Origin of the sequence: Dictyobacter vulcani (assembly GCF_008974265.1) — a bacterium.
Lineage (GTDB): Bacteria > Chloroflexota > Ktedonobacteria > Ktedonobacterales > Ktedonobacteraceae > Dictyobacter > Dictyobacter vulcani.
Map to the genome: position 1 here is coordinate 575,005 of NZ_BKZW01000003.1, position 115,343 is coordinate 690,347.

Annotated in this window: 102 protein-coding genes and 6 pseudogenes (2 of these 108 only partly in view); 57 read left to right on the forward strand and 51 right to left on the reverse strand. The window is 49.0% G+C overall.

From position 1 onward, the window contains the following. The 4 genes and pseudogenes from KDW_RS26615 to KDW_RS26630 all read left to right on the forward strand — a co-directional run. On the forward strand, positions 1-276 hold the 3' end of the coding sequence (locus KDW_RS26615) for a branched-chain amino acid ABC transporter permease (RefSeq protein ID WP_151758944.1). 822 nt of this gene lie to the left of the window's left edge; the window shows 276 of its 1,098 coding nt (coding positions 823-1,098); the start codon falls outside the window, past its left edge; it ends in the stop codon at positions 274-276. Continuing rightward, on the forward strand, positions 273-1,100 hold the full coding sequence (locus tag KDW_RS26620) for an ABC transporter ATP-binding protein (protein WP_151758945.1): 828 nt from the start codon (positions 273-275) through the stop codon (positions 1,098-1,100). The genes KDW_RS26615 and KDW_RS26620 overlap by 4 nt, the downstream gene beginning before the upstream one ends. Then, a complete protein-coding gene (locus KDW_RS26625; protein WP_151758946.1) occupies positions 1,087-1,794 on the forward strand; it encodes an ABC transporter ATP-binding protein in 708 nt (235 codons plus the stop codon). Before KDW_RS26620 ends, KDW_RS26625 begins: the two co-directional genes overlap by 14 nt. Positions 1,795-1,841: 47 nt before the next feature. Beyond that, positions 1,842-2,611: pseudogene (locus KDW_RS26630) on the forward strand (3-hydroxybutyrate dehydrogenase). Between the two features lie 26 nt (positions 2,612-2,637). On the opposite strand, the gene KDW_RS26635 reads toward KDW_RS26630, so the two are convergent. Beyond that, the gene (locus tag KDW_RS26635; RefSeq protein ID WP_151758947.1) at positions 2,638-4,152 is read right to left on the reverse strand and encodes an acyl-CoA synthetase; all 1,515 of its coding nucleotides are present in this window, start codon (positions 4,150-4,152) and stop codon (positions 2,638-2,640) included. 228 nt (positions 4,153-4,380) lie between these two features. On the opposite strand from KDW_RS26635, the gene KDW_RS26640 reads away from it, so the two are divergent. Next, on the forward strand, positions 4,381-5,034 hold the full coding sequence (locus tag KDW_RS26640; protein WP_151758948.1) for a TetR/AcrR family transcriptional regulator: 654 nt from the start codon (positions 4,381-4,383) through the stop codon (positions 5,032-5,034). A 269-nt stretch (positions 5,035-5,303) separates the two neighbouring features. Further along, positions 5,304-6,509, forward strand: coding sequence for a cytochrome P450 (locus tag KDW_RS26645; protein WP_151758949.1), 1,206 nt, complete (start codon positions 5,304-5,306; stop codon positions 6,507-6,509). A gap of 173 nt (positions 6,510-6,682) precedes the next feature. On the opposite strand, the gene KDW_RS26650 is transcribed toward KDW_RS26645, so the two are convergent. Then, entirely contained in the window at positions 6,683-8,206 is a 1,524-nt protein-coding gene (locus tag KDW_RS26650; RefSeq protein ID WP_162005639.1) for a hybrid sensor histidine kinase/response regulator, read from the reverse strand. Between the two features lie 363 nt (positions 8,207-8,569). Between KDW_RS26650 and KDW_RS26655 the strand changes: the two genes are divergently transcribed. Beyond that, positions 8,570-9,553, forward strand: coding sequence for a homoserine kinase (locus tag KDW_RS26655; RefSeq protein ID WP_151758951.1), 984 nt, complete (start codon positions 8,570-8,572; stop codon positions 9,551-9,553). A 44-nt stretch (positions 9,554-9,597) separates the two neighbouring features. Here KDW_RS26655 and KDW_RS26660 read toward each other — a convergent pair whose 3' ends face one another. Together KDW_RS26660 and KDW_RS26665 are read right to left on the reverse strand one after the other, a co-directional pair. Beyond that, a complete protein-coding gene (locus KDW_RS26660) occupies positions 9,598-11,505 on the reverse strand; it encodes a chloride channel protein (RefSeq protein ID WP_151759090.1) in 1,908 nt (635 codons plus the stop codon). Positions 11,506-11,599: 94 nt separating this feature from the next. Next, entirely contained in the window at positions 11,600-12,067 is a 468-nt protein-coding gene (locus KDW_RS26665) for a MarR family winged helix-turn-helix transcriptional regulator (protein ID WP_151758952.1), read from the reverse strand. A 469-nt stretch (positions 12,068-12,536) separates the two neighbouring features. Here KDW_RS26665 and KDW_RS26670 point away from each other — a divergent pair, with 469 nt between their 5' ends. Then, positions 12,537-12,860 (forward strand): hypothetical protein, encoded by a 324-nt coding sequence (locus KDW_RS26670; protein ID WP_151758953.1) that lies wholly within the window; start codon positions 12,537-12,539, stop codon positions 12,858-12,860. Between the two features lie 94 nt (positions 12,861-12,954). Here KDW_RS26670 and KDW_RS26675 read toward each other — a convergent pair whose 3' ends face one another. After that, the gene (locus KDW_RS26675; RefSeq protein WP_151758954.1) at positions 12,955-13,437 is read right to left on the reverse strand and encodes a heme-degrading domain-containing protein; all 483 of its coding nucleotides are present in this window, start codon (positions 13,435-13,437) and stop codon (positions 12,955-12,957) included. 593 nt (positions 13,438-14,030) lie between these two features. Here KDW_RS26675 and KDW_RS26680 point away from each other — a divergent pair. Next, positions 14,031-14,921, forward strand: coding sequence for an LOG family protein (locus KDW_RS26680; RefSeq protein ID WP_151758955.1), 891 nt, complete (start codon positions 14,031-14,033; stop codon positions 14,919-14,921). A gap of 196 nt (positions 14,922-15,117) precedes the next feature. Beyond that, entirely contained in the window at positions 15,118-16,047 is a 930-nt protein-coding gene (locus tag KDW_RS26685; protein WP_151758956.1) for a GNAT family N-acetyltransferase, read from the forward strand. A gap of 832 nt (positions 16,048-16,879) precedes the next feature. Here KDW_RS26685 and glgB read toward each other — a convergent pair. Then, the gene (gene glgB, locus KDW_RS26690) at positions 16,880-18,931 is read right to left on the reverse strand and encodes a 1,4-alpha-glucan branching protein GlgB (RefSeq protein WP_151758957.1); all 2,052 of its coding nucleotides are present in this window, start codon (positions 18,929-18,931) and stop codon (positions 16,880-16,882) included. A gap of 406 nt (positions 18,932-19,337) precedes the next feature. On the opposite strand from glgB, the gene KDW_RS26695 reads away from it, so the two are divergent. Both KDW_RS26695 and KDW_RS26700 read left to right on the forward strand, forming a co-directional pair. Continuing rightward, entirely contained in the window at positions 19,338-19,748 is a 411-nt protein-coding gene (locus KDW_RS26695) for a TraR/DksA family transcriptional regulator (protein ID WP_151758958.1), read from the forward strand. A gap of 249 nt (positions 19,749-19,997) precedes the next feature. Continuing rightward, complete coding sequence (locus tag KDW_RS26700; RefSeq protein ID WP_233097923.1) at positions 19,998-21,623, forward strand: hypothetical protein; 1,626 nt, start codon at positions 19,998-20,000, stop codon at positions 21,621-21,623. A gap of 361 nt (positions 21,624-21,984) precedes the next feature. Here KDW_RS26700 and lipP1 read toward each other — a convergent pair whose 3' ends face one another. Beyond that, positions 21,985-22,935 (reverse strand): LipP1 family hormone-sensitive lipase, encoded by a 951-nt coding sequence (gene lipP1 / locus KDW_RS26705; RefSeq protein ID WP_151758960.1) that lies wholly within the window; start codon positions 22,933-22,935, stop codon positions 21,985-21,987. Positions 22,936-23,032: 97 nt separating this feature from the next. Next, a complete protein-coding gene (locus tag KDW_RS26710; RefSeq protein WP_151758961.1) occupies positions 23,033-24,010 on the reverse strand; it encodes a LacI family DNA-binding transcriptional regulator in 978 nt (325 codons plus the stop codon). A gap of 174 nt (positions 24,011-24,184) precedes the next feature. Between KDW_RS26710 and KDW_RS26715 the strand changes: the two genes are divergently transcribed. The 3 genes from KDW_RS26715 (at position 24,185) to KDW_RS26725 (ending at position 29,150) form a co-directional block, all read left to right on the forward strand. Further along, positions 24,185-25,204 (forward strand): MFS transporter, encoded by a 1,020-nt coding sequence (locus KDW_RS26715; RefSeq protein ID WP_151758962.1) that lies wholly within the window; start codon positions 24,185-24,187, stop codon positions 25,202-25,204. Positions 25,205-25,255: 51 nt separating this feature from the next. Further along, a complete protein-coding gene (locus KDW_RS26720; protein WP_162005640.1) occupies positions 25,256-26,473 on the forward strand; it encodes a leucine-rich repeat domain-containing protein in 1,218 nt (405 codons plus the stop codon). Between the two features lie 244 nt (positions 26,474-26,717). Continuing rightward, positions 26,718-29,150, forward strand: a complete 2,433-nt coding sequence (locus KDW_RS26725; protein ID WP_151758964.1) for a reverse transcriptase domain-containing protein — start codon at positions 26,718-26,720, stop codon at positions 29,148-29,150. 215 nt (positions 29,151-29,365) lie between these two features. Here KDW_RS26725 and KDW_RS26730 read toward each other — a convergent pair whose 3' ends face one another. Further along, positions 29,366-29,806 (reverse strand): VOC family protein, encoded by a 441-nt coding sequence (locus KDW_RS26730; protein ID WP_151758965.1) that lies wholly within the window; start codon positions 29,804-29,806, stop codon positions 29,366-29,368. A gap of 452 nt (positions 29,807-30,258) precedes the next feature. On the opposite strand from KDW_RS26730, the gene KDW_RS26735 reads away from it, so the two are divergent. From KDW_RS26735 to KDW_RS26765, 7 genes and pseudogenes are all read left to right on the forward strand, one after another. Next, entirely contained in the window at positions 30,259-30,768 is a 510-nt protein-coding gene (locus KDW_RS26735) for a hypothetical protein (protein ID WP_151758966.1), read from the forward strand. 218 nt (positions 30,769-30,986) lie between these two features. Continuing rightward, positions 30,987-32,047, forward strand: a pseudogene (locus KDW_RS26740) (alpha/beta hydrolase). Between the two features lie 174 nt (positions 32,048-32,221). Next, positions 32,222-32,830: a signal peptidase II gene (gene lspA, locus KDW_RS26745; RefSeq protein WP_162005641.1), complete on the forward strand. Its 609-nt coding sequence runs from the start codon at positions 32,222-32,224 to the stop codon at positions 32,828-32,830. Further along, complete coding sequence (locus tag KDW_RS26750; protein ID WP_151758968.1) at positions 32,823-33,776, forward strand: RluA family pseudouridine synthase; 954 nt, start codon at positions 32,823-32,825, stop codon at positions 33,774-33,776. Before lspA ends, KDW_RS26750 begins: the two co-directional genes overlap by 8 nt. 179 nt (positions 33,777-33,955) lie before the next feature. Beyond that, positions 33,956-34,456 carry a GtrA family protein gene (locus tag KDW_RS26755; protein ID WP_162005642.1) on the forward strand — a complete coding sequence of 167 codons (501 nt, stop codon included), beginning with the start codon at positions 33,956-33,958 and terminating at the stop codon, positions 34,454-34,456. 72 nt (positions 34,457-34,528) lie between these two features. Continuing rightward, on the forward strand, positions 34,529-35,092 hold the full coding sequence (locus KDW_RS26760) for an MOSC domain-containing protein (RefSeq protein ID WP_151758970.1): 564 nt from the start codon (positions 34,529-34,531) through the stop codon (positions 35,090-35,092). Positions 35,093-35,212: 120 nt separating this feature from the next. Continuing rightward, positions 35,213-36,169: a phosphotransferase family protein gene (locus tag KDW_RS26765; protein ID WP_162005643.1), complete on the forward strand. Its 957-nt coding sequence runs from the start codon at positions 35,213-35,215 to the stop codon at positions 36,167-36,169. Between the two features lie 64 nt (positions 36,170-36,233). On the opposite strand, the gene KDW_RS26770 is transcribed toward KDW_RS26765, so the two are convergent. Beyond that, entirely contained in the window at positions 36,234-36,983 is a 750-nt protein-coding gene (locus KDW_RS26770; RefSeq protein WP_151758972.1) for a COG4705 family protein, read from the reverse strand. A gap of 603 nt (positions 36,984-37,586) precedes the next feature. Between KDW_RS26770 and KDW_RS26775 the strand changes: the two genes are divergently transcribed. Next, the gene (locus KDW_RS26775) at positions 37,587-37,829 is read left to right on the forward strand and encodes a hypothetical protein (protein ID WP_151758973.1); all 243 of its coding nucleotides are present in this window, start codon (positions 37,587-37,589) and stop codon (positions 37,827-37,829) included. Between the two features lie 97 nt (positions 37,830-37,926). Here KDW_RS26775 and KDW_RS26780 read toward each other — a convergent pair whose 3' ends face one another. Beyond that, positions 37,927-38,718: a hypothetical protein gene (locus KDW_RS26780; RefSeq protein WP_151758974.1), complete on the reverse strand. Its 792-nt coding sequence runs from the start codon at positions 38,716-38,718 to the stop codon at positions 37,927-37,929. A gap of 345 nt (positions 38,719-39,063) precedes the next feature. Here KDW_RS26780 and KDW_RS26785 point away from each other — a divergent pair, with 345 nt between their 5' ends. Continuing rightward, positions 39,064-39,963 (forward strand): RDD family protein, encoded by a 900-nt coding sequence (locus KDW_RS26785; RefSeq protein WP_162005644.1) that lies wholly within the window; start codon positions 39,064-39,066, stop codon positions 39,961-39,963. A gap of 52 nt (positions 39,964-40,015) precedes the next feature. Here the strand turns inward: KDW_RS26785 and KDW_RS26790 are convergent, their stop codons facing one another. The 3 genes from KDW_RS26790 to KDW_RS26800 all read right to left on the reverse strand — a co-directional run bounded on the left by KDW_RS26790 (position 40,016) and on the right by KDW_RS26800 (position 43,306). Continuing rightward, complete coding sequence (locus KDW_RS26790) at positions 40,016-41,299, reverse strand: GNAT family N-acetyltransferase (RefSeq protein WP_162005645.1); 1,284 nt, start codon at positions 41,297-41,299, stop codon at positions 40,016-40,018. A 114-nt stretch (positions 41,300-41,413) separates the two neighbouring features. Beyond that, positions 41,414-42,274, reverse strand: a complete 861-nt coding sequence (locus KDW_RS26795) for a S1C family serine protease (RefSeq protein ID WP_151758977.1) — start codon at positions 42,272-42,274, stop codon at positions 41,414-41,416. A gap of 63 nt (positions 42,275-42,337) precedes the next feature. Beyond that, complete coding sequence (locus tag KDW_RS26800) at positions 42,338-43,306, reverse strand: TerC family protein (RefSeq protein ID WP_151758978.1); 969 nt, start codon at positions 43,304-43,306, stop codon at positions 42,338-42,340. A gap of 252 nt (positions 43,307-43,558) precedes the next feature. On the opposite strand from KDW_RS26800, the gene KDW_RS26805 reads away from it, so the two are divergent. The 5 genes from KDW_RS26805 (at position 43,559) to KDW_RS26825 (ending at position 49,242) form a co-directional block, all read left to right on the forward strand. Further along, positions 43,559-44,470: a S1C family serine protease gene (locus KDW_RS26805; RefSeq protein ID WP_151758979.1), complete on the forward strand. Its 912-nt coding sequence runs from the start codon at positions 43,559-43,561 to the stop codon at positions 44,468-44,470. A 128-nt stretch (positions 44,471-44,598) separates the two neighbouring features. Further along, positions 44,599-45,528 carry a S1C family serine protease gene (locus KDW_RS26810; RefSeq protein WP_162005646.1) on the forward strand — a complete coding sequence of 310 codons (930 nt, stop codon included), beginning with the start codon at positions 44,599-44,601 and terminating at the stop codon, positions 45,526-45,528. Between the two features lie 150 nt (positions 45,529-45,678). After that, positions 45,679-46,542 carry an alpha/beta fold hydrolase gene (locus KDW_RS26815; RefSeq protein WP_151758981.1) on the forward strand — a complete coding sequence of 288 codons (864 nt, stop codon included), beginning with the start codon at positions 45,679-45,681 and terminating at the stop codon, positions 46,540-46,542. 315 nt (positions 46,543-46,857) lie between these two features. Next, positions 46,858-47,964: a Gfo/Idh/MocA family protein gene (locus KDW_RS26820; protein WP_151758982.1), complete on the forward strand. Its 1,107-nt coding sequence runs from the start codon at positions 46,858-46,860 to the stop codon at positions 47,962-47,964. A gap of 126 nt (positions 47,965-48,090) precedes the next feature. Further along, positions 48,091-49,242: a Gfo/Idh/MocA family protein gene (locus KDW_RS26825; RefSeq protein WP_151758983.1), complete on the forward strand. Its 1,152-nt coding sequence runs from the start codon at positions 48,091-48,093 to the stop codon at positions 49,240-49,242. Positions 49,243-49,307: 65 nt separating this feature from the next. Here the strand turns inward: KDW_RS26825 and KDW_RS26830 are convergent, their stop codons facing one another. From KDW_RS26830 to KDW_RS26835, 3 genes are all read right to left on the reverse strand, one after another. Beyond that, on the reverse strand, positions 49,308-49,634 hold the full coding sequence (locus KDW_RS26830) for a hypothetical protein (protein ID WP_151758984.1): 327 nt from the start codon (positions 49,632-49,634) through the stop codon (positions 49,308-49,310). A 456-nt stretch (positions 49,635-50,090) separates the two neighbouring features. Next, a complete protein-coding gene (locus KDW_RS32020; protein WP_162005647.1) occupies positions 50,091-50,243 on the reverse strand; it encodes a hypothetical protein in 153 nt (50 codons plus the stop codon). Positions 50,244-50,421: 178 nt separating this feature from the next. After that, positions 50,422-51,144, reverse strand: a complete 723-nt coding sequence (locus KDW_RS26835; protein ID WP_151758985.1) for a carbohydrate-binding protein — start codon at positions 51,142-51,144, stop codon at positions 50,422-50,424. A 236-nt stretch (positions 51,145-51,380) separates the two neighbouring features. On the opposite strand from KDW_RS26835, the gene KDW_RS26840 reads away from it, so the two are divergent. From KDW_RS26840 to KDW_RS26855, 5 genes and pseudogenes are all read left to right on the forward strand, one after another. Then, complete coding sequence (locus KDW_RS26840) at positions 51,381-52,328, forward strand: NADP-dependent oxidoreductase (protein WP_151758986.1); 948 nt, start codon at positions 51,381-51,383, stop codon at positions 52,326-52,328. Positions 52,329-52,583: 255 nt separating this feature from the next. Next, positions 52,584-53,474 (forward strand): annotated as a pseudogene (locus KDW_RS26845) (cyclase family protein). A 65-nt stretch (positions 53,475-53,539) separates the two neighbouring features. Next, positions 53,540-53,668: a cupin domain-containing protein gene (locus KDW_RS35360; RefSeq protein WP_269822532.1), complete on the forward strand. Its 129-nt coding sequence runs from the start codon at positions 53,540-53,542 to the stop codon at positions 53,666-53,668. Positions 53,669-53,931: 263 nt separating this feature from the next. Then, on the forward strand, positions 53,932-54,822 hold the full coding sequence (locus KDW_RS26850) for a PrsW family intramembrane metalloprotease (RefSeq protein WP_151758987.1): 891 nt from the start codon (positions 53,932-53,934) through the stop codon (positions 54,820-54,822). Positions 54,823-54,923: 101 nt separating this feature from the next. After that, positions 54,924-55,772 (forward strand): GNAT family N-acetyltransferase, encoded by an 849-nt coding sequence (locus KDW_RS26855; protein WP_151758988.1) that lies wholly within the window; start codon positions 54,924-54,926, stop codon positions 55,770-55,772. Between the two features lie 24 nt (positions 55,773-55,796). Here KDW_RS26855 and KDW_RS35365 read toward each other — a convergent pair whose 3' ends face one another. The 3 genes from KDW_RS35365 to KDW_RS26870 form a co-directional block, all read right to left on the reverse strand. Continuing rightward, entirely contained in the window at positions 55,797-56,204 is a 408-nt protein-coding gene (locus KDW_RS35365; RefSeq protein WP_151758989.1) for an NUDIX hydrolase, read from the reverse strand. A 38-nt stretch (positions 56,205-56,242) separates the two neighbouring features. After that, a complete protein-coding gene (locus tag KDW_RS26865; RefSeq protein ID WP_151758990.1) occupies positions 56,243-56,689 on the reverse strand; it encodes a GNAT family N-acetyltransferase in 447 nt (148 codons plus the stop codon). Between the two features lie 187 nt (positions 56,690-56,876). Next, a complete protein-coding gene (locus KDW_RS26870) occupies positions 56,877-58,208 on the reverse strand; it encodes an MFS transporter (protein WP_151758991.1) in 1,332 nt (443 codons plus the stop codon). 420 nt (positions 58,209-58,628) lie between these two features. Here KDW_RS26870 and KDW_RS26875 point away from each other — a divergent pair, with 420 nt between their 5' ends. The 3 genes from KDW_RS26875 (at position 58,629) to KDW_RS26885 (ending at position 61,043) form a co-directional block, all read left to right on the forward strand. Next, complete coding sequence (locus KDW_RS26875; RefSeq protein WP_151758992.1) at positions 58,629-59,564, forward strand: AraC family transcriptional regulator; 936 nt, start codon at positions 58,629-58,631, stop codon at positions 59,562-59,564. A 90-nt stretch (positions 59,565-59,654) separates the two neighbouring features. Next, on the forward strand, positions 59,655-60,026 hold the full coding sequence (locus KDW_RS26880) for a VOC family protein (protein WP_151758993.1): 372 nt from the start codon (positions 59,655-59,657) through the stop codon (positions 60,024-60,026). Positions 60,027-60,221: 195 nt separating this feature from the next. Continuing rightward, positions 60,222-61,043, forward strand: coding sequence for an alpha/beta hydrolase (locus KDW_RS26885; RefSeq protein WP_151758994.1), 822 nt, complete (start codon positions 60,222-60,224; stop codon positions 61,041-61,043). A gap of 360 nt (positions 61,044-61,403) precedes the next feature. Here KDW_RS26885 and KDW_RS26890 read toward each other — a convergent pair whose 3' ends face one another. After that, positions 61,404-61,745, reverse strand: a complete 342-nt coding sequence (locus KDW_RS26890) for a hypothetical protein (RefSeq protein ID WP_151758995.1) — start codon at positions 61,743-61,745, stop codon at positions 61,404-61,406. 108 nt (positions 61,746-61,853) lie between these two features. Next, positions 61,854-62,759 (reverse strand): pentapeptide repeat-containing protein, encoded by a 906-nt coding sequence (locus KDW_RS26895; protein WP_151758996.1) that lies wholly within the window; start codon positions 62,757-62,759, stop codon positions 61,854-61,856. A 177-nt stretch (positions 62,760-62,936) separates the two neighbouring features. On the opposite strand from KDW_RS26895, the gene KDW_RS26900 reads away from it, so the two are divergent. After that, complete coding sequence (locus KDW_RS26900) at positions 62,937-63,770, forward strand: LLM class flavin-dependent oxidoreductase (protein WP_151758997.1); 834 nt, start codon at positions 62,937-62,939, stop codon at positions 63,768-63,770. Between the two features lie 17 nt (positions 63,771-63,787). On the opposite strand, the gene KDW_RS26905 is transcribed toward KDW_RS26900, so the two are convergent. Together KDW_RS26905 and KDW_RS26910 are read right to left on the reverse strand one after the other, a co-directional pair. Continuing rightward, the gene (locus KDW_RS26905; protein ID WP_151758998.1) at positions 63,788-64,321 is read right to left on the reverse strand and encodes a GNAT family N-acetyltransferase; all 534 of its coding nucleotides are present in this window, start codon (positions 64,319-64,321) and stop codon (positions 63,788-63,790) included. A 150-nt stretch (positions 64,322-64,471) separates the two neighbouring features. Further along, positions 64,472-64,840 (reverse strand): SaoD/DsrE family protein, encoded by a 369-nt coding sequence (locus KDW_RS26910; RefSeq protein ID WP_151758999.1) that lies wholly within the window; start codon positions 64,838-64,840, stop codon positions 64,472-64,474. A gap of 636 nt (positions 64,841-65,476) precedes the next feature. On the opposite strand from KDW_RS26910, the gene KDW_RS26915 reads away from it, so the two are divergent. Together KDW_RS26915 and KDW_RS26920 are read left to right on the forward strand one after the other, a co-directional pair. After that, complete coding sequence (locus tag KDW_RS26915) at positions 65,477-65,845, forward strand: HU family DNA-binding protein (RefSeq protein ID WP_151759000.1); 369 nt, start codon at positions 65,477-65,479, stop codon at positions 65,843-65,845. 84 nt (positions 65,846-65,929) lie between these two features. Continuing rightward, positions 65,930-66,829 carry an alpha/beta hydrolase gene (locus tag KDW_RS26920; protein WP_151759001.1) on the forward strand — a complete coding sequence of 300 codons (900 nt, stop codon included), beginning with the start codon at positions 65,930-65,932 and terminating at the stop codon, positions 66,827-66,829. Here the strand turns inward: KDW_RS26920 and KDW_RS26925 are convergent. Both KDW_RS26925 and KDW_RS26930 read right to left on the reverse strand, forming a co-directional pair. Then, on the reverse strand, positions 66,747-67,556 hold the full coding sequence (locus KDW_RS26925) for a hypothetical protein (RefSeq protein ID WP_151759002.1): 810 nt from the start codon (positions 67,554-67,556) through the stop codon (positions 66,747-66,749). The two genes, KDW_RS26920 and KDW_RS26925, sit on opposite strands and share 83 nt — an antisense overlap. Positions 67,557-67,941: 385 nt before the next feature. Then, complete coding sequence (locus KDW_RS26930; RefSeq protein WP_162005648.1) at positions 67,942-68,640, reverse strand: tetratricopeptide repeat protein; 699 nt, start codon at positions 68,638-68,640, stop codon at positions 67,942-67,944. A gap of 947 nt (positions 68,641-69,587) precedes the next feature. On the opposite strand from KDW_RS26930, the gene KDW_RS26935 reads away from it, so the two are divergent. From KDW_RS26935 to KDW_RS26945, 3 genes are all read left to right on the forward strand, one after another. Then, positions 69,588-69,980 (forward strand): DUF485 domain-containing protein, encoded by a 393-nt coding sequence (locus KDW_RS26935; protein ID WP_151759004.1) that lies wholly within the window; start codon positions 69,588-69,590, stop codon positions 69,978-69,980. Further along, positions 69,977-71,599: a solute symporter family protein gene (locus KDW_RS26940; RefSeq protein WP_151759005.1), complete on the forward strand. Its 1,623-nt coding sequence runs from the start codon at positions 69,977-69,979 to the stop codon at positions 71,597-71,599. Before KDW_RS26935 ends, KDW_RS26940 begins: the two co-directional genes overlap by 4 nt. 351 nt (positions 71,600-71,950) lie before the next feature. Beyond that, the gene (locus KDW_RS26945; RefSeq protein ID WP_151759006.1) at positions 71,951-72,688 is read left to right on the forward strand and encodes a class I SAM-dependent methyltransferase; all 738 of its coding nucleotides are present in this window, start codon (positions 71,951-71,953) and stop codon (positions 72,686-72,688) included. A 77-nt stretch (positions 72,689-72,765) separates the two neighbouring features. Here KDW_RS26945 and KDW_RS26950 read toward each other — a convergent pair whose 3' ends face one another. Both KDW_RS26950 and KDW_RS26955 read right to left on the reverse strand, forming a co-directional pair. Continuing rightward, the gene (locus tag KDW_RS26950) at positions 72,766-75,501 is read right to left on the reverse strand and encodes a PEP/pyruvate-binding domain-containing protein (RefSeq protein WP_151759007.1); all 2,736 of its coding nucleotides are present in this window, start codon (positions 75,499-75,501) and stop codon (positions 72,766-72,768) included. A gap of 18 nt (positions 75,502-75,519) precedes the next feature. Continuing rightward, a complete protein-coding gene (locus KDW_RS26955; RefSeq protein WP_151759008.1) occupies positions 75,520-75,948 on the reverse strand; it encodes a MarR family winged helix-turn-helix transcriptional regulator in 429 nt (142 codons plus the stop codon). A gap of 232 nt (positions 75,949-76,180) precedes the next feature. Between KDW_RS26955 and KDW_RS26960 the strand changes: the two genes are divergently transcribed. Then, positions 76,181-76,696 carry a GNAT family N-acetyltransferase gene (locus tag KDW_RS26960; protein WP_151759009.1) on the forward strand — a complete coding sequence of 172 codons (516 nt, stop codon included), beginning with the start codon at positions 76,181-76,183 and terminating at the stop codon, positions 76,694-76,696. 51 nt (positions 76,697-76,747) lie between these two features. Here the strand turns inward: KDW_RS26960 and KDW_RS26965 are convergent, their stop codons facing one another. From KDW_RS26965 to KDW_RS26980, 4 genes are read right to left on the reverse strand one after another with little or no spacing between them, the layout of a single operon-like run. Beyond that, positions 76,748-77,587 (reverse strand): sugar phosphate isomerase/epimerase family protein, encoded by an 840-nt coding sequence (locus KDW_RS26965; RefSeq protein ID WP_151759010.1) that lies wholly within the window; start codon positions 77,585-77,587, stop codon positions 76,748-76,750. Then, entirely contained in the window at positions 77,584-78,642 is a 1,059-nt protein-coding gene (locus KDW_RS26970; protein ID WP_151759011.1) for a Gfo/Idh/MocA family protein, read from the reverse strand. The genes KDW_RS26965 and KDW_RS26970 overlap by 4 nt, the downstream gene beginning before the upstream one ends. Before the next feature lie 46 nt (positions 78,643-78,688). After that, positions 78,689-80,470 carry a hypothetical protein gene (locus KDW_RS26975; RefSeq protein ID WP_151759012.1) on the reverse strand — a complete coding sequence of 594 codons (1,782 nt, stop codon included), beginning with the start codon at positions 80,468-80,470 and terminating at the stop codon, positions 78,689-78,691. Between the two features lie 21 nt (positions 80,471-80,491). Next, on the reverse strand, positions 80,492-81,292 hold the full coding sequence (locus KDW_RS26980) for a sugar phosphate isomerase/epimerase family protein (RefSeq protein ID WP_151759013.1): 801 nt from the start codon (positions 81,290-81,292) through the stop codon (positions 80,492-80,494). 409 nt (positions 81,293-81,701) lie between these two features. On the opposite strand from KDW_RS26980, the gene KDW_RS26985 reads away from it, so the two are divergent. The 7 genes from KDW_RS26985 (at position 81,702) to KDW_RS27015 (ending at position 88,803) form a co-directional block, all read left to right on the forward strand. Further along, the gene (locus tag KDW_RS26985) at positions 81,702-82,520 is read left to right on the forward strand and encodes a helix-turn-helix domain-containing protein (protein WP_151759014.1); all 819 of its coding nucleotides are present in this window, start codon (positions 81,702-81,704) and stop codon (positions 82,518-82,520) included. A gap of 140 nt (positions 82,521-82,660) precedes the next feature. Continuing rightward, on the forward strand, positions 82,661-83,890 hold the full coding sequence (locus tag KDW_RS26990) for an ISAs1 family transposase (protein WP_162005649.1): 1,230 nt from the start codon (positions 82,661-82,663) through the stop codon (positions 83,888-83,890). 539 nt (positions 83,891-84,429) lie between these two features. Further along, complete coding sequence (locus KDW_RS26995; protein WP_162005650.1) at positions 84,430-85,389, forward strand: carbohydrate ABC transporter permease; 960 nt, start codon at positions 84,430-84,432, stop codon at positions 85,387-85,389. Beyond that, positions 85,386-86,021, forward strand: coding sequence for a carbohydrate ABC transporter permease (locus KDW_RS27000; RefSeq protein WP_151759017.1), 636 nt, complete (start codon positions 85,386-85,388; stop codon positions 86,019-86,021). Before KDW_RS26995 ends, KDW_RS27000 begins: the two co-directional genes overlap by 4 nt. After that, on the forward strand, positions 86,000-86,284 hold the full coding sequence (locus tag KDW_RS27005; protein WP_151759018.1) for an ABC transporter permease family protein: 285 nt from the start codon (positions 86,000-86,002) through the stop codon (positions 86,282-86,284). Before KDW_RS27000 ends, KDW_RS27005 begins: the two co-directional genes overlap by 22 nt. Before the next feature lie 87 nt (positions 86,285-86,371). Beyond that, on the forward strand, positions 86,372-87,718 hold the full coding sequence (locus tag KDW_RS27010) for an ABC transporter substrate-binding protein (RefSeq protein WP_151759019.1): 1,347 nt from the start codon (positions 86,372-86,374) through the stop codon (positions 87,716-87,718). 173 nt (positions 87,719-87,891) lie between these two features. Continuing rightward, positions 87,892-88,803, forward strand: a complete 912-nt coding sequence (locus KDW_RS27015) for an LLM class flavin-dependent oxidoreductase (RefSeq protein WP_151759020.1) — start codon at positions 87,892-87,894, stop codon at positions 88,801-88,803. 297 nt (positions 88,804-89,100) lie between these two features. Here the strand turns inward: KDW_RS27015 and KDW_RS27020 are convergent, their stop codons facing one another. Beyond that, on the reverse strand, positions 89,101-89,514 hold the full coding sequence (locus tag KDW_RS27020; protein ID WP_151759021.1) for an aldo/keto reductase: 414 nt from the start codon (positions 89,512-89,514) through the stop codon (positions 89,101-89,103). A gap of 530 nt (positions 89,515-90,044) precedes the next feature. Here KDW_RS27020 and KDW_RS27030 point away from each other — a divergent pair. Continuing rightward, positions 90,045-90,763, forward strand: a pseudogene (locus tag KDW_RS27030) (MgtC/SapB family protein). Between the two features lie 81 nt (positions 90,764-90,844). Here the strand turns inward: KDW_RS27030 and pgi are convergent. The 3 genes and pseudogenes from pgi to KDW_RS27045 all read right to left on the reverse strand — a co-directional run bounded on the left by pgi (position 90,845) and on the right by KDW_RS27045 (position 95,992). Beyond that, a pseudogene (gene pgi, locus KDW_RS36190) lies at positions 90,845-92,475 on the reverse strand (glucose-6-phosphate isomerase). 168 nt (positions 92,476-92,643) lie between these two features. After that, complete coding sequence (locus KDW_RS27040; RefSeq protein WP_151758644.1) at positions 92,644-94,044, reverse strand: transposase; 1,401 nt, start codon at positions 94,042-94,044, stop codon at positions 92,644-92,646. A gap of 142 nt (positions 94,045-94,186) precedes the next feature. Next, entirely contained in the window at positions 94,187-95,992 is a 1,806-nt protein-coding gene (locus KDW_RS27045) for a helix-turn-helix domain-containing protein (RefSeq protein ID WP_151759024.1), read from the reverse strand. Positions 95,993-96,400: 408 nt separating this feature from the next. Here KDW_RS27045 and KDW_RS35380 point away from each other — a divergent pair, with 408 nt between their 5' ends. Next, positions 96,401-96,523, forward strand: a complete 123-nt coding sequence (locus KDW_RS35380; protein ID WP_269822534.1) for a hypothetical protein — start codon at positions 96,401-96,403, stop codon at positions 96,521-96,523. Between the two features lie 29 nt (positions 96,524-96,552). Here KDW_RS35380 and KDW_RS27050 read toward each other — a convergent pair whose 3' ends face one another. The 3 genes from KDW_RS27050 to KDW_RS27060 form a co-directional block, all read right to left on the reverse strand. Continuing rightward, a complete protein-coding gene (locus tag KDW_RS27050) occupies positions 96,553-97,176 on the reverse strand; it encodes an RNA polymerase sigma factor (protein ID WP_151759025.1) in 624 nt (207 codons plus the stop codon). 235 nt (positions 97,177-97,411) lie between these two features. Next, positions 97,412-98,170 carry an alpha/beta fold hydrolase gene (locus KDW_RS27055; RefSeq protein ID WP_151759026.1) on the reverse strand — a complete coding sequence of 253 codons (759 nt, stop codon included), beginning with the start codon at positions 98,168-98,170 and terminating at the stop codon, positions 97,412-97,414. Between the two features lie 95 nt (positions 98,171-98,265). Next, the gene (locus tag KDW_RS27060; RefSeq protein ID WP_151759027.1) at positions 98,266-99,024 is read right to left on the reverse strand and encodes a hypothetical protein; all 759 of its coding nucleotides are present in this window, start codon (positions 99,022-99,024) and stop codon (positions 98,266-98,268) included. A 616-nt stretch (positions 99,025-99,640) separates the two neighbouring features. On the opposite strand from KDW_RS27060, the gene KDW_RS27065 reads away from it, so the two are divergent. Further along, positions 99,641-100,759 (forward strand): ChaN family lipoprotein, encoded by a 1,119-nt coding sequence (locus KDW_RS27065; RefSeq protein WP_162005651.1) that lies wholly within the window; start codon positions 99,641-99,643, stop codon positions 100,757-100,759. A gap of 100 nt (positions 100,760-100,859) precedes the next feature. Here KDW_RS27065 and KDW_RS27070 read toward each other — a convergent pair whose 3' ends face one another. The 5 genes from KDW_RS27070 to KDW_RS27090 all read right to left on the reverse strand — a co-directional run bounded on the left by KDW_RS27070 (position 100,860) and on the right by KDW_RS27090 (position 105,700). After that, a complete protein-coding gene (locus KDW_RS27070) occupies positions 100,860-101,081 on the reverse strand; it encodes a helix-hairpin-helix domain-containing protein (protein WP_151759028.1) in 222 nt (73 codons plus the stop codon). A gap of 200 nt (positions 101,082-101,281) precedes the next feature. Beyond that, positions 101,282-102,847: a carboxypeptidase M32 gene (locus KDW_RS27075; RefSeq protein ID WP_151759029.1), complete on the reverse strand. Its 1,566-nt coding sequence runs from the start codon at positions 102,845-102,847 to the stop codon at positions 101,282-101,284. Positions 102,848-103,105: 258 nt separating this feature from the next. Next, the gene (locus KDW_RS27080) at positions 103,106-104,011 is read right to left on the reverse strand and encodes a GNAT family N-acetyltransferase (protein WP_233097924.1); all 906 of its coding nucleotides are present in this window, start codon (positions 104,009-104,011) and stop codon (positions 103,106-103,108) included. Between the two features lie 193 nt (positions 104,012-104,204). Next, positions 104,205-104,810, reverse strand: a complete 606-nt coding sequence (locus KDW_RS27085; protein ID WP_151759030.1) for an HNH endonuclease signature motif containing protein — start codon at positions 104,808-104,810, stop codon at positions 104,205-104,207. Between the two features lie 41 nt (positions 104,811-104,851). Next, positions 104,852-105,700 carry a YwqG family protein gene (locus tag KDW_RS27090; RefSeq protein ID WP_151759031.1) on the reverse strand — a complete coding sequence of 283 codons (849 nt, stop codon included), beginning with the start codon at positions 105,698-105,700 and terminating at the stop codon, positions 104,852-104,854. Positions 105,701-105,829: 129 nt separating this feature from the next. On the opposite strand from KDW_RS27090, the gene KDW_RS27095 reads away from it, so the two are divergent. Next, complete coding sequence (locus KDW_RS27095; protein WP_151759032.1) at positions 105,830-106,768, forward strand: LLM class F420-dependent oxidoreductase; 939 nt, start codon at positions 105,830-105,832, stop codon at positions 106,766-106,768. A gap of 160 nt (positions 106,769-106,928) precedes the next feature. On the opposite strand, the gene KDW_RS27100 is transcribed toward KDW_RS27095, so the two are convergent. After that, positions 106,929-108,191, reverse strand: coding sequence for a hypothetical protein (locus KDW_RS27100; RefSeq protein ID WP_151759033.1), 1,263 nt, complete (start codon positions 108,189-108,191; stop codon positions 106,929-106,931). A gap of 88 nt (positions 108,192-108,279) precedes the next feature. Next, positions 108,280-108,549, reverse strand: a complete 270-nt coding sequence (locus KDW_RS27105) for a hypothetical protein (protein ID WP_151759034.1) — start codon at positions 108,547-108,549, stop codon at positions 108,280-108,282. Between the two features lie 808 nt (positions 108,550-109,357). On the opposite strand from KDW_RS27105, the gene KDW_RS27110 reads away from it, so the two are divergent. After that, positions 109,358-110,665: an MFS transporter gene (locus KDW_RS27110; protein WP_151759035.1), complete on the forward strand. Its 1,308-nt coding sequence runs from the start codon at positions 109,358-109,360 to the stop codon at positions 110,663-110,665. Positions 110,666-111,548: 883 nt separating this feature from the next. Here KDW_RS27110 and KDW_RS27120 read toward each other — a convergent pair. The 5 genes from KDW_RS27120 to KDW_RS27140 form a co-directional block, all read right to left on the reverse strand. Next, positions 111,549-111,758: a hypothetical protein gene (locus KDW_RS27120; RefSeq protein ID WP_151759037.1), complete on the reverse strand. Its 210-nt coding sequence runs from the start codon at positions 111,756-111,758 to the stop codon at positions 111,549-111,551. A 119-nt stretch (positions 111,759-111,877) separates the two neighbouring features. Then, positions 111,878-112,294 (reverse strand): PPOX class F420-dependent oxidoreductase, encoded by a 417-nt coding sequence (locus KDW_RS27125; RefSeq protein ID WP_151759038.1) that lies wholly within the window; start codon positions 112,292-112,294, stop codon positions 111,878-111,880. A gap of 167 nt (positions 112,295-112,461) precedes the next feature. Then, the gene (locus KDW_RS27130; RefSeq protein ID WP_151759039.1) at positions 112,462-113,301 is read right to left on the reverse strand and encodes a phytanoyl-CoA dioxygenase family protein; all 840 of its coding nucleotides are present in this window, start codon (positions 113,299-113,301) and stop codon (positions 112,462-112,464) included. 248 nt (positions 113,302-113,549) lie between these two features. Continuing rightward, entirely contained in the window at positions 113,550-114,422 is an 873-nt protein-coding gene (trhO, locus tag KDW_RS27135) for an oxygen-dependent tRNA uridine(34) hydroxylase TrhO (RefSeq protein WP_151759040.1), read from the reverse strand. 135 nt (positions 114,423-114,557) lie between these two features. Then, positions 114,558-114,980 (reverse strand): VOC family protein, encoded by a 423-nt coding sequence (locus KDW_RS27140; protein WP_151759041.1) that lies wholly within the window; start codon positions 114,978-114,980, stop codon positions 114,558-114,560. Positions 114,981-115,204: 224 nt separating this feature from the next. Here KDW_RS27140 and KDW_RS36195 point away from each other — a divergent pair. Beyond that, positions 115,205-115,343 (forward strand): annotated as a pseudogene (locus tag KDW_RS36195) (winged helix-turn-helix domain-containing protein); its annotated part runs 2,546 nt beyond the window's last position; the annotation flags it as partial.

Here is a 115,343-nt window from a genome sequence, read left to right on the forward strand (position 1 = left end):
GCTTTTCTGGCTATGATCGTTGTGGGTGGTCTGGGTTCACTGACCGGTTCGATACTGGGAGCCATCTTTGTTGGCTTTCTCCCCTTGCTCCTGGGTCAATTGCCCAGTCCAATGGTGATTGGTTCGTTCCAATTGCAGATCTCAACCTTGATTACAGGTATCTATGGACTATTGTTATTGCTGGTCCTGATCTTCTTTCCCAGTGGTTTGAGTAGTCTGGGAACACAGGCAGGCAACTGGCTGCAGCGCAAACCATCCAAGGGAGGGACAGAATGACTGAGGTGGTGCCAGCACGTTCATTACTGGAAATTCACAAGCTGACGGTGCGCTTTGGTGGCCTGGTCGCGATCAATGAACTGGATTTGCAGATCGCGGAAGGTGAGATCTTTGCCCTCGTCGGCCCTAATGGAGCTGGTAAAACGACCGTGCTCAACTGTATTAGTGGATTGATCAAGCCAGCGGCTGGCAATATTCAATTTGAGGGACGGGAGCTCCTGTCTTTGCCAGCACACAAACGGGCCTCACTCGGCATCGGGCGCACGTTTCAACAATTGCAGCTTTTTAGCAGTATGACTGTGCTTGATAATTTGTTGACCGCACGCCATACACAGTTGCAGGCAGGCATCCTCTCAGGCATGCTGCCTTTTGGACGCAGTAAGCGTGAAGATGCCCACGCGCGTCAGCAGGCCATGGAGACCCTGACCCTGCTCGGCTTAGAGAGCTACGCTCAGCGTCGTGCCGGTTCCCTACCATTTGGTGCCCAAAAATTGATCGGTGTAGCCCGTGCCCTGGTTCTGCATCCACGCCTGGTGTTGCTCGATGAACCAGCCGCAGGTGTACCACCCCAGGAAGTACAGGAACTGGCCACGCGCCTGCGTTTCTGGCAAAAAGAACTGGGCACGACCCTGCTCTTGATCGAGCACAACATGCGCCTGGTTCAGGCCGTGGCAGATCGTGTGTGTGTACTGGATTATGGTAGTAAGCTGGCCGAGGGTGATCCCAAAACTGTCTTGAGTGATCCGGCAGTCCTGGAAGCGTATCTGGGACGTGGAGCCAGTAAAGCAGTACAGCAGGAGGGGGTATCGCATGTTGAAGGTTGAGCAACTGCACGTTGGCTATGGCTCGCTTGAAGTGCTGCATGGCATATCATTTGACGTGCCCGAGGGCGCTATTGTGGCTATTTTAGGCTCCAATGGGGCCGGTAAGACCACCCTGATGCGTGCGCTGAGCGGACTTATCCCGATTAAATCCGGGAAGATAGATTTTGCTGGCAAAGCCGTGGGACGGCTGGTGGCGGAAAAGCGCCTGCGGGAAGGTCTGGCTCTGGTACCAGAAGGACGTGACCTGTTTGGCTCGCTCACGGTCCGTGAAAACCTGTTGATGGGAGCCTACACGCGCCGTTCACGGACAGAGATCGAGCAGGATATTGAACGTATCCTGGAACGCTTTCCGCGTTTGAAGACGCGTCTCCAGGCTCATGCAGCCAGCCTGAGTGGAGGAGAAGGCCAGATGCTGGCGATCGGGCGCGCCTTAATGTCACATCCACGCCTGCTCTTGCTGGATGAACCGTCACATGGTCTGGCCCCGATCATCGTCGAGACTGTCTTTGAAGTCATCGAGCAATTGAACCGCGAAGAAGGCCTGACAATTGTACTGGTTGAGCAGAACGCCCATCAGGCCCTGGAAGTAGCGCATACAGCTTATATCTTACAGAGTGGCAGCATTGTCCTCAATGGTGAGGCAACCACCTTAACTGCCAACTCAGCAGTGCAAGAACTATACATGGGTGGCTAACGTTGCCCGCATCGATATGTACCTGTGGAGAAGAAGGAGTTTTGTTTATGAGTAACTTAAACGGAAAAGTCGCCATTGTCACCGGAGCTGCATCAGGTATCGGCCTGGCGGTCGCCCAGGATCTGGCGGGGCAGGGTGTACGTGTGATTATCTCAGATGTAGATGTTGAACGCGGACGAGCGGCTGCAGCCGAGTTGGAAGGGGCTCGTTTCCAGGCCGCCGACATGACCCGACCAGAAGATGTACACAACCTGGCCACCAGCACCATTCAGTCCGAGGGGAGAGTAGATATCCTGGTCAACAATGCAGGCATCCAGCACGTAGCCCCGATCATAGAATTCCCTGAAGAGAAGTGGCGGCAGATTATCGAGATTATGCTGACCGCGCCCTTCCTGTTGACACAGGCTGTGTTACCCGATATGTACAAACGTAACTGGGGACGCATCATCAACATCGCCTCGGTTCATGCTTTGCGTGCCTCACCATTTAAATCAGCTTATGTGACAGCCAAGCATGGCATTCTTGGACTGACCCGCGTCACTGCCCTGGAGGCGGCGGAACACGGCGTCACCTGCAATGCTATTTGCCCATCCTATGTACGAACCCCTTAGTCGAAAAGCAGATCACCGACCAGGCTAGAATCCATAACATCCCTGAGAACGAAGTGGTCGAGAAGATTATGGTAGCCGAAGGTGCTATCAAGCGCCTGATAGAGCCTGCCGAGGTCGCGCAGCTGGCCACCTATCTGTGCAGTGATGCTGCCAGTGGTATTACCGGAAGCGCTCAGACCATCGACTGTGGTTGGACCGCGCACTAAGTGTTATGACAGATCATGGTTGGAGGTCAGATGGTATGTTGAAATTCTTTGACCAGTTCAGCTTTCATGATCTTACCCATGACATTGCGTGGCAGTACCTCCACGAAACGGACAGTACGGGGAAGTTTGTAGCGTGCAAGCTTTCCCGCGCAAAAATCCAGGATCTCTTGTGCGCTCAGACTGTCGGCGATCCGTGGTACAACTACCGCCAGGCCTACCTCGCCCCAGCGAGCATCGGGCTGCGGAATGACGGCCACCTCAAGTACCTTGGGATGCGTTATAATCACACTTTCGACTTCAGCTGGATAGATATTCTCACCACCCGAGATAAACATATCTTTCTTGCGGCCAACAATATAATAAAAACCCTCAGCATCGCAGCGTGCCTGATCGCCAGTATGCCACCAGCCACCGTGATTGGCTTCAGCTGTGGCCTCTGGCTGTTGCCAGTAGCCAGAGCAGACATGTGGACCGGACAGTACCAGTTCGCCTACTTCACCTGGCGGTACATCCTGGTCATGCTCATCGACGATGCGAGCGCGCGAATGAAAGATAGGTTGTCCAACCGAGCCAGCTTTACTGAGTGCATATTCTGGTGCCAGGCTAAAGCAGTTTACGCCGACCTCTGTCAGGCCATAGCCCTGTCGAAATCCCAGTCCACGCTTGGCATAGCCAGCAATGATACCGGGTGGACAGGGAGAGCCTCCAGCAATAAAGAAGCGCACCGACGAAAAATCAGTACTGCTAAAATGAGTATGTTCCAACATCTGCTGAAAAACTGTCGGGACTGCGAATACCACCGTACAGCGCAGCCGTTCAATAGCTGAAAAGATCGTCTGTGGTGCCGAATGACGCAGCAGCACGACCGTTCCTCCCAGATGATAGAGAGGAGTTGTCAGCACATTGAGTCCACCGGCATGAAAGAAAGGAGCAAATGCCGGCGCAATATCCTCTTCACGTAGTCTCCAGCTAACCTGCGTATTGATCGCATTCCAGGTAATCATACGCTGCGAGAGCATCACGCCTTTAGGTCTACCAGTTGTCCCGGATGTATAAAGAATCAGCGCTGGCTCCTCACCATCGTTAGTGATAAAGGAGCGTACCTGAGCCGCCAGCGCCTTCTCTGCACCAGGAAATTGCTGGAATGCAAATGCTGGTAATGCTTGCCAGCTATGTTGCAGGACACTGATCAGGTCTGCGTGGTCCGAGTCATAGAGCAATAATCGCGGTTGACAATCGTCGAGAATCAGACTGAGCTCGCGCACAGTCAGGCGCCAGTTGAGTGGTACCAGTATTGCTCCCAGCAAGGTACAGGCGAAAAATGCATCCAGATATTCAGGCGCGTTGAAGGCCAGGATCGCTACTCGTTCACCCTGCTGCAGGTGGTAACTTTGCTGTAGATAGGCCGCCAGGGCACGGGCACGCAGATTGAGCGTGTGATAGGTAAAGTGTGTGCCAGTCTCATCATCGATTAAACCCACTTTAGCCGGACTAAGAAGTTCACGTCGGGCCAACCACTCGCCAGGAGTAATGAACGTCATGGACCACCTCCGTGTGGAACTACATTGTTCTGTGTTGAATCCCCTCGTTCATATTGTATAAGAAATCAACCAAATCTTCTACTACTTCCGAAATTTTCGTATTACTTATAGTCAATGAAGGATAATTGTTAAGGACGAATATGGGAGATTTTCGTAAGAGCTATTGTATAATCTGATAAATGGGTCAGGTATCATGTTGTTTAAGATAGTAGAGGTAGAGGACTAATAATGAGTAAAGGCAATGAAACTGAGAATCCTCTGATGCCGGTCACGGCGCGGGGAGAGGCTACCCGGCGTAAGATTCTCGATGCCGCCGAAGAAGTCTTTGGCGAACTGGGATATTACGAGGCCAGCATCTCAGAAATTACCAGACGGGCCGGCGTTGCGCAGGGGACGTATTATATCTATTTTCATAGCAAACGCACGATCTTTGAAGAGCTTGTCCGCGATATTGGTGAACGTTTGCGAGCCGATATGCGCACAGCCATTGCGGGCGCCTCCAATCGTATCGAGATTGAGCGCCGGGGTTTCCAGGCCTTTTTTCAGTTTGTTGCCAGCCATCGACGCATTTATAGTATCGTTCAGGAAGCGGAACGTGTAGCTCCCGAAGCTTTTTATGCCTACTACCATAAGATCAGCCAGGGCTATATCCGTGGATTGCAAGAAGCCATGGATGAGGGCAGTATTCGCAACCTGGATCCAGAAGCCATTGCCTATACGTTGATGGGGATCGGACATTTTATTGCCTTACGCTGGCTAATCTGGCCACCAGAAGGCGGACAGGTAGAGTACAGAAGTGAACTGCCAGAAAGTGTCTTTGATTCGATCATGGAATTTATCACTAATGGTCTGGCGGTAAACCTGCATGAGCATAATAGATAAACATTCCATGCTTGAGGGTAACTATTGCTTTTCAGTCGATGTCCATTTATATATCTATTTTTATGCAAGCTATACCTGAGGTACAGCAGCATATTTAATGCTATTAAAATTTGGAAAAAAACTTCTAATCAGTATAATGTCATGTAGAAGCGTTACACATACATATTAAATGCTTCAAAAACATTTTATATCTTTTTCTCCTGACTTTAATTAGTCTGTATATGACTCCCAAAAAATGTGTACGAGAAAAAGATGATTAGAAGGATTATATGATGCAAAATAAAACAGAGCAACATTCAGGTACTATTGATCCTGTGGCGACGCAGCCTGCTGAAGAGATACTAAAGGGTTTTTCCTGGTTTGCACATATGAGAGCCAATGCTCCTGTGATCTATGATTGGCAGGTGAATATCTGGCATGTGTTTCGCTATGATGACGTCTATCAAGTAATTACTGATCATGATACCTTCTCTTCAGAAAATGTACCTAATTTCTCAGAAAATCTCTTTCTGCGAGATACTATTGTGGCTCGTAACCCACCGGATCATCGCCGCTTGCGCCATCTCATCAATCAGGCCTTTACTAAACGTGCTATTACTCACATGGAAGACAGTATTCGTCAACTCACACAAGAAATGCTGACAAAACTCCTATCTCAAGGAAAAATGGACGTCGTGTCTGATCTGGCGATGCCTTTAACCACCAATATGATTGCGGCTATGCTTGAAATACCATTTGAGGATTGGCATCTTGTGGCTCGTTGGGTAAAAGGTACAGACGGCGACACTCCTCCTCAAAATCCTAAAGAGATAGCCAGCGTCCACAATCGCCTGGGTCAGGAGATGTATGATTACATCGCTGATCTTTTGCGTGAGCGCCGGCGCAATCCACGTGAAGGCCTGATCACTGCCTTGAGTACGGCAAGCAATGAAGATGGAGTATTGAGCGATGATGAACTGCTAAAATTTTGCGTCCTCCTGCTGGTTGCCGGACAGGAAACGATGCAAAACCTGATCGTTAATACGCTCTACTGCTTAATGAAATTTCCCGAGTCATATGCCCAACTGCGCCAGCAACCAGCATTGATGCCTGGAGCGATTGAAGAAGTACTCCGCTACCTGCCGCCGTTCTGGGTTTCTGTGCGTCGTACGCTTGTGGATACCATAGTGGGCCAGCAGGCTATTCCAGCCAACGCAATTATTAACGCCTGGAATGCCTCAGCCAATCACGATAGTCAGTACTTTTCCGAGCCCGAACGTTTCGATATTCAACGCCGCCCCAACCGCCATCTGAGCTTTGGTCATGGCGTGCACTTCTGCCTGGGAGCGCCCCTGGCGCGCCTGGAAGCCAGTATCATCCTACCAATGTTGCTTAATCAACTCAAAAATGTGCAGCCTGACCCGGCTATCCCCACCCAGATCACAGATGGTCCCTTGCATCACATTCGCTCATTACCGATTATGTTTGAAGTATAAATACAGTTACTCAAGCAATCCAGAAATGTAATATTCTTTGTATCAGAGACGAGCCATTCATTTCTTCCTTTTTCGAGTGGTGACTGAATGGCTCTGTCTTTATTGAGGAAACTGATAATTGTGGATAGATGAAAAATCCTGGTAGCTGTTGAAAGAGATTATGGGCCCAGATTTTAAGCAGGCATAGCAGCAAGGGGCAAGGTGAACCAGAAGGTTGATCCAGTGCCAGGATGGCTGGTCACGCCTACGGTACCATTATGCAGATGAATCAAGGTTTGGCAAATATAGAGCCCTAATCCCAGACCAGCGTTGAAGTTGGGTTGCGTGACCTGAAAAAAGCGCTCCCAGATATGTTCAAGATCATCCTGTTGGAGTCCCTGACCATGATCCTGTACCCAGATGCGCACGTGATCCTCTTCCAGATCGATGCCAACCGTAACCGTCTTGGACGTATCCGAGTATTTCAAAGCATTGGTCAGATAATTTTGCAATACCTGTCCAATCCGCACATGATCGATCATCACCATAATGGGAGCATCTGTAGGTATGTGGAGATTAATGGTGCGTTGTGAGGCAAGCGCACGTTGATCCTCGACCGTTTCACGCACCAGCTTGACCAAATCCAATAGCTGGCAATCGAGTTCAAGCTTCTGGTTCTGAATCCGCGACACATCCAGAAGATCCTGTACCAGACGATTCTGAATATCGAGCTGGCGCGTGGCGCGCTGAATGAGCGAAGCCGTCTCCGTGAGTGATTGTGCCGTATTTGTGGAGAGCGTCATTTCATTATGCTGGAGTTTGTGCAGTCGGCGTTGCACCAGTTGCAGATTCGCTTTAGCTGCGGTCAACGGCGTACGCAACTCATGACTGATCATACTGATAAAGGTATCTTTGCGTTGGTCCAGCTCTTTCTTTTCCGTGATATCGCGGGTCACACCAAGCACAGAGATAATATCGCCATGGGTATTCAGTTCGGGGACCAGATGAGACTCATAATAGCGCATGCCAGCCGGTGATGGAAACGTATATTCGATAATCTTCTCTTTTTTCGAGGCGAACGTTTCGCCCAGGGCACGCTCCCAGAGCACCGTATTCTCTTCTGGCATCTGCAGTTCGCGATTACTCTTGCCAATCACTTCTTTAAACGCCAGGCCAGTGGCTCGCAGCATGGCTGGATTGACATAGATATGATGAAAAGCAGGATCAAAGCGGGCGATAATATCGGGGGCGTTTTCCGCCACCATGCGAAACGCTTGATGTTGTTGCGCAACTTCAAACTCTTGTTCTTCCACATGTTGCTGCAATCCAACCGTGCGAATCGCATTTATCACGCTTGAACGCAGATGCTCAGGTGTCGTTTTCCCTTTGATGAGATAATCCAGGGCCCCTACCTTCATCGCCTTCACTGCAATTTCTTCATTGCCACTGCCAGTCAGGAAAATGACGGCTGGTAAGTGATGTACCATCTGGGATTGCAAGGCTTGCATAAACATCACCCCATCCATATCGGGAAGATGATGATCGAGCAAGATGCAATCAAGTTGTTGTTCCGCACATAGCGCTAAACCTTGTGCACCATTTACCGCGTCATAGATCTGATAGTGCGTTTCAGGATCGCGTTTAAGATAGTGGCGAAAAAGCTGGCGATCTGATGACGTATCATCAACAATCAGGATACGCCACGCTTGCTCAGACATAGAACTCCTCCAGAGTGAATATACAGGTGCGACAGATGGTAAACAAAATGTGTCATTCTTCCTATTCTTTTGTAGTATAGTCATATCCGGGAATGGATTAGCTAATGAATAGAACTATTGTTTTTCTTGACTCAAAATGGCCTGTTCCTATGGATCTATCGCATAATTAATCTTCTTTTATTGACGCTTGACTCTCCTCCTACCGGATAGCGTATCTTACTCTTAAGCCACGATTTAGCGAAATAAAATGTATACACATAGTCAGCGACAGATGATCATATCTATCGCAGGATGTTTTATGCTAGCCTATATGGAAAGCGGCGCTTCTTTCACGGCTGGTTTCTATCTGATAGAATGGTTTCTATGGCAGTAAAAACAGCATTCTCACGGCATGAGTTTAGCGACATACTTTCTCACTATAATCTGGGAGCGTATCTAGACTTCGCCCCTATTGCGCATGGAAGTGTACAAACGAATTTCTTTCTGTGGACAACACAGGGGCGATTCGTGTTCAGGTATTATGAAAATCGTTCTATTGGTTCTGTATTATTTGAGAGTCAAGTCATTCAGTATTTGAAGGATCATCAGTATCCATGTCCCGCTGCGTTGAAGAACAGGCAAGGAGAGGCAGTCGGCCTCTATCATGAAAAACCATATATCATCTTTGAATTTGTTGAAGGGCAGCATCTCGAGTATCCGGATAATCTCCAGAAAAAGCAGCTTATCCAAAAGGTGGCCCAACTCCAGAATATTACTAGAGGTTATAAGCCAGAGAACACAGGTGATAGATGGAACTACGATACTGAACAATGTTGTGAACTGGCACACGCTGCCGCAAAAAGGATAGGTACACCAAACGCACAGGCAAAGCTAGCATGGCTTGAACATGAACTGGCACAACTTCAACTTCCAGCCTCCTTGCCAAAAGGGATCTGTCATTGTGATTTTCATTTCTCAAATATCCTCTTCAAAGATGGCGAATTTAACGCGTTGCTTGATTTCGATGACGCCAATTATACCTTTCTCACTTACGATCTTGTTTCGTTAATCAATCTATTCATGGCCACATTTGATTGGAACACCTGGCCTGACTTTAAGCAAGATGAGCATGTCTTTGATTTCAGGCAGGCCAGGGCCACAGTGTTGGAATATAACCGGCATCGACCGTTAGATACTAATGAAAAAAAGTATCTATTTGATGTCTATAAACTAAGTATTCTGTTTGATTGTATCTGGTACTTTGAGCGGGGATCTGTCAGTGATTTTTACGAGCGAAGAAAAATCACCTACCTGGATAGTTTAAGTAGGGATACGTTTACGGCTGAACTTTTTGCTGCCCCTGGCTAGTCCAGCTTTCAGGTATCCCACTAAAATCTCCCTGACTGATTTGCTTACCTTGACCTATCTCTGGTTTTCTCCTGTACCTCCTCGGGATCACCCTGATCGAGGGCGGGTGCCACTACTTCATCGACTGTTAGTGAATTTCGTCCGGGAGAAAAGAGTGTACGCAGGTGTAGCACACGTTGACGGCTGCGTTCTTCATGTAGATTACGTACTCTGGCTTTGAGTAGATCAGTAAGCGAGACCAGCCCGACCAGTTTATGGGGCTGATTACGCTCGACGACCGGCAGAACTGTCAGGTCTGTCTCGGCCATGCGGTAAACGACAATACGCAGTGGCTCATCCTGATAGCAAACGACTGGATCTGGTGTCACGGCCTGGGCCAGACTATGCCCATCCAACGCATGATCCTCACTTTGTTGACGCATGCTAGCCAGCGCGCTATTGGTGAGAACGCCAATAAGGTGCTGCTCACCATCGAGTACCGGATAGAGGCGTTGACCGCGTTGTGCGTGGTCCTTTGCAAGCAGGTGAGCGAGTTCCTGTTGCGGCATATCCGCTGAGAGCGCAACGACTGCTGTACGCATGACATCGCGCACAAAGAGAATCTCTAATGGATCGGTGGCATATTCCCTGGTCAGATGATACCCGCGCCGACTGAGTTTTTCGGTCAGAATAGAGCGGCGCATAAACAGTACTGTGAAGCCATGAGCGATTGTACAGGCAATCATCAATGGTAAGAGTGCATTGATATCATGGGTAAGTTCCAGGGCAAAGATCATGCCAGTGAAAGGGGAGCGCATGGTGCCACCGAGTATTGCTGCCATACTGATCAACGGCCAGAATCCCAGGCCCTCGTGGGGCAGGAAGAGCGTTTCTAGCGCACCCAGCGCACCCCCCATCATTAAGAGTGGAGCCAGTACACCGCCCGAGGTGCCTGAACCGAGCGAAAAGGCCCAGATAATGGATTTTACGAGCAGAATACCCACGATGAGTTTAACTGAAATATCGCCTTGTAGCAACAAATGGATCGTATCATAGCCCACTCCCAGGGCTGGAGGGAAGATGAAGCCGCCGATACCAATCACCAGACCACCAATAGCTGGCCACCACATCCAGTGGATTGGCAGGCGTTGAAATGCATCTTCAGCCGCATAGACGGCTGAGGTCAGCAGCATCGCCATCCCGCCCGCGAGTATGCCAGCCACGACGCAGCCCAGCATACCTTGAGGACCAATGAAGAGCGGATGTGGTGGGACAGGAAAAAGTGGTCCTTCTCCCATAATATAACGGCGCATCACGGCAGCGGCGGCACTGGCAATGGCCACTGGCACCATGCTACGTGGTTTCCATTCAAAGAGGAGCAACTCGACCGCCAGCAGAACCGCAGCGACTGGCGATGCGAAGGTGGCAGACATACCAGCGGCTGCACCCGCCACCAGCAACGTTTTGCGCTCAGCACTGGTAAGATGGAAGACTTGTGCGATCATCGAGCCAACCGCACCACCGGTCATGATAATGGGACCTTCGGCACCGAAGGGACCACCAGAGCCAATCGAGATCGCCGATGAGATCGGTTTTAAAAGAGCGACCCGTGGTTGGATGCGGCTGCCATTAATGAGGATAGCTTCAATTGCCTCAGGAATGCCATGTCCGCGAATGCGTTCCGAGCCATAGCGGGCCATAAAGCCGATGATCAACGCACCGATGACAGGCACAATAATCACGAACGGTCCCAGGTGATTGCTTGCGGGCGAGACCAGATCTGTTCCCCAGCGTTGGAAAAAGAAGAGATTGGTAAATATACCAATCAGCTTGAGCAGGGCCAGCGCTACAAAAGCGCCAATAATACCAATGATCAGGGCTAGCAGAGAAATGACCACGACGCGAGACGAAGTCGTAAAATCGCCTAACTTTCCTAACGCTTCGGCATTCCCCAGCCTCTCCAACTTCTGCATGATAGTTTGCTGGCCTCGCGCATATGGAGGAGAGACCGGTGATGTGTGTTGCGTATGTGCAAAGGATGATGACGTGTCTTTTGGATCCATAAATTCAACCTTTATCTTCTTGTGAACGGCTATCTCTATTCAGTGCATCCTGATTATGGGCAAGGATCGTTTCAAGCGCTTGCAGAAGCATAGGACCAATTGTGGCGAGCTCTGCCTGATGATAGCGTGCCTGTCGCTGGAGTATCTCCTCGCCATGGGTGGTAAGCGTAACAATGACCTGCCGTTGATCGCTATCATCACGATGACGTTCTACCAACTTATGTTCGGCCAGGCGATTGATCAGCTCAACAGTACTGTTATGTTGAAGTTGCAGCCGCTCGGCGAGTTCGCGCACAGTTGGCTTGCGGTCAGTGGGCAGGCCTTTGAGCGCGAGCAGCAACTGATATTGCTGCGGCTCAATACCCTCTGCTCTGGCGACCTGTTCGCTAAAGCGCAGGAAGCGTCGTATCTGATAGCGCAGTTCAGCGAGTGCCTGATAATCAATGGTTGGTTGCTCATTGTTAGAATTCATTATCCACCTCTATAAATATCGGATTACGATATAATTATAGCGACTGTCAAAGAAATCTGTCAATGTCTTCGCGACTTATTTAAGATACGAGATGGGGAACCAGGAAATATGTTGGTGACAAGAAAATAATTTTTTGCTCTGAAATGGAGACCCTGGCGACGGACACGAGTATTTAAGGGTGGGCCTGGATTATGCGTGAAGCGCATATGCATCTATGGTTTCGCACCGGAGCATATAGATCCGCCTGATTGCTTATGGGAAGAGCAGTAGAGATAGAATTTGTTCTGCGAGTTGAGGATAAGTTGATGACCGATGTTCAATAGTGAATAGAAAAAAAATTCCTTGAGAGGACTCTATCCTGGCGAATCCAGTATTGAAAAAGGTGCGCATATAAGTGTATTCATTTCTATTTTTTGATGTGTTATACTGTGTGCACGTCAGGATTTTTACAAGAAACGAGGAGGCTTCTGTGGAACAAAAACAAGAACGCGTACATTATGATGAATTCGCTGAGCAATTCGTTTCCATTGTAACTGAACATTGGTCAGACATTTTGTTGATTATTAATCGTCAATCACCTCGCCTGTCGTCCTTGTTGCGGATTGCTGTTCCCACTACCCTTAAGCGCATGAACGGAAGCTGGCGTATTCAGATTATTACCCGGTGTATCTCGCAACGTGATGGTTTACAGTCTACTAGAGACAATGAGATTGTGGCGCAAGCCATTCGGCTGTGGGCACATACAGCCGCGCAGCTGCGTTTACCACGTATTACCGTCGAATTCATGTTATAGCTGTCCTGTCAAAAAACAGGCACCAGAATGAGCGCCTCTCGTTTTATCGTTTCGCCTTCACATGACCTGGTGCCAATAGATGTTTCCGCGCGTGCTACTTTTGTTCCTGACGTGCTACAAACTGGCGCAAGACCCCGACCACCAACTCATGATCTTCCTGCTGCGGTAGCCCTGAAACTGTCACAGTTCCCACAATGCCCACGCCGCGAATGATCAAGGGAAACGCTCCGCCGTGTGCCGCGTATTCCTGTGAAGAGATTAAATACTTCTCTTCTATAGTTTTATCAGCGTTCTTAAGTGATCTGCCGACGAAAAAAGAGCTATGGCCAAAGCGATTAACGACATTGTTCTTGCGCCGAATCCACTCGCCATTATCAATTGCCGTACCCTCCATCGCAAAATGGAAGAGTTGTAGACCATTGCGTGTAATGTCGATCGCTACCGGTTTACTATGTGTTCTAGCCTCCTGTAACAGGGCAAGGCCTATCTCCAGGGCCAGTTCATTAGGAAAACGAGAAAACTGAATCTCCTCTTCCTGCTGTAACAGATCTTGTAATACATTTTCTGCTGAACTCATATATATTTTTACCTTTCCAGGAAATAGCAGCGTATTGTAGTACTCTGTCAGGCTTCATGAGAAAGATGAGCCCGCTACGCGGGCGGGAGAGGAGGAGGCCAGGGCACAGCCCTGGAACCCAGTCAGGGAATTGCATCCCCTGCACCCCTGCCTTTCGCATCACCTTTGACAGAGCCGTAGTTGCTTTCGTGCCTGAGTATAGCACACTTTATAGAAGGACCGTGTCAGTGAGTGAATATTCATACTAACACTGATCGAGTGGAAATAAGTGAGAACCGCAGGTTGTTTTCGATATATATAGAATGAATTTGCAACACGAGTCAGGAGTGACTCGTAGTATAAAGGCAGTTTATAAAAGCTGTTTTGTAGCTGGAATATCTGGAGTGGATAAGAAGAGAAACCCCCATGTCTATAGACAGGTGGATTTTTCTCCTTTCACTGCGTCCCGCGCTAATTCAATCAAACAGTATTATTTACAAAAGATTTACCATTTTTTAACAAAGAGGATAGTTATAGGTATTATTACGTGCTATACTGGATTTGTTATAGTGAGGAATACTCACTTTCTATTAGTAGATAAGAAAGTGCATGCTATGAGACGTAGGAACACTAATAATTTAAATGGATCTGGTAATCATCGTGATAAAACAGCGACCGAGCGTTATAATTCCCTACGCAACAAAGGAGCGGTAACGGATGATGAGCGGCTCTTAAGCCGTCCCACACAGCCGCTGGTCAGTCCCAATGAGCCTGTTCCGGATGAGCTCATCCAGGAAGAAGATCATGCCTTTGAACGTGCGCTGAACTTTGATTACACCATGACTGATCCCTGGCGCGTGTTCCGTATTATGAGTGAGTTTGTCAATGGATTTGATGTACTGGCACATATTCCTCCATCGATCGCCATTTTTGGCTCGGCCCGCACAAAGCTGGATGATCCGAGCTATGCCGCAGCTACTGAGACCGCACGCTTATTAGCGCAAGCTGGCTTTGGCGTAATTACTGGTGGTGGACCAGGAATTATGGAAGCCGCGAACAAAGGCGCGCAAGAGGGTGGTAACCTCTCCATTGGTTGTAATATTGAGCTCCCCTTTGAGCAAGAATCCAATCCCTATCTGGACATCTCCCTGGATTTTCGCTATTTCTTTGTGCGTAAAACCCTCTTTGTGAAATACTCAAGCGGCTTCGTCATTTTTCCAGGTGGTTTTGGCACCATGGATGAACTGTTTGAGGCCCTCACGCTCATCCAGACCCAAAAGGTCAGTAACTTCCCCATCATCCTCTATGGATCCGAATATTGGGGTGGCCTGATGGATTGGCTGCGCAAGACCATGTTGAGCGAAGGAAACATTTCTGCCAAAGACCTGGATCTGTTACGCGTCTCCGACGATCCCCAGGAGATCTGTGAGTGGGTTGCTGAGGCTTATCAGAATAATGTCCAGTTCGAAAGAATCAACAGCCACCGCGAGACCTCGATCCGCTAAATAATCGCCTGCAGCCAGTCATTAAACATACCAACACTAAAACGGGTAATTTGCTCGATAGGGCAAGTCGCCCGTTTTTTTTGATCTCCAAGAAGCTTTTCTTGACAGGATCGCAGCTTACGCCTTATTATATCGAATATGGATATATCTATAACGGATATAAAATTGGTGCGCTGATTTAAGAAAGGCCTCAAAAATGAATTCCTCATCCTCTTTTGCGGCAGATGTGCAGGTACGTCCAGCACAACTTTCGGATCTTCCCATGGTGCATGCATTGCAGAGCAGTCTGGCTGAGACAACTGTTCCTGCAAAAGCTGGACAGGCTAACTGGCAGGGATGGAAGCTGGATCGGCAGACGCGCGTGGCTATTGATAGTTGTGGACAACTTATTGGATATGCTGACCTGGTAGAACAGCAGCCAGGCTGGTTTGTAGCAGGCGTCTGGGTGGATCGTGAGTGTCAAAGGCAAGGGCTGGGCACTTTTTTGCTACAAACTATGGAAGCACAGGCAGCTTTGCTGGCCCGGGAAGATGGATATCATTTGTTTGCCCAGGCTTGGCGAAACCAGACCGCCGCCAGGCGACTCCTGGAAAAAGCCGGTTATGATTGTGGCTCGACCTTTCAACGCATGCAATTACAACTGAGCGCGCCTCTACCCGCACCATCACTGCCCACAGGCATCGTCATACGTCCATTTGATCCTACCAAAGATGAGTGGGCTGCCTATCAAGCTGATGAAGAGGCGTTTCTGGACGAACGGGGGAAACAACCCAGAACGCTGGAAAAGTGGCGTGCCCGTTTCCAGATGAACACTCCGGAGTTTGATCCAACTCTCTGGTTTATTGCCTGGGATCAAGCACAGATCGCTGGTATTATCTTTAATCACAGCCAGAATAATATTGGCGAACTTATGCATCTCGGTGTACGCCGTCCCTGGCGCCGACAAGGACTGGGTATGGCACTATTATTACATGCGCTCAACACATTTCATACTCGTAACATTGATACTATTCAACTTAATGTAGATGCTCAAAGTTGGACTAACGCCCAGCTACTCTATGAACGCATTGGTTTCCAGACTATTGATTCCTATAGCAACTACATTCGCAATGTGAACAAATCTTAAGGCATGGTTCAAAGAAAGCTCAAAAGGATGTGACAGATGGCACGGAAAAAGAGCGGGCAAGGTAAAAGCAACGGAGCGGGCCAGAGGTGTAACGGCGGCCTTCATGGCTAATACATTTCACTTAGCGATACGTTGAGAGATGGTTCGACGTGACCAGCAAGCCATGTGTACGTGGCGCCCTCTCCACGTACGATCCGCTGCTTTTCTGCACCATATTTTTATGGTCCCAAAAGCGCTTAAGGACTCTGTTGGCCAATGGCAAAACGGGCACCAAAAAGCCACTTTTCGGTGCTCCACAAACAGGCAAAAGACCCACATGACACAGAATCGAAAATGGCAGGCTGAATTTCTACCCGTAATACCATTGGCCAACAGAGTCCTTAAGTGAACTGTATTAGCCTTCATGGCTGCGAACGTCGCCTCACGAGCGAAGCCAGCCAGCTAGCGGAGTTTATGTGCCTGCTCGCCTCCCCTCCCGTAAACTTTCCTGCACCATCCTCCGCGAGCATGACTGGCTTCATTGGTCACTGGAGATGGTGGACGGAGGTTGTCGTGGGGCGAGGCACTGAGGCAGGTGCTGGTGAAGTGCCAACTGGCTTCGCTCGTAGAGGAAGATTTCGCAGCCATAAAAGCTGCCGTTACGAATGACTGCGCATTTTTCTCTCTGCGAGGATGGGGAGGCCCGGTTCTTCTCAGCTGTCACATGGATGTGAAGCACACCTAACATAAAAATATCGTATTCGCTAAGTGGTTATGAGTCTGCCTGGATCTGCTCTGGTATCTCATACGCATCACGCGATCTGACCGCGTGATGCGTATGAGATACCAGAGGTTATGCTTCCGGTTCTTCTACAGTTGTGCTCTCTGTGGCTTGCTTGCCAGTGCTGCCGGGACGGCGTTTGAGGATTGTGGTGCTGAGCGGTGCCAGGGTGAGCACGATTGAATGTTTGCAGGATTGCCAGGGAATAGGATCGCTGGTCATATCTTCAGGATTGATCACGCCACTGCCACCGTAACGTTCGTGATCGCTGTTGAGTATCTCATGGTAAACGCCACTTTCAGGAACACCAAGGCGGTAGCCGTGGCGCGGCACAGGGGTAAAGTTAGTGATAAAGACCAGCGTATCATCGGAATTCTGGCTAAGGCGCTGGAATGAGATCACGCTATTATCGCTATCGTGCGGATCAATCCAGGAGAAGCCAGCCGGATCACAGTCCAGGGCACTGAGCGCGGGCTCAGCCTGATAGATCTGGTTAAGGTCGCGAATAAAGCCGAGCAACTGACTATGGTGTGGATCACTGGGAGGTGTCAGCAGATGCCAGTCCAGGCTTTCCGCGAAGTTCCATTCGCTCCATTGTGCGAACTCACCGCCCATAAACAACAGTTTCTTGCCAGGATGGCCCCACATATAGCCATAGAAAGCGCGCAGATTGGCAAATTTCTGCCAGAGATCCCCTGGCATCTTGCGGATCATCGAGCCTTTGATGTGGACTACTTCGTCGTGTGAAAGTGGTAGCACATAGTTTTCGGAATACGCATACATCATCGAGAAAGTGATGTTGTTATGGTGGTAGCGACGATGGATAGCATCGAGTTTCATATATTCGAGCATATCGTGCATCCAACCCATATTCCATTTGTGGGTAAAGCCGAGTCCACCGACATACGTGGGACGCGTCACCAGTGGCCAGGCGCTGGATTCCTCGGCGATGGTGACAGTACCCGGAACCTCAGCATAGACCGCTTCATTGAGTTGCTGTAAGAAAGTCACAGCCTCCAGATGTTCCCGTCCGCCATGCTGATTGGGGATCCACTGTCCTGATTCGCGGAGATAGTCAAGATAGAGCATTGAGGCCACGGCATCTACCCGTAGAGCATCGATATGGTACTCGCGTAGCCAGAAGAGCGCGCTGGCAATCAAGAAGTTGCGTACCTCGCTACGTCCATAATCAAAGACATAACTTCCCCACTCCTTATGTTCGCCCTTGCGAGGATCTGGATGTTCATAGAGATGGGTGCCATCGAAATAGCTCAGGGCATGTCCATCCTTGGGGAAGTGTGAGGGGACCCAATCCAGAATAACACCGATGCCGGCCTGATGCAGATAATCTACAAAATACTGGAAATCTTCAGGCGTGCCAAAGCGGGATGTTGGCGCATAAAAGCCTGTGACCTGGTAGCCCCAGGAGCCATCGAAGGGATATTCGGTGATGGGGAGCAATTCAACATGGGTAAAGCCCAGGTCCTTCACATAGTCAGTCAACGCCGGAGCCAGTTCGCGATAGGTCATAAAGCGATCTTCCTCTACTGCCCCTGGTTGATGACGCTCGGGTATATGTCGCCATGAGCCAAGATGGACCTCATAGACCGACATGGGAGCATTCAATTCCTGGCGTTTTGGTCGTTGTTCCAGCCAGGCTGCATCCTGCCATTCATGCTGATGGATATCTGTCACAATACTGGCCGTATTTGGGCGCACCTCACAAGAAAAAGCGAATGGATCAATTTTATCGGCAGCGTAATTATCGATACGCGAATAGATGGCAAATTTATACAGTAAACCAGCCTTGAGTCCTGGAATAAAGCATTCCCAGACTCCCAGATCATTATGGCGCAACTGCATCAGGTTGGTGCTGCGGTTCCAGTCATTAAAATCACCAATGACTGAAATCGTGCGCGCATTGGGTGCCCAGACCGCAAAATTCACGCCCTCAACGCCATTAACCACACGTAGATGGGCTCCCATCTTCTCATAAAGGTGAAAGTGCTTGCCCTGACCAAACAGGTAGAGATCAAAATCGCTAAAGATGGAAGGAATTTCCTGTTTAAGTGATATCTGATTGGTATCACTTCCGGGTTGTTGTGGATGAAGTGGTGCTGACATAAAAGATATCCTTTTTATCCGATGTATTTCCAATATATTGCGTATACATCTTTAGCATAGCACATTTCGCCAACAATGTGCCTTTTGCTTATGCTATTGCCGCTATTATAATCCTAAGCTCATCAACTATGAGTAGAATTTATGGTTTTTACCTGGTATGAATGGTTTTGATGAACCCTTCGCCAATCATAGTGACTTCCATTTGAGATAACATGAACATGTGTTAAAGGCCGCGCTTATGGATCAGGGTGATGTAAACTAGATATGAGGCAGAAGCTCGGTGCTCTACGTATATAGTGTAAAGAGCATAAACGCGTACCTGCGCTGTCTGGCAAGTTGGGAGGCCTGTGTGTGACATGGGGCGGGTGCGTGGGATGATAGATGAAGAAAGGATACAGAAAAAGTCATGGCTATAGATACAAAACAGATCAAAAAGCGTCTGGAAGAGACCCGTCAGGAACTGGAGGGCCATCTGAAAAGCCTGACACGGCCAAGTGCCGCTGACTACCTGACTGATCCGGCTAATGATGATTATCAGGACATTGAAGATGAGGCCGTAGATGAGCAGCAGGAGCAGCAGGATCGAGCCGTCAAATTCAATGAGCAGACGCAGCTGGATGATGTTAATGCAGCCCTGAAGCGTATTGAGAATGGCACCTATGGGCGTTGTGTGGTTTGCGGTCAGCCGATTCCTGAGAAGCGACTGGAGGCTATTCCCTGGGCAGCGCGTTGTGTCAAGGACGAAGAAGCTGCCGAGCAAGGTATGATCAGCAGAGATGAATTAAGTCAGGATACTGACGACACACGTTTCTCCTAGTTGTTGCTATCTCAGTACAGATCGAAAAGAAGAGTTTATTGCAGCCCCTATTGATGTGATCCCAATTACCTCTACGCATTAATAGGGGCATGGTCTTTGTACATACATTAATTCTAAGCGTAATGATAACAAAGATCGACATACCCCAAAATCATCTTGACGCGCTCTGATCTGTCCTCTACAATGAATACTTATCAATCTTCAAATATTTAGTGTACAGGGGAGAACTGAGCGGGTATGGGGTATGAAATGCAGCCCTCATTTTTGAGGCGCAGAGTGTTGGTGGCGGCGGCTCCGGATGATCGAAAGGCGATAGAACTGGTTAAAGTGATGCGCAGCCTTGGGTTAACGGTGATCATGGCCACAACGATTGGCCTGGCAGCGCAGGCGGACGAAGTAGCGGTTTGTGTGATCATTCTGCATCCAGATACGTGGCGTGGTACTCCCTCAATTATTACCGCCATGCGTCAGCATCCACGTCATATGATTCCGGTCCTGGAAGCGCCGATGAATCTGCCCCGGGGATCATGGGCCATCGAGCCATTCTACCTGATGGATGCCCCTCTGGAAACCGCCAGAGCCCTGGTTGGGCTGATTCGCCAGCATCTTCAGACCATGCTCGAACATGAGCAAGCTATGAGTCTCCAGCAGACGCAGTTACATCCCTGGTTGCGCTCTCCCGATGCCTGTGCCCCCACCTTCCCACCCCCAAAAAAGCCTGTTTCCAACCTGCTCCACTATTTGTTGCTCAGCTGGCCACTGGCCTTTGTGCTCTGCGTCAGTTTTCTGGCCTATTATTTTTTTCAGCTCAATGCAACTATTAATACCCAGGCCAACACGACCCCGACCGTTGTCAGTACCTGGCGCGATCACCCTTATAGCGTTGCTGTGCCTGGTGTCGGGTGTGATCCAGGTAGCGCTGATTGGATTCTTTCAGGTGCCTATAAAGAGCAGCCCATCGAGCCCGCTGAATCTAAAGCAGGCAGAGCCACTCCTCCTGCTCAATTGATCCAGGATAAGTCTATCATCTCAACCTGTCAGCAAGACGGAGCGCTACTGACCCACATCAGTCATTATGACACTTTTGCCAGTATGATCTTTGCCAGTAAAGGGCTACCCTTGCCGCAGCATTACGCTACTCAGATTACAGCTACATCCGTGAACACCAGTCCAGCCGCCGTTTTCAAGTTTGGGGTACGTGATCAGAGTGGGTCTGACATGAGTGGAACTGAGAGTGGCTATGGCAATGATGTGTTGCAGCTCGGGGTAAATGGTGCCTGGGAGCTTGTACGTTATGGCAATAGTAGCAACGCCGTCGAGAAGCGCTATGCTCGTGGTTTTGTCACGCCCGCCCAGAGCTATAAGCTCAGTGCTGACAGTAACGGACCCGTGATGTCCTTCTCCATTAATGATCAGCACATTGCCACTATTATTGATGCGGCCTATGCCGATAGCTATGGTATCTCCTTTGGTTTGCGCGATCCAGGAATCCACACACCTCCCAGCGTCCTCTTCTCCCATTTCTCTTATATGCCATTAGCCGCTACCTATGCAGGTACCCCGGAGGCCAGTGCGAGTGCTACCGCGCAGGCAATCAAGACAGGTATGCTTGCCACACCCTATATTGCCAGCGTACCCGGTTTTGGCTGTGATCCCGGGACCGGACAATGGCAACCGATCACTGAAGCCGACCAGCATATCAGTACACGTTGTACCGCCCATGGACTCAGTGTCGCCCAGAAACAAGGCATCAGGTCAGTAAGTCGGATCCCCTTCTACTGGCAGGACGGTAATTTTCCTACCAACTATCGGTTGAAAGTCACGGTTGATCTTAAGCGTTCCAACAATGCTGGGCTGGTCTGGCAACACGCATGAGTGGTGAGGGACTGGTTGGCTATACTGGCTTTGTCCGTAGCGATGGTAGCTGGAGCATGGTGCGCTATGATAGCGATGGAAGCCAGCATCAAATGGCCAGTGGGCGTGTGTCTCGCCAGACAAGCTATACTCTGGAAGCTGCCGTAGATGGTGAGATTCAAATTCTAAGTATCAATGGTGTCCGGGTAGCCTCCGTACCTGACACCGTCTTTAGTAGTACCGACCATGTTGAACTCCTACTTCTCTCCAATAGCCAGCACTCAGCAAGCACTATTATCTTCTCGAACTTCGTTTTTACGCGCAGCCAGTTATATAGTTATTATTGGTGGCCAGGATACTTGCGAATGGTTATATGCTTTAGTTATATATTATTATGCGCAAATGCAATTGCAAGGGCGGCTGTCACCTCTCTAAGAGCAACTTTACTCTGGTCAAAGACGGTAAACATACGAAAGAAGCTGTGAATCATACCGGGGTAGCGCGAGAGTTGCACCGGGACTCCGGATGCTTGCAGGCGTTGTGCGTAGTGTTCGGCCTCGTCGCGCACGGGGTCGTACTCGGCGGTAATAATCAGTGCGGGCGGTAGCTTACTTAAGTCTGTCGCTCGCAATGGAGAGGCATAGGGATGGTGGCTATTCTCTTTGTGAACAAGATACTGATCCCAGAACCAGATCATCTCATCTCTTGCCAGTCCATACCCATCCGCATAGGTCGTGTAGGAAGTTGTACCTGGTTCGTAGTAGTCGGTTTCGCCATAGATGATAACCTGAAAGCAGAGCTCTGGCCCGCCGTGGTCACGGGCCATTAAGGTTACTGCCGCGGTTAAATTTCCGCCCGCACTATCGCCTCCGACTGCTATATGTTGTGGATCGCCATTAAACTCATGGGCATGCTCGGCTACCCATTTTGTTGCTGCGTAGCAATCTTCCGGAGCGGCTGGAAACTTGTGTTCTGGCGCTAAACGATAGTCGACAGAGACGACAATACAGGGTGTCTGGCGGGCAAGCGCACGACACACAGGATCGCTGCCTTTGATGCTGCCAAAGACCCAGCCACCTGGATGAAAATAGAGTAAGACAGGAAATGGGCCTATGCCCTCTGGTGTATAGATACGGAGAGAGATATCTCCGCCAGGACCAGTGATGACGCGATCAGTGATGAGCGCGACTGTTTCGGGTTCTCCTGCCTGCTCGATAGCATTCTGCTCGGACAGAAGGCGTTGTTGCGCGAGCGAAAGTTCCGGTACTGGCTCTGCAGCGTTTATAGCTGCTATTTCGCGTAGATAAACGGTGACCTGTGGATCAAGTGGCATGGACCTGGCTCCTCTAACGATAAAATAGATTGGGCGTGTCGAAATCTAGCATCACACGTGTTTACAAGTTATCATTGGCAGATGCTGAGTGGTGATTTTACGCTGAGTCACGGACAATCAGTTTCAGCGATGCTGGCGGAACCTGCCTGGTTGGCTCGCCGCGACTGGCGGCCATGATGTTTTCGACCAGGGGATCCAGGGATTGCTGACGATCAAAATACATGGTGGTGAGTGCTGGAATGCTGAATTGGGCCAGCGGGATGTCGTCACAGCCAATAACCGCTGCTGTAGCTGGAATACTGATGCCTTCATCGATAAGTGCCGCCAGGACCGCAAAGGCGACCTCATCGTTATAGCAGCAGATCCCATAAGGGGATGGCTGGTGAGTCAGGAATTCTCTGATAGCTGTGCGGGCGGCTGGACGGGATGCAGGTACCACAAAAACCGGTGCCGGCTCAAGTCCATGTTCGCTACATCCCTGGAGGACACCCTTCAGGCGGGCCTGCACCAGGAATTGCACATCCTGGCGCTCGGGCGCGGCAAACACAATCTGCCGTTGACTGTGTCTGAGCAGATAATCAACCTGTGTTTTTCCCACCAGTTGTTGCATACCCTGATTATTCATCCCGGGCAGGATAGGTACCTGAAATTGTTGTAAGAAACTGGCAATTGCTGGATCCGTCTCGTCTCCATAGGATACAATCACGCCTGGGGTCACATTGGCGGAAGGATGGATTTTTGTGGCCAGTTGCTGGACCCCCACATAACTGATGAGCGTAAAGCCATGTTCGACCAGGCGGGCTTCCAGTTCTTTGAGTCCAAGCGCCAGACCTGGATCAACCTGCTCAAATGGTAAGACTGCCAGCACGATCTGGCTATGGCCTGCTCGCAGGATACGCGCGGGTGTAAACGGACGATAGCCAAGTTTTTCGGCCTCTCTAATGACGCGTTTACGTGTTTCTTCTGGAATACTCTGGCGTGGATCGTTGTTCAGGACATAGCTTACTGTGGCTCGCGAAACGCCGCTGGCTTGTGCTACATCGCTGCTGGTGATTCGTTGCTGTCCTTTTTCCATCGCAAATCCATTCCTCGCTGCCCTTTTTCCATTGCAAATTTCCTTGACATCCGCTCGTGCCTCAAGTATACTGTTACTTACACGTGTAAGTCAAATCTTTTTTAGCAGCGGGCTTACTTACACGTGTAAGTAAGCCCGCTGCTATTTGTATAGAAAGGAGCTGCGAATGAATATCTGGTCAGTTCATTCGGCTGGCAATGGGCCTTCTTTATCAATGTACCTCTGGGGATTATTGCTGTGGTTATGGCTCAGAAGCTCCTGCGTGAAACACCTGCGCAACCAGGAACGCGCTTTGATGTTCTCGGTTTCCTCACTGCTGCCAGTGGTAGTGCCATCCTGCTCTATTCGATCTCAGCGGTTAGCAGTGGTAGCGACATGCTCTGGAATAGCATATGTTTCATGCTTGGAATCATCCTGTTAAGCACATTTGCACTGATTGAACTCTCCAAAGCCCGGCGTGGGCAGCAACCGCTACTAGATCTGCGACGTTTTCGCGATCGCGCCTTTGGCTTTAGCGTACTTGCCCTGGTCTTTGTTGCCTTCATTCGCTTTGGTATTCTTTTCCTCATTCCTATCTATCTGCAAAATCTCCACCAGCAAAGTGCATTCCAGGCTGGACTCATCCAGGCGGCTCAGGCATTGAGTACACTGGCGATTCTGCCAATTGGAGGTCGACTGACTGATAAGCTTGGTCCGCGTCCAGTCGTGCTAGCTGGTTTGATCCTGATGACTGTGAGTGCTTTACTGATGGTGACTCTGGCTTTAGATACAGCCATCTGGCTGATCATGGGCATCTTGCTGTTGCTGGGGGCTGCCAACGCACTGGTCCAGCAGATTCCTGTAGCTGCCATGTCCAGGATTAAGAATGAGGAGCACAAAGAAATTGCCAACGGCTCAACGCTGGTAACAGTTCTGCATGCCACAGCAGCCCCGATGGGTGTAGCTATCCTTGCCAGCGTTGTGCAGGTGCGCAGTCAGCACTACCTGACCAGCCTGGGACTTCAGGGTCTGACAGGCAAGCTACTCCAGCATCAAAGCACCCTGCTGGGTATGCATGAAAGTTTTCTGATTGCTGCCAGTCTGGCAGTTGTTGCCTTCATCGTCATGTGTTTTGTACCAGGTAACAAAAAAAGAATCCGGCAGCAGTCCGAGCAACCAGAGCAAGCTGTAGTAGCAGAAGAACTGGCCATTTAGTGTCTGTGCCCTTTCTGTTATAATGGCGTAAAATGACAAAGGATGTTGAATATGTCTTTAAGCGAGAGGGCAGCTATCGTAGACCTGGAGCATACACTGCATGCAGGTGGTATGCTCCAGGCGGATCAGGAGTTACCAGTCTGGTCGTCTGACAGCTTGAATGGAGCAGGTCAGACGTGTGGGGTTTTCATAGAGGCTGGTGCCATTAGCGGACTCTGGCTACGCTATTGCGGCCTGACCGACCTGCCTGCATCGCCAGGCAATTTGCGGCAATTGAAGAAGCTCTATGTGGATGCCAATCAACTGACTGCCCTGCCGGACTGGCTGGGAAACATGCCAGAGCTAGAAGAGCTGCATGTTGATAGCAACCAGCTTACCAGCTTGCCAACAACGCTCTGGCAACTGCCGAAACTCAAAGTCTTATCACTTTATGGCAATCAACTGACTACATTACCTGCAGAAATAGGTCAGCTGACCCAACTTGAGTATCTTAGTGTTGGCAAGAACCAGTTGAAAGAGCTACCAGAAGAACTCTGGAAATTGAGGCGGCTACAATCCTTAAATGTCGCGGAAAACCAGCTAACTGTGATCTCTGAACACATCGGAGATCTACAACAGCTACGCACACTGGATCTAGCCCATAATCGTCTGACCTCGCTACCTGCGCGGTTAGGTGAATTAACGCAGCTCAAACACTATCTTTATCTTAGCAATAATCAGCTTACCACGCTTCAGGCTGATCTTTTTGAACGGCTCAATCGACTTCGTTACCTCAATATTACCGATAATCAGCTCACTGAACTACCAGCCAGTATCGGTCGACTCAGTAGCCTGCAAGAGCTCCGACTCTACAACAACCAGCTCGAAGTCCTGCCCGAATCCCTGGGAGAACTGACACTACTCCAGGAGATTCATCTCATGAATAACTGTCTGACCAGTCTGCCGGAAACTCTAGGGAAGCTAACAAATCTACATGAAATTCATATAGCCAGTAATCGTCTGGCGACATTACCCACATCGATTGGGAAACTGACACAATTAAGGACATTGGATTTAAGAAATAACCGTGTTGAAGTTCTGCCCGAAGATATTGGGAGCCTGGAACAACTTCGATGGTTGGATTTGCGAGCTAACCGATTAACCGTCCTGCCAGCGAGTCCTGGTCAATTAACGCAGCTAGAAAAACTAGACCTGCGCTGGCTCAAACTGACCGTGTATCCAGACTGGTTAGAACAACTCTCCCGACACGGCTGCCGTGTACTTCGTTAGTTAAGGAAACCATAACATATGTGCCTGATGTATATATGGTGCAACTATCATTAGATTCCACTATCTCTATTGCATGGTTGGTGAAAAATATGAAGACATAGTGAGATAAAGCAGGCAAAAGGCCTGAAATTATAGAAAATGTGAATATAAGTTGTTTTTCTACCGTTTTGTAGCTCTTGAAAAAGAAGAGTTAATGAGTACAGATGTTCTTGTAAACTTCTCGTAGAAAGATGAAAAATAGCTTATGATCACAAAAAACGAATATTTGATTGCACAAACGAAACTGCAAGAGCTACGTAGACAGCGGCCTCGGCTTGCCAGGGCTTATCGCGAACTTGAACAACAATTAGAACAAACTCCAACGACACTCCAACAACTGCGCTTGCTTTTTACAGGGCTGCGAAAAATTACCATGGCTGGTATTGCGCTTCATCCAGATGTCGCAAACCTGGAACCAATGCTTAACGGACTCCAACTCTCGGAGGAAACTATTGCATTCTGGCGTTCTCGTCTGACAAAAGAGCTACCGCAGGGTCGCTTACGTTCAGACTTGATCTATATTTTTGGTGCCTTACTCGAAGAATGGGTCCATGAAAAGAGCGAAGGTACAAATTCTCATCCTGTTGAAACCGAAATAAGTGCTCAACTCCTGGAAGCAGCCTGTCAGCCTACTGAAACTTTATCTGATTTCTCGTTGCTAGACGATCTTTTTGCTGAGCGCACATTAAAAGGAAAAAATATTGCCACACGCTTTCAGGCGTTAGCAAAAAACGTTTTGCGAGAACGTATTACCACCTCAGAACTAAAGGAGGTGCTTGAACATTTAAGTGTCAGCCCATTTTGCTCTGCTACTATCCACAGGCAAGCGAAGCACTTCTTGCAAGATAGCATTATGTGTAAAGAGATGGCTGATGCGTTATCGATTCAGTTAACCCATCTCAATGAATGGAACTGGCCTGAAGATGGTGTGAATTACTTTCCGTTCTGGACAATGAGTAAGTGGCGCCTATTTATCTCTTATGAACTCTTCACGATGTGCTTCCTGGAAGCTCTGGGAACACGTTTGCAAAATGTCTTTCAGGAATTTCTGTTAGTGGAATGTGCGGAACGCGATGAACAACTGCTGGCTATGTTAAAAGAACCTTCCCAGGATGACAATGAAGTCCTGTTCCAACAGACTCTCCAGCAATACAGGCTCGCTGATAGTGATATCTGGATAAATCTACTTTCACATCCCGATAGGGAGTTGACCTTCAAAGACTTTAAAGCATTTTTTAAACAACCCCCTTTTCATAGCTCGATTGTGGCTGTGCGACAACGCCTGCGCGAAAGGCTGCAGGGTGCCAGCACCACGCTTGATGGCTATGAATCTCGGCGTAAGGTTGATGGGATGAGGAGCACCCTGCAATTTATTAATACGGAGATTCAACTCGCGCGTGCAGCCTTTCCTGACACTCCTCTTTATGTGCTTAAACTTGATGTGAAAGATTTCTATCCTTCTCTTCCGCATGATCTCCTGATCGCTGTACTTGAGCGTTATGGTTTTTCGCCAGCAGATCTGGCTTTTTTTCGTACATTTTTAGAAGTGCAGGTACAGCGAGGAGACGAGAAGGCTTACATCTGGCGCGGTGTGCCGCTCCATCACCGTTTTTCGAATGTGTTGGGTGAAATGGTGTTAAAGCTTCTGGATCAGCATATCTTGCGCAATGCACGTGTACAGGTTATTCGTCTGGTTGATGATATTTGTATTCTGACACCGTATGCGGATGAAGCAGTCAAAGCCTGGCAAGCAGCACAGGAATTCTGCCAGCAGACTGGACTGACCCTTAACCAGGAAAAATGTGGTGCTGTCTGTATTGGTGGTAGCCTGCCTGAGCAGTTACCGCGCTCGCTTCCTTCCTGGCTGCTGTTAAAGCTCAATGAGCAAGGTGTATGGCAAGTTGATTTGGAGGGATTTGATACTTACCGCGAACAGGCGCGGCAACGAGTACTGCATTATCCATCGCTATTAACGCAGATCGAGGTCTATAATCTGCATGCCAAACATTTAATTCGCGCTACGGCCATGGATTCTGATTTAGGTGAAACTCATCGAAAAAGCATCGATGTGGTTGCAAGGAGGTTCCATCAAGCCTTCTTTGGCCAGGGACATGGTATTGTCGATGCACTGCACCAGGCAATCCGTGAGCGTTTCCTTGATAATGATATGAATATTACGCTGCCAGAAGCCTGGTTTTACTGGCCTATTACCGCAGGTGGTTGTGGTTTGACTCTAAGTATGATCACGGCTTCCGGATATGCAGAGCAGTGGGTTAGCGAGGATAAAAAGACGATACCAGCGAAACTTACTGCTACCTGGCAAAGAGCAGGAAATGATTGGGCATATTTTTATTCCTCTCATATCAATCATGTACCTATGAAGGCTCCAACTACTACTCCGGGTATGGAGGTGCTGGTAAACGATTTCATCCATCGGAGCAACGAACTGGGGTATCGCAGTCAACATACCCTGGGACCCTACTGGCGCTGGATAGTCTACATCTATGGTCCACAAATTATTGATCATCTGGGCACATTTCGTTTCTTGAATACAGAATTAGTGCCACTGCACATTATCTTGCAACAAGATCAATATGCAGCGGGAACTGGAGGTAATGATGGCGATGATCTCTTCTAAATAGCACAAACTCCAGCCCCACAGTCAGCCGAAGTTGTAGCTCTTCCAGTGTATGAAGCAAACGAGAGCTGTTCAGGTGATTAAATGACGGAAATTGTCGAAATGCTTTCTCATCCAATTGATTGCATTATTGAATGGAACATCTAGTTTTTGACAGATTTTTGTGCAGGGAGGATACCGATGTATTTTACGCTTTCTCGGTGTCCTCTCTGGGGTTACTGGATGCAGAATTCGTTGTTTTCGGGATCGGCCATGGTGATCCCGAAATCGCCGAATTCTTCGCAGCGGTAGAGTTCGCGGGCTCCGAGTTTGGTGAGGTGCTCGACTTCAGCAATGGTGCGTTGTTTACGCTCTTCAGGGGAAGCCGTCTCTTGTCCATGCAGGCCAACGTTAATATCCAGGTGAACACGGTTTTTGACGGTTTTGGCTTCGGGAACATGCTGGAAGAAAATGCGTGGTCCCTTTCCCTCTGGATCCACGATGGCGGATGCTTTATTCCACTGATCTTCGGGAATGTGTTGCGCCTGTAAAAAAGCTGGCCATGAGTCGTATCCCTTAGGAGGATCCTGGATCTTGTAATGTAGGACCTCAGCCCAGAATGCCGCTAGCTTTGTTGGATCAGTACAATCGATGGCCACCTGTACAGATAATCCCATGCTTGTTTGCTCCTTATGATACTATTTTGCTTTCATGTTCTCTATATGAGCCAGTATAATGCTGAAACTGGACATATTCGTTCCTCTTTAAGGATCATTTATTAACCTATTCAGAAATATGTTGTCAGCAGAGTGGAGTTAGGCTTGCCAATGCAGGCATTGAAGTGCTTCACAATGAAACACTTACTGTATTTTTGTCGTTTCTCTCTTTAGATGCTGTGTATTGCGTTGATAGTTGTGAGACCTTTTTGGCCGCTCATGAGTATTAATGTAGGAAGAGTTTTTTATTCCTGTAGCTATGAAGACAGCAGCATCTGTTATCACGCCAGGATGTGTGGGTGGGCTTTTGACATGTATCTTCTTCCATTCGTCATACTACAGAGATAGTGTATTATGGAATATATTTCTTTGTCGTATCCCGTATATACAGTAAAAAAAGCAGGGGGAGCTTGATGGATAGACACCTGGGCGCCAGAATGGTTTTTCGGGTCGAGATTGCGCCAGAGGATGAACTTAATACCGATGTGTCGGTTATTTATGCCTTTGGTGACGAATTCAGGCATTTGCTACAGCATCATGGTTATGCGTTTGTCTCTGTCTATACTGGTAAGTTGGGAGGGAACAATCGTCGCTATCAGGTAGCGGCGGATAGCGAGCAATGTGATCTGCAACAGAAAATGCAGCCTGATCTCTTCCAGCAATTGAACTTTCTGCTCTGCGCCGCCGGTTCGATTGTGCATATCCTCTTTCAGGCTGGCAAGCGCACGGTTCAACCTCCAGGATTCCTCAGAGTAGCTTTGACGCTAGGTGATATTGAAGTGCCAGTGGTCCCTCTTGATGTTGAAGACGATGAACGCATTGCCACGCTGGTTACTTATATCCTGGCCAAACATCAGTTGCAATACCTCCCCGAGCCTCAGCAGATTCGCATCCTTGGTAAAGTTATCTCATCCCGGAGCTAGCCGGACCTGTACTTTTCCGACCAAGAAAAGCAGTCACCCGGCTCCTGAAATGCTGCTGGTATTGATTGATCAATACAACAGGCGCTAAAAATGATACAATTGAGCGTATCAATCCCTCATTGCTCATCTTTCCTGAAATGGTTTTCATGGACATGCCAGGGCTGGCATATATACACCGCTTGTATTATCAATGCGAGTATTCCAAGGAGAGTACACCTATGAGTGCAGCACTATTTCTTCCAGGTATAGTTCAGAGTACTGTGCAGACGGATCGCCTGACTGTCGCTTATTTGCAGGCAGGAGCAGGAGAAGTGCCCATTGTACTTGTGCATGGCAATTGTTCTTCTTCGCTCTTTTTTCAGGATTTCATGTTGCAGTTGGCGGCTGCCGGTCGCTACACTATTTATGCTCCAGATATGCGCGGCTACGGAGATAGTGAAACATTGCCAGTAGATGCCACGCGTGGCGTACGCGATTATGCTGATGACCTGGCCGCGTTTGTCAACGCGCTACATCTTCCCAGTTACCATCTGTTTGGCTGGTCCCTGGGGGGAATGTCGTGATGCAATATGTCATTGATCATCCTGGTAATGTGCGTTCATTGACCTTGCAGGCGCCCGGGTCGCCATTTGGATTTGGTGGTACCAGAGATGCACAGGGGACACCCACCTGGCCGGACTTTGCCGGTAGCGGAGGCGGCACCGCTAATCCTGATTTTGCGCAGCGCCTGGCCAATCAAGACCGCACCAGTGATCAGAGTTCGCCACGTACCGTCATGAATACCTTCTACTTTAAGCCACCATTTCGGGTCGCGCCCGACCGTGAAGAAATCTATCTGACCAGTATGCTCTCCACAAAGATTCATCCAGGCAATTATCCAGGAGACATGGTGAGTTCGCCAAACTGGCCGCTGGTCGCTCCGGGAACGCAGGGAGTGAATAATGCTCTGGCGCCAAAGTATTTACATCAGGCTGACTTCGCGGACATGAGTACACAGATACCTGTGCTCTGGCTCCATGGAGCAGACGACCAGATTGTGTCCGACACCTCAGTCTTTGATTTAGGTTTTCTTGGGCAAATAGGAGCTATTCCTGGCTGGCCCGGGGCGGATATCTATCCGGCGCAACCCATGAAAACCCAGGTACGTACCGTGCTTGAGCAGTACAGAGCCAACGGCGGAAGCTATCAAGAAGTTGTCTTGTCCGATTGTGGACATTCGCCACATATCGAAAAGCAAGACGAGGTTCTCACATTGTTTACAAACTTTATTGATAGGTAACCAATCTGAAGAAATTTCTAGCGATTGACAGCAGTCTGGCTGCGACCAGGCGTTAGAAAAGCCAGACTGCCGATATCATACAGATAGAGAGCACGTTTTTCTTGATAGCGTGTGGTACAATAGGCATGCCCAACTGGCGAATCAACTTGTCAAGGAAAGAAGGAAAAGGGAATCGTGCCTCTTAAACGCGCGCGTCTGTATGATGTCCTGGCATTGTGTACGGCGATCATTGCCATTGTTCTGGACCAATGGACCAAGTCTCTGGTTGTCCGCAATATGGCTGTTGGTAGTCAGATGCCGTTTCCTGTCCTTGGACACTACCTGGTACTCGACTATATTCATAATTCAGGAGCTGCCTTTGGTATGTTGTCCGGTGGAAATGGCTCAATCGTGCTCGCTGTCTTGATTGCCGCTGCCATTCTGGTTGTCTGCACCCTCTACGCGAGAATGATCAATACCGGCCCTCTGGCATATAAAATCGTCTTTGGCTTGATCCTGGGGGGCGCTACTGGCAACTTGCTTGATCGCATCATCCACAGTGGTTATGTGGTCGATTTTGTCTCCTTCCGTATTCCTGAGATCAATTATTACTTTGCTATTTTTAACGTCGCCGATGCCTGTATCTCGGTCGGTGTCATCTTGCTGTTCATCATGGTCCTCTTCGGAGGTGTGAAGCGTGATCATAAAGAGCCACATCATGCGGCCAGTGAGCCGGATGTAGAAGGTGAAGCGTTAAAAGAAACTTCTGCGGTAAAAAAACCTAAATCGGAGCACAATGAATAACGACACATCATCCTCAACAGTACAAACACAGTGGACGATCACCGACGAGCAGGCGGGCACGCGGTTAGATCGTTTTTTAGCTGCGCAGATCAGCGAGCTATCGCGTAGCGCGATCCAGCACTTGATCACCGATGGCTCGATCCTCATCAATGAGAAAGCCACCTCCAAAACAGGCTATGCCCTGCGGCTCAACGACAGCGTGCGCGTCTTGAATTTTGTTCCCTCCTCGGCGGTCAAAAATGTGGTACCCCAGGCCATGCCGCTCGATATTGTCTATGAAGATGTCGATTTTCTGGTCCTGAATAAAGTTGCAGGCATGGTTGTGCATCCTGCTCCAGGACATCATGAGGATACTCTGGTGAATGCCCTGGTGGAACGTTATCCCGAGTTACGCAGCCAGGAAGCAGACCTGCGCCCCGGCATTGTGCATCGTCTGGATCGTGATACATCAGGACTCCTGATTGTGGCTAAAAATCTGCGTACCCAGGCTGCCCTGATTGAGCAGATGAAGGCGCACCAGATCGAGAAGCGCTACCTGGCCCTCGTCGAAGGTGTTATTGCTCTGGAGCGTGGTAGCATTGAGGCACCGATTGGCCGTGATCCTCGCAATCGCCAGCAGATGACGATCACCTCCATTGACAGTAAGGATGCGATTACTCACTTTAAAGTTGAGGAGCGCTTTCAGCACCACACGCTGGTCCTGTTGCAATTAGAGACTGGACGCACCCATCAGATCCGCGTCCACCTCAAAGCCATCGGACATCCCGTGGTTGGCGATCCTACCTATGGCACCAATCGCCTGCGCTATGGGATCACCCTCAAGCGTCAGTTCCTGCATGCTTATCAACTGCGCTTCCTGCATCCCACCACTGGTGAAACCATCGAGCTCGAAGCTCCACTTCCATCTGATCTACAGAGCGTTCTCGACCAGCCTGAGCATCTCTAATACATAAAAAAGCTCCCATCCGAAATCAATCGGATGGGAGCTTTTTGCTGCCGAATTTGAAGCATTGATCCAGACAGGTGAAAATGGTAGCCAAAATGGTGGTTTGCTTGCGAGAAACATGTTGACATGCTAGGATAGGCGCATATCTCGTCTAAATTGTAGTTAAGGAATATATGCATATGATTGCTTTGATCCAACGGCTATTTAAAATACGTATTATTCGTTATGGTCTGGTAGGTGGCGTTGGCATACCAATCAACGTAGCAGCCCTCTACATATTTCAATTGCTTCTGAGTAATTTCCACCTCACTTTTAACTTTAACCTGACAGGTCATCCGATGACGGTGAACGCGCTCTACGCCCTGGCTTCAGCGTGTGCCTTTGAGGTAAGTACCATCATCAATTTTGTACTTAACCAACTCTTTACCTATCGTGAGCAAAAGATCGAGGGATGGCATTGGATGCGTCGTATTGCCAAAGCCCAGTTGACCAGCCTTTCCGCGTTATCACTCTCCTTTGCTATTGGTCTGATACTCGTCTACGGACTGCATGTGAATGAATATATTGCCAACCCGATTGGTATCATTCTCGTGTTTGTCTATAACTTCTTTATCTCGAAAAGATTTGTGTTTAAGCCAACCACAGCGCTGAATCCTGATGTCAACGTTCAGGCAAAATAAGGACGAAGCAAGAAGCAGGCTGCTTTCAATTCTGGCGCATGTTTTTATGGATGAATATCAGGAAGATATTTGATGGAAAATAAAAAGGAATTTGCCGGTGGCGTAGTGGTCGCGGTAAGTCGTAATCCAGAACATACTTTTAGCAAGCCGAAGCGCGAAAGCATCCACCTCATGGCAGGTTTAGGGGTTGAGGGAGACACACATCTGGGTAAGACAGTCCAGCATCGCTCACGTGTGGCGATTGATCCGACCCAACCCAACCTGCGTCAGGTTCACCTGATCCATTCCGAACTCCACACTGAATTACAATCTTCCGGCTTCCAGGTGTCAGCGGGCCAGATGGGAGAGAATATTACCACGCAGGGTATTGATCTACTGGCTCTGCCAACTGGCACGCGCTTGCATCTGGGCGAGCATGCCGTGGTTGAAGTGACCGGCTTGCGTAATCCCTGTCTCCAACTGGACCGCTTTCAGCCAGGACTGATGTCAGCGGTCCTCGGGCGTGACGAGCACGGTAATCTTATCCGTAAAGCTGGCATCATGGGCATTGTACTCATCGGCGGTGCAGTGCGCCCCCATGATCCGATCCGCATCGAGCTTCCACCAGAACCATACCAACCCCTGGAGCGGGTTTGAGGTGAGATTAGGAAGTTATGAGATCAAAGGTGTAACCTTACAGCAGGTCGGCTATGGCTGGCTAGATATCACGCAACTCAAGCCTGCTTATTGATGTTTTGTATTTTCGAAGGAGAAACAGTGCCACTAGAACCTATTGATAGGCTACAACTCGAGACGTTGGTCAACCAGATCTTTTCCAGGCAGCCAATACAGGTAGAGCGGATGGCTGAAGGCTCTTCTACGTTTGTGTATCGCATTGTCTATCCAAATGAGCTCTTTTATCTACGTATCTTGCCAGAAGAAAACGCAAGTTTTGCTCCTGAGGTCGCTGTACATACACGTCTGCGGCAGATGCAGGTTAAGGTGCCAGAGGTGATCTACTTTGAGCATTATAATGAACAGTTACAGCGGTCAATCATGGTTACCACCGAAATCAAGGGTCGCTCGATCAGCCAATCTGGGTTCCTGGACAAGCAGGAAATGCACGCTATTCTTGTGGAAGCAGGACAAGATCTGGCATATATCAATGGCGTGCCTGTCGATGGTTTTGGCTGGATTGCACGTGAGCAGCCAGATACAGAGCTTCTGCGAGCGCCATGGTTGACGCACCGCACCTTTGCGCTTGAATATTGGGAGGCAGATCTGGCCTTTTTGGCGAGAGACACCCTCCATGCTTCAGAGATTACTCTCCTTGAGCATATTCTTGCCCACTACGACGCCTGGCTGGATTGTGAGCAGAGCTACCTGGCGCATGGAGATTTTGATACAACTCATATTTATCAGCAAGATGGTCGATACACTGGCATTATCGATTTTGGGGAGATTCGTGGAACCAACCGTTGGTACGATCTGGGTCATTTCCATATGCGTGATGGTGAAGCTCTGCCCGATCTAGTATTGCCAGGACTCATTGAAGGCTATGGAGAGAGCATCCCGCTTCCATCAAACTATGAACAGTCTCTTTGTTTTACCAGTATTTTGATTAATGTGCGTGCATTGGCAAGGAGCCTACAAAAGCGTCCTGCTAATCGCTATACACTGCATCAACTGAGTGTCCTGAGGAAAGATCTGGCTGTATTGCGATTTTTCCTGTGAAACATATGTTTAGCAGTTTATATGAAAGAAAAAATATATCGTAAGAAAATACGGGAGAATAACATCATATTTCGTGCGCATCGTTTATGTTGACAATGGGTGAGCGGCGGGTAAAGAGGATAAATAGTATAAGGATGGATGCGAGGATCAAGGATGATCCAATCGTGCCAAAACCAAGCCCACCTTTTACTTTTGTTTTGGTCAGTAGATCTCCCATAGTGGCACCAAATGGACGCGTGAGGACGAAGGCAAGCCAGAATAAGAGGGTTTTAGAGATGGTGGTGAAGAAAGTGGCCAGGATGATGAGTCCCAGTAAAATTGAGATGAAGAGTACACCTCCGGCGAAACCAAGATGGGAATCATCGGCCAGGAAATCGCCGAGAGCGGTGCCCAAAGTATTTGAAAATAAGATGGCCGTCCAATAGATTAATTCAACTTTAAAGGTTGTGATGTTGTTGACTGATAATGACGCTGTACTCAGACGCCAGCAGGCAAAAATGATTAGCAAGATCGTACACAAAATAAGTGAACCCCGCGCGTAGCCCAGCCCTAGCGTGCGATCCATAAAATCTGACATGGTGGTGCCGGCTGTGCTGGTGGCAAGAATGACAGTCCAGTACAGGAATGGGTGATAGCGCTTCGAGAGCAGTTGTGAGATGAGCGCGATGAAAAACAGGCTGATCAAAATAATTGAACTCAGTGCATAACCTACATTCATGGTCATGGATAAGAGGTCGCCCGCCGTTTCCCCCAGGGTAGTAGCGCAAATCTTCATGATCCAGAAATAAAGAGTGATTTCAGGAAATTTCTTCAAAGGTATCTCCAATCGCATCAAGCTTGTATGTCGGGAGGTGGTAACTCAGTTTGGCTTTAAATCTTTTTGAGTGTACATGCTATCTTTTTACAGTATATGAATGTGATCAACAATCAAGCAATTAATTTGAGCTAGCTTTGGAATTTGTATGGAAGAAGATTAAAGTGAGATGAGATCACACAAATTATCTATTTCTTCTTTAACAGAATAATTGCCAGTAAAATACGATAAACTCATTGAACATGTTGAATGCTTGTGATGTGAAACTTCGCTTGCCCATAAAATTGCACAGGATGTTATAATTGCGCACCAGCCCTGTCCGCAGGATGAAGCAGGCCCATGAGGTGATCCGGCCTGGAAATGTATATGGAGATTGCCTATATCTACTCAGACATGCTGAATACGCTCTCCCGTTAGTTGACTGCAAATAGCTAAAAATATAGCAAAGGCCACGCAAGCTAGCGAAAATTTGTAAATAGTTTTGAAATGCTGACTTGACTGCTAATCGTTTTTAGCGTACTACTATTCTGTCGATAGTTTTCAAGCCATGTAACGCCTACAAGTTGAAGCTTAAGCATTGATGGAAAGGTACGGTTGAGCTACATGTTGAACAAAAAACCTACTTTTGCAAGTGTCTGTTTACCAGAAGCCAGTGAATTTATAGTAGAACTAACAGACACTGATCTGGACGCAGTTATCGGCGGCGCTGGCTATGCAGCCCTGGATGGGCCTGATGGCATGACAATGGAGAAATATTACAGGCTGAGAAAATTTATCAAGGCTGTCTGCAAGTGCATAACAAAAGAGCTGAAAGAGATGGACGGGATGGACGGGATGAATCAGTAACGCACCTCCCATAGTCCAGGAATGGCGTTGTAGTGACCGTGCCCTTTACATGAGTGGAGAGGGCACGGCCCATTTTATGGTGGATATGTGGTCTGACTCATTTATCAGGCAGATCCAGGTGTGTCTGGGGTGGCCGTTTCCAGATGATACCAAGCAGGCCGCCGATAAAGGCAAAAATGAATTGAGAGAGCAGGGCGGTGATGGCTGCGGCTACGCAGGTGCAATAACTGGCCAGATAATTGAGCGGAAATGGGAATGAGCCATCTGGCGGGAAGGCCTGATAGAGGGAGTTGTCTGGTGGCTGTGCCCCCACCACAAGGGGAGCATGATAGATCAAGGCAACCACGCCCGAGGTTATCAATGCCGAGATAAAAGCCGCCAGCAAGGCACTGATATATCCCTGAACAACCGAATTCGTGCGTCGAGTGACCCAGAAAGCACAGACACCATAGCTGAGCAGGCTGAGCACGGCATGGATAACCAGCAGCAGGAGGGATTGGGACCGTGGCCCATGGGACATCATATGTCCACTTGCCATACCCGGCATAATCAACGCCTCCATTACCACCGTCGAAGCCGTAAATGGTAACGGGAGCATCAACAGTAGCCCCAGAATAATACCTTGTCCGATGCCAAACATCGTGCCAATGCGTAATGGTTCGCTGGCGCTATGCTCATTCTTCTGCGCAAAATATCCCAATGCCAGATACCCCAGTAATGGAAGCATGACCAGTAACGCTGAAAACTGCGGCTGATCAAATGGCTCGCTCGTGGTCAGTGAAACCACCACACTCAGTCCAACCAGGAGCACCTGAATAAAAGCAACCACATAGATCACCCGCCCATACCACGGTCGACTGCCAGCACGTTCAAGAAAAGAGGATAACATATGAGTTCATTCCTTTGTGTTTCAGTAGTGCAGGGATAAGAATTTTATCCCTGCATAGAGCATAATACATTAGCATATGCTTGTGGTGCTTGAGGTGACCTATTTGCTATTATGGATAGATAAATTCATGAATATTAATAATATGTTATACAAGTATTCAATACGTTTACTATGTCCGTATGTATCATACTAGATTGATACGGCATTTATAGTTATCAGGACTAAAAGCTTTTGATAAATATGCTATATGTACGTCTGTCTATAATTGTTACGAGTATTTTATGCTAGTAATGTGTATATACTCATTTAAAATGAGCATAATCAGCAATGGGAAGGAATCCATATATGAACTCGAATGTTTCCTCCACTTTACCCAGGGACCGGGTAGAGCAAAATAGATATGTGCAGCTACGCAGGCTGGGTGCTGGCATCATTGATATGATTGCCGTTTCCTATATTCAGATTTGGGTGAATAATATTTTTGGGTATATCCCGGATGCTAAAAACGCTCATGAGGTGGTATATGGAGGTGGCTGGGGGTATATCGCTTCGGCAGTACCGGTGGTTGACACTATCTGGTTGTTGACGTGCGTGGTGGTGTATTTTTTTGTGCAGGAGGCTCTTTTTAGTACGACTCTGGGAAAGACAATAGTGGGGGTGTGTGTGGTGGATATCCATGGTAGACCTATATCGGTGCGGGCTGCATTGATTCGCAATGTGGTACGCCTTGTGGATGCGTGGCCTAACTGGTATATCGTGGGAATCATTGCGGCACGCATGTCACCAAATTATCAACGCCTGGGGGATAGAGTGGCACGCACCTATGTGATCGCTGTCGCTGATCGACCGACTATCCATGTTTCCTTTACTTTTGTCTGGTTGCGCCTGGGACTGATAAGTATGTTATTTGCCGTAATGGTTGGAAGTGCCTGGGGGTTTATCTATACCAGGCAACCAGTGCTGGTCATTCAGGATTGGCGAACTATTAATAATATGTATGGATCTAATCCCATAACACCAACGCCAGCTTGTGGTCAGGTTGATCGACCATTTAACGACTATGTGTTAAGTGCACCGATTGAGCAATATTGGTTAAAAGATCCGCACTGGGGAAATGGCACGGTGACCTATCCAATTGTCTATCGGCTAGCCGGTCAGGAAAAAACCTGTGATGGTACCATTACACTCAAATGGCAGGGTCCGTTTTCGGAGCGCTGGGAAGTTGTGAATGTAAAGGTACCTTAGTCTGGTTCCGCTGGCTGTGTGCATCGCTCAAAGTTATGCACACGGCATGTTGTTAAAATCTGTCGGTGGTGCTGATCCAGGTGTGCCCGGCAGGGAAGAGTTGGTTGAGCACGGACAGGACCTCGTTGGAAAGTTGTTGGGGCTGCTGTGTGAATATCCATGAGACTGGACGGTAGCCGAAAACCAGCTGGGTGAGGTGCTGCGGTGAGCATTGGAACGTAATCGCTGATGGAGATGGCGTTGTGCTAAGCCGGAGCTGGTTACCAGTGATATTCAGGGCAACGTATTCGTCGCCAATGGCAAAGTGGATTTCGCCTGACCAGTGAGCGAGCGAACGTTGCCAGCGAGCCTCAAGCTCTGGTAGCATAGCGTTGAAGAGCGTGGGTAAGTGGGCAATGCGCCCCATCCAACCAGCAAAGCGATGATGGAACTGCGAACCGCGCACTCCCCATTCCTCGGAAGGATCTTCCCAGTGGGAGGTATCCGGTACTTCCAGTTGATCAATGCTGCGATACAGTTCATCCGAGGTGGGTGGTAGATAATAGATATGGCTCGCTGGAGCCTCGGGTCCATCGGTGAGATGTACATGGGCCTGCATCAGCGCGATTTGCGCGGACCAGTTATCCGCTGCGATCTCAAGCGTATGTGTAGCGGCTGGCTCACGAGAGGCGATCAGATAGCCTTCGACTTTTCCGGCAGGTGAATGTGCGAGCAAGATCGTATTCTGGCTGTAACGGTCACGTAGCAGTGCTTCCAGTTTCTCACGTGAACGCTCAAAGCTGGCAGTGTAACTGCCCAGGCGGCGCTCGTACAGGTCGCGAATGGATTGAGCATCCTCTAGTGTGGCCTGTTGGACCGTGTAATCACTTCCTGCATGGGCCAGAATCGCGGCACGATTGATATCATAGGCAGTTACATCGAAGACATCGGTATAGCCGTAGCGATAATAGAAATTGGGGATACCATCCAGTAGTAGCAGGCTATGACCCTCGTCGTGTGCAATCTGGATAGCATCATGCATCAGCGCACTGGCGACGCCCTGTTTGCGCGCTGCAGGATCGACTACAACCGAGCCGATACAGGCCGTAGAGATACGCGCTGCACCCATACGTAAAGTCCATTTATAGAGTGCATAGCCGCCAACCTGTGTATTGTTGAGGAAAGCCCCACGTAATTGCCGTGACATAAAATTCGGCTGTGTGAAGGCCTGCTGACCTCTGTTCCGTGCCCTGGTGGGATCGGGGGTTCCTGAAAACGCCTGATCAGACCAGATGAACTGCTGCTCCATTTCCTCCTGAGTAGTAAGCGGACGGACAATAACTGATGATAAGGCCATATATGCTAATCCTCCAATGCATAGTGCGCCATGCATCCTTTGCTGGCGCTAATATGTTTAAGCGTAACACTGTGAGGATCGCTACGTCAATGCGCAACTTGTGTCGCATTTTTTTTAGCTCATTTTGCTATGTTTGATCAATTGTGGCGCAATAACTTTGACACGGTTTGAAGGGATGGCGAAACCAACACCATTGGCTGGCGTCTTAGTTTCAGGATTGATGGCTGCCAGCGTCGGGATGCCAATCAACTGTCCATGCATATCTACCAGCGCCCCGCCACTGTTACCAGGATTAATGGGCGCATCCGTCTGAATTGCGCCGGACAGCATCTGTCCATTGTCGCCGTTAGCTACATTGCGGTCCAGAGCACTGATGATGCCGTTAGTGACTGTCTGTGTAATCCCGAGTGGATTCCCGATCGCCATTACATCCTGGCCTACACGTAACTTTGAGGAATCTCCCAGCGTGGCTACTGAAAGCTTGACCTGTGCAGGATCAACCTGTACCACGGCCAGATCCTCGGCCGCTGAACCGCCGACCAGGCTACCCATCACGGCCTGTCCGGTTGCGAACACCACCTGGACGCTTTGTCGGCCCTCCACCACATGGTTATTGGTGATAATATAGCCGCGTCGATCGATGACTACACCTGAGCCGACACTATTATTGCTGGAGCCACTGACATTGATTTGCACTACTGCTGGTTCAACACTGGCAATGACCTGTTCACGTAACGCTTCGCGATCATCCCCATCTGGTCCTGCGGCATTTCCTGTTTGCAGGTCGCCGAGTATTCCCCTATCAGCGAACTGCCAGCCCGCCAGCATGCCTCCGCCAAAGACAATTGCTAGCAGGAGTGCGCAAATGGCGATGATACCAGACGTGAGCGACCTTTTAGCTGGAGGATCAGGTCTGGAAGGACCCGCTAGCGTATTTTGTGCGGCAAACTGTTGATCTTCATCTGGTCCATACATAGAGCGGCGCTCCTTCCATAATAGAGATCCATGGTACAGGCCTGCCTGTACAACTCTGGTGAGCTAGACTTTTTCTGCCCTTTCCACATCTCCCTGTCTGGTCCCTGCCAGGCGGCGTGAGCGGATTACCGAGGCCACAATGGCGATGACCAGTACCAGCGCAATGAAGAGTAGCGAGGCATAGGTCGGGATGTGTATGTGGAGTAAGCCGGGCAAAAGCATCTTGACTCCAACGAAACATAAGATGACGGCCAGGCCAGTTTGCAGGTAGTAGAATTTGTGGATAATGTTGGCAAACACAAAGTACAACGAGCGCAGGCCCAGGATGGCGAAAACATTTGAGGTATAGACAATAAAAGGATCCGTGGTCACTGAGAAGATGGCAGGGATCGAGTCAACCGCAAAGAGCAGGTCGCTAGTCTCGATTACCAGTAGCACCAGCAACAGTGGCGTAATCATTTTACGTCCATTACGCCTGACCACAAAATGATCCTTCTCGAATCCCTCGGTGACCGGCAAGAAGCGGTGCACAAACTTGACCAATGGATTATTTTCTGGGTGTACCTCGGATTCTTTTTGTACGCCCATTTTGATACCGGTGAAGATCAAGAAGGCACCAAAGAGATAGATGATCCAGTGGAACTGTTCAATCAGCACCGAGCCAACGCCAATCAGGGCACCACGCATTAGCAGAGCACCAAGAATACCCCAGAAAAGCACGCGGTGTTGATAGGCAGGCGGAACGCTGAAATAGCTGAACAGCAGCACAAAGATGAAGATGTTATCCACGCTCAGCGATTTTTCAATCAAGTAACCTGTGAGAAACTGTAAAGCGACCTCGCCGCCGCTGACAAAGTACAGTCCCAGATTAAAAAGCAAGGCCAGCGAGATCCAGACGACGCTCCAGATGAGCGCCTCCTTGATTGAAACAGCATGTGATTTGCGATGGAATACACCTAGATCTAAGGCCAGTAATACCAGCACAAACAGGTTGAACCATACCCATGGCCAGACGCCTGTTGTTAATGTCATCTATCTCTCCTATTTTTTGCTTGCTTTTTCTCAATTTAAGATAAGTACAACAATTTGTTCGAAGTACCGGACAAGTGCTCAAGCTATTTAAAGCCATGATATTTCGTATTCAGGGGAAGAAATCAACCTCACCTGTCAATTTTTCCAGGTAAATTCCTGGTGAAATTGGCGATGTAAGCTGGTCAGCCATCGCGTATAGTATGCATACACGATCAATTGTTGTTCATAATTGTCCAAAGGAAAACTTCTACTATGGAAGACACGAAGTACGATCCGTCATTGTTACGTTCACTCTCGAATCAGATGGCGGATGCGGTTGAGCGGGTGAATGCATCGTTGGTGACTGTGCATGGTCGCTCACGCCAATCGGCGAGTGGTCTGGTGGTTGCACCTGATCTTGTCGTTACAGCGAGTCATATACTAGAACGTGAGAATGACTTAAAAATCCAATCGCACCAGCAAACCGAGTTCTCAGCGACCCTGGTTGGTCGTGATGCAACGACTGATCTGGCGCTTTTGCGTATTAAAGACCTGAACCTTCTGGCAGCCGTAGCGGCCAGTGAGCCAGCCCGTGTTGGACAACTGATCCTGGCTGTAGGGCGTCCTTCGGAAGATGGACCGATGGCCAGTTCCGGTATTGTCAGCGCTCTCGGTGGTCCGGTACGTACCGGACAGGGTAGTGTGCTGGAGCGCTATATCCGCACAGATGCCACGCCGTATCCCGGTTTTTCGGGTGGTCCTTTAGTGGATACCCAGGGAGCCGTGCTTGGCATATTGACCACTGGACTCTCCAATGGTATTCCGCTAGCAATCCCGATGGCCCAGGTGCAGACGATTGTGGATGCCCTGGCGCAGCAAGGATATATCAAGCGTGGTTACCTTGGTCTGAGCAGCCAGCTTGTTCATCTACCTGAAGCCCAGCGTGCTGGCCGTGAACAGGAACACGGACTCCTGATTGTTAATGTTGAGAAGGATAGTCCGGCTGAAAAAGGTGGCCTGCTACTCGGTGACATTCTGGTCAGCCTGGATAGTCACACGGTGAGTGATACCGAGGATCTCCAATTGCTCCTGACCGGTGAGCGTGTTGGTCAGGCATTAGCGGTCGAAGTCATTCGTGGCGATGCGATCCAGACCCTCTCGATTACCCCGGGACAACGCAAATAGGTAGGCACTGGATAATACGTGTTCATCACACACATGGAATGTTTTAGTCAACGCGTGGTATGCGGAAGAAGAACTGGTTCCACACTTCTTCCTCCTGATATATAAAAAGAATGGGTAGGTTTTTCCACATGACACAATCAACAACACCATCCACACAGTCTTCCTATCCGCTACCAGATGTATTTTCGTCGGCCCTCACCGAGATGTTCAACCAGGCACGACCCGCCATCGTCCAGGTGCGCAATGAGCAGCGTGGAGGTGGTACCGGCATCGTCTGGCGGCCAGATGGGCAGATTATTACCAATAACCACGTGGTTCCTAAAGATGGAGCTGGTATTCAGGTACATTTTGTCGATGGTCGAACTCTACCTGCACAGGTGCTGCACCGCCAGCCAGAGTTCGATCTGGCCTTGCTCAAAGTAGATGCTGATGAGCTTCCCTTTCTACAAGCCGGTAACTCCGCAAAGTTGCGCGTCGGTGAATGGGTCTTTGCCATCGGTCATCCCTGGGGACAGCGCTGGACCGTTACCGCTGGAATCATGAGTAGCATGAGCACCCGCCAGATAGACGAGGACATCAGTATTCCCTACATCAAATCGGATGTATTGCTGGCACCTGGCAACTCGGGTGGTCCCTTGCTTAATGCCGATGGCCATGTGGTTGGCGTCAATGCCATGATCTTTGGTGGTGACCTTTCGGTCTCCATCCCCAGTAATGTCGTGAGTGAATGGCTGACAAGTCTGCCTGAAGCCAGAGGTATTCTGGGTGTTGGACTCCAACGTACCGATCTGCCGCAAAGCATTCAGTCGCAGTTGCCAGCCAGACGTGAACAGGGCCAGCTTGTGGTCAGCGTCGTCGAGCGCGTCGCCGCGCAACAAGAAATCTTCCTTGGTGACCTGTTGCTCGACATCGAAGGCCTGCCCATCGACAGCGCTGCCACACTACGCCAGCAACTCGCGAATAAAGTTCCTGGCGACAGCATCAGCCTCAACATCGTCCGTGGTGGGATCCTCAAAACCATCACAGCCACCGTGCTTCCAATTAGTAGCGCCAGCTAGTCATACCTAGATTACTCTACAAGTAAGCCAGTCGTATCAATTGTGACTGGCTTACTTGCTTTTTCCCGTCAAAATAGTTTCTGGCACACGTGGTATTATAATACAGGCAAGCGTTATTCGGGAAAAATACCTAAAGGAGAAGTAGAGCATATGACACAATCTACTAAAAATATAACCCCTGAGAATTTAGAGCAATATGTGCAGCACGGTTACGCGGATAATAATGGGGTGAAGATCCACTATGCCAGTCTGGGGAATGGACCATTGATCGTAATGATCCATGGTTTTCCTGATTTCTGGTATTCATGGCGACATCAGATGATCGCGCTGGCGGATGAATATCAGGTAGTGGCAATGGACCAGCGTGGCTATAATCTGAGTGACAAGCCGACAGATGGAGAGCAGTATAAAATGCAACATCTGATCGGTGATGTTAAAGCGGTCGTGAACGCGCAAGGAAAGCAGAGCGCGATCATTGTTGGTCACGACTGGGGTGGAGCGGTCTCCTGGCAGTTTGCCATGCACTATCCAGACGTAACCGAGAAACTGATCATTTTAAATCTGCCGCATCCACGTAATATGGCTCATGAGCTGGTGACCAATCCTGAACAGCGGCAGAATAGCCAGTACGCACGCGATTTCCAGCAAGAAGGATCCCACCTCAAGGTTACTCCAGAAGTGCTGGTTGGTTTTATCAAGGACGAACAGGCCCGCCCACACTACCTGGAAGCTTTCCAGCGTTCAAGCATCGAAGGCATGCTGCAATTCTATAAACAGAACTATCCCCACGAGCCCTATCGAGAGGACCCTTCGCCCGTCATCAAAGTCAAGGCTCCCGTCCTACAGTTCCATGGTCTGAAGGATGCCTTTCTGCTGCCCGGCTCTCTCAACAACACCTGGCAATGGATCGACAACACCTACACCCTGGTTACAGAGCCCAATGCCGGTCACTTTATCCAACATGACACACCGGAACTCGTTTCACGCACTATTCGTAGCTGGCTTTCACAATAATTTTGAGATGGGCGAAGACGAGCGTCTTCGCCCATCACAATTACGTTGTTAGCCTGGTGCGTGTGATGAGAGAGAAATCGTGGGCAAGCCACGAAACTACAGGGGCTTTGCGTGGTGCGCTCAGACATAGTGTATCCAGAGAGATGTCTCCATTCAATCATGCTGATGGTTATTGATAAGTGACCAGAAAAATAACTATTTACTTTTCTGGCTTGGAAAACCTTTTCCTAGATGATATCATGTTTATCATAAACTCTAGTGGGTGTTAAATGCCATCTCGTTGCGACGGGTATAAAAAGAGGAGTCTTAAAATTTATGAAAAGTAAAGCCAATGTCGGCGTTATTGGATGTGGGCAGATCAGTTCCATCTATTTAGAAGCTCCCAGCAAATTTGATATTTTGAATTTTACTGCATGCGCAGATATCGATTTAGAGCGTGCACGAGCACAGGCACAGCGTTATAATGTACCAAAAGCCTGTACGGTAGAAGAGTTATTGGCGGATCCGGATATTGATGTGGTCTTGAATCTGACGATTCCAAAGGTACATGCCCAGATCGGTCTGGCGGCTATAGAGGCGGGCAAATCGACATATAGCGAAAAGCCTCTGGGCATCCATCGCGGAGAGGGTAAAGCCCTGCTTGAGGCTGCCAGAGCTAAAAACTTGCGCGTTGGTTGTGCTCCTGATACCTTCCTGGGTGGTGGTATCCAGACCTGCATCCAGGCTATCAACGAGGGTTTGATCGGTGAGCCCGTCGCGGCCACAGCCTTTATGCTCGGTCACGGTCCAGAGTCCTGGCATGCGGATCCAGAATTTTTCTATCAACCAGGTGCTGGTCCTATGTTTGATATGGGACCCTATTACCTGACCGCGCTGATCTCGATGCTTGGACCTGTGGGTCGTGTAACCGGTTCATCCCGCATCACGTTCCCAGAGCGTATGATTACCAGCCAGCCGAAACATGGTACGATGATCAAAGTGAACACCCCGACCCATATTGCTGGCGTGATGGATTTTGAAAGTGGAGTTGTCGGGACAATTATCATGAGCTTTGATGTCTGGTCCCATCAGTTGCCCCGTATCGAGATCTATGGTACCGAGGGAACCCTGGTCATTCCAGATCCCAATACCTTCGGTGGACCCGTGCTGGTGCGTACAGTCCAGGATAGTGAGTGGCGCGAGTTACCTCTCACGCATGCGTATACTGAGAATAGCCGTGGTATAGGTCTGGCTGATATGGTACATGCTATTAACTCCGGTCGTGCTCATCGCGCCAGCGGTGCGCTGGCCTACCATGTCCTAGACATCATGGAGGCCTTCAACGATGCCTCCGATCAGGGCAAGCACATCGAACTCACAAGCCAGTGCAAGCGCCCGGCTCCACTCAATCCTGGTAAACATGACTGGAGTGAAGATCGCTAACGTGCCATGATCTTCAAGATTATGGTGTTAAAGCAGGCACACACTGACCCCTTTTGAGATGTAGGATTGGTGTGTGCCTGGCATAAAAGATACGGCGAGATATAGACAAGATAGGAGAACATTTTCATGGGCAGAGACGTAGCTAATCGACGATTACGAGCCGGCATAGTAGGCGGTGGCAAAGGTTCTTTTATCGGCGCAGTCCACCGTGTGGCGGTAGAACTGGATGGTCAGGCGGAAGTTGTCGCTGGCGCCATGTCTACCGATCCCCAGCGTGCCGAGGAATCGGCTAAAGCCTGGTTCCTGGACCGTTCTTATGCCAGCTATGAAGAGATGGCTGAGAAGGAGGCCGCGCGCCCCGACGGCATTGACTTTGTGATGGTGGCTACCCCGAACCACATGCACTATCCTGTAGCTAAAGCTTTCCTCCAGCATGGCATCCACGTCGTCTCCGATAAACCAATGTCCTTCAGCCTTGAAGAAGCCAGGGAAGAAGTGGCCCTGGTCGAGAAAAGTAACCTGATCTTTGCCGTAACCCACAACTACACTGGTTATCCGATGGTGCGCCAGGCCCGTGACCTCGTGCGCAGTGGAGCTATTGGCGAGATTCGCAAGGTTATGGTTGAATATATCCAGGACTGGTTGATGGATTCCCAGGAGAACAGCGGTAACAAGCAAGCTGCCTGGCGAACCGATCCTACGAAGTCTGGTATTGCTGGTAGCGTTGGTGATATTGGTACCCACGCTGAAAATCTGCTCGAGTTCATTACTGGTCAGAAGATTGCCTCTCTGAGTGCCGATCTCAGCACCTTTGTTGCTGGTCGTCAACTGGATGATGATGCCAATATGCTCCTGCGCCTGGAGAACGGGGCCAAAGGCCTGCTAACCTGCTCGCAGATCGCGGCCGGCGAAGAAAACAACCTCAACATCCGTGTCTATGGCACACGTGCGGGACTGGAATGGCACCAGATGGAGCCCAACACGCTGCTCTTCAAGCAGCCGGGCCAGCCCACCCAGATCTATCGCACCAACGCCGCATACACCAGTGACGAAGCCAAAGCCGCCGCCCGTACGCCTGGTGGCCATCCCGAGGGCTTCTATGAGGCTTTCGCCAACGTCTACAAACAGGTCATTGCCGACATCCGCCGCGTCGAATCCGGTGAAAAGCCACTTGGTGGCTATCCCACTGTTTACGATGGTCTGCGCGGCATGCTTTTCATCAGCAAAGTTGTTGAAAGCTCGCAGAAAGGTGCCACCTGGGTCGACATGAATGCCTAAGGTGTGTACAGAAACATCAGCAAAGAGAGCGAGTTCCCGCTATGGGGCTCGCTCTCTTTGGCGTACTAAGCGCAGAGACCTTTGGAGCAAGACATGCCACATTGGGCTGTCGTCAATTTTCCGCAGCAGTCACTATTGGTCTTGCAGTGTGTACCAATCAGTGCAGTACAGTAATGGGGATCATGCGGGCCACCTATGCAATGATTTGAGCAACAGTCACTTTGCTTGCTACAGTGGTCCCCATTAGGATTACAAGCCGCCCGCGCTGTACCCGCGCCACTTAAACCAAGGATACCAGCCAGTGTACCTGTGAATAATATACCAAGGGCCTGCCGACGAGATGTATTAGTGGCCAGCGATTTGGTCAGTGCATCAAACTTGCTTGAGTCCATGGCTTTTCCTCCTTTATCCAGTGCCTGAAAGCTTTTAAGATTAAATTAGGAACCTCGTTCCCTCATTCAGAAGAAGGAAGCGCTTCGGCCAATCGGGTATCGCTAATCATATAGCAGCCGGTTACAGAAGAAGAATATAAAGGAAATGCACCTCCTGAGTTCATCAAATGTGTAATCACAACTATTATTTATCGAAATGTGTTTCATAGCATGAATACCATAAACAATGATAGAAGTCAATCGAGCGATGAAAGGCTATAAATAGGTGAGTAATGCAATGTGGGCGATGAAAGAGGAGGTTTTCTGAGAAGATATGCTGGCTTTGAATGCCAGAGATTAGCGTTCAGTTGATGTCCTGGATCAGGTATTTAGAAACGCTGTACTGAGGCGGCCTGAGAGAGACTGCATCAGTACGATGTTGATCCTGTAAAAAATGGGGTGTACTAGGCTACATTTTCAGTGAGTTGACCAGAAACAAGGTTGCATAGGATTTTGACCGAAACTCCAGAGAATCGAGACAAATGTGGTGCTGATCACCGAAAGCCATATCTGGCCAATGGCCAGGCCAATGTAAAAGCCACGCGCACTTGATCCATCGGTTGCTTGCATGCATATCTCCTTAAATCACAAAAAATAGATTGCAGCGAGAAAAATACCATTATAAATCTACCATATCCAACGCATCTGCAAGAGTTTTTGTGGTCCAATTTGTGGGTGGATGTTCAAATAACGGCAATTGTGTACCTCTATCAGGGTGTTAATGAGCTTTAGCGAACCATAGCCCATATCAGCAATCTTGATTATTGGTTATATTCAGGACAGTGAGTTGATAACTGTTGTTGTTATTGTTGTCCCATTGGTTGCTCTGGTTGCAAAAAGTCATGTTTAAGGATGTCGCAGCGAATGGGACAGCAATGAGCGCATGCCAGGTGCCATCTGACTGTTTTGTCATTTGCGTGTCTGTGACACTGTTCCAGTTGTTATAGCCCCAATGCATTAAGATATTGGTAGCATTGGCAGCCATTGCCCCCTGATAGATGATCGTGACAGCTTTGTTTGCTATCGGGGGAGAAGTGCTGGAGACGACCGCAATACTGGTGGTGTCCTGTAAAGAACTGGGGATGGGCATCGACTGTTGTTGCAGTTTTATGCTGGTCTTATTAAAGGAATTGTGGATAGAGGTGATGGTGATACAAGCTACAATAAATGCGAAGAATAGTCCACCCATACTGCTACTATTGACCTGAAAAAGGCCCCCCAGGAGTAATAAACTGAACATGAAAGCCAGTGTACATAAAGAAAACAGTGTTGGTAGGATGCGTGAGTGAGGTCTTGCGACTTTTTTCAATGAGCTTTTAGGTTTACTCTTATTTCGTTGAAGGTTAGCAAACTCCGGGTTATATTCATCTGTTAGTTTCTGTCCATCCCGAGTTGGTCTATATGTATACATCTCTCCAGCATAGTCACCGTATGAATGGTGTTTCTGGTCACCTGTCTCTTCTTGTCTCATATTTTCCTCGCCAATTTTACAAATATCACCTACTCTTATATGTGACGAGAAATATCGCTATGCATCAAAAATGATATATTTAATAAATAAAAGTCTGCCTCTCCTGACCTTTTGTTCAGGAAATATTCCTGCTTTTGGACAGTCACAGCAATATACATGCTCTCCTATACTTGAGCGGTGATAGCAAGAAGACAGTTCGATAGAAAAACGAACAGAAGAAAAGAGGATAATCTATTATGTCAAAACTGCTGATGCAGGCCATCCAGGTATATCAGTATGGAGGGCCGGAACAGCTCAAACTGGAAGCGATTCCCTGTCCAGCGCCACAGGCAGGTGAGGCCTTCGTGCGCGTACATGCTGTTGGCGTCTTGCCGATTGAGTGGAAAATGCGCCAGGGACTTTTTAAGGATACGCGTCCGGCCACGTTCCCCTATATTCCGGGTAGCGCTATTGCTGGAGTTATTGAAGATGTTGGTCCTGGAGTGACAGCATTCCAGAAAGGACAGGCTGTCTTTGGTCGGACCAATAACGGAGCCTATGCCGAGTATACGGCCGGCGCGCTAGAGACGCTGGCCCTTAAACCAGAGAAGCTTAGTTTTGCAGAGGCAGCGACGATTTCAGGAGGCGCAACCGTGGCCTGGACGGCGCTCTTTGAAAGTGCTGGACTCCAGGCAGGTCAACGGATTTTGATTCATGCGGCCGCCGGTGGTGTTGGCTTGTTCGCAGTGCAATTTGCTAAATGGAAAGGTGCAGAGGTCATCGCAACGGCATCATCATACAACAGAGAGTTTATACGTTCCCTGGGGGCGGACCACGTTATTGACTACACTAAGACCCGCTTTGAGGAGGTGGTACAGGATGTTGATGTGGTGCTTGACACGCTGGGAGGCGAGACACTTCAACGTTCTATGCAGGTTGTTAAACGTGGAGGAATCCTTGTCTCCCTCCTTGAAAAACCATCTCTGCAAGAGGCCGAGCGCTATGGTATTCGTGCGATGTTCAACTCTCCAGCATTTCCTTTCCCATCCACCAACCTCCTGCAAACTATTGCCAGGTTGATGGTTGAAGGTCAGGTCAAAACCACGATTGCTCAAACCTTTTCCCTGGATGAGGCAAGTCGTGCCCATGCTCTCAGTGAGACTGGCCATGGGCGTGGGCGTATCGTGTTACAGGTGGTCCATTGACTCTCCACCAGGTTTGCGTGCTCTCTTACATCTCCAGGCTGTCTGTTGCAGCCACGGCCTGGAGGGAAATGATGGGCTGCAAGCCTCCTATTTATCTGGCGTTAGTTACTTCCCCAGGCTTCGTGTCTTGCGCACAAATAGTTGTGATAAACTGTAAAGAATGTAGCGGAAGCGGATAGCGAAACTTGAAAAATATTTGTTTGTAATAAAGACATTCTCATTTGATGACTGAAATTCCTTTGAAGAGAGGCCACTATGGAGAAGAGAGTACAATTTGATTTTGAGGTTGAATTTACAAATGGTGGTGGTTTACAAGGAAAGGCTTTTCGCCTGGATATTGCAGGTGATACTATCAGCGATCAGGAACTTGCTGATTAGCTGGTGAACGATATGCATTTATTGATGGTAGGGAAGGTACACATAAAGCATAAAGTGATTATTGAGGAGAAGCATAAGCGGACTCCCATCAATACTCAGGCGGCTGGCGAGAAACTGTTTGACCTGAGCCATACTATTGAGCATGGTCTGGTGACCTATAAAGGCTTGCCAGCTCCCATTATTTGCGATTATTTAAGTCGTGAGGAATCGCGAAAACAGTATGCCAGCGGGACCGAGTTTCAGATCGGGAAGATCGAGATGGTCACAAATACTGGAACCTATCTCGATTGTCCGTTTCATCGATATGAGAACGGGAAAGATCTTTCGGAAATTGGAGTGGAGAGGCTGGCTGATCTGGATGGCATCGTTATTCGTGCCGACCATAAAGAGAATTTTGTGCTGGACGTTGATAGCTTTCGTGGGAAAGAATTGCGCGGACGAGCCGTCCTTGTGCATACTGGTTGGGACGCCTATTGGAATAGCGAGCAATACTTTGAGCATCACCCACACCTGACCGAAGCCGCTGCCCGCTACCTTGTCGAGTGCGGCGTAAAACTGGTAGGTATCGACTCAGTAAACATCGATGATACCAGGGGCGGTGAGAGGCCAGTCCACACAACTTTACTGGGGGCTGAAGTCTTGATCGTGGAGCACCTGTGCAATCTTGGCCAGCTACCAGAGTCAGGTTTCACTTTTAGTGCGTTGCCACCCAAATTCAAAGGGGCCGGAACATTTCCTGTGCGTGCGCTGGCAAAGTTACGCTCATAGCGTCCTCTGCCACAATAGTAAGGACAGCTGTGATGATCTATCGGGATATAATCAGGAGGCAAATAATGGACGAAAAGATTAACCTGGCAGAGAAACTGACATTATTCGCGGATTACTGGTCTCCACGGACCGTGGCGCAATTGAACTCAAATAATACCATGTGTAACTCCCTCCTCAACCTTACTCGTTTGTGATGTGGTGAGGAGGTTGTTGCGTCCGCTCAATACATTTTGGTTGCAGCCTGGCCTACATAATTTTGTTGCTTAAGTTTGGAAAATAGAATTTGTCTCCATAATATTTGGCTTCTTCGTGTCAATAGTATTCTTGCATAGCGTATTTGTAGTATCAGTGTGGTAAAGAGTATTTTGATATAGGAGAGAAATTTATAGTCAGAAAAATTATTTACTAAAGTGTGTGGTAAAAAATTTAACTTGCTAGAATGTATGGAGATGTGTAAATGGATCAAAATACATTTTTGTCGCAGCCGGGCTATTATATGGCACGTGGCCATCGAGGTTGTCTGTCTACATTCCTGCTTGGAATCATTCTCTTTGTGGCAACGGCACTGGTATTGATTTTTACCGGAAATCCTAATCTATATCCCACCGTAATCATCATTGGCAACTTCCTGATACCAATAGTTTTTGTGGTATTTTTATATGATCACCAGCACCTGAGTTCTCTGAGTCCTGAGACGATCGGGCGTAGTTTTGGCATTGGAGGCATTCTCGGGGTGCTCGGTGCGTCAATCTTTGAAACGATCTTACTTCCCCGACCGGCTTCTCCTGATCAGGGCCTGACGTTTTCAACCGCATTTTTGGTTGGGCTTATTGAGGAAGGCAGTAAGATTCTGGCAGTAATCATCCTGGCCAGGCGTATGCAAGCGCGTTCACAGATCGATGGTTTGTTATTGGGCGCGGCAGTTGGTATGGGCTTTGCCTCTTTTGAGAGTACTGGCTATGCTTTTACCGCGTTTTTGGCCAGCCAGGGACATATCACGGCCTCGCTTTTCTCGACTATTCTGCGTGGTTTGCTGGCTCCTTTTGGTCATGGAACCTGGACAGCCATTCTTGGAGCTACCTTATTCCGCTATAGTGAACGAGGGCGTTTCCACTTTGGCCTGCCCTTCATTCTAACGTACCTGTTTGTCTCTGTTCTCCACGGTCTATGGGACGGTTTCCCTCTCTTTCTTTTTCCCTTCATCATTGATGTCTCTGGTATTGACATCCCGCTGGCGTCAGTGATTATCGGCCTGCTCGGCCTCGCCATTCTCACCATTTTTTATCAACGTGCGATCCGCCAACGTATCCTGACTGGCCAACTGCCACCGCTAAATAGATTGCCGTGAATATCACACTCCAACAAGGTAGCGACCCCAAGAGGAGATAGCCCTGCATATGATAAAATTGGAATACACATAAATTACTAAACAAGAGGGTTATTTCATTTATGGTAAATAATGTAGATACTTATCGTTTTTCCAATGCGCTTGGATATACCTTTGAGCAACTGGCGGAGATGCACAATGAAAGTTTTACTGGCTACTTTGTGCCTATCACGATGACTCCGGCTCAGGTGGCGGACTTCTGGCGTGTCAATCAGATCAATGCTACACGTTGTGTGGTGATGCATGCTGCGAATAATGCGTTTGTGGGGATGGCTCGTATGGGGACACGGGGGACACGTAGCTGGTGTGGTGGCTTTGGGATCGTTCCAGAATTTCGTGGCACTGGCGCAAGCACGTTACTGGCAAATGAGATGGTGCGCGTCGCTCTGAATAGTGGGGTGGAGCAGCTGCAACTTGAAGTGCTGAGCCAGAATAGCCGCGCCATCAAGCTTTATGAGCGCGCCGGTTTCGTCAAGCAACGGCGCCTGCTTGGTCTGCAGATCACTACTTCAGAGTTGCCTGTGAGTACCGTAACAATGCCTGTTATTGAGCGCGTTGCGCTGGAAAGCTGCCTCTCGTTATTTCAGCACCATACAGATCGACAGAGTTGGGGCCGCGAACTTGCCAGTTTGCTGGCTATGGATACTGAGGCGTTTGTGACATCCAGTCCTGATGGACAACAAAGTGCCATTATCGTGCAACGAGCCAACGACACAATCCGTTTGCTGGCAGTATTGCTACCGACGCAATCCACCCATGCTGTCCTGGCTACATTACTACACGCTATCGCAGCCGACGCCACCACGATCCAGATTTATAATGAGCCCGAAGATGGCTCTCTCTTCCAACTCTACCTGGACCTTGGCTTTACGGAATTCTTCAGTCAGTATGAGATGTTTCTCAACCTTTAGTTTAAGATGTAAATTACCCAATGACTAAAAAGTGACAAAGAAAGGATGGCTGCTTTTATCCAGGCAATGGAGAATGCGGGCTTTGAATGTATGCCAGGTCACCATGTTGAGAGCCTGCTCCAGGGGGAAATAACCCACTTCCAGGCTCTCGCTACTGGTAGTACAGACACCGCCAATCGGACGGGCCAGCCAGAGCGTATTACAAATGCCGCTGGCCAGATTCTGGTAGATGCCGCAAAATTGCAGGACCTCGATGTCGATTCCTGTCTCTTCTTTGACCTCGCGTCTGGCCGCATCCTTTAGCGATTCGCCCTCCTCAACCTGACCACCAGGCATCTCCCAGCCTCTGCGAGGTCCTTTGATTAACAGGATCTTGTTATCCTCATTCAGTACAATCGCAGCAGCCGAAATAATATGCCTGGGGGCAGTCATGCATCATTCCTCTTCTTTAATAGCCGTAGAAATGGATTTTACGCATCCAGTGTCTTGACCATTGTATAATAATTTGAGCCTGGCGGATAATCCTCAACGACGCCGACAACTTTATAGTCATGGCGTTCATAGAAGGTTTTGCCCTGGAAATCAAATGTAGTCAGTAAGACCTTGCGGGCATCATTTTCTTTCGCCAGCTGTTCAACCTGGGCGAGCAACGAACTGCCTAAACCCTGGCCGCGTAACTCATCTGCCAACCAGAAATCATTGATTTCCAGCCAGTTCCAGTATAATTCAGCTGTAATACCGCCAATCCAGTGCTCATCTGCATTTATCACTATAGCATTGATCTGCTTGACTGCACCTTTTTCACGTGCCGCTTTATGCAGGGGCGAGCTCTGATTATTATATTCTCTGATCTGTTCGTGGAGAAAATCGGTAAATCCTTCCTGCGGTTCAAGTGTAACAGTGACCTTATAATCCATACAATTACCCTTCTACTCTATCTATTTGATATGTATATGATAGCACAAAAGTGTTTTGCGCGAATAATTGCTCCAGGTGAGCATGGGGAGCAGCCCCAGGGATTATGCTGCTACGTGTGGAAAGAATCCGACCGTAGCTGGAGCGGTTCATGTACTCCAGCTACGGTCGGCTGTTTATGAGAATAGGTCAGGCGACAGTATTGTTAGCGAGTGCGTTTTCGTCCTGCGGAGCCTGCTGGCGGACGGTGCCAATGGCATAGATGGCGAAAATGGCCATGGCAATCGAGAGGCCTCCGGCAATGGCGAAGGTTATCTGTGGTGTGATCCAGGGTGCAGCAACCGCCTGAGTCAGTGGGGCGATAAGCAGTGCGAGGGAGATCGCTGTACTGCGGATACCCATGATCTGAGAGCGATTCTGATCGCTGGTAGCATTCAGGTAGACGGTGCCCAGTGCTGGCATTAAGAGTGCACTACCAATACCTGTGATGGCCGCCGTGACAATCAGGAGCTCATACTGGCGCAGCCAGAGCATACCCAGATTAAGTGCCGCTCCTAACAGAGCTCCAAGCGTAACAAGTAGTCTTTTTGATCCTTTATCGCTGAGACGGCCCAGGAGCATTGGGAATAGTGCTACAGCCAGACCATACGCACTGATAATCAAGCCATACTGGGATGGACTATAGTGGAGCGTATCCTTGAAAAAGAAAGGATACTGGGGCAGCGAAAATGGATAGACAAACATGGTTCCCAGGTCAAGCAGCAGTAGTGGTGCAAAGAGCAAGGCCAGACTTGTAAGTTTTGGGGCATTGCTGTCTCGTCCCTTGATACCATTGCGTTTATTGGCCTGACGCTTCAGCTCTTCCAGACGTACCTGCTCCGGTAGTGTTTCGGGCAGCAAGGCCACGGCCAGCAGGGCCGCGACCAGCGCAAAGCCTGCTGAGAGCAAGAACGGACTGCGAAAGCCCCATGATTGATAGAGCATACCGCCAATCGCGGGTCCCAGGGCTATGCCGCCAGCCTGTGCCGTCGTCATAAAGCCAATCCAGCGGCCCTGTTTATCCAGCGGAATTGCATCTCCGACCATCGCCATGGAGGCAGGCATGAAGCCAGCGACAAACGTTCCTTCCAGGAAACGGATGGCAATGAAGAGCGGTGCCGTATTAACATAGGCCAGTAACAGGTTAGAAATGATAAAACCAAACAGTGCAAAGAGCACGATTGGTTTACGTCCATAGCGATTTGCCAGGACCCCCATTGGTGTACTGAAAAGGAACGTGCCCAGTCCAAAGGCCCCTTCCATCAAGGCCAGAGTTCCCGCACCCAATCCTAGCGCCTCCAGGCGCTGTGGAAATACTGGAATGATAATGCCGAAGCCAGTCATAATCAAAGCCAGGCTGGCCGGAAGAAAGGCCAGGGCCGCCACACGTTTCACTTTTTTGGGTGGAGAACTGGCTGCTATCTCCTCCATCTGTATTTGCTCTCCGACTGGAGTTACTTCTGTTCGATCTGATGTCGTCATATATATGGCATTCCATTTCTTTTATGTATAAAGCTTTACAGGGAAAGTAGCTATTTTTTTAGATTGATGAAGAGCAGAAAAGCAAGATCGCCATATTGACGATCTTTGTTTATCTATAAGATGTATAAGTGTGTGTCTACCTGATTTTATTCCGCTGCTTCAATAACAGACAGAATATTGCCAGTGGGATCTTTGAACCAGGCCTGCCAATTCCTATCCGCTTGAGTATGATACCATGCAGAGGCTCCTAAAACTTCTTGAATCTTGCTAATTTTATAATTTACGACTTTTTGGGTGGTGTAGTATTTGTAGCGGCAATAAATTCTGTGTGGCGCAAGCGAAGATATGTTATGCTGCATAATGTGCAGAGCAATGATATGGAAGGCTGTATTTCAGGTTTCTGGAAAGTCGAGGGAGTAGATGACCGGGCGTATAGCTATCTCGCAAGATGCGTATAAGACGCTGCGCGTGCCGCAGCGTTATCTTTCGAGCGTGGATGTGGGCTGGGAGGGATTGGTGGCCGAGGCGTTTCATGAGCCGGTGGAGTTGGAGGGCTGGATGGTTTCTGGTCCGCCAGATGTTTCGCTGGTGCTATTTTCCGGTGGTACGATGCGCATGGAGCAACGACCCCTGCATGGTGCCTGGGAAACGTTGTATATGCGTTCCAATGACATGCTCTTGACTGCTGGACGGGATGCAGCACATGAGGTACGCTGGCAGGGTATCTCTGACCTGCCGATGCAGACCCTGCATTTACATCTGGGTAAAGAACTATTTTGTCATACCGCTGAAGAGGTGGCGGATAAACATATTCAGCCGTCAGTGTTGATGAGTCGCTCGGGTTTTCAAGATCCTTTATTGACACAGATCTGTCTGGCGCTCTGGCGCGAACTTGAGCAGCAGGCCCCAGCGGGCAAGTTATATGCGCAGACTGCCGCCCGGATGCTAGCTGTTCATCTTTTACACCATTATAGTGAAACCAGAATCCATACACCCAAAGAAACCTATCAAGGACTCAGCGCCCGGCAGATGCGTCGTCTGGAGACTTTTATACAGGAGCGCCTCAGCCAGGATCTCACACTGGAAGAGTTAGCGGAACAGACCGGCTTTAGTCCTTATTATTTTGCGCGCATATTCCGCCAGACAACCGGTGAAAGTCCACATCAGTTTGTGCTACGCCAGCGTATCGAGCGAGCTCAGCAGTTGCTGGCGCAAAGAAACATCTCCCTGGTCCAGGTGGCCTTAGAGAGCGGATTTACGAATCAGAGCCACTTTACGCGCACCTTCAAACGATATCTCGGCATGACCCCACGCGCCTATCGCCAGGAACGCATCATCTGGGCAATATCAGGATAAAAACGCACGAATATGCAAGATTGCCCCACACCTTTCGCCGTATCATAAGGTACAGATATGTGTTATTGATCAGTGAAAGGAAACACTCTCATGGCCCTTAATCTGTATATGCTTGGACTGGTTTCCCCGAACATGGAGAAGTCGCTGGAGTTCTATCGAAGGCTTGGACTGGCTATTCCCGAGGGCAGCGATGGACAAAAGCATGTTGAAGTTAAGATGAAAGGTGAGATTACATTCTTCTTGAACGCCCCTGAACCGGCCACTGTAGGAGAAAGTTCTCGCGTCATCCTGGAATTCTACTTGCAAGATCGCGCCGAAGTTGATGCGAAATATCAGATGATGGTTGAGTATGGTTACGAGAGCTATCGTGCCCCCTTTATAGCCTCTCCCATTGGCATGTACTTTGCCATGATCAATGATCCTGATGGCAACACCATTCTACTTTCTGCTGACGCCAGATAAACAAGTTTGCCACCTTTCGCACTTTTACACCGAGCTTGACAACTTTTTTGCCGTTATGGTATGCTCTCTTTAAGCAATTATGCAAATATTTGCATAATTGCTTAAAGAGCTGATGGTGTTAGCAACCACCATCGATACAATTTAGCGAGGCATGGAGGCAAATGTCTCTAAAAGGTAAAAAGGAGTAACCAGTCAATGGTTGATCTACGCGAAATGAGTCGGATGCGTGTGGTCTACACGTTGCCAGGCATGGAAGCTGTGAATGTGCGCAAGGACCTGATCTACAAGACAAGTGATGGGGCAGATCTGAAGATGGATATCTATTATCCAGAAGATCTTCAGAGCCAGTCCTGCTATCCCGCAGTGATTCTGGTCCATGGAGATGGACCGGCGGAACTGCTGCGGGACGCCAAAGAGCATGGGGCTTTTGTTTCTCTGGGGCAGTTGCTGGCGAGGATGGGAGTGATCGCAATTACCTTTAACCACCGTGTAACTGATGGTTGGAAAAGGCTTGAAGAGACTGCCAGCGATGTTGATGATCTGATGCAGTATGTCTGTGAGCAGTCTGAGTCTTTACAGGTGAAGAAAGATGCTCTTTGTATGTGGACTTTCTCGGCTGGAGCACCTTTCGGGCTACGTACAGCTTTGAGGAATGCGCCTGCACATATACGTGCTCTTGTTGCCTACTATGGGTTGCTTGACCTGCAATCTCTCCGTTCCATCGTGCCAGCCACGACCACTGATGCAACGTTGCGAGAATTCTCGGCCATCAGTTATCTGGAAAAAGATGTACAAAGCATCCCACCACTTTTTATCGTGCGTGCAGGATTGGACCGGCCCGATCTCAATAGCATCCTGGACACCTTTGTCGCTCAAGCCTTCAAACAAAACGCCTCAATTACCGCTGTAAACCATGGCACCGGACACCATGGTTTCGACTTCCTGGATGACAATGAACGTTCACGTGAGATCATCAGACAAACTCTCGATTTCATTAACGCGCGTCTGAAACTTTAAATGCCTAAATAGACAAGGGTATGGGTTTCATCTCATGACCGATGTCAAATACAAAACCCTCCATGCCAGCGGCAACGAACCGGGGAGTGAAACCTGATTGTTGCAGGGCTATGTGGGCGCTTTGCCTATCCATAGTGTTTTTGCCTTTCATCAGCGCAATAGTAGATACATTTTCTGGCTCGTTCTTCAGTATCATGGAAACCTTGTGCCTATCTGGAGACACGAAGAGCTATATCCATCTAGTTCGGATGCTTCGGCACCCATTATTTTGAGTTTTTTTGGGTGCCATTGCCATATGGTGTTCCGCTATTGATCGCTGATCATGGCAAGATGTTGCCCCAATTGAGAACGATCCTTGCCTCAACGTTTTGAGGCTACGAACTCCATAGCTTCTTTTGCCAGAGATAACCATTCTTCTATGGAAGTTGTTGCTATAATAACCCACTCTTTCATGAACTGACTATTCTTTCTGGGGTCAAATGGTTCTCCGTTTCCCGAGGCGATGAGCGCGTCTACTCGGGATCGGGGAAGTTTGACAACGAGCTTGTCTCTAACAAGCATGGCAAAGATTTTCTGTCGAACTTTCAGTTCAGATGAGCCGAATTTCTTTCCACCCGAGGGTGGGGTTACCTCTGGCAGATCGAGGAAATTTTCGACCAGTGTAGCAAAACGCTCTTCTGGTGTCGTCGGTAGTTGACTCATGAAAGGTGCGCCTCCTCTGCTCAATATATTGCTACATTTATCTATAGTGTTTGTTGTGCTATCAATAAAATGATCCAGGTGACCTCTCACTTGATCAGGACAAAACGTTTACCAGTGCGCTGGACGAGTGAGCGATGATGGGAACTTTGTGCTGGTATCGCCCTTTGCAGCATCCAGTTGAGATTGGATGAGAAAGATACTTCCGGTGAGATTGGCGCCTTTGATGTTGGCATCTCTGAAGTCAGCTCCAATCAGATCGGCCATTTGCAGGTTGGCATCCCTGAGGTCAGCTCCAATCAGACATGCTCCTCGCAGGTTGGCACCTTTAAGATTGGCGCCTCTGAGTTTAGCCCCGATGAGGTCCGCGCCCCTATAGTCTTTTTTCTTGTGCTGGACTTCAGCGCGGACGAGTTCGCTGGCGCGCAATAGCAGTGCATTAATGGTCTGGCGATGGGCAGCCACGTCGAGTGCCAGGAGAACATCCGGACTTTGATGGGTGAGGTGTTCGGTTTCCTGCAGTGCGAGCTTGAGCTTGTCGTGGATTGAGTGGGTTGCTAGTAGTGCTAGAGCTTCAGTCAGATACCAGAGCAACTCATGGAGGTCCCGCATAATCGGGAATATCGCAAACATTTGCTTTGAGGTATTTTTGCCCTGCCGCCAGTCCTGTCCATGGAAAGTAACCTGGGAGATTTTTTGTCCGGCGCCGAAGCAATCATAAACGGTACAACCGCGAAAGCCCTGTTGTCTGAGGCGTGTATGAATGCCGCAGCGAAAGTCTGCCTGCAGATTGGGACAGGCCTGTCCAGCATTTTTGTTGATCGCAAAGTCTACCGAGGCCGAGAAGGCTGGCACGTGACAGCACAACGCGAAGCAATGTGCACAGTTAGCGCGCAGGCTGGCGTGATCACCTTTTGAAATCGGACCTGTCTGTTCGAGCTTTTCAGCTACTATGTGTGGTTCCGTGTCTTCAGAATCAGAAGGCGTAGCGTTGGAAACTGGTAGTGATCGTGCCATTAGCAACTTTTTTCTTTCTATGTGTGACGAGGCGCACTATTGGTAACTCACGACATCATAGTGGCTGGGGATGGAATTGTCAAACGAAAAGGTAAGCGAATATGACAGAAGGTGACGTGAAGAGGTGAGTATACTGCTCTTACAATGAAGTAACTATGATTTTGAGAGGAGTGTCCGATGCAGTATGGTTTTATCATCCCACGTGGTAATGTTCACGAGATTTTGGAGTTAACACAGGAGGCGGAAGAGGCAGGGTGGGATGGCGTGTTTTACTGGGATGGCATTAATATTGAAGTTGTGGGTGAGATGTATGATCCCTGGGCGGTACTGGCGGCGATGGCAGTACGAACCAACCGTGTGCGTATTGGTGCTATGCTGACACCTCCATCACGCCGGAGACCCTGGAAACTGGCGCGTGAGACGGTAACGGTAGATCACCTGTCGCATGGACGCCTGGTTGTTCCTGTTGGTCTGGGGGCGTTAGATGATGGTGGCTTTGGTAAAGTGGGTGAGGTCACCGAGCGCAAAGAGCGTGCTCAATTAATGGATGAGAGCCTGGATATCCTGACCGGACTCTGGAGCGGACAGCCTTTTAGCTATCATGGTCAGCACTATCAACTCGAAGAAATGACCTTCCTGCCGCCACCAGCCCAGCAGCCGCGTATTCCAATCTGGGTGGTTGGTGCCTGGCCAGCTCAGAAATCTATGCAGCGTGTTCTCAAATATGACGGTCTCTTGCCCACCGCAGCCGCTCCTGGTGAACATGGCAATTTAAAGCCAGATGATATTCGAGCCATGCGCGCATATATCGAGCAGAACCGCACCAGCACGACCCCTTTTGATATCATCTGGGAAGGTGAGACTCCAGGCGATAATCGCGCACAGGCTGCAGAGATTGTTAAACCATATATCGACTCAGGAATTACCTGGTGGATGGAATCACGCTGGCTCACTCCGGATCTGGATGTTATTCGTACCCGTATTCGACAGGGACCTCCTCGTATCGTTTAGGAATGACCTGAACTGGTTTAATCAAGAAGCTTATAAAAGAAGACCGTACTATCGAGCGTTCCGTTGGCGTTACGGGCATAGGCAGGGATGGTACCGGCTTCCTGGTAACCGGCCGTGTGGTAGAGCTGTTCGGCGGCATCACCCTGGCGGGTGTCGAGGATGAGGAGGGTGCGCTTCTCATCGCGTGCAATCTGTTCAATCGCCTGTAGCAGCGCACGGCCGATGCCGCGCCGACGCTGACTGTGTAGCACAAAGAGCTTTTGTACTTCGGCCCGATGAAGGGCATTTGGTTTAGTCGCCAATCCCAATTGGATCGAGCCAATGAGTTGTCCCTCATCCCGGGCAATGAGCAGGACACAGCTATGCCGGGCTATGTCCTGGAATACACTGGTCCAGTAGTTGTGAGCCTCTTCAGTATTTAAGGGAGGCAGAAAGCCAATCGAAGCCCCATGGGCAACGGTATCCTGTAACAGATGGATTAATGCAGGCAGGATACTCTGTTCTTGATCAGGATCAACTTTGGAGATAGTAAAAGATGGTGTATCGGGCATAGAATAATCATGTTCTTTCCGCTAATTTATATTGTTGTTGCGATTGCCATATGCTCAAGCCGCCAGTCTTTGCTCTAAAGTGAGAAAAGGCTGGCGGCTTGAGCATATGGCAATCGAGCGCAAGGCTCGAACCTACGCATGAAGGGTGAATTACAGCGTGATGACTTGATCGGGAGGATTGCCTTCGAGGGCCGCATAGAGATCCGGGAAGCAGCCGACACGGACACCTTCAACCGTATCGACAGGATCATAGGTACCCGCCTCATTTGGGGTAGCCAGACCACGCTCACAGGCGCATTGATCGCAGAGCATGAGCAGCATACCGCGCTCCCGAGCTATGGCGCTGAGCCGTTCGCCCAGAGGATCACCTTTGCGCAAAGCGAACGTATTATCATCAAAAAAGAACATGCCAACGACTTCGGCCCCATGGCGATGCTCTTCAAGCTGTGGAAGGATCATTTTGCCCAGTTTATAACTGACAGTATGTCCTGTAGAGCTAAAAATGTATGCAACTTTCACGTTGTAACCCTTTCTTCTTGTCGTGATATCTGGAAGGCACTATTTCTGGTGGGTTGCCAGGTACCTCCTGAAAGACGAATGGCAATAACCAATCAGATAACTGTCCTGTTCTTGACTCTGCGTCTTGCGTACCCACGTGCTTTTTTAGAGCATGTTTGCGCGAGCAAGCTACTGACCATACTAAGAGTAGCACATTGTACGCAGCATATGCCATATTTGTCGTTTTAATCGAAGCGTTTTTGTTTCCAACATATGTCACCGGATGGTTTTTCAAAAGGCATAATCAGGAAATATGAGGAATAGCATATCTCCCGACAAAGAGGTCTGGTGTTTTTGGCTGACCACTTAGCGGAGAACAAAAAAAGCCCTTAACGAAAAAGACCTTTAGCATTTGGTAACACTCTGTATAGTGAAAGTGATAGACAACACTGTGCTATTCAATCAGATGAGTTGCCGAGCAACTTGCGAAACAAGCGGCATTGCTGATTGCTTTTACGGACCTGCCAATGCGCAAGGTTCCTGTACTGTTTGAGGCAGGAAGCCTTCAATAACATTCACAATGCTACAAGCGCATTGAGTTATGAGCAGAGGCACTATTTTTCTCTGCAAAACCATTTGTGAGGAGTGACAATTATTATGAAATCCAGTTCACCAGATAAAGAACACATTGTAGTTGGTAAAGATGAGTTAATCCATCAGATTGCTGCCAAAGCTGGCATGAATCTGAAAGAAACGAATAAAGTCATCGACGCATTTACTGAGGTTGTCCGTGAGGGTGTAGCTAAAGGCTATGAGGTTCGTTTAATGGGTTTTGGAACCTGGAACCTGCGTGATGTTGCCCCCCGTCGTGTCAAATCCATTCGTGGTGGCGATCAGATTACGATTCCCGCCCGCAAGCGTGTTGGTTTCTCTGTTGGCGCAGTCCTCTCCCAGGCTGCTCTAGATGCCATGCCAGGCCGAGCCAACAAAAAGCCCGACGTACAACGCCACGGGACAGGCCGTTAAAATAGTTTGAAGCATTCCCTTCTATCATGCTATCCTGAAAAGGAAAGAAGTCCTGTACGATGGCATGATAGGAGGCATATTGCTATGCAAACTCAGAACTCACCCTTTTTACTCGGGCCAGAAGACGCATCCAAAGCTTGTCTGCTCATTCATGGCTTTAGTGGTTCGCCTGTAGAGATGTTTGGACTAGGAAAAATATTGGCGGCACAGGGCATGCGTGTCTATGGAATAGTGCTTGCCGGCCACAGTGGCGATCCAGAAGAGTTAATCAAGCATGGGCGTAAACAATGGATTGCATCAGCCGAGGCCGGGTTGATGCGACTGGCTCATTATCCACAGGTTTTTGTGATAGGCCTTTCTATGGGTGGTGTTCTGGCACTCTTATTAGGCATTAAACATCCGACCAGGGTTTCTGGTGTGGTAACACTCTCGACACCAACCAGTTTCTATGATCGCTGGCAAGCTCGGGCGATCCCATTTTTGCGTTATGTGATGAAATGGTATTATCCGCTTGAGCGCCTGGATTTTAACGATCCTGACGTGCAGGCTGAAATGATGCAACAGGCACGCTTGCGCGACCCCAATGCAACTATTGATTTCTCCGATCCACAAGCCATTGCCACCATTAAAAAGATGGTACGATTACCTATACCCGCGCTGGCCGAACTTTTTCTGTTGACTGATCACAGTCGACGGCAACTTAAGCGTCTTACCACTCCCCTGTTGATTATCCAGAGTCGTAAAGATCAGACTGTCAATCCGCGCAGTGCTGACGAGCTTTATCGTCGGACGCGTGCCGCCTCTCCCAAAACTCTCCACTGGCTGCAAAAATCTGATCATCTGATCATTGCTGGCCCCGAACGAGAAGAAGTGTTTGCGCATATCAGCGATTTTATCAAGGCTACAACCCCGACTGACGCAACGCCTGCGCGATCGCAGTCTGTTCATCTGGTCGGACCAGACGAAAATCCTGTTGATCATTGAGATACACCAGGCGTTGTTGCTGGTAGATCACTATCATATCCAGCTTATGGTCCTTGTTGAGATCCACAAAGCGTAACTCAACTGGCACCAGTTCGTCGTTGGTATGGTAGAGTTCAGGTCCAACAAAGCTTCTGGCTTTTGCTGCATCGCCAGCAGGTAACTCGATGACCTCAATACGTTGATGCAGGTTAATGGCTATAAAATGGCTAGGGGTGCCGGTCTGATCATTGTTGTGTCCAACCCTGGCATCGACCTGGAACGTACGGGGACGACCATAGTGCAGATCATCGAGCCAGACCGAAAACCAACCACCGACTGCACTCAACATCATCCACAATAGCAGGGTAGCAGTCATTCCAAGTAAGAGATAGAGCCAGAACGAGCGCTCTGAGCGTAAGTGGTGCGCTTTTTGTGGTACGAACACTCTGTGTACCCGTGTTACCTGCTTCGGGCGTAACTCCCCATAGGAGATGCGAGGCGTGGGTGTTTTCGCCACCTGATGATCCAGTCCGGAAGCAGCCTTCCGATCTTCTTGTCGCCACTCAGCAACCATCGTGCCCATTTTTGTTACCTCGCCAGATGGCCGAGAGGCACGTGGAACAGAAGACGGAAAAAGATTCGCGCTGGCGTCTGAATTATTTGATGCTGACATCGCTGTATCTTCAATTGGGCGGTGGCGCAAGATACTTCTTGGTGCAATCTTATCGGTAGATTCCAGAATTGGCATCGCGTGTTTTCCCTTCTCGCTTACAAACTGCCGTTCCAGCTAGCGTCCTGCGAAGAAAAGCACTCCAGGCAAGCAAGTATTCTTGCTTCCTGTTATAGAACCTGAGTTCTAATTTGGTCATTTGTTCTATTTTAGCTGAACAAAATAATCCTGTCAATCCACTAGACCAAAAGGAGAAAAAAGTCAGGCCGCCACCTGGTACAAAGCAATTCTATAAAAGACGAGGTATACACCACACCACATACAAGAGCACTATTAGCTGATACACATATTCTAGCTGTAAATATGGCAAATTGCAAGTTCTGGATATGCATGAGCCAGTGTAACAGTAAAAGGAGAGCACCACATCCAAATCCCTGGAGATGTGGTACTCGCTAGCCAGACATTATTTTTGTTCCGCAACGTGTCGATATTGAACTTGCAATGAACGGGTAAGTGGATGGTTGGCTCCCAATGACTCTTTACAAATTTTCAAACCGCGGCGGTAGTATGAACGAGCCAGCACATATTTGTTTTGCCGGGCGTAAACATATGCTATGCGAATATATAAAGTAGTCAGGGTGGTATCATTTGTGTCCATAATTGGCTCCAAAAGCTCTAGTGTACGCAAGCAGAGAGGTTCAGCCTGCTCATATTTTCCCTGGCCAATTAAGACACCGGCCAGATTACTCAGACTACGCACTGTAGCAGGATGTTCCTTGCCCAGCGCCTGTTCTTGAATCTTTAAAGCTCGTCGATAAAGCATCTCTGCACGTGCATACTGATCTTTATGAGCGGCTACTACAGCCAGATTATTCAAATTATTGGCGACATCAGGACTCAATGGGCCCACTTCTTGCTCTAAAATTGGGACAACCTTCAGGTAGAGTGTTTCTGCCTCATCAAATTCACCGAGTTGAATAGAGATGAAGGCAAGCTTACTCATGCTCAATGCTGTGGCTTCATGAAATTCTCCCATTACGCGCTGACGGCAGAGCAGCGCACGCTTCGCGAACGGTTTGGCATCAGCAAACATGCCGCGTTTCACATACAGATCCGCCATACTATCCAGGCTGGCAACGGTATCTGAATTTTCCTCTTCCATAACCAACTCCTCCGCTACATTCACAAGAAACATGGATTTTGATGCTTCGATTCCGGGCAATCGATAGAATGGATTTTGCTTTTTCTTTTTGCATACATCAATAGAAGCAACAAGATTATACGCCTTTTGTTGCAGCTGGTCTAGCCTATAGCTCTATAAGTTTGACGTTATTGTTTTTATTTTTACAGACATCTATAGCATTAATCTACACAAGAAATAGCTTACATATAGAATATGATAAGCAGTTGGAATGGGCCATCAAACAAAGACAGGCCAGATTTTTTCAGTGAATCTAGTTGGAATTGTTGGCCTGGAGTGGTTTCATCAATTCTAAAAATAAGCCATTTAGATTAGCCTGTGGGGCTACCTGACTGACTATTTTGAAATAAGCGAAAGAGTTGATTACTGTCTTTATAATGGATCTTTACAGAGAAAATACTGCCTGTTGAATAGCGTATCTGAGTGCTGTGGAGTAAGCAGTGAAAATATGAGAGATACACTTTTTTTGAATAGAGGACATGTAGATTGATTTAGATAAAATAATGGATGTTGTGAAGAGGACATATAAAGTCCTTTCAGCTGGTTGCGGGATGATTAATGGTATAGTTACATTTTTTCTAGAATCTCAAATGTAAGCAGAAGAGAGGACAGCACAAAAAGTAGTACCTCAACGGATAATGTTGAGTAGACATAGAGCGACTCTTACTCGATCCTCTCTGCCTCACTGGTTAATATGATCTCCTCTTATTCCTGGTTTTTTATGATCTCAACTGCTCTAAAGCCGGTTCAGGTCCTTGAGTTTTGCGGAAGGATATGTTAACTTCTTTAGTATATCCTGTTATTTTCGTCTGCTATATAGACAAAATATACGTAGATACTTTTTCTTGCCTCATTGTACTCTTCTCTTTCTTAGTGCGTTGATTTCTACTCACTGGAGGTTATCTGCTATGGCTGATGCTACCTCTCCTCAAGATGGGGGAAAATCCATTCCGGCTCGCAACACTGAAGTTGTTGATGATCAGCACACTGCTCTCCGTGACTGGCAGGCTATCGAGCGTGATAGTGAGTTCCGCGAGCTTGTTCGCACCAAACGCAACCTGATTATTCCCGCCACCATTTTTTTTCTGCTCTACTATTTTGTTTTTTTGATTGTGGTTGGATATATGCCTGACGTGGCTAATGCCAGCGTGTTTGGCAATATCAATGTGGCCTATTTGTTTGCACTCTCGCAATTTTTCATGGCCTGGATTTTGATGGGGATCTATGTCTGGCGTGCCGGTACGTTTGATCGGCTGGTAGAGCGCATTGTGGCGCGCGTACGAGGGGGAAATAAAGAATGACCTCAAAAGAACTGCAAACGCTGCTGATGTTTGGCGTCATTGTGCTGATTACGCTGGGTATCACCCTCTGGGCTTCCCGGCGTACGCGTACCACGACTGACTTTTATGCCGCCGGTCGCAAAATTAGTGGTGCCCAGAACGGTCTGGCAGTGGCAGGCGATTATATGTCTGCCGCATCATTCCTGGGTATTGCTGGCCTGATTGCCTTCTTTGGGTACGATGGCTTCATGTACTCGGTTGGCTTTCTGGTCGCCTACCTGACGGTTCTGTTTCTGGTAGCCGAGCCATTGCGGAACATTGGTAAATTTACCATGGCAGACGTCCTCTCCTTCAGATTGCGCAATCGTTCGGTACGGACCGTCGCCGCGATATCAACGCTGATTGTCACACTGATCTATATGATTGCGCAGATGGTCGGGGCTGGATCCCTGGTAAGTTTGCTGGTGCCGAGCCTGGATTATAACTGGGCGATCATTATCGTCGGCCTGCTGATGATCTTTTATGTCATCTTCGGTGGTATGCTGGCTACTACCTGGGTACAGATCGTTAAAGCGGTACTACTCATGGGTGGTACGTTGATCCTCTCGATTCTGGTATTGAGTCATTACGGTTTCTCGCTGGGCAACTTCTTTGACGCTATTCATGGGGTTGTTGGAAAATATTGTACCGGTGGTGGCACACTCAAGGATGGAGCATGTAGTAGTGGAACCCTGGTTTCCCAGAGCTATCTTACTCCAGGCCTGCGTTACCATGGCACCTATGGCCAGCTAGACCTGATCTCACTTGGATTGGCTTTAGTCTTAGGAACCGCTGGTTTGCCCCATATCCTGATGCGCTTCTACACCGTACCAACGGCTCGCACGGCTCGCTCCTCGGTTGTCTGGGCGACAGCAATCATTGGCGTCTTTTATATCCTGACCACCTTTTTGGGGTTTGGGGCTGCCACCCTGGTTGGTAAAGCCCATATCGCCAACCAGAATCTGGCAGCACCATTGCTGGCTGAAGCCGTCGGTGGAACCCTCTTCCTGGCCTTTATCGCTGCTGTCGCTTTTGCCACGATTCTTGCTGTGGTCGCAGGACTTACTATTGCTGGCTCATCAGCCTTTGCGCATGATATCTGGCTCAATGTGGTCAAACGCGGCCGCGAAGACGAGCGCGAGCAGGTACTGGTAGCGAAAATTACCGCAGGCATCATCGGCGTCATCTCGATCTTCCTGGCCATTGCGCTACACTATAGCAACGTGGCTTTCCTGGTTGGACTCGCCTTTGCCGTAGCGGCCAGCGCTAACGTCCCATCAATCATCCTCTCGATCTTCTGGCGGCGCTTCACAACTGCCGGAATGATCTCAAGTATGCTTGTGGGTCTCATCTCATCGGTGATCCTGATCATGGTCAGCCCGGCCATCATGGCAGTTGATCCGCCAGGAACCGCCGCCGCGGCCGCCCATTTAATCCAGGCCAAAGCCCTTTTCCCACTCGAGAATCCCGGCCTGGTTGCCATCCCACTCAGCTTTGCCGTTGCTATCGTTGTTTCTCTGGTCACCAGAGACGAAGCGGCCGTTGAAACCTTTAGTGAAACCAATGTCCGTGCCAACCTCGGCATCGACGCCGAGGTCTAGGCTGTTTTTTGCTGGATACCAGTATGCAAAGGCGCGTACTGGCATCCTTTTTCTGTAGAGTATCTTTTAGAGGTAGAGAATATGCCCACTAATTATGTGAGCGATGCTGATATTTGTTCCATGACCTGTTAGCACCATTCATCTTTTTTTGCATAATCGAGAGCTGAATGATAGAGAAAACGAAACCGGCGATATTTACTCATCCTCTTGATATGAATAGTATAGATCATACGATATATTTTGTTGTAGTATTTTGTGGTTGTTGGATGGATGTTAATGAACTTATCATGGGGGGTATGCGTAGTTCATAATAAATAAAGTTGTTGATAAAGAAAAAGGAGCAAGGTTGCTATGAAGCCGAAGCCGAGTCACCTGGGATTAAAATATGCGGAGCAGTTTCAGGATCGGAGTATTGTGGATGTCTATCATCATCGTCCTGTGTATGCGGATGAAGCTATCAAAAAGCTGGCGGAACTTGTGACGGATGAGCCACGATCTGTATTGGATGTAGGTTGTGGGACTGGTGACCTGGCGCGGCGTCTGATTAATGAGGTGGAGCGAGTGGATGCAGTGGATTTTTCGCAGGCCATGCTTGAAAAGGGCAGGTCGCTCCCAAATGGAGACCATCCCGGCCTGCACTGGCTATATGGACGAGTCGAAGATGTATCATTGCAACCGCCATATGCATTGATCACCGCCGGCGAGAGCCTGCATTGGATGGAGTGGGATATTGTCTGTCCACTATTTGAGCGCCTGCTCACGCCTCATGGCTATCTGGCCATTGCGGGCAGAAGTAGCGAGAAAAATCCCTGGGATGAAAAACTGCTTACACTCATTAATGAATTTTCCACCAATAAAGAATACAGGAGCTACGATCTTATCGACGAACTGGAGCAGCGGCACCTCTTTGAAGTCCGTGGCAGTTTTGTAGCAGCGCCTGTTTCTTATATTCAAAGCGAAGAAGCCTATATTCAATCCTATCACTCGCGCAACGGCTTATCGCGTGAGCGCATGGGGAAGAGGCGGCCAGGCGCTTCGACGAGGGCGTCAGGGAGCTTATTGAGCCCTATGCTCAGGATGGGCAACTGACGCTCTCGATCGTAAGCAGCATGGTGTGGGGCAAGCCAGGTTTTTTTAAATAAACCTGTATATCAGCGTATCATTCGTTATAGAGTTGGCGTTTCGTTGATGGTGATGATGCCGGTGGAGCCATTGATGGTGACGTGCTGGCCTGTGGTGATGCGTTCTGTGGCTCCTGCGACTCCGACGACGGCTGGAATACCGTACTCGCGCGCAACGACGGAGCCATGGGACATTGCACCGCCCATCTCCATGATCAGGCCGCTGGCAGTGAGAAAGAGCGGGGTCCAGCCAGGATCAGTAGAGGGCGCGACCAGGATTTCTCCAGGTTCCAGATGGGCACCGATTGGATCCAGGATGACGCGTGCCTTTGCGGTTACGTGTCCGCTTGATGCTGGCGTGCCTTGTAATGTGTCATCACTGGTGCGGGCGGTTGGAGTTGCCATGGTTGGCTCGGTACCGTCCGAGAGCAAAAAGCGTGGCACGTGTTTACGTTTCTGTTCGTAGGTATAGCTGGCACGACGTTCCTGTACAAGTGGGCGCAGATCTTTGCCAGACAAGCCAGCGCGTGCCTCAGGAATGGTCACGAAAAAGATATCCTTAGCCTGTGTTAAGCGTCCAGCCTTAGCCAGTTCCTTTCCCACTGGCCAGAGCAACTTCCGTCCCTGTGTCATAAGCAGGACAAGCAGATATTTCGGCATTTCACGCACGCCAGACAACTCACGGATCCGCTTCAAGTAGAAACTGACCAGTTTGCCGCGCAGCCAGCCTTTGCGTCGTGCCCGGCGGATTAACTCAAGCCGCATTGCCTCCGCTTCCTGTTGGCCACGCTTAAATTGTACATCAGGAGCCAGTTCAGCGTTGGTGAGTTGGAGATAATTGGCGAGTGCGCCCAGAATATGGGTAGGATCCTCAGACCAATGTGGAAGTCCTAGATCGATCTCTGCTACACCTCGATGACCATAGTTTTGCAGGAACTCCTCCAGGGCCTGTTGAAATACTGGAGGGAGTATGCCCTGATGGTATTCTGCTGCTAGCTGTGCCGGAGGAGTGTCACGGACCTTACTGGTCAGCAGGGGATCCTTTTGTAGTTGTTGCGCCAGCTTCCAGAGTGCCATATCCATGGTGGTGGTTGGATTATAGGGCAGGCCGCGCAGCAAGACCTGGACTTCATCGGGTGTCGCGAGGCGCTTGAGGAGTCTGGAGGCCAGTACTTGAGCACCGATTCCGGCAAAGGCGACCGGAAAAACGGTGCGGATCACCCGGATACCATCAGTCAGTAGCAGTTTCTCCACGGCGGTTAGATATTCCTCGGATGTGGCGGCGTGAAATGATGTGCTTTGTTGCCGCAACTGCGCTTCTAGTCTGGCAATGCGTTGCCGTGCCGCCGCTGGACGCCAGATGGCACGCGCAGCCAGCAGGGGGATTTTTGTCTGTATGACTATCTGGAGAAACCTGAGCAGCGCATGTCCACGCGAGTAGCGGCTCGGAGTCAGTCGTTGATCAGTAATCAAGTTTTGCAAGATTACTGAGCCGCGTGTCTCCATCCCCTTTAAAACCAGGATGATGAGTTTACGACCAAGCGTATTGCGTATAATTGGTGTGACATCGATAAAGAGGCGTTGACCCATATCAACCAGGACCGGGAGACCCGCCAGGGGATCCTGTGGTGGTTGGCCTAGAATAAAGGTGGCGGCAGTGGCGCTGAACAGGCGGAAAGCTTGTATACCCATAGGGGTAAACGGTCCATAGACGCCCTGTGCCACACTCAGCGAAAAATACACTCGCAGGTCATCATCCGTGCCTGGCGCATTGGCGGGCAATGGATACAAGGTTGTAATTGGACGGGTTTGTGTGATCCAGATCTGCTCGGAAGCATCCAGCGCCCACTCGATGTCCTGAGGTAGAGCATAATGAGCTTCGATTTGTGCCCCTAACTTTGCCAGTTTGCATATTTGCTCATCAGTAAGACAGGGTGTTTCGCTATTTCCGACTCCTTCGATATGTTCAGTACCGCCGTCCGGACTGGGCTGGATGGCGAAACGTTTATCTCCCAGGTGACGCTCAACGATCTCGCCGAGCAGCGTATTGACGACAAAATGATCGGGATTAACCTGTCCAGAGACGACCGCCTCGCCCAGACCAGGATTGGCATCGATCACCGCCTGCTGCCGTTTGCCGGTTAATGGATTGGCAGTAAAAAGCACCCCGGCGACCGAGGACGCGATCTGGCATTGTACGACAACAGATAACTGGACCGTGCTCTGGTCAAGCACCAGACTCTGGCGATAACTAACGGCGCGATCTGTCCACAATGAGGCCCAGCAGCGTCTGACTGCATCCGGTACCGCTTCAATACCAACGATATTCAAATAGGTATCCTGTTGACCCGCAAAGCTGGCGGATGGGAGATCTTCAGCAGTGGCTGAAGAGCGTACAGCGACCGGGATTGGTGCTCCATCTCCTAGCGTGTGATAGGCCTCACGAATAGCCTCTGTGATCGCTGCAGGTACATCCGCAGCTAACAAAAGAGTGCGAGCGGCCGTTGCTAACTCTGCCAGCCTGACACTGTCGCTGTCAGGGGTGTGGGCCAGTTCAGCCAGAATAGTGTCCAGCCCGGCAGCCCGGGCTACTAATGTATAAGCCATAGTTGTCACGCAAAATCCTGGCGGGACCGCGAAGCCAGCGCGGGTCAATTCACCCAGGTTGGCTCCTTTGCCACCTACCAGAGGGAGTGAAGCATGATCAAGGGCGGAAAAAGGTAGGATGAATGCCTCGCTTTGCCGCTGAGAATGAGTATTGACCTGTTGTTGATCTTGCATAATACACCTGCTGTTTTATCAATCGTGATGTTCATCAGATTGTTTCATTTGACTTGCTTTGGCTAGTAGTGCCATTGCATGCGCGACCTCGGCCTGTTCCTGTGGCGAAAGCTGTTCGATCAACGTCCATTGTCTTTCTGAGCGCTTGTGTTCGATTTGGTCGATCAAACCACGGCCAGCGGACGTAACCTTCAGACGTTTCGCACGCCGATCGTTTTCATCCTCATATCTATCCACCAGGCCCCGTTCGACCAGTTGATCCAGTAAACGGCTCGTAGCGGAGACCGAGCGCCGTAAGAGTTCGGCCAGCCGTTTGACCGTCAACTCGCCCTCTTCTTCCAGGAGTAGCAGTGTTGCCATCTGTGGCAGGGTAAAATCAAAGTCTCCAAACGAGTTTAAGACATTGAACAGGAAATCCCGCATGGTTCCGCGCCGGAACTGGCTCATACTGTGAATAAATAGCTGGCGATCTCCGTTACTGATAGTTGTATCCTCCGAATAGTTGCATAGACAATATAATTGCAATATTGCAATTATATTGTGCACGCAACTATTTTGTCAATGTTTTACAAGAGTTGATTGAGTTTGGATGCTATTATGGAGGGTACCGTAACAGCGTTTTTGTAGCTGTTAAAATCATTACATTTAAATAGCGTTTATCAAGAAAGGTAATGTATGAATGGCTTTACTAACACTACCCTCAGAAAATTACAGAGATAGTTACCTTGAGGCTCTTGGCGAATTGCAAGCCGAGGGTCGACAGCAGAATATTTCCCGGGAACAGATAGCTACCCATTTCTCTAGTTTTGTGCAACGCTTGCATGATCAGGCAGACATTGCCAGGATCGAGCCGGGACAAATTCCCTTTTCAGAATTCTGGCTGGTTGATGGAAATGACTATCTTGGCACGTTTATTTTACGCCATAAATTAGATGAGTTCCTGTTGCAAAAAGGCGGGCATATTGGATATGTCATTCGCCCATCGCGCAGAAAGCAAGGCAATGGAAAGCTTATCCTCAACTATGGGTTAGAAAAGGCGAAAGCTCGTGGTCTGGAGCGTGTACTTTTGACTTGCGATGAGGAAAATAGGAGCTCCAGGGCCATTATTGAAGTTAATGGAGGTGTATTGGAGAATATTATTCAGATCGAGAGATGGCCTGTGCCGATATGTCGCTACTGGATTCAATTGGTATGAACGGAATAGATAACTGTGGAGCAGCGGTAATGACCCGCTGCTCCAGAAAATTTAAGCGTAAGACCAGTCCATGTCGCGGAGCAGGGTCTGGAGGGCCTGCGAGGCACGGCGGAACAGGTCGGGGCCGCTGAAGCCTTGATATTGACCAGCGGCGGCCAGATGGGGTTCGAGGGCAATGTAGCCGTTGTAGCCATCGCTGCGCAGGCGTTGCAGGATGGCAGGCCAGTTAGATTCGCCTTCGCCGGCGACGGCCATAGAACTGTCGGCGCGTACATCTTTGACATGGACGTATTCAAGCCAGGGCTTCGTTGCTTCGTAGGCGTCGGGATAGGGTCGCTGGTCGCATTGCAGGTAGTTTGCAGGATCCAGTACCGAGCGGAAGTGCACGTCGTTGATGTTTTTGAGCAGGTCCACATTGCGGGCGATTGTGTCGCCATAGATGTCCTTCTCATTTTCGTGGATCAACTGGACATCCGCCTCCCGGGCACGACGTGTCATCTCTCGCAGATTGCTGATGACCTGCTCGCGATAACTGGCAGGATCGCTGGTTCCGGACCCGGCTTTAGTGGGTGGATAGAACGAGAAGATGCGGATATAGCGCGTATCCAGGGCTCTGGCCACCGTAATGGAGCGGTCGAAGCGCGCCAGATGCTCCTCGAAAGAGCTATCGATGGGCACTTTACCAATGGGTGAACCGATGGCGGCCACGACGATTCCGGCATCTGTCAGGGTGCGCTTGATAGTCTGGACCTGTTGATCAGAGAGATCCAACACGTTGATCTTATCAACCGAACGCAGATCGATAGCGTGGATATTCTCGCTTTGCAGGACCGCGATCTGTTCATGCAGATCGGGTGAGATTTCGTCGGCGAATGCTGAGAGACGGATCATGAAAGTTTTACCTCCCTGCCAGTGCGGGCAGATTCATAGATGCCAAGGATAATTTCGACTGGATGGCGGGCGGCCTGTCCATCTACCAGTGGGGTGCCGTTCTGCTGGATGGCCCGAATCATATCTTCGATCTGAGCGGCGTGTGTGGTTGCCTGCAGAGCGGCTGGATCGCTGGCGGTGGCGGCCTTTTCAGCTTTTGGTGTTTCAGACTTTTTGACTCCGCCACCATAAGGGCCTACCTCTTCAGAGTCCTGACTGGCCAGGTGTAAATAACCAAGGCGATCATCTTCGATGACGGCCGAGCCCTTGTCACCGCAGACCTCAATGCGCGTGGTCACGCCGGGATAAGCGCCGGTGGTAGCCGCGATAGTACCCAGAGCGCCATTGGCGAAGCGCAGGACCGCCACGGCTACATCCTCGGTCTCCATCGTATGTACCAGTGTATCGGTATAGGCATGAATGCTCTTGACTGGTCCCATCAACCATTGCAGAATATCAATCGAGTGGATCGACTGATTCATCAGGATGCCACCGCCATCCAATTCCCTGGTGCCACGCCAGGCTCCACTATCATAATATTTTTGTGAACGCCACCAGGGAATGACCGCGTTGCCCAGCACCAGGCGGCCCAGCGCTTTTTCCTTAATCAATTGATGAACCTGTTGCGAGGCCTCATCAAAGCGGTGTTGGCTGATCACAGCCAGTTTCTTGCCCGTCTCCTGCTGTACACGCAGGATCTCTTCGATGCGATCGTGACGGATCTCCATCGGCTTTTCAATAATCACGTTGCTACCAGCACGCATAATCTGGCAGGCATGCTCACCATGCATTCCGCTGGGCGTACAGACATCAACCACATCCAGTTCCTCAGCCGCCAGCATCTCTTGTAAACTGGTATAGGATTTGACGTGAAATTTATCGGCCAGTTTCTGCGCTTTTTCCAGTACGACATCGGCTACCGCTACCAGTTCAGCCTTTTCAAGACTTTGAATGGCTTCCGCATGGGTGGGTCCGATCACGCCGCAGCCTACGATGCCAAAGCGTAGTTTCTCCATGATATATATCTCTCCTTGATCAATGTTGGATTATAAGCAGATAGAATTATAAAGAGTCCAGATAGTACACCAGACGCTCGTTGGCCTGGGCGATTGGGCCATCAATTACCAGCAAGAAGCAGGCCCGGCCCTGTCCGATCATCGCCTGCCAGGTACTGACTGCCTGGGCACGCAGGAAATTATCGCTATACGTACCAGCCAGGATGGGTTCGTGTTCACGGAACAGGATACGCAGGCTGACCAGATCTGGTGGACCATCCATCTCGCTCTGCTCGGTTGAATGATAATCAGCAGGAGCCTCACGTAGTTTGAGTGGGACGCCCAGGCGCTCGTTCGCCAGTGGATAGAGTCGTTGCGCCACCGCTGCCTTTAGTTCCTGGGGAGCTTCGCCATTAATAGTGAAATCCAGATACGCAGGCTGCCGCCTCCGTAGCGTACTCGTCACCGCCGATACGATATTCTCCTGTTGTGAAACCTCCGCAGGCGCATAGAGCGTCAGACCCTCAGCTGTAAACGTTGCTGACCAATCCTGAAGCACTTGCAAAGGATCTGGCAGGTCGCGTAACTTACGAGCACCGGCTTTATAGTTCTCGACCGCAGGCTGGCCTGAAAAGGTAATATCATGGAGATAGCCATAGAGTGCCATCGTCAGTTGCCAGCCCAGGAAGCAGGTTGTCAATGCCGTTAACCGCTCGACTGGATCACTGGCTGCCAGATAGGGTTGATATAATGTAAAGAATGGTAGATCGTGGGTAGCCTCGGTGATCATGTCAGTCGAGAGGTGAACACGTAGCAGCCCCTGCGTACTGAAATCGGGGGCCTGCGGATTCAAATCCTGATCCCGGAAAATCACTACACCCTTGTTATCTTTGCCCAGACTCTCCTCCATCAACTGCTCAATCCAGATTATCAGTGAGTTCCAGTGCTCCGGAGCATCAAAGAGCAGGCGACAGGTAGCGGCGTTACTGGCTGTAGAGAGCGCGGCGGCCAGTTGGACAAACGGATGTTGCGCAGGCTGACTCGCGGCCAGTTCCAGATTGTAGGCTTGCCAGGCCTGACTCAAGACATGGCGCAACTGGCCAGGATGATTGGAGTGCCGCGTAAGATAGAGGGCAGCCGGTAGCAGAAAGACGCGAGTTGCCGGAGCACTCATGCGGCCACCAGTGCCACTCCCACCATCCAGCTGGAGCGGTCGGCTGGGAGCATGCTGCTCACGGGCAAAACGATCCAGATAGGAATCGGGCAGCGTCATGACCAGCAAATGTTCCGCGGGTGAGAGGCCTGCTTGCTCTAACAATTGAGTAAACCAGGCCAGATGGGTGATCGGCTCCTCAGAGGTCATCCCCATTGCCACCCCGACCATCATCGTATCCTGCAATAGATGCTGGAGTTGCTCAGGAGCAAAGGTGTTTCCATCACCAAACTCCAGACCTTTCGCCTCGGCGAGCTGGCGTACAATCGCGTTCAGGGCTGCTGGATCAGTACTATCCAGGGGATAAATGTTGATGCCGGCATCGGGTGTTGCTGTGCAGAAACCAAGTTGTTTCAGGACACGCACCGTAATAATCGAGCCACCCATACCAGCCCAGATAATATGGCGGATACCCTGTTGCCATAACGCCTGCGCCTCGTCCTCGACCGTTTCCAGTCCAGTGGGATCCGCTAGCAAGCGCGCGACTCCCTCGACCCAATCCAGCTTCAGTGTGCCATTTTCGCTCCCGAGTTCCGCCATCTTGCCCGCGCTACGGCGCAAGAAGCCAGCTGCATCCTCTGCAACTAGCTGCTCAAGCGCCGCCGAATGGTGTATCGTCGTCTGCCCATCTGTCATCGCAAAAACCTCTTCTTGTTTTTATACTGCCTGTTTACTACTCTCAGTCCACTGAGTACGTAGTGTAGCCAGGGCTGGACCAGCCTCGGCAGCCAGGTATTTCCAGTTGCACTCGATCGAGATGCGCTGATCATAGCCAGCCTGATGTAAGGCAGCCAGATAGGCGCGAAAATCCTCACCAAAGCGACCAGGGGCCGCGCGTTCCTGCTTCTCGGCCACATGGACATGTGCCAGTAGCGAGCCATAGGGGAGGATCGACTGCGGTTCCTCACCATTGCAAGCCATATGATAGAGGTCTGCTAACAGGCGTGCCCCGGACTGTTCAATGCCTGAGACCATCGCTCCACCCTCAGCGACCGTATTAAAGACGTTGGATTCCTCATAGCGCAATGGCTCAAGTACAATCTGAACCCCATGTTGACGTGCCTGGTTACTCCAACTGGCCAGATGATCTGCCAGCTGCCTGGTCGCAGCAGCCTTATCTATATCAGCAGGACAGGCTCGAGCCGGCCCACTACCAAAGACAAAGATACGGATCCCAGCCTGTTCCGCCCGCTGCAATGCGGTGCGCATATATTTTTCCAGCCGAGCTCTATCCACTTGCTGGCTCGGAGATTCTACCAGCGTCAGCTGTGAAGGAAGCAACGAATTTGCCGCCTCAATCGGAAAGGCAAACTGGCGCGCCGAGCGCAATTGTTCCTCAAACTCTTGCTGTGAACGCTCAGGTATCAGAAAACGCTGAACGCTTTCCTCTAGATAGTCATAGGAATGATTACGGAGCTGTGGAATATGCTGAAAAGATGTGCAGATACCAAACTTCATTGTCGTTTCCTCTTTATCTACTAACAACGAACGCGTTACAAAACGCCCAGACGTTCGCTCCTGTTATATAGAAAGTTTGTCAAAGTGTCCATTCACCCTGCGCCATAAAAATAGCATATCACACATAATTGTTTGCTAGTTGGCAAAGTTAATGATCACCAGTTGGGCGACGCCTTACTTTCTGTAATCGGCAGCTCTCCTATATCCAGGCATCGTTTGTCGTCAGTCGGGCAAGGATAGTGCTGGCAGATGGCCTGGGTAGCGCGTTTATAGCTACTCTTAGCTGGAGCATAAAGTACGTTGCTGGAACTGAATATGTGTTATATATACATAAGTATATGTATTATTTGTCTCTATTTTTCAGCACAGTAATCGTTTACTTTTTTGGGGATATGATCAGGAGGATGCAATGAGGTCAAATAATGAAGAGGCACGGTTGCTCTGGCCTGTAGAGGTAACAGTTGGTGATGTGGTGTATCCACCGGGGAGTAGCCTGGGTCCACGTATTCAACCATGGTTGCAATTTGTTTTTGTGTATACTGGTCAGATTACATTGCAGCTAGATGAGTACGTATATTGTATTCCAGCGAATAGTGCTTTTGTGCTTTACCCGGGTCATCAGGAGTATTTTGTGTTTGCTGATGATTGTGAGACCGTGCATAGCTGGGTGCATCTGGATTTTGTGAAGCCTGATCATATGTTGATTGAGCGTTTACAGAAACTGACCTGGCCGCTTCCATTATCTCCAGCGATGCAACAACACATGCACGATGCACTTGTGCTCAAGGAAAGTACTTTTCCGACCGCTAGCGAGATCCTGAAAAGCCTGGGGATGCAGATCTGCTGGCGATATATTGGTGAGGGTGAACAACTGGCCAGCAAGAATGGTGGTCTGACGCATAGCGCTGTTGAGCAGGCAGTGCAGTATATTTATGAGCATATTGCCGAGCCACTCACTTTAAGCAAGGTTGCCGACGTTGTTGCTATCAGTCCTGCCCATTTGATTCGACTGTTTCAGGTGCAGTTGCAGAAAACGCCAATGGCCTATGTGTGGGAGCAGCGCATTGCTATGGGGATCAAATTACTAGAACAGACTGGCCTCCCTGTTGGCACAATAGCGGAGCGCTGCGGCTTTCAGTCCCGGTTTCACTTCTCCAGGCGTATCCATCAGGCTATTGGCTATACACCTCTGGAGATACGCCATCGTTCCTGGCGGATTGAGACATGAGTGTGAATTTTGTTGTCAGGCCATCTTACTCGTATGCTTGAATGTATACCCAGGGCTTTCCAATTCTCCTAGAGGAGGTGAAAAAAAAGAGATTTCCTTGTAGAATACAAAAAACTTCAAAACCACAAAGGAAATCTCATATGGATTATACTACCTTGGCGGTCAAGAGAGCATCCGTGACGAATGAAGAAAGCCTTCTGTTGCTCTCACTGTACGAAGCGTTCCAAGCCCTCCCAGACCCACGACGTGCTCAAGGAAGACGCTACGAACTCGCCTTGATCCTGTGTTTGTTGGTGCTGGCCAAATTGGCCGGGCAAAAGAGTTTGTGTGGAGCGACCGAATGGCTGCGTCATCGCAAGGTCACCCTTGCTGAGCGCTTTGGGTTACGCCGAAGCAGTCTGCCCTGTCAGATGACCTATTGCCATGTCTTAGCAGCCATTGACGCCAAGCGCCTTGACGAGATCCTGTCGGCATTTTTCCAGCGTTGGGAGGCTCAAACCCGATGTGGAGAGGAACCCAGTCGCTTGCTCACGCCCGAAGGCCACGCTGATCATCGGCACCTGGCAATTGATGGCAAAGCGCTTCGGGCCGCGAGCAAACAAGCTCATCCGATCCATCAACTCAGTTGTTATGAGGTGAGTACTGGCAGAGTTCTCTGGCATTGCGATGTGCGAGAAAAGCACAATGAAATCAGTGATCTCAAGCCACTATTGACCACCGAGACCGTGAAAGGACGTATTCTGAGCCTGGATGCTTTGCATACCCAACGAGCGTTTTGTGCGCAGACCAAGCGGCTTGAAGGGGACTATCTCCTCATTGCCAAAGACAATCAGCCAACGCTGAAAGAAGATATTGCTGATCTCTTCGAGGATCCTACTCCTGACCGTCGACGCTGGCAGGAAGCCGAAACGTGGGACAAAGGCCATGGGCGGCTGGAACATCGTCAGATTGTGTGCAGCCCAGACTTGAACGACTGGTTTGCCAAAGAGTGGCAAGGAATTGAGCAGGTCTTTCGCATCGAACGCACGACACGCTTTCTCAAAACAGGAGAGAGCCGCCATGAAGTCGTCTATGGGTTGAGTAGCCTTTCCTTACAAAAAGCGCCAGCCTCACAAATTTTAGCATTGATAAGAGAGCATTGGGCCATTGAAAATCGCTTACATTGGCGTCGCGACGTGACACTGGGAGAAGATGCATGCCAAACCCGAACGGGCCTTGTTCCCAGTCGCCTTGCTCAACTGAACAGTACCGTCTTAAGTTTGATGGATCGTGTCGGCGTGCGCAATGTTGCCCGACAGATGCGCTATTTCGATGCATCATATGACAAGGCTCTTGATCTCTTGCTTACTGGCTACTGTTCCGTTTTCTAGAATTGGAAAGCCCTGCGTGTGATGGCAGTGCTATCCAATTCTGGTTGCAAGCGGGGATGCAAGGGGCGGCCTGCCTCTTGCCGGAGCGCGAGGCGTCCTCGCATCTCCTCCCTCTTCTCCCGCCGAAGGCGGGACAAAAAGAGAATTGGAAAGCCCTGAATGTATACCACACCATATTGCTCAAACGACCAATATAAGGTAATATAGGGTGGCATGGGAGCGCGGTCACATAACTGGCGGCTCCTTTTCTGTGGTCATTTATGATTACTCTGCTTTGCCTGAATCATACATATGTGTATTTAACAGTAATTTTTCTGTATGATCATACAGGCTTAACTTGAGCTAACTAGACTAGTACATTGTCAAACTTCGTGTGATGGGTTGTGCGCCCGCTACGCGGGCGGGATGGGGGGAGATGCCGGGGGCACAGCCCCCGATCCCCCAGTCAAGGGGCTCGCCGCCCTTGCATCCCCGCCTCCCCATCAAATGATGTCTGACAGACTACCAGGGCATACCAGTTATAGGATGGAATGATGGCTTTGAAGCAGAATGTAAGTGTGCCAGGATACCAGACGAAGAAAATTAATCATTCGTGGGTCTGGCACCTGCGGCGTTGGACCTCAACAGGACAGGCCTACGTCTATCTCTTACCTGCCTTTATTGTTCTGGCCGTATTTTCGTATGGGCCGGCCGCCTTTGTCTTTTATATGAGTCTTTTTAAATGGAGCTTCCTGAACCAGGGAGTCCAACCATTTATTGGCCTGGCCAATTACGAGTATCTATTACATAGCGCCACCTTCTGGCATGCTTTGCAGACAACTGTACTGTATGTGATCATTTCGGTTCCCCTACAATTATTTCTCGCTTTGTTTCTGGCGCTGTGTTTGATGTCGGGTATTCGAGCCAAAGCCTTCTGGCGACTGTTGATTTTTATGCCATTTATCACACCTCTGGTTGCCACAACCGCGATCTGGTACTGGATGTTTGATAAATATCATGGTCTGTTCGATGGCTTGTTGAGGTTGCTACATCTACCCGCGATTGATTGGCTGGGTGACCCGCACTGGACCCTCTTTAGTATTATCCTCTACACCACCTGGAAATCAGCCGGTTTTAGCCTGGTGATCTTTCTGGCAGGCCTGGGGAATATCCCAACCGAGCTTAAAGAGGCAGCCCGGGTTGATGGAGCGGGAAGCTGGCATATTTTTCGCCATATCACCTGGCCAATGTTAATTCCGATCACTCTAGTCGTCATGTTATTGGGTACTATTGAAGCCTTCAAAATGTTTCAGCCAGCCTTTCTGCTGGTTGGTCCAGTGGGAGGCCCTGACAATTCCGCGAACACTTTGGGGTTATATCTTTTCTCAGAAGGTTTCTCTACGAATCCCCATGATGGACGTGGCGCGGCCATCTCGGTCATCTTATTTTTATTAGTCTTTATTGTTTCGATTGTGCAGTTCACTCTCTCCCGACGAGGAACGCAGGCGGTAGAAGCATGAAGACCAAAGAGGAGTTCCGCGTCATGGCGAGCAGACGCCGAAGAGCGCTCAGAAACCGACAAGGGAAGAGTTGGAGCTATTTGCATACTCAGACCGTGCTGCGTTATTTTTTCATCATTGTCGCAGCCGTCTTCGCCTTTTTCCCAATCTACTGGGTGGGAATCACATCGCTACTCACCACGCATAGTGCTGCCGATGTCGTCCCGCACTTCTGGCCGGACTGGGAATGGTCTAACTATAGCCGGGCCTGGGATCTGGCACCGTGGCTACAGTTCTTTTTGAACAGCATCTTTGTTGCCACCTGTACCGTTGCTCTGTCAGTGCTGACCTCGTTGCTGGCTGGATATGCCTTTGGCACCATGAAATTTCCCGGTCGCACCATCTTGTTTTTGCTGGCCCTCGGACTGATCATGATCCCTGGCGAAGCCACCTTGATCCCAAGCTATCTGATCGTCTCAAACCTGGGTTGGATTGACACCTACCAGGTGCAGATTATCCCATATGCCGTAAGTATCTCAGGCATCTTTCTAATCCGACAATTTTTTCTATCCCTGCCGCCATCCCTATGGGAAGCGGCCCAGCTAGACGGCTGCTCGCGCTTCGGTTTTCTGTGGCGCATCGCAGCCCTCTAGCCCGACCTGCCATTGCCGTTGTTGCCTTGCAGGTTTTTATTGGTAGTTGGAACTCCTTCCTCTGGCCCTATCTGGTGACCAGTTCGGACGCCCATCGCCCAATCGAAGTTGGTTTGCAAGCGTTTATGAGTGGAGAAGGTGGTACAGATCCAACCGGACTAGCTGCCGCCGCAACCTTTACAACGCTGCCAGTACTGATTGTCTTCTTACTGGCGCAACGACAATTTATCGAAGGAATATCAGCGGGCAGCACCAAAGGCTGATTGTTTATAGCCATGATGCTGTTCGTTCTCTCATATTTTTTATGTGTTTGTTTATTTTTTCTTCTATCCATGAAGGAAAGGGATTTTATGTATCGCAAATGGTTTCACCCCACGTTCGTTTTGCTCGTGCTCACAGTTCTACTCTTATCTGCCTGTGGTACAGCAGCGGATACAACCGACCAGGGCAATAAGGGGGGAACAAGCAACAGCAGTGACCCAACCAGCTTTGATGCCAACAAGCAGTATTCGATTAATTTCTGGGAGGCTTTCGCCGCTGGAGCCAACAAGACTAGCCTGGAAAGCCTGACCAAAGAATATATGGCCAAGCATCCCAAGGTTAAAATCAACCTGCAGGCCTACGATTCGTATCCAACCCTGCAGACAAAGTTGAATGCAGCTATTGCCGCCAAAAATCCACCAGCCATCGCACAGGTTTATGAGAACTGGGCCGTTCAGTATAAGCAGAACAACAATATTGTTTCTCTGAAACCATATATTGCTGGTAAAAATGGCTTGAGCAACTCAGAGCTTTCCGACTTTTATCCTTCGCTGTTAAAAGATGGCCAGATCGATGGCGAGCAGTATATGATGCCCTTTAACAAGAGTGATGAAGTCGTTTACTATAATGCTGATGTCCTGAAGAAATACAATCTCACCCCACCAACCACCTGGGAGGAGATGATCAAAGATGTAGCCAAGGTTACCAAGAGCGATGGTTCACAGTGGGGTCTCTCATTAACACCAAGCGTCGATGAGTGGTCCATTTTGTATAAAGCCCTGGGTGGAAAAGATTTTGTTTCTGCTGACGGTCAGAAAGTCACCTTTACGCAGGATAACAACAAAACCTATGCCAAAGCCGCCCTGGAAACCCTGGCTCCATTGGTCAAAGCCGGTGCCGTGCATGTGACCAAGCAATATGGTTGGCAGAACGACTTCACTTCTCAAAAAGCTGTCTTTGGTATCAGCACAGTGGCCAGCTATAGCTTCCTGAAAGCTTCAGTCAAAAATAGCTTCAACTTCAATCAAGCAGCTATTCCTGGTGGTCCTGGTGGACAATACACCGTTCTGTACGGCACCAACCTCTCGCTCTTCAAAGGCGTTAGCGATGACACCCGCGCCGTTGCCTGGGATTATCTGAAATTCCTGATCAGCAAAGAGACCAACACCACCTTCGTCCAGAAGACCGGTTACCTGCCTATTCGTCAGTCTGTGTATAGCAGTCCTGATATGCAGGCCTACTATACCAAGACACCTGCTCGTAAGGTTGGCTCAGAGCAGATCAATAACGCCTTCGTTGCTTCCAGCGCTCCTGGTTGGCAGAAGTGCCGTGATGAGATCACCAACGATTACACTAGCGTTCTCAATGGTCAGACCACATCTGATGCTGCCCTGACCAAAATGGAGCAACAGTGTAACGATGCCTTGAACGGATAAACAAGGCCATCCCCCAAAGAGAGAAGACGATCGTAACTATTACGGTCGTCTTTTTTCTTTGCGTGGATTCCTTGAAAACTTATGTGTACGACTGATGGGCAGAGGATGGCTGGATGTGCGATACTGTTTTTTTATTAGTAATAGTGTAGTTAGAGAGGGAAAGAAAAAGAAGTATGGCACATATACAGTTTGGACTGGCATTGCCCAGTCGGCCCCTGGATGGTATGACGCGCAGAGGCTTTCTGGAGCAGACGCGCAAAAATCTTGATGCAGTGGTGGAGAGTTTTGACTCGATCTGGTTTATTGATCATGTACAATTCAAGGATAGCCAACTCCTGGAGGGGTGGACTGCCCTGACCCATATGGCGGCGCTGTATCCCACCTTTCAATTTGGCCACGTTGTCCTCTGCCAGTCGTTTCGCAATCCTGCCTTGCTGGCCAAAATGGCGGCAACTGCTCAATTTATGAGCGAGGGGCGTTTCATACTGGGTATTGGTGCTGGCTGGCACCAGGAAGAATACGATGCCTACGGCTATAAATTCCCACCAGCCGGGACGCGGGTAGAAGAGCTAGATGAGACGTTGCAGATCGTCAAAGCCCTCTGGACCGAGCCCAGGGCTACTATTGAGGGGAAGCACTATCAGGTCCGCGATGCCTACTGTGAGCCGAAGCCAGAGCCATTGCCGCCGATCATGGTTGGCGCATCCCAGCCGCGCATGTTGCGCCTCACCGCCCGTTATGGTGACTGGTGGAATGTCTCCCAGGTTGATATCGAGAGTTATCGCAAACTGGTCACAGAGAGCGAAAAAGCCTGCCAGGTGGTCGGGCGAGATCCAGCCACCCTGCGGCGTACATGGTTCGGAGGCTGTCTCTGTGTTCCCGAAGGTACAGATCCCGCCAGCATCGACATGAAGCAAGTCCGCTCGCCAAATCCTTTTGTTGGCACGCCGAGTCAGATCATCGAACAAATGAAACCCTTTGTTGATCTGGGGGTCGATTACTTCATGCTCAAAAATGAGGGCTTTCCGGACAGTACCTCACTACGGCTACTGTCCGAAGAAGTCCTGCCACGCTTGAACTCCTGATTGGAACCTGAAGCGAGTGCAGGACCGAAATTGGCGATTTTCTATGCGCGGGCGAGGCGAGCGACGAGATCTCGTTCGCCTGGACCGAACCATGGTGGATCTCCAGCGGCCGCGTTTTCGATGACGCGTTGGGTGCGGGTGGTGGCCGGATAGCGACATGACAGCGTGGGTCACTGAGGACCCATTTGAGCAAGGCCTGGCCCCAGGTTGTAACCCCAAAAGGAGCGAGCGGCTCAAGTTGTTGAGCGGTTGGTATATTGCGCATCAGACTCCCTTCGCCAAAGGGACGCATCACGATCACTCCCAGCCCCAGGTCGGCGGCCAGCGGCAGGATATCTTTCTCGACTCGCGTTGCAAGGGATTGTATGGGATCTGGATAACTGAGATGCGGCCGGTTTTGATGACTTTGCGTAGTTCGTTAAAGGCGCTATGACTGTAGTGGGTAGCCCCGATCGCGCGAATCTGGCCACTCTCCTTGAGCCCTTCCAGCATTGGAAGATGCTCAAGCCAATTAGCCAGATTATGAATCTGGTAGACATCGACACGGCCACCAAAGAATTGGAGCGCTCGCTTCACCTGGGCCTGTCCTTCACTGCGGCTATTGGCCCAGACTTTTGTGGCCACCAGCGCATCTGCGCGTTTGTCACGCAAACTTTCTCCCAACACCTGTTCTGCGACACCATACATCGGCGAGGAATCAAAGAATGACACCCATTGGAGAGTGCTGTATCCACCAGCATACGTGCATTTTTCTGAGCAGACTCGCCGCGACCATCAAACGTGCGCCAGGTTCCCATACCGATGACTGGCACCTCTAACGCACTGTTACCCAAAGTACGATACTCCATACAGTGATCCCTTTCTCTTACCTTGCGACTAAAAGAGTTTCCTTCCCAGTATAGTATAGCTGACCATGCCGTTGGGTATAGCAATAGTCGTGAGGCATTGTTCTCAAGCAGTGGCATGGGCCAGAAATGAGCATGAGATTTTCTGTACCTTGAAAAAATATTTTCACAATTGCTTTTTTAGCCTGGATATAATAAGATCCAGATTGAATGGGGCTGTTCAAGAAATACTTGTCCTCGAGAACAATCTTCAACCTCTCTACATAGAGTTTATGAATGGACCAATAGCAGTGTCAGCGCCTTTTTAGCTAGTTTTGTCCTTATCTGTATCTCGTTAAAAAGTCTTGAATAGTTTCAACAAAAATCAGCTGTAAAGCAAGGAGCAATAGCGTATTCATGATTAGCTTTCCAGAAATTTTATTGCGTCTGGTTGTCTCTCTGATTCTTGGTGCATTGATTGGTTGGGAACGAGAGTACAGTGAGCATAATACTGGTATTCGGACGAACGCCTTAATCGCGTTGGCACAACCTTGTTCACAATTATTTCTGGCTATGCTTTCCATGATCTCACCCAGGTACCACATGTCCAACTCGATCCAACGCGTATCGCTTCCTATATTATTGCTGGTATTGGATTTCTAGGAGGGGGCTCGATCTATTTTCGCCAGGATCAACAAAAAGTCAAAGGACTGACTACTGCCGCCTCGGTCTGGGTTGTGGCCGCAATTGCCATGGCCTGTGGTGTTGGCTTTTTACTCGAAGCCACGATTACCACCATCATGGCTCTGATGATCCTGGTCGCGATGCGTTACCTGGAAGCCGTGGTTCTGCCGTATAAAAATCGGCACGTTCACAGTATTATAGTCAGCAGTGGCAGTGACAAAGAAGGCTTCTTGATTGGTAGTATCTACGATATCCTGGATAAATTACAGATACAGGTTATTAGTATGGATATCCGCACGAAAAAGGTAGAGGATGGGAACGACCTGCGCACCCTACAAATTGATTGTTACTGCGGGGACAAGAGCGTAATGGCTCAGGCCATAGACAAGATCCAGTCCTTAAAAGGTATCAAGAGCATCAAAACTTCTGCCCGTAAAAGCACAGGCGATTAAGCCAGATAGTGATTTCGTGTTGCAGGCATGAAAAAGGGTCCCTTGCATGATCAATACTGCAAGGGACCCGATAGGTTTTGTTTATTCTGCTTTGCGCTGCTGGCGGTAGCGTTTGATCAGGGTATTGGTTGAACTGTCGTGTTTGAGATCGGTCTGTTCCGCGCTCTCCAGTTCAGGAATGATGTGGTTCGCCAGGACTTTACCGAGTTCGACGCCCCACTGATCGAAAGAATTGATATTCCAGATTGTACCCTGGACGAAGACTTTATGTTCGTAGAGGGCGACCAGTTTGCCAAGCATGGCCGGAGTCAGGCGGTTAGCCAGGATTGTATTACTGGGACGGTTGCCTTCAAAAGTACGATGTGCTACCTGATAGTCAGCCACACCATCAGCGGCAACCTCTTGCGCGGTCTTGCCGAAAGCCAGGGCTTCAGTCTGAGCAAAGAAGTTGGCCATCAGGAGGTCATGGTGAGGTTTGACCGGATTAAGCGTCTGGCTGAAACCGATGAAATCACAAGGGATTAGCTTGGTTCCCTGGTGGATCAATTGATAGAAGGCGTGCTGGCCATTGGTGCCGGGCTGGCCCCAGATAATAGGTCCAGTCTGGTAGTTGACCTCATGGCCTTCGAGATCCACATGCTTACCATTGCTCTCCATATCCAACTGCTGTAAGTAGGCGCTGAAACGTTCCAGATACTGATCGTAGGGCAGAATAGCCACGGTCTGAGCATCAAAGAAATTGTTATACCAGACGCCGAGCAGGCCCAGCAAGACCGGCAGATTCTGCTCAAAAGGTGTGGTGCGGAAATGCTCATCCATAGCATGGAAGCCAGCCAGCATCTCATAGAAATGCTCGGGCCAATCGCGATCATCAAAGAAAGTCCGATCGCCGAGTCATAAGAATAGCGACCACCGACCCAGTCCCAGAAGCCAAACATATTCGCGGTATCGATGCCGAATTTGGAGACCTCTTGTTCATTTGTGGAGACAGCCACAAAATGTTTCGCAACGGCCTTATCATCCTTCAACGTAGCCAGCAGCCAGTCACGAGCCGAGCGAGCATTGGTCAGGGTTTCCAGAGTCGTAAAAGTTTTGGAAGCTACGACGAACAGCGTCTCGGCAGGATCCAGATCATGGACTGCTTCGGCAAAGTCCGTGCCATCGACATTCGAGACAAAGCGGCAGGTGAGATTGCGATCGCTATAGTAGCGCAGAGCATCATAAGCCATATGAGGGCCGAGATCGGATCCACCAATACCAATGTTGACAATATTGCGGATACGCTTGCCGGTAAAACCTTGCCACGCGCCACTGCGAACCCGACTTGCAAAGTTCGCCATTTTCTCCAGCACAGCATGTACCTCAGGAACGACATCCTGACCATCCACGACGATCTTCTCGTCCTTTGGGGCACGCAAGGCCACGTGTAAGACGGCTCGCTTCTCAGTAATATTTATCTTTTCGCCGCTGAACATGGCCTTGATGCGCTCCTGCAGACCAACCTCTTCAGCCAGCTTTAAGAGTAATTGTAAGGTTTCCGTAGTCACCCGATTTTTAGAATAATCAAAATAAATATCCTCAGCCTCAACCGAGAAACGCTCACCGCGTTGAGGATCTTCCGCAAAAAGTGTGCGCAAGTGAAGGTTACTAACCTTTTGGTAGTGTTGTTCGAGAGCCCTCCATGAGGGTAGGTCTGTCAATCGTGTTGACATCTGCAAATCTCCTCTTTAAAAATGACTAATCTCTATGGCCGTAAGAATAACCAACCTTTGAGAGTATACCACTGTTTGACACGATCTAACTTGCTTCCTCGCTACATGCGGGAAGTCAGGTATTCTACCACTAAGTTATGAGTCATCCCGAATTTTTGGGATGTTTTTCTAACACCTTTTATCTGCCAAAGACTGTAATGTCTGGATATTGGGAGCCAAAAGGTAGCCAAGACTTGGACGATAGTCGTCCCACAGACGGCTGATCGCCCAACGTAAGCGGTAAAGCGGTGTAATAGCTTTTTTGCATCGCTTTCCGGTTCTTTTGCACTTCAGATGCAAGATCATTTCAACAAGATCCCCGTGGATAGGAGTGAGTAAATGGAGGAGAAAAGCATAAACAAGTGTCACAATACCTAACAGCTTGAGTCGGTTTTCCATCGCGTACAAGCGCGGACTCTCCATCGCCAGCTCACTCTTTCCATAGCGGAATACGAGTTCTATTTGCCAACGTCTCCGATAAGCAAAAACAATCTCCCAAGCCTGCTCTGCAGTTCGAATACGCTCATTAGTTACCAGATACCAGACTTTCTTATTCACGCGAACTTTTACGAGATAAAGTTGATACGTGTATTGCTCATGCCAGATCGGTGCCCACCAAATATCACAAGGCATCTTTTCTCCAGTATGGTTATCACGTATTTCTTTATGAGATAAATACTTTTTATGCAATCCAATCTGCCATAATTTTTTCTTTTCCCCTTTCTCATTGAAAAATATATGTCCTTTTTTCCAGCGAATCACAAAACGCACACGTAATTTCTGTAACACTTGTATCCAAGGACCTGATGCTGCTCCACGATCAAATATGTGAAGGAGCTGATCCCCCCATTTCCGAACAACTTTTCTCAATAACTTTTCTTGTTGTTCTCTTAACTTTGTCGCATCATCACCTCTGGTGGTCCACCAGCTCATCACCGCTACTTTTACCCTTCCTTCCATTCCTATGATCAATGCTGCTGTCCACTGCATTCCTGCCACTGTAATCGCTTTCTTCGGCGGAAAATTAAAGACCATACCTTTTTTTGAGCGCTGCAATCTTTTCGCTTTACTAGAAGTTACTGGACAGATTCCTTCTAATTTCTCGCTTTCCGCTTTTTCTATGACACTCTCATCCCAAGGGCAAATAATCCTTTTCCCTTGTTCTCTCATACGTGTCACCTCTTTATCAGCTTCTTCTAGTAAATAGTGATCTATCTGCAAAAAATTCCATTTTATGGAGCGAAGCAGGTTTCCCACTCTCTTCGTTCCAGCAGTCGCTGTTTTTGATTGCTGCGCATATCCATCGAGGTAGGAACCTAATTCACTCAAAAGTAGTCCCTGCTTGTTATTTCTGAAACGAATAATTGCAACGCATACCTGTACTAACGTTCGCACTAACCTCTTATCTATCAGCCTATCAAGCACAATCAAAAGTGGCATAAGAAATTCTTCAAGCAATTGAGCTAATTCCTGTGATGCTCTCTGCGCATCTTGTTCCTCGGGTTGAAGTATGTCATACTGAAATGGCATGAGTTGGGGGCCTCCTGGTTTTTTGCTGTCAGTTGAATTTTTAACAGTTTAACTCAGGAGACCCCTCTTTGCCTAGTTCTTACTTTTCCGGTTTTCTCTCTTTCTTTCCGGCTAGAAATGTTCCTCAAAAATTCGGGATGACTCATAAATTTAAATTTTCCCCGGACATGGGGTGAGTCAGGAAGTGGTGAAGTGGCCTGGGATAGAGAATAGTCGCTTTTGTGAGCAGATTTTGTATCTGCTGGCTACTAACGTGACTGGCTATTGGGGCGCTCTGCTCACGTTGTTTGAGAATCACCAGATAGCGTTGATAGAAGCGCAGTGTATAGCCAGGTTCATAGGTTGTTTCAGGATTTCCAGTACCTGCCCGGGCGAGACGATAGTGTCTGGAGATAGCCGTGATGGAGGCAGTGAAGCACTCATCTGCGCTGCTATAGGCTTCCTCTAAACTGTTGGGATTAGTGATGGAACTGGCTCTCTCCTCAGTGACTTCACCGGCGGCAAAGTAAAGCTCAGCCAATGCCAGCAGATAGCCAGGCGTTTTTTCTTTGATATCCACGATGGGAGGCAGATACAACGTAGAAGGGCCAGTGCTACTGGCGTTCTGGCTGGAAAGTTTGATAACCTCGTCAAGCATAGTCCAGGAAAGTGACCTATCCTCCAGCGAGTGCAGGACGAGCTGGCAAAGCGCTGCTGCCAGAGAGCATTCCTGCAGAGCAGAGCTCTCATAACCACCCAGACGTGCAATCGTAGCGCGTTTACTGAATGAACGGATCAAGTAAGCGAGAGCCATATAAGCAATATTTTCTTGTTCCGCAGATAGCGCTGGTGAGGACTGATACAACTCCTGTAAATATACCAGAATCTGGTGGCATTGTTCATAGACCTCATCCAATAACGTACCGGCATGGATCTGAACAGGTTGCTGGGGCTCAAGCCGTCTGAGCAAGACCTGCTGCTGTCGCCAGTCACAGAGATCCAACAACACAACTGCCTGAGTTAAACGCGCCTGCACTTCACCATTCCAATCAGCCCCCACCTGATAAAGAGTTCTGCTCTGGAGCAGAAAACTGAGGGTCTGTTGAAACTGTGCTTCAATTTTTTCAGGAGGCATTTGCGTGATCAATGCCTCTATTTTGTCTCCTGTTTGATAGAGGGCGGCATACGTACTATAGCCTAAACCAAGATAGAGCTGGCCCGCTATATTCATATTATGGGTTGGACGTAGATATTTGCGCGCTCTGGCATAGTGATGTTGAGCCGTCTGATGTTGACCAAGTAAACGTAAAACATGACCACAATGCAGTTCAATTTGAAACACCAGATCTGACTGTGGGAGAGGTAAGAGCTCAACACTATCGAGTGCGCGTAGGTAGTAATGCAATGCTTGCTCATAAGATCCAAGCAGATATGCGTTATTGCCAAGCGCATCCAGAATCACCGACTTATATTCGTCTGCTGCGAGTGCCAGTGAGAATTCCAGTTGCGTTTGTGCACTTGAGAGATCTGCCTGTTCCTGGGCCAGCAATCCTTTAAGCAAGGCGGCCCGAGCCTGTTTTTGTAGCAGTGCATTCATGGTAGGATCCAGTGGAATATCCAGCACTGCAGTTGAGAGCGAGAGCGTATCCGGACCTTTGCCCTGCAGAATCAGGTTCAGTAAGAAGGTGGCATCCTGATCATTGATGCGCTCATCAGGTTGTTCTCTAAAGGACATTGAGGTAAGCGTTGTTTTGTGTGTTTGTGTTTGTTCCAGTAAACTCTCAAGCTCTTCCGCTGGCCGATCAAGTTGGAGTGCGAAGAAACGCAGAGCCGAATAGGACGGAATAATCTGTCCGCGCTCAACCGCGCTGACATAAGATTTCGAGAATTGAGGTTTTCCCAACTCTGTTTGTGTGAGCCCCCGTTGGCGTCGTATCTGTCGAATAAACTCTCCAATGGGCATATGCATGGGGAGGCTCCTTTCTTGAGGGGACGATGGGGTACCAATGATGTATGGCGCGCTTTATTCCTCTCGCTAAATCTACCTGATTTTTATTAGATCACCATTATAGCAGTTATTTGCGCCCTATGTCAAGAAATGGAAGCAATTCCAAGAATTTTCCAGGAAATGTGGATGTGAGTAAAGAATTGAATTTGGCATAAAAACAGCTTAAAATAGCATCGTGATTATATTGTGCTTCTAGTTAAAATGGAGTAGCTGATGAGCTCAAATTCGCAGAAGGACTTGTTGCAGGAATAGCACAACTATAAACATAGTTGCAATGTACCGACCTCTAAGAAGAAGAGGTAAAGTAATGCTGAAGAGTTTGAATAAAAACTAGCATATCCTGATGTGAGGGGAAAAGGGCGTGCGAACTTGATCGCATTGCCAGCGCCGAAGCAATTGAAAAAAGCCAGTGCCTGGCAGCAACAGCGCGTTACTATTGATGAAGTGGTTTCAGATTGCGAAGATCTGAAACCACTTCTGGTTGAAGAATAGCCACGAGATACTTTGCCGTTAATGGCCCTTCAGGATAGAGCATAGTGATAATTTTCTGTCAGGATCGTGCGCAGGTTTTTTTTGGCACGAGAAAAGTATGTTTTAGCGGTTGCTTCAGGCATGTGGAGAGCATGCCCAATTTCTGAGAAACTGAGCTGTGATAGGTAGCGCAACGTGGTAACGGCGCGATATTTAATCGGTAGTGCTTGAATTGCTTCACTCAGGATGTGTTGCAGTTCATGGTGTTCGGTCATCTCGTCAGGCAGAGGACAGGGGTCAGTAATCAGCGCGAGATTGTTTTCCTCTTCGGCATCTGTATCTGTATTGATCGATGAGAAAGGCAGGGCCTGTCGGCGGCGACGACGGAGTTCATCAATACAACAATTGTGAGCAACCTGGAATAACCAGGGTTTAAACGGCCGTTCTGCATTAATGTTCGGGAGTGCTATATACACGCGCAGAAAGACCTCCTGTGAAAGGTCCTCGGCCATACCACTATCTCCTAATAAACGATAAAGATAATTGAAGATCATACGATTATAGCGATGCAATAATTCCTCGAATGCTCTCTGCTCACCTTTACAGCAGAGATTAATCAACGTAGTATCTGTATAGCTCTGGTATATATTTGTTTCCACCATTGTAGCGACCATCGAGTTGCCTCACTTTACCTTCAATCTAGGAGCCTGATATTTATTGTATATCTACCATAACATCCTCCTGTAAGAAATTCCATAGACTTTTATGGAAAATCAGGCGCTTTTCCATTTTATAATCAAACTTTAATCCAGAGTAGTAGAAGATAAGAATCCTCTTATCTTTTGGGCTGTGTGTGATCTTTTCGCATGGAGGCAGAGGAGAGAGGCGGGCGTAGCTATGGAAAAGAGGCTAGCCGCCAGGAGTTGTCTGTTTGGCCAGAAAATCTTTGACGATAGCATTGAAGATGGCTGGTTGATCATACATACAGGCGTGACCGGCTTTGGGAATTATTAACAGTGAGGCGGCCTGCATTTTTTCTTGTAGCAGTTCACCCAGGGTTGGAGGGACAAGTGTATCACCTTCTCCCCAGATCAGCAGGGTGGGAGTTTGTACCGCCTCGATCTCTTCATCCAGATGTTCCGATATAAGATCGCGAACTGCACGCAGCAAGGTGAGAAAGCCCATGCGTAACGTGTCTAGCGAGACAATCATAAAGAACTGAGGAGACATATAGCGAAAGGATTTGAGGAGTGGCACGGCATAGCCAAAAATAGAGCGCACCTGTGGAAAGACGGCGGGCGCGACCAGGATCAGACGTGAGATGGCTTCAGGGCGGTGAGCCGCAATCCATAGTCCGATAAAGCCTCCCATTGAGTGGCCGATAAAGTCCGCTCGTTCTAAACCAATTGCATCCATCCATTGCAAGAGCCAGCTGGCGGCTTGTAGCAAGGCAAAGCGTTGTTGTATATGTGCCATCGACCCAAAGCCAGGCAGATCCACCAGATACACACAATATTCTTGTGCCAGATCTTCTACATTGTGCATCCACCAGCGGGTCGAGGCTGAGAGTCCATGCAGTAATATAACCGGAGGTCCCGATCCCACGCGTTGATAACGTACCAGAATATTATTCACCTGGACGTATTGTACTTTTGAACGTAATATCATTTCCTTTATATAGCACAAATTTCATAAAATGGACAGTACCAGCAATCGCGGCGCGACCCGGATAGCTGGTACTGAACTGTTGCCATCCAGGCGAATCAGTCGGACTGCCTTTGATCTAATGTGCTTAAATGCGTTAGCAAACGCTGGCGATCCGCTTTTGTCTTGAGCACAAAGACTTTGCCAGGATAGTATTCAAGGTACTTGTATGTAGTATCTATGGTTCTATCGAGCTCGCTCATTCTGAACTTTTCGTGATGCATACGCAAGAAATCCAGCACTGGTGGCTCTACGCCATTATTATAGGTTTCACGATAGTGTTGGGAAAAATCGGCGGCGGGTGGCTCCGAGATAGCCTGATAGATGGCCAGATAGCGGGCTGAAAATTCCTCATTAAAGCCGGTTGCAGGTACCTTTGTTTGCTGACGATACAGATCAAGGTAGGTACGCATAAACTCTGTGGGCGGACGATCTGTGTGATCATAGAAGTAGAATATGCCTTTCAGTAACGGGATCATCAACTTTGTGGCATAAGGATTAGTGCCGCGCAAACTTTTATCCACATGACGATACAGCACACGCCATACCGCTACTGCCAGAGGAATATCCAGCAGGACAATGCAATCAGCCTGATGCAGAAGTGGATCCGTCCAGAACAGATAGTTGCCCTCGGTCACCCAGCCGGGTTGCTTCAGGATCGTTAACGCTTCTTCTACATAACAGGCTAGAGGTTTCATACCATGTTTCCAGCCAACCTGATCCAAATCATAATGAGGAATACCAAAGCGTTTCGCCAGTTGTCCTCCCAGAGTGGTCTTGCCGCTGCCAGAACCACCAATAATATGAATCTTGAGCATCGTCTTTTTTTCCTTCATTTCCGTATAAAGCTATATCTTGAGGTATACATGAGGAATAAGGGGTGAGAGGTATGCCAGAAATGTGTACAAAAAAGCACCTGCTCACTGTTATGCAACGGGAAGGCAACTTCCAGAGGAGGATGGAAAACAGAACGGAATCATAAAAAGAACCATGCCGAACCTGAAAAGAGAAGTTGCTAACGCGATGCCATAGAAACCATTAGAGACCAAACACATTTCTGTTGCATTATCTACAAACAGCAACAGATCTGCTTTTCTGGTTCTATTCATCTGGCATACATTAGCGCTGAGCTGGCATAGTGATCTCCTTATTGAAGAAATTATGTTTACCTGATAATAATAAATAAAATCCTACAAAAAGTCAAGATTATGAAACAGACATATTTTATGCACATGTAACAGGCGAATAGGTCTGTGGGTGGGGTCGAGAAACGGTTCTATAGACTCGTTACAGGTGATGGCGTTGACCTTATTCTATCTGTGTACAGAGGCACACTGGTCTGGTAATCAGATCATACGAAACGCTTCTGGACGAACTAAGGAATGAACACAATGCCCGGCTCAGGGTGTAGTTGGATAGAAAATGGTATTAGTGATGTCAAATTTAAGCATAAGAGGCAAGATTTCACGGCGTGGGTTCCTGACCTATAGCGCGGCAGCAGTGGGCGTGGTTGCTCTTGGTATCTATGGGAGCAAAGCTGATGTGCATGCTGTTCCCGGCTTGAGGGACCCAAAGGCGGAGCATGCCGTACAGGCTGTGATGGCAGCATTGGAGAGCCATCAATTGGTTGCTCTGGGTGAGGCCCATCAGTTACAAGAAGAGCATGACTTTATTATAGATTTACTAAAAAATTTGAAACCTGGCACCATCAACGATATTGTCGTGGAATTTGGTAGCGCTGGCTATCAGGATGTGATGGATCGTTTTACTGCTGGCCAGCCAGTTGAGGATCAGGTATTGCGGCAAGTCTGGCGCAATACTTTGATCACAGGTGCCAATCCTGTCTGGGATGCACCGGTGTACGAGCGCTTCTTCCGGACGGTGCGGGCACTCAATCAAACACTGCCCGCGGCCCATAAGCTGCGTGTGTTGTTGGGAGATCCAGCGATAGACTGGGAGAATGTCAGGCGGAAAGAAGATTGGGGAAAACTGGTTTTGCAACGGGATGCACACTATGCAGGCGTGGTCGAGCGTGAAGTGCTCCAGAAGGGGCGCAAAGCATTGTTGATCGCGGGCACCAGTCACCTGTTACGTGGAGTGCGTGCCGAAGGAGATCCAAGCCAACCACCTGATATGGCCCCAATCAACGTCACCGCCCACCTGGATGCGGCTCATCCAGGCAGTGTATTCGTCATCGATGTACTCATGACCATTCCAGGCGATCAGAGTGTACAGGCAGATGAGCTTCGGTCCTGGCCGAAACCCGGCTTTGCCCGATTGGCAGGAACCTGGTTGGGAGTCGAGACGGTCGCTGGCAATAGTAATATACAGGTTTTGATGCGAGGGTCGGCAGCAGATGCCGTCCTTTACCTGGGAAAGTCCGAAGAACTAACGGCTTCACGTGCTAATCCCGCTCTTTATATGGGAGGAGCGTATGCAGAAGAGTTGGAACGGCGGGGTAAATTATTGACGCAATGGGGGATACAAGGTCCTGGCGATCCATTGCAGCAGGCTTTAAAAATCGCCAAGAAAGGGCCACGCTACTTTGCATAGATGAAGTTTATGGCGTGAGCCTGTGGTAGCAAAATCCAGGCAAGTACAAAGATAACAGAAGATCTTCAGCCATCTTTGTACTTGCTGACGCCGGGAGGACTTAGTTTCCCCTGGTTATCTCACCTGCGAATGACAGGCCACGGGCTTCAAGTGCGCTGCGGAGCTGTTTGAGTGCATTTGGCCCAATGCCATGGAGCTTTTTGATCTCGGTTTCACGTACCTCCACTAGTTGTTCCAGCCGCCAGTAGCCAGCCCCGCTAAGTGCCCGGAGTGCAGGCTGAGACAGCTTCGCTGGTAGATCGCTTTCCTGTTGATTTTGCATGTTGATTACCTCCCAACTTTTGAAACGGATGATGGTTTTCAGGCATCATAACATGAAAATAAGCATAAAACTTCTTCTATCTTGCCACGATCTGCCATACACTCCAACGCACACAGTTTTTCTATGAAGAAGTAAGTTTGCCGCTTTGCATCGTTGTGATGTAAGCGGCAAACCTATGAAGCAATGTAGCTACGATATGACTAATTGTTGACTTGCTCTGGTGGTAGATTGTAGACGCTTTCGAATTTATTGGTCAGGTAGTCTACGAAGTATTGTGGGTTGGGAGCTTCACCAGTGGCGCGTTGTATAAGCTCTTCGGGTTGATAGATGACTCCGTATTGGTGGATATGCTCACGCAACCAGGTAAGGATAAAACTGGTATCGCCAGTCGCCAGCTGTTCCTGGAAATCCGGGAAGGTTTGCTGGAGCGTATGCAATATCTGAGCCGAATACAGATTGCCCAGGGTATAAGTTGGGAAATAGCCGAACTGCGAGGTCCAGTGGACATCTTGCAGGACGCCTTCCGTCTCGGTTGGAGGTGTGATGCCCAGATATTGCTGGTATCTTTCATTCCAGAGGCGAGGCAGGCTTTCAACGGCGAACTCACCATTCACCAATCCTTTTTCGAGCTCAAAGCGAATCAGGATATGCAGATTATAAGTGACTTCGTCGGCCATTACGCGGATCAGGCTGGGTTTGACTGTATTAAGGGCGCGCACAAAGATGGCTTGCTCAATATCCTTAAAGTGCTCAGGGAAGGCTTGCTGGAGTAGTCCATAATGGGCCTGCCAGAAAGCTGACGAACGACCGATAGCATTTTCCCAGAGGCGTGACTGTGATTCATGGATACCCAGAGAAGCACCATTGGCCAGCGCGGTACGCGCCAGTGCGGGCGAAATACCCTGAGCATAAAGTCCATGGCCGCCTTCATGCATGCCGGCCATAATCCCCATCGGCAGATACTGCTCATCATAGCGATTGGTCACGCGCACATCAAAGGGAGCGCCAAAGTCAGTCGTGAAAGGATGTTGAGAGCGTGCCAGTTGACCACGCGAGAAATCATAACCTATCACACGCAAAAGTTGATCACTCAGAGTATGCTGCTGTTCCGGTGCGAAATGCCCATACAGACTGGAGGCATCAATGGTTTGACCGCTTTGCTGGATGCGTTGTAACAGACTGGTGCTTACCGCGCGCACCGACTGAAACATCGCCTCCACTTTACGTGTCGTCAAGCCTGGCTCAAAATCATCCAGCAGGGCATCATAGGGAAACTCGGTATAGCCGATGCGCTCGGCGACCTCGCGTTTAAGCGCGATAGTCCGTTGCAGGAAAGGTGCAAAGAGAGCAAAATCATTATTGGCACGTGATTTCTGCCAGGCATCTACACTCTCTGAACGTAGCCTGGCCTTCTCCTCCACCAGACTTTTAGGTAGCTTTGTGGCGTGATCGTATGTACGCCGGGTCTGGCGGAGCAGGCCACGATCAGCATCGGTAAATGATTCCTGGGACGCTGCCTTTTCCGCATTCGACAATAACGTGCCCATCTCCTGAGCTGTCAGGCGTTCATGGATAATACTCTCGAGGATCGCGACCTGATGCATACGCATCACGCCAGCCTCAGCCGGCATAGCGGTTTGCTGATCCCAGGACGCCAGAGCCAGCAAAGCTTCCAGGTCCCCGATTGGATGGAGGTATTCCAGTAACGCATTCAAATAGGTGTTTTGTGTGGTAAAGCTGATAGTGCTTTTTGATGCTAGAGTCATACTGTTTTTTTACCTTCATTAGTAGTATTTGTAGATAGATATGCCTGGCACTTATTTTATGCAATCGGTCAAAGCTGTGGCAACACCCTGGTTAGTGTTGGTTGCTTGTTATCGCACGATAAGCCCTTGTTTGTCTCTACATTTTAACATGGCCTGGGTCTTAAGAAAGCGCTAAAGAGAGCTATTTGGTGTTGACGTATGTAGGACAACAGAAGTTCCATTATGGAACCTCTGTTATCCTGAAAAGCTCGGATAGTTTTAGGGTTGGTTCATCCACTTGCCGAGATGGCGAATGGTATGGACTTGTTGAAAGCCAACCTTTTTATAGGCAGCACGGGCCGGCGTACGATCCAGATTGGTCTCGACGATGGCGCTGTCCGCTCCGTGTGCTTTGAAGCGGTGGAGCATGGCTAATAACAAGATGCGGCCCAGGCCGAATTGCTGGAAGCGTGGATGGACTCCGATTGGTTCTACCTGGGCAACCTTGCGTGTTGGCTCAAACCAGCCAACGCAGAATCCGACCAATGAGCCGTCAGGAGCTTCGATGACCAGATCTAAATCAGATCGATATTGCGGCATACGCAGGGTACGTGCGCGCCATTCGGCCGTCATCGAGGTACTTTCAAAGGCGGCGCGTTGCAGCTCAGCATAGGCGGCGACTTCCTGCTCACCTTTGAATAGGCGTAACAGGAAACCATCTGGTAGCGATGGCACAGCTAAAAGATCGCGCAATGGATGTTGCAGCAAGACATAATGATCCTCCTCGTCCAGCGTAAAACCATGCTCCAGAGCGAGCTGGCGGCGGTCTAAATCATCATCGCGAAACTCGATCCAGTAGGGCAGCGGCCAGCCTCGCTCTGTATCGAGTTCAAGAAAATGTTTGTCTGCCCAGGCGAACAGATCCGTGATGACATCGGTAAAAGTAGAGCCGGGCAGAATAAAAAGATCGAGGGCGGCCCAATAATATTGCCAGGCTGCGAAGCCCACCACATTGCCTGTTGCATCTGTCCAGAAAACGGCATTCTGGCCAGTGTTCATTGTCGGTGAACTGAGTCGCCAGGGTAAATCGATCACGTGACGACACGCAAATGGCATCCTGTTCACCAGATCCAGGATGCGAGGCAGATCAGCCTCACCGCGGTATGGATGACGGGTAATAGTCATGAGAGAGTCCTTTCCCTTGAATCATTCTCGCTATGTAAAGAATATCATGTTCTTTGTATGTTGTCCTACTTATTATCGTGATAGATACTTCTAATCGATGTGATCTTATTGAAGAGAAGTGGCAGCGGTAATCGACCGCAAGGGATAATCGACCTCAAGGGTCGAAACTACGGATTGTTTTTGGTAGCTATCGTTACGATTCATCGGATGAATCATGAGAGTTGGTGTCTGGCGGGATCTGGCTGTAATATTGGAGCCAGTTGATGGCGATTTCACTCTGGGCCTCGCGTAGCGAGATTTTTCCGGCGCAGACCTGATCGTGGAGGTAATTTTCGACCTGATTTTTCTGCCGATAGCCGGGTAGGGGCTTGTCGGGTTCGGGCCAGAGGTTGGAGATGTCGTTGGAGCCGCCGAGTTGGAGGCTGACCAGGTGATCTATTTCATACTGGCCTGGCAGGCGTTTTTTGATCCCATAGGAGGCATAGATTTTCCTTTTAAGAGGTTGCGACACATTGCGTACAGAACTGGCGTACCCAGGAGTGCAGATATCTTTCGCGGTAATTTGAGGAAAAATAGCTCCTGGCGTGCATGCACTATCCTGCAACGATCCCTCGATCTGGCATCCGGATGTCTGGGTCTGGTGACCCCAGTCGGGTTCGATATAGGATTGGAAGGGCTGGTTGCCTGTATAGGGCGATGATTTTTGCTGCAGCGCTGGTATCGGCAACAGGTTGAAGCTATACAGGATGACCAGGAACAAGAGCAGCACAATCAGGATCAGGAGAAGTCTTATGGCCATAGCTACACTTCCTATAGTCTAAAAGTATCAGTAGTCAACCACTAATCGGATTGCAAGATAAGCCACGTGTCCGCAAAATAGCCGGCCTGCAGATCAGGCCAGCGTATCCAATAATAAAGCATGCCGGAGCTACCCCAGCGCATATGGATGCGCTCATCGCTATCAAGTTGTAGCAACAAACGCCAATCCCGACTTCTGGTGCACAAAAGTTCGATGCGCGGATCCTCAACGTTGCGTACTCCTGAACGCATCAACTGGCACTGTTCCTGCATATCATCCTGCAGCATATAGGGATGTCCCAGAACGCTATGGTGTGGCTCATATTTCCCGGTGCCAGCAGAAAGTGAACTCACCAACTCGTCGTACCGTTCTTGTTCGTCATCACTCCAATCGAAATTTTTGATCAGAGATTGCGGTAACTGGGACAGCGTGGAATCATTGGCGCCATGTACCTGGCAGGCGGAAAAGCGGTCAGCGCAAGGCAAGGATTCGGGTGGTAATCTGGGTTGGAGGTGGGTGGTAGTGCGACGATAAAGCACGGACCAACTTCCCAGATCATCGGGATCCGCGCCATACGTCTGCTGCCGGGCGGCATAGAAAAACCAGAGCATGCCATAAGCCGGTAAGGAGTGCTCACTATCGTAGGGAGCCAACTCCGCCAGCCGTAGTTGCGCAATAAACGCCAGCGGAAAGCGCCTCCATCTGGGCCATGCTACATCTGGTGGCAGATCTGGTATGCCTCCTATTTTGGATGATCCGGAAGCCAATGCCGCCTCTGGTGTCGGGGTAGCAATCAGATGTATTGAAGGAGCTAGCAGGGCCGGTAGATCCTTGAGCAGGCGCGACAAGCCTGCCGCCACCAATGCATCATGTAGCGCCTTTTTATTCATCGCGACATTATTCCTCCTATCTATCAGCTCACACGCCGCAGATAGGAGCTTTGTTACATCTGCCTGCCAGGGATGATGCGTATATCCAATAGTACAACTATGCTAGCGATGAAAGAAGGTTTATTTTATATGAAGTATAGTGCCGAAATTCCTAATGGTTGGAAAATGAATCTGGCAGCGATCAAAGATCCTGTGGAAGCTTATGAGGCGATGACCAATGTCGCAAAAGCCGCCGATGAGGCTGGCTATGAGTCCGTCTGGATGGTTGATCATTTTCATACCATTCCTAAACCTTCCCAGGAAGTGACATTTGAAGTCTGGATGTCGCTGGCAGCTATTGCGCGTGATACCAAACGTGTGCGCATCGGCCAGATTGTGACCTGTAATGGATATCGCAATCCTGCCCTGCTGGCGAAAATGGCCAGTACGCTGGACGTGCTCTCCCATGGCCGCTTGAATTTTGGTATCGGTGCAGGTTGGTACGAGCACGAATATCGCGCCTACGGCTATCCCTATCCCGATGCTCCGGAGCGGTTGCGCATGTTGCGGGAAGCGCTTCAGGTCATTCATGCGATGTGGGAGCAAGAAGAGGCCCATTTTGAAGGTAAGTATTACCAGATACGTGGAGCCATCAACCAGCCAAAGGGCGTCCAGAAGCCGCATATTCCAATCCTGATTGGTGGTGGAGGAGAGAAGGTCACACTCAAACTGGTCGCGCAATATGGAGACGCCTGTAATGTGAGTGGTGATGTGGAAACAATCAAGCATAAGTTGGCCGTCCTCAAAAATCACTGTGAGACAGTGGGCCGTGATTACGGTACCATCCATTGTACCATGGGTGCTGTTTGTTCTATTGCGGATACAGACGAAGAGGCTCTGGCGCTACTGCCAGCGCATGTCAGAGAGCAGTTGCGTGATACCTCGTTAGTAGGCAGTCCTGAGACGATTCGTCAGCGCATAGCTGCATTAGAAGCGGCGGGAATTCACGAGTTAATTCTAGATTTCCCCAACAGCGGCACCGATCTGACCCCCCTCTACCGCTTCGCGCGTGAATTCATCAAACAATAGAATAGGCCATGCTCATTCCATGTTAAACGTGGGCTATCCTGAATATGTGAGGGTAGCTAGAAATAAGGGAACCTCCTGAGAGATACTGTCTGTAACCAGAACCGACAGAGATGCCCTCAGGAGGTTTCCTTGTGCTAAGCGGGATTGCTAAAGTGACTGCTTATTGGACGTTCAAGGCAGCATCATCCACATAGAATGTTGAAGAGGCTGCAGAATCAGTGGTACCCAAAAAGGCGACCTGAATTTGCTTACCTTTATAGCTTGAGAGTGATGAGGTCACATCAAAACTATACTGTGTCCAACCCTGTGCGTCGATATTACACTTAGTCTGTACAGTTGAGATAGTTGCCGCAGTGGTTGTACGCAGACGTACACGGAAGTAATCGTAGCAGGTAGTAGTGCTCGTTTCATTGGTACCAATGTAGAGCCAGTAGCTCAGCGTGACCTTCGAGGCAGTGGATGGAATAGTGACTGTCTGATAGATTGTGTCGGTACAAGAGTTGTAGCCACACAGGTCGGCACTATTGCTACCAGTATGGGGGTTGCTGCTATCTACGATCTCATAACCACCAGAAGAACTCTCTGTCCAGGAACTCGAACCACTCTCAAAACCACCATTGGTCAGAATATTACCACCAGTAGGAGTAGGAGTTGGCGTGGCTCCGATAGGGGTAGGAGTAGGAGTTGGTCCAACCGCTGTGGGAGTAGGTGTCGGGTTAACAGGAGTAGGAGTTGGTGAGCCGGTGCCGAACTGAATATCCAGGATCGCGTGTAGCTCGATGCCATTGGGAGCAACACCTGTCTGGCCATGCAAGAAGTCGAAAAAGCCGACGCCGGTGACGGTCACAGGTACGTTAGCTGCCTGGAAACCACTATTAGGTGTATAGCGAGCATCAAATTCTGCGCGTGCTTTTTTGATACCAGTTAAAAATGGGCTAGAGGCGCCGGTACAAGCAGGGTCGGGAATCTCGACAATCATGGTTTTGCCGGTTGAATCGGCAAGGACCAGATGATAGTCAGAATCAGCCTCCAGTTTATATTCGGTCAGGGTATCCTGCAGTTGATATTGCGTGCTTTCGGTTGGCTTAATACGGTTGTTAGATGGCAGGGTACCCGGTTTCGCCAACGAAGTTAAGTAAGAAATAGTGGTTGGTGTTACCGACTGAAGATTGACCGAACTAGCATCGGCATCGGTGCCAGTCTTGACGGACCAGCGCTCAACGCCACACGAGCCGGTGCTGCTTTTGGGATTTACAACAAAGGCCTCTTTGTCTGTATCTGTCTCTGCATCTTTGTCTTGTTGGACTGCATCCTTGTCTGTTGGAGTGGCATGAGACATAACAGCGTATCTCACTGAACCAATACCCACGACCAGTGCGACGATGAGCACAAGGACAAGGGTTATTATGTTGTTTCTTTTCATGGAATGTTCCTTTATCTGGACTGAAAATATGTGTTGTGTACTGAACGCTGCAAGCGTTGCTTGCTAAAATAAGGGAAAATAAACGTTGTTACAGGCTTTGAGGCACCTCCTTTCCTTTTCTTCCTGTCGCCAATTTTTGTCCTGCTGATTTTAAATATGTGAATACATCTGACCAGGTAATACAGGAAAAAATAATGGCATGAAGGAGAGGGGGGATGTCAGGTGATTTACCTGCTGTGGGGGGATTGGAAGAATGCTTGTAGGGCATGCCAAAAATGCAGGCTATGATACCAGGACCGCGTAAATTCCAGCTTTGAAATGTCTGCATTGACATCTCAGGCTTGACTTTTATCGCCACGAGCATTGGTTTTCCATTCTTCTTGCTTTTACTTACGCATGAAAGGCCGGAAAATATCCTGATTAATTGAAAGATTTTCCTCGCGTGCTACTCATTATAAGTACTGACCGTTCAGAAAAGCATCATAGAAAGTATTTTTGTCATATTAATAGTATAACATTAATGTGACATTAAAGATATGTATTTTCCCGCCATTCCTGAAAATTATAACTAAAAGAGGTTATCTATACATTATCTATATGTTATTAGCAGATTAATTATTAAGAACTGCCAACCAAATAGACCTGATCTTCGTTATTTGCATGCATGTAAATAATTGTATAGATTAACAATAAGATATGATAATCTATCATCATAAAAATACATGTATTACAACGCACGTGTATTTAGAAAGCTTGTTTTATGATCAACTATGACTCTAAAATATCTTCAGTTTCTTTTTGAGCGCTAACTTTTTTGTTCATGAGCGAGATTGACCATCAATCCAATTCAAAAGCTCTTGCAGAGAGCTCCTTCTTTATTGAATAGCATGACATTGACGTTAACGTTAATCTTGTTGTATACTGTAAGTGAGCTGAAAGAGGGAATGTAGTAGATGTGTGGGGCTGAATAAAACCTCAGGAAATTATTCAACGCATCATTTTTTAGCGGTCTCTTTTTGTGCTGTTCGTTGTGATTCCAGTGGGGTATGTAGGTGTGGTCTTATTGAGGGATGATGCACTGTTCTTTTTGGAATAGAAATGGATGGTTCTTATAGCGATAAATTATCTGTATATGTAAAGCAATTATAGATGGGAAAGCGGTTTTAATGCAAACTACCGAACGGAACGGAATTCGAATTACTACTGATCAATTGGCAGAGCCAAAAAATGGAAAGTTCTTGCAGGCATTTCCTGCGTTACAGCATAGAAACTTTCGGCTATTCTGGTCTGGACAGCTTATTTCACTGATCGGAACCTGGATGCAGACCACGGGGCAATCCTGGCTGGTGCTGCAACTGACACATAATTCGCTGGCACTGGGAACAGTTGGCGCACTGCAATTTTTGCCGGTGCTGCTATTCACCTTGTTTGGCGGTGTCCTTGCCGATAAACTGCCCAAGCGTAGAGTACTGTTATCAACACAAACCTTTGCCTGTATCTTAGCGACTATATTGTTTGTGCTCTATGTGACCCATACCGTGCAGATCTGGCATATTTATGTCCTGGCCTTTCTGTTAGGAGTAAACAACTCGCTTGATATGCCCACACGCCAATCTTTTGTGGTAGAGATGGTCGGGCGAGAAGCACTGGGCAATGCGGTGGCCTTGAACTCATCAGTCTTTAATATGGCCAAAATCGTAGGGCCGGGTGTAGCAGGTCTGATCATCGCACGCTTTGGTGAAGGTCCACTGTTTCTGAGTAACGCGATCAGCTTTATTCCAGTCTTGATCAGTTTACTCCTGCTGGATACCAGTAAGTTGTTTGCAGGCAAACGTCAGACGACAGCGGAGCCGGTTGGTCCGATAAAGAGTTTGCACGAGGGATTGCGCTATGTCTGGCAGACACCAGCAATCTTCCTGATTGTAGCTGTGGTAGGAGTTGTTTCACTGTTTGGTGTCAACTTTAATGTTGTCGAGCCATTAGTCAGTACTGACCTGCTCCATCAGGGAGCACAGGGATTTGGTCTGCTCTCATCTTCCTTTGGTGTTGGAGCCTTGATTGGTGCATTAACAATCGCCACAGGACACAAAAATCCTAGCTTCAAGAAGATGCTAACGTATGCAGCTTTCTTCTGTGTTGGACTTGGAGCAGTAGGGCTTTCCCATAATTATCTGTTATCACTGGTCATCGCCATGGTAACCGGCTTCTGTATGATTACGTTTACCGCCGCTGCCAACACTACACTGCAGACTGTGGCACCAGACCATCTGCGTGGTCGCGTCATGAGCGTGTATATGCTGGTCTTTGCGGGTAGCACCCCGATTGGTAACCTGTTTACCGGCTGGATGGCTGGCCTGGTCGGGATCTCGTTGACGTTGATCGTCAATGCCGTGATCAGTCTGGTGGCTGTGATCGTTGGCTGGTTTAAACGCGAGAACGCCGAGAAAAATCTCCAGCAAGTCTTCCTGAAATAAGAGGGTAACGTATAAAGAAACAAAAAGGCGCGCACTGTATTCTTGTGACACAGTGCGCGCCTTTTTGTTAACTTAAAGCTGAAGGGTCAGGCTTACACCACTTACGAGAAGCCTGTGACACTGGTTTCAAAACATATGCTAAAAAAATATGAAACAATCGTTATATAAATACATGCAAATTATCTTTGTTAAAGACAGAATGTATGAGCATGGACATATTTTATGTGGATACATCTAAAGGAGTGATTTATGTCTATTCAGACGGATTACAACACCACACGAATGGAAAAGTGCTGAAAGAATTGCCTTTTATTGCGGCTAGTGGTGTCATTGCCGCTTCAAAGAGTGGTGTGATGGGAGATAGGAAGGTCTGGCGATCGCACAGGGGTATAGAGTGCTAAAAAGAAATAATAGCTGTATCTAAGGAACTGAAGATAGCAAAGGAAGGTCTGGCGAATGCACCAGGGGTCAAATTAAACTAATTCACTGCATACTTACAGCTTGTGTTTCTAAGCATACTGGAAACAGATACTGGCACGTAAATTCACTTCCTTGAAGGAGCAGTGACTGCGAAGTCGTGGGATTCTGGCAAGTAGAATCCACTCCCGAAGATGGCCACTGAGCTATAAGCGCTGGATTTGTGGTCATGGGTGTCGAACATGTTGCTAATGCCAGCAAAAGCGTGGGTTTCTGGTCATGGCGCAAGAGTATTGATGAAGCACGAGGCGAAATGTTAACCTTGTAGAGAGTGGGCAATTGACTTGTTTATGATAAATCAGATTTGCAAACCTGCAGGCCTGGCTAAATCGTTGAACCTTTGCTTGTAAAAGAGTGGTCAATGATTCGGTTGATGATATCATTGACCCACTCTTTTATGAGGTGGCTACTCAATGCGTAGTGGTCCACGCTGGACGCCTTCGCGCATGGTTTCTAGATCACCAGCAGGCACATATTCTACCCACCAGGTGACGCCCGCTTCGGCCAACGCTTTCATTAAAGCGCGATCTTTCTCCCAATCTTGGGAACGGCTGCGACCGCCTAGCTTGATCTCGTAGGGTTTTGATCTTTGCTGTTCACTGCTGTGGCTTTCCATAAAGGCTTTGAGTTCTCGTACATCAGCAGGTGTCCAGTTATTTTCTGGTTCTCCAGATTTCTGCTGTTTGTAGAGACAGCAACCATCATATTGAGCTGCTCGTAGTGAAGTGCCTTTTGTTAGTGTTGCTTACTCCAGGGCCCCATTCCATGGACACTATCGACGGTGATACGGGTGATATAACCCGCGGGTGCACCATCTGGGATAAATTTTGTGCCTGGCCCGATATAGATCTGAGCCAACTTATTCAGCAATTCAGGCGCACCGCCTTCAGTAATCCTGGCGTGTCCATTGATGACCAGATAGTTATCCAGAGTGTTAGTTTTGCCACCTGTCTCCATCGAAAGCGCCACACGCGCATCCCGTTGGATATTTTGCACTTTTTTGTGCAGGTTCATATGAGCGCAGACAATCTCATCGTTATCCAGCCCAACCCATACAACGGTAACCTGCGGGCTCCCATCCTTATTCAACGTTGTCAGATGAGCCAGATGCCCTGAAGTTAGAGCCTGCCGTACTTCATCACTTAAAACCATAGTATTCACAGCCTTTCACTAAGAAAATGTATACTCCAAGTATAGAGAAATGTAATCCTTCCTACAAGGACGCACAATAATGTGCTAAGGGTTCCTGACAATACAATTTTGCCAGGAACCCTTGAATGTTTGACCATTTGTGTCGTTAATGTATCAGGCAGATGAACTTATTCGGTGCCGCCGGAGTTGGCCAGGGTGCCGGTGAGTGCTATTGCTGGTTGTCCATTTTCGGCATTGACCCAGACGCCGCAAGGGCCACCTTCAGAGCTGTAGTTGATATCGAGGGTAGTACCGTCCATTCGATATAAGGGTTTCATATATCCGGCGACTGTGTCGGCTTCCCCTGAGATATAGTGACCAATCAAGGCGCGACGGAAGCGGTCGTTGGATTGATTGGGGAAACTGCCGTGGACCAGCGATCCGCCAAAGAACAGGACATCACCTGGTTCCATGATCACCGAGTGCACTTCTTGCTGTTCAGGGATGGGAACCTGAATATCAGTGAAACTGGCCTGGGTGTCGGCCTCGGTAGTGCACATGATTGGCCAATCCTGGCTGCCAGGGACTACCTTCATACAACCGTTCTCTTCATCGCAAGGATCCAGTGCCATCCATGCCGCCATGCAGGTGCCCGGACGAGCACGTAGGAAAAAATTATCCTGATGCAGAGCCTGTCCACGTGCCTTTGGTGGTTTAAAATACAGCATTGTCTGGGCGGCATAGGGTTCACTGCCAAGGAGTTCTGTCAGCACCTCATTTAAGCGAGCATCGATTAAGAAACGCAGGCTGGTCTCATCCCAGTGATGCATATGAATCATACGTGGATAGCGTTTCAGCGGATCATTGTTCTCAGGATCAACGCCAACCGTATCACCTGGATAGCTGCCTTTAGCGCGCAGATCCATATAATGGTTCCGGAAAAATTCAGCCTCGGCGGGCGTGAAAAGTTGCTTTACGACCACATAGCCATTTTCAACAAAGGATTGTTTTATATCTGTAGCAATCATTCTTTTTCAACCTTTCCGTATAGCATCTTCTGTTACACATAGATAAGGAGTAGCATCAGTGTTACTAAGAGCATACTGTAAAATGTTGCAAAAAAGGATAGCTGAAATTGTGCTTATGTGTCTCAGATGCACAACATTGTAGCGTGTGGACACCGGATACATAGTGTGGAGCTTGTCTGAAAAGTTGGTAGGTGTCGTGTATGTAATGCTGACGCATAGAGCCTGCACAGCGTGCAGGCGGCTCCAATCTATGCGCGGCAACCCTGAGGACAGGTAAACGGAGTATGTTCGGAGAGACAATCCGAGCAGCAAATCAGATGACGATGGCAGGCATCATTGGTGCAATTGACATACTGTTCAGATGGTTGATGACAATAGACACAACGACCTACAACTTCATGCTCAGGCTTGCGGTCAGTGGCAAAGTCCATCAAGATACGGTTATCAAAGACATACAGCTTGCCTTTAAAATGCTGATTGGGATACTTCTCCATATAGGTCACGATGCCATCCTTCAACTGATAGACATCCTGCATCCCATTTTTCAGTAACAGGCCCGTGGCCTTCTCACAGCGTACACCGCCGGTACAGACCGTCACCACTGGAGCATCTGTTAACTGCTGCAATTCAGGCAGCACAGCTGGTAGATCGCGGAAATTTTCTATTGCAGGCAGAATCGCATTCTCGAAATGCCCACTTTTATGCTCATAATCATTGCGCATATCGACCAGATAAAATTTCTTTCCGCTCTCATACCACTCATGTAACTCGTCCGCTGACAGATACTTACCAGTGAGTTGCGTAGGATTAACACCCCATTCCGCCACACTATTACTGATAATATCTGAGCGCACCTTCACCGACAATGATGGAAAGGCCTCGCCGTTTCCTTCACTGCGCTTATAGTTGATCTCCCGAAACGCTGGATACTCATTCATCGCCTGGACATACTGTTTGATCTTAGCAACCGGTCCCTCGACCGTGCCATTGATGCCTTCCGCCGCAATAATGATGCGTCCTTTTAAGCCAAGCAACTGACACAGTGCCCGCTGCCACAGCTTCACCGCCTCGGGATCGGCAACCTCGACATATTTGTAGTACAACAAAATCTGATAACTCATGCTAATAGTATAGCAAAAATAGCGCCAAAGTGCAGCCTTTTGCTGCGAATCTGATATCTGGTTAGCATGTGGTGGACCAGTTTGCCCGCTGATTTTGATGTCAGGTGCGCTAGTGAGTATGTTTCCTTGTGAACTCTAGCTGGCAGGTTGTTGAATATGCATGAAAACCACGCGCCAGCCATCGGGATCTTCGATGGTCGCACAGCGATCTTCGCTCCAATAAGGATTTTCGGGAGGAACTGATGGATAGCCCTGTGTATGCAGCCTTGCTACAATACGGTCCATCGCTGCTCGATCATAGAGATAAAACACCAGGAGATTATCTCTTGATGGTGCGGGACAATCGCTTCCGTCGACGTGATGAGTAAATTCCAGATGATAGGCTACTCCTGGCAAGCCGAGTAGCACGCCAGTATAGCCTGCCCCTTCAAAGGATTCGAGCACGTTTAAACCGATGCCATCACGATAAAATGCTACAACCTCATCCAGACGGTCAGTTGGACGCGCTACACGTACACGTGCTATTGGGAGATCTGCAGGCCATTGTTCAGATATCATGTTTCCTTTTACCTTTTCTAAATATATTATTGTTATTGCTGCAAATAATCAGCTAGATGAGTATTGCTACTATAGCAAAAGCGCCTGGAAAAGAGTCTGTCCAATTGGACAGTTTTTGTATCTATCAATAACCCACAAACCTGGCAGGGGAGGATGTCTTGACTTGTCATCAGCTTGATGCTATGGTTTTGTGTAACTTTGTCTTACTTCAGGGGTGAGTATTAATGACGCGCACGACGCCAGAGATACAACAGGGATTACTCATTACACATGATAGTTTACAAGCCATAAAGGTTGATACGCCAGCATGGTTTACCTGGTTAACCGAACATAGCGTTTTCCGTTTTACCTCCTCGTCTGGTA

What these genes read in the sequence shown, in the direction of transcription:
- KDW_RS26620 (WP_151758945.1), top strand. Translation starts at nt 273, where the DNA reads ATGACTGAGGTGGTGCCAGCACGTTCATTACTGGAAATTCACAAGCTG.
- KDW_RS26625 (WP_151758946.1), top strand. Translation starts at nt 1,087, where the DNA reads ATGTTGAAGGTTGAGCAACTGCACGTTGGCTATGGCTCGCTTGAAGTG.
- KDW_RS26635 (WP_151758947.1), bottom strand. Translation starts at nt 4,152, where the DNA reads ATGACGTTCATTACTCCTGGCGAGTGGTTGGCCCGACGTGAACTTCTT.
- KDW_RS26640 (WP_151758948.1), top strand. Translation starts at nt 4,381, where the DNA reads ATGAGTAAAGGCAATGAAACTGAGAATCCTCTGATGCCGGTCACGGCG.
- KDW_RS26645 (WP_151758949.1), top strand. Translation starts at nt 5,304, where the DNA reads ATGATGCAAAATAAAACAGAGCAACATTCAGGTACTATTGATCCTGTG.
- KDW_RS26650 (WP_162005639.1), bottom strand. Translation starts at nt 8,206, where the DNA reads ATGTCTGAGCAAGCGTGGCGTATCCTGATTGTTGATGATACGTCATCA.
- KDW_RS26655 (WP_151758951.1), top strand. Translation starts at nt 8,570, where the DNA reads ATGGCAGTAAAAACAGCATTCTCACGGCATGAGTTTAGCGACATACTT.
- KDW_RS26660 (WP_151759090.1), bottom strand. Translation starts at nt 11,505, where the DNA reads ATGCAGAAGTTGGAGAGGCTGGGGAATGCCGAAGCGTTAGGAAAGTTA.
- KDW_RS26665 (WP_151758952.1), bottom strand. Translation starts at nt 12,067, where the DNA reads ATGAATTCTAACAATGAGCAACCAACCATTGATTATCAGGCACTCGCT.
- KDW_RS26675 (WP_151758954.1), bottom strand. Translation starts at nt 13,437, where the DNA reads ATGAGTTCAGCAGAAAATGTATTACAAGATCTGTTACAGCAGGAAGAG.
- KDW_RS26680 (WP_151758955.1), top strand. Translation starts at nt 14,031, where the DNA reads ATGAGACGTAGGAACACTAATAATTTAAATGGATCTGGTAATCATCGT.
- KDW_RS26685 (WP_151758956.1), top strand. Translation starts at nt 15,118, where the DNA reads ATGAATTCCTCATCCTCTTTTGCGGCAGATGTGCAGGTACGTCCAGCA.
- glgB (WP_151758957.1), bottom strand. Translation starts at nt 18,931, where the DNA reads ATGTCAGCACCACTTCATCCACAACAACCCGGAAGTGATACCAATCAG.
- KDW_RS26695 (WP_151758958.1), top strand. Translation starts at nt 19,338, where the DNA reads ATGGCTATAGATACAAAACAGATCAAAAAGCGTCTGGAAGAGACCCGT.
- KDW_RS26700 (WP_233097923.1), top strand. Translation starts at nt 19,998, where the DNA reads ATGCAGCCCTCATTTTTGAGGCGCAGAGTGTTGGTGGCGGCGGCTCCG.
- lipP1 (WP_151758960.1), bottom strand. Translation starts at nt 22,935, where the DNA reads ATGCCACTTGATCCACAGGTCACCGTTTATCTACGCGAAATAGCAGCT.
- KDW_RS26710 (WP_151758961.1), bottom strand. Translation starts at nt 24,010, where the DNA reads ATGGAAAAAGGACAGCAACGAATCACCAGCAGCGATGTAGCACAAGCC.
- KDW_RS26720 (WP_162005640.1), top strand. Translation starts at nt 25,256, where the DNA reads ATGTCTTTAAGCGAGAGGGCAGCTATCGTAGACCTGGAGCATACACTG.
- KDW_RS26725 (WP_151758964.1), top strand. Translation starts at nt 26,718, where the DNA reads ATGATCACAAAAAACGAATATTTGATTGCACAAACGAAACTGCAAGAG.
- KDW_RS26730 (WP_151758965.1), bottom strand. Translation starts at nt 29,806, where the DNA reads ATGGGATTATCTGTACAGGTGGCCATCGATTGTACTGATCCAACAAAG.
- KDW_RS26735 (WP_151758966.1), top strand. Translation starts at nt 30,259, where the DNA reads ATGGATAGACACCTGGGCGCCAGAATGGTTTTTCGGGTCGAGATTGCG.
- KDW_RS26750 (WP_151758968.1), top strand. Translation starts at nt 32,823, where the DNA reads ATGAATAACGACACATCATCCTCAACAGTACAAACACAGTGGACGATC.
- KDW_RS26755 (WP_162005642.1), top strand. Translation starts at nt 33,956, where the DNA reads ATGATTGCTTTGATCCAACGGCTATTTAAAATACGTATTATTCGTTAT.
- KDW_RS26760 (WP_151758970.1), top strand. Translation starts at nt 34,529, where the DNA reads ATGGAAAATAAAAAGGAATTTGCCGGTGGCGTAGTGGTCGCGGTAAGT.
- KDW_RS26775 (WP_151758973.1), top strand. Translation starts at nt 37,587, where the DNA reads ATGTTGAACAAAAAACCTACTTTTGCAAGTGTCTGTTTACCAGAAGCC.
- KDW_RS26780 (WP_151758974.1), bottom strand. Translation starts at nt 38,718, where the DNA reads ATGTTATCCTCTTTTCTTGAACGTGCTGGCAGTCGACCGTGGTATGGG.
- KDW_RS26785 (WP_162005644.1), top strand. Translation starts at nt 39,064, where the DNA reads ATGAACTCGAATGTTTCCTCCACTTTACCCAGGGACCGGGTAGAGCAA.
- KDW_RS26790 (WP_162005645.1), bottom strand. Translation starts at nt 41,299, where the DNA reads ATGGCCTTATCATCAGTTATTGTCCGTCCGCTTACTACTCAGGAGGAA.
- KDW_RS26795 (WP_151758977.1), bottom strand. Translation starts at nt 42,274, where the DNA reads ATGTATGGACCAGATGAAGATCAACAGTTTGCCGCACAAAATACGCTA.
- KDW_RS26800 (WP_151758978.1), bottom strand. Translation starts at nt 43,306, where the DNA reads ATGACATTAACAACAGGCGTCTGGCCATGGGTATGGTTCAACCTGTTT.
- KDW_RS26805 (WP_151758979.1), top strand. Translation starts at nt 43,559, where the DNA reads ATGGAAGACACGAAGTACGATCCGTCATTGTTACGTTCACTCTCGAAT.
- KDW_RS26810 (WP_162005646.1), top strand. Translation starts at nt 44,599, where the DNA reads ATGACACAATCAACAACACCATCCACACAGTCTTCCTATCCGCTACCA.
- KDW_RS26815 (WP_151758981.1), top strand. Translation starts at nt 45,679, where the DNA reads ATGACACAATCTACTAAAAATATAACCCCTGAGAATTTAGAGCAATAT.
- KDW_RS26820 (WP_151758982.1), top strand. Translation starts at nt 46,858, where the DNA reads ATGAAAAGTAAAGCCAATGTCGGCGTTATTGGATGTGGGCAGATCAGT.
- KDW_RS26825 (WP_151758983.1), top strand. Translation starts at nt 48,091, where the DNA reads ATGGGCAGAGACGTAGCTAATCGACGATTACGAGCCGGCATAGTAGGC.
- KDW_RS26830 (WP_151758984.1), bottom strand. Translation starts at nt 49,634, where the DNA reads ATGGACTCAAGCAAGTTTGATGCACTGACCAAATCGCTGGCCACTAAT.
- KDW_RS32020 (WP_162005647.1), bottom strand. Translation starts at nt 50,243, where the DNA reads ATGCAAGCAACCGATGGATCAAGTGCGCGTGGCTTTTACATTGGCCTG.
- KDW_RS26835 (WP_151758985.1), bottom strand. Translation starts at nt 51,144, where the DNA reads ATGAGACAAGAAGAGACAGGTGACCAGAAACACCATTCATACGGTGAC.
- KDW_RS26840 (WP_151758986.1), top strand. Translation starts at nt 51,381, where the DNA reads ATGTCAAAACTGCTGATGCAGGCCATCCAGGTATATCAGTATGGAGGG.
- KDW_RS35360 (WP_269822532.1), top strand. Translation starts at nt 53,540, where the DNA reads ATGGACGAAAAGATTAACCTGGCAGAGAAACTGACATTATTCGCGGAT.
- KDW_RS26850 (WP_151758987.1), top strand. Translation starts at nt 53,932, where the DNA reads ATGGATCAAAATACATTTTTGTCGCAGCCGGGCTATTATATGGCACGT.
- KDW_RS26855 (WP_151758988.1), top strand. Translation starts at nt 54,924, where the DNA reads ATGGTAAATAATGTAGATACTTATCGTTTTTCCAATGCGCTTGGATAT.
- KDW_RS35365 (WP_151758989.1), bottom strand. Translation starts at nt 56,204, where the DNA reads ATGACTGCCCCCAGGCATATTATTTCGGCTGCTGCGATTGTACTGAAT.
- KDW_RS26865 (WP_151758990.1), bottom strand. Translation starts at nt 56,689, where the DNA reads ATGGATTATAAGGTCACTGTTACACTTGAACCGCAGGAAGGATTTACC.
- KDW_RS26870 (WP_151758991.1), bottom strand. Translation starts at nt 58,208, where the DNA reads ATGACGACATCAGATCGAACAGAAGTAACTCCAGTCGGAGAGCAAATA.
- KDW_RS26875 (WP_151758992.1), top strand. Translation starts at nt 58,629, where the DNA reads ATGACCGGGCGTATAGCTATCTCGCAAGATGCGTATAAGACGCTGCGC.
- KDW_RS26880 (WP_151758993.1), top strand. Translation starts at nt 59,655, where the DNA reads ATGGCCCTTAATCTGTATATGCTTGGACTGGTTTCCCCGAACATGGAG.
- KDW_RS26885 (WP_151758994.1), top strand. Translation starts at nt 60,222, where the DNA reads ATGGTTGATCTACGCGAAATGAGTCGGATGCGTGTGGTCTACACGTTG.
- KDW_RS26890 (WP_151758995.1), bottom strand. Translation starts at nt 61,745, where the DNA reads ATGAGTCAACTACCGACGACACCAGAAGAGCGTTTTGCTACACTGGTC.
- KDW_RS26895 (WP_151758996.1), bottom strand. Translation starts at nt 62,759, where the DNA reads ATGGCACGATCACTACCAGTTTCCAACGCTACGCCTTCTGATTCTGAA.
- KDW_RS26900 (WP_151758997.1), top strand. Translation starts at nt 62,937, where the DNA reads ATGCAGTATGGTTTTATCATCCCACGTGGTAATGTTCACGAGATTTTG.
- KDW_RS26905 (WP_151758998.1), bottom strand. Translation starts at nt 64,321, where the DNA reads ATGCCCGATACACCATCTTTTACTATCTCCAAAGTTGATCCTGATCAA.
- KDW_RS26915 (WP_151759000.1), top strand. Translation starts at nt 65,477, where the DNA reads ATGAAATCCAGTTCACCAGATAAAGAACACATTGTAGTTGGTAAAGAT.
- KDW_RS26920 (WP_151759001.1), top strand. Translation starts at nt 65,930, where the DNA reads ATGCAAACTCAGAACTCACCCTTTTTACTCGGGCCAGAAGACGCATCC.
- KDW_RS26925 (WP_151759002.1), bottom strand. Translation starts at nt 67,556, where the DNA reads ATGCCAATTCTGGAATCTACCGATAAGATTGCACCAAGAAGTATCTTG.
- KDW_RS26930 (WP_162005648.1), bottom strand. Translation starts at nt 68,640, where the DNA reads ATGGAAGAGGAAAATTCAGATACCGTTGCCAGCCTGGATAGTATGGCG.
- KDW_RS26935 (WP_151759004.1), top strand. Translation starts at nt 69,588, where the DNA reads ATGGCTGATGCTACCTCTCCTCAAGATGGGGGAAAATCCATTCCGGCT.
- KDW_RS26940 (WP_151759005.1), top strand. Translation starts at nt 69,977, where the DNA reads ATGACCTCAAAAGAACTGCAAACGCTGCTGATGTTTGGCGTCATTGTG.
- KDW_RS26945 (WP_151759006.1), top strand. Translation starts at nt 71,951, where the DNA reads ATGAAGCCGAAGCCGAGTCACCTGGGATTAAAATATGCGGAGCAGTTT.
- KDW_RS26950 (WP_151759007.1), bottom strand. Translation starts at nt 75,501, where the DNA reads ATGCAAGATCAACAACAGGTCAATACTCATTCTCAGCGGCAAAGCGAG.
- KDW_RS26955 (WP_151759008.1), bottom strand. Translation starts at nt 75,948, where the DNA reads ATGAGCCAGTTCCGGCGCGGAACCATGCGGGATTTCCTGTTCAATGTC.
- KDW_RS26960 (WP_151759009.1), top strand. Translation starts at nt 76,181, where the DNA reads ATGGCTTTACTAACACTACCCTCAGAAAATTACAGAGATAGTTACCTT.
- KDW_RS26965 (WP_151759010.1), bottom strand. Translation starts at nt 77,587, where the DNA reads ATGATCCGTCTCTCAGCATTCGCCGACGAAATCTCACCCGATCTGCAT.
- KDW_RS26970 (WP_151759011.1), bottom strand. Translation starts at nt 78,642, where the DNA reads ATGGAGAAACTACGCTTTGGCATCGTAGGCTGCGGCGTGATCGGACCC.
- KDW_RS26975 (WP_151759012.1), bottom strand. Translation starts at nt 80,470, where the DNA reads ATGACAGATGGGCAGACGACGATACACCATTCGGCGGCGCTTGAGCAG.
- KDW_RS26980 (WP_151759013.1), bottom strand. Translation starts at nt 81,292, where the DNA reads ATGAAGTTTGGTATCTGCACATCTTTTCAGCATATTCCACAGCTCCGT.
- KDW_RS26985 (WP_151759014.1), top strand. Translation starts at nt 81,702, where the DNA reads ATGAGGTCAAATAATGAAGAGGCACGGTTGCTCTGGCCTGTAGAGGTA.
- KDW_RS26990 (WP_162005649.1), top strand. Translation starts at nt 82,661, where the DNA reads ATGGATTATACTACCTTGGCGGTCAAGAGAGCATCCGTGACGAATGAA.
- KDW_RS27000 (WP_151759017.1), top strand. Translation starts at nt 85,386, where the DNA reads ATGAAGACCAAAGAGGAGTTCCGCGTCATGGCGAGCAGACGCCGAAGA.
- KDW_RS27010 (WP_151759019.1), top strand. Translation starts at nt 86,372, where the DNA reads ATGTATCGCAAATGGTTTCACCCCACGTTCGTTTTGCTCGTGCTCACA.
- KDW_RS27015 (WP_151759020.1), top strand. Translation starts at nt 87,892, where the DNA reads ATGGCACATATACAGTTTGGACTGGCATTGCCCAGTCGGCCCCTGGAT.
- KDW_RS27040 (WP_151758644.1), bottom strand. Translation starts at nt 94,044, where the DNA reads ATGCCATTTCAGTATGACATACTTCAACCCGAGGAACAAGATGCGCAG.
- KDW_RS27045 (WP_151759024.1), bottom strand. Translation starts at nt 95,992, where the DNA reads ATGCATATGCCCATTGGAGAGTTTATTCGACAGATACGACGCCAACGG.
- KDW_RS27050 (WP_151759025.1), bottom strand. Translation starts at nt 97,176, where the DNA reads ATGGTCGCTACAATGGTGGAAACAAATATATACCAGAGCTATACAGAT.
- KDW_RS27055 (WP_151759026.1), bottom strand. Translation starts at nt 98,170, where the DNA reads ATGATATTACGTTCAAAAGTACAATACGTCCAGGTGAATAATATTCTG.
- KDW_RS27060 (WP_151759027.1), bottom strand. Translation starts at nt 99,024, where the DNA reads ATGCTCAAGATTCATATTATTGGTGGTTCTGGCAGCGGCAAGACCACT.
- KDW_RS27065 (WP_162005651.1), top strand. Translation starts at nt 99,641, where the DNA reads ATGTCAAATTTAAGCATAAGAGGCAAGATTTCACGGCGTGGGTTCCTG.
- KDW_RS27070 (WP_151759028.1), bottom strand. Translation starts at nt 101,081, where the DNA reads ATGCAAAATCAACAGGAAAGCGATCTACCAGCGAAGCTGTCTCAGCCT.
- KDW_RS27075 (WP_151759029.1), bottom strand. Translation starts at nt 102,847, where the DNA reads ATGACTCTAGCATCAAAAAGCACTATCAGCTTTACCACACAAAACACC.
- KDW_RS27080 (WP_233097924.1), bottom strand. Translation starts at nt 104,011, where the DNA reads ATGACTATTACCCGTCATCCATACCGCGGTGAGGCTGATCTGCCTCGC.
- KDW_RS27085 (WP_151759030.1), bottom strand. Translation starts at nt 104,810, where the DNA reads ATGGCCATAAGACTTCTCCTGATCCTGATTGTGCTGCTCTTGTTCCTG.
- KDW_RS27090 (WP_151759031.1), bottom strand. Translation starts at nt 105,700, where the DNA reads ATGAATAAAAAGGCGCTACATGATGCATTGGTGGCGGCAGGCTTGTCG.
- KDW_RS27095 (WP_151759032.1), top strand. Translation starts at nt 105,830, where the DNA reads ATGAAGTATAGTGCCGAAATTCCTAATGGTTGGAAAATGAATCTGGCA.
- KDW_RS27100 (WP_151759033.1), bottom strand. Translation starts at nt 108,191, where the DNA reads ATGAAAAGAAACAACATAATAACCCTTGTCCTTGTGCTCATCGTCGCA.
- KDW_RS27110 (WP_151759035.1), top strand. Translation starts at nt 109,358, where the DNA reads ATGCAAACTACCGAACGGAACGGAATTCGAATTACTACTGATCAATTG.
- KDW_RS27120 (WP_151759037.1), bottom strand. Translation starts at nt 111,758, where the DNA reads ATGGAAAGCCACAGCAGTGAACAGCAAAGATCAAAACCCTACGAGATC.
- KDW_RS27125 (WP_151759038.1), bottom strand. Translation starts at nt 112,294, where the DNA reads ATGGTTTTAAGTGATGAAGTACGGCAGGCTCTAACTTCAGGGCATCTG.
- KDW_RS27130 (WP_151759039.1), bottom strand. Translation starts at nt 113,301, where the DNA reads ATGATTGCTACAGATATAAAACAATCCTTTGTTGAAAATGGCTATGTG.
- trhO (WP_151759040.1), bottom strand. Translation starts at nt 114,422, where the DNA reads ATGAGTTATCAGATTTTGTTGTACTACAAATATGTCGAGGTTGCCGAT.
- KDW_RS27140 (WP_151759041.1), bottom strand. Translation starts at nt 114,980, where the DNA reads ATGATATCTGAACAATGGCCTGCAGATCTCCCAATAGCACGTGTACGT.